This is a genomic window from Paenibacillus sp. SRL342, from assembly GCF_984798905.1.
This window is the reverse complement of sequence record NZ_OZ481790.1, coordinates 3,227,922-3,343,264: the sequence shown is the minus strand read 5'-3', so window position 1 is coordinate 3,343,264 and position 115,343 is coordinate 3,227,922. Positions and strand designations below refer to the sequence as shown.

94 protein-coding genes and 2 pseudogenes (2 of these 96 cut by a window edge) are annotated in these 115,343 nt (G+C 44.5%); 16 read left to right on the top strand and 80 right to left on the bottom strand.

Features of this window, described 5'->3' with window-relative positions:
- Nucleotides 1–515 carry the 5' portion of a pentapeptide repeat-containing protein gene (locus AC4E8D_RS14715; RefSeq protein WP_339308351.1) on the bottom strand. Its footprint begins 115 nt before the window's first position, so the window shows 515 of its 630 coding nt (coding positions 1–515); its start codon is at nt 513–515; its stop codon lies off the left edge, out of view.
- A gap of 11 nt (nt 516–526) precedes the next feature.
- Complete coding sequence (locus tag AC4E8D_RS14710) at nt 527–1,291, bottom strand: methyltransferase domain-containing protein (protein ID WP_339308349.1); 765 nt, start codon at nt 1,289–1,291, stop codon at nt 527–529.
- A 530-nt stretch (nt 1,292–1,821) separates the two neighbouring features.
- Between AC4E8D_RS14710 and AC4E8D_RS14705 the strand changes: the two genes are divergently transcribed.
- Complete coding sequence (locus AC4E8D_RS14705; protein WP_339308347.1) at nt 1,822–2,739, top strand: AraC family transcriptional regulator; 918 nt, start codon at nt 1,822–1,824, stop codon at nt 2,737–2,739.
- 82 nt (nt 2,740–2,821) lie between these two features.
- Here AC4E8D_RS14705 and AC4E8D_RS14700 read toward each other — a convergent pair whose 3' ends face one another.
- The 6 genes and pseudogenes from AC4E8D_RS14700 to AC4E8D_RS14675 all read right to left on the bottom strand — a co-directional run bounded on the left by AC4E8D_RS14700 (nt 2,822) and on the right by AC4E8D_RS14675 (nt 9,906).
- Entirely contained in the window at nt 2,822–3,901 is a 1,080-nt protein-coding gene (locus AC4E8D_RS14700; protein WP_490206413.1) for a threonine aldolase family protein, read from the bottom strand.
- On the bottom strand, nt 3,898–4,320 hold the full coding sequence (locus AC4E8D_RS14695; RefSeq protein ID WP_036670809.1) for a MarR family winged helix-turn-helix transcriptional regulator: 423 nt from the start codon (nt 4,318–4,320) through the stop codon (nt 3,898–3,900). The genes AC4E8D_RS14700 and AC4E8D_RS14695 overlap by 4 nt, the downstream gene beginning before the upstream one ends.
- A gap of 236 nt (nt 4,321–4,556) precedes the next feature.
- Nucleotides 4,557–6,275: an ABC transporter ATP-binding protein gene (locus AC4E8D_RS14690; protein WP_036670808.1), complete on the bottom strand. Its 1,719-nt coding sequence runs from the start codon at nt 6,273–6,275 to the stop codon at nt 4,557–4,559.
- Nucleotides 6,276–6,277: 2 nt separating this feature from the next.
- The gene (locus AC4E8D_RS14685; RefSeq protein ID WP_221819451.1) at nt 6,278–6,610 is read right to left on the bottom strand and encodes a hypothetical protein; all 333 of its coding nucleotides are present in this window, start codon (nt 6,608–6,610) and stop codon (nt 6,278–6,280) included.
- A 180-nt stretch (nt 6,611–6,790) separates the two neighbouring features.
- On the bottom strand, nt 6,791–7,732 hold the full coding sequence (locus tag AC4E8D_RS14680; RefSeq protein WP_490206412.1) for an alpha/beta hydrolase: 942 nt from the start codon (nt 7,730–7,732) through the stop codon (nt 6,791–6,793).
- 57 nt (nt 7,733–7,789) lie between these two features.
- Nucleotides 7,790–9,906, bottom strand: a pseudogene (locus tag AC4E8D_RS14675) (serine hydrolase domain-containing protein).
- Between the two features lie 299 nt (nt 9,907–10,205).
- On the opposite strand from AC4E8D_RS14675, the gene AC4E8D_RS14670 reads away from it, so the two are divergent.
- Nucleotides 10,206–10,631 (top strand): MarR family winged helix-turn-helix transcriptional regulator, encoded by a 426-nt coding sequence (locus AC4E8D_RS14670; RefSeq protein WP_221819454.1) that lies wholly within the window; start codon nt 10,206–10,208, stop codon nt 10,629–10,631.
- 112 nt (nt 10,632–10,743) lie between these two features.
- Nucleotides 10,744–12,131, top strand: a pseudogene (locus AC4E8D_RS14665) (MFS transporter).
- Nucleotides 12,132–12,248: 117 nt separating this feature from the next.
- Here the strand turns inward: AC4E8D_RS14665 and AC4E8D_RS14660 are convergent.
- The 8 genes from AC4E8D_RS14660 to AC4E8D_RS14625 form a co-directional block, all read right to left on the bottom strand.
- Nucleotides 12,249–14,339 carry a serine hydrolase domain-containing protein gene (locus AC4E8D_RS14660; RefSeq protein WP_490206411.1) on the bottom strand — a complete coding sequence of 697 codons (2,091 nt, stop codon included), beginning with the start codon at nt 14,337–14,339 and terminating at the stop codon, nt 12,249–12,251.
- Nucleotides 14,340–14,375: 36 nt separating this feature from the next.
- Nucleotides 14,376–15,656 (bottom strand): alpha/beta hydrolase family protein, encoded by a 1,281-nt coding sequence (locus AC4E8D_RS14655; protein ID WP_490206410.1) that lies wholly within the window; start codon nt 15,654–15,656, stop codon nt 14,376–14,378.
- Nucleotides 15,657–15,872: 216 nt separating this feature from the next.
- A complete protein-coding gene (locus AC4E8D_RS14650) occupies nt 15,873–16,793 on the bottom strand; it encodes an alpha/beta fold hydrolase (RefSeq protein WP_490206409.1) in 921 nt (306 codons plus the stop codon).
- A gap of 193 nt (nt 16,794–16,986) precedes the next feature.
- A complete protein-coding gene (locus AC4E8D_RS14645; RefSeq protein ID WP_490206408.1) occupies nt 16,987–17,973 on the bottom strand; it encodes an alpha/beta fold hydrolase in 987 nt (328 codons plus the stop codon).
- A 217-nt stretch (nt 17,974–18,190) separates the two neighbouring features.
- Nucleotides 18,191–19,561 (bottom strand): sensor histidine kinase, encoded by a 1,371-nt coding sequence (locus AC4E8D_RS14640; RefSeq protein WP_490206407.1) that lies wholly within the window; start codon nt 19,559–19,561, stop codon nt 18,191–18,193.
- Entirely contained in the window at nt 19,558–20,232 is a 675-nt protein-coding gene (locus tag AC4E8D_RS14635; protein WP_017688634.1) for a response regulator transcription factor, read from the bottom strand. Before AC4E8D_RS14635 ends, AC4E8D_RS14640 begins: the two co-directional genes overlap by 4 nt.
- A gap of 72 nt (nt 20,233–20,304) precedes the next feature.
- On the bottom strand, nt 20,305–20,838 hold the full coding sequence (locus tag AC4E8D_RS14630) for a GNAT family N-acetyltransferase (RefSeq protein ID WP_221819460.1): 534 nt from the start codon (nt 20,836–20,838) through the stop codon (nt 20,305–20,307).
- Between the two features lie 45 nt (nt 20,839–20,883).
- Nucleotides 20,884–21,489, bottom strand: a complete 606-nt coding sequence (locus AC4E8D_RS14625) for a TetR/AcrR family transcriptional regulator (protein ID WP_490206406.1) — start codon at nt 21,487–21,489, stop codon at nt 20,884–20,886.
- Between the two features lie 282 nt (nt 21,490–21,771).
- On the opposite strand from AC4E8D_RS14625, the gene AC4E8D_RS14620 reads away from it, so the two are divergent.
- Entirely contained in the window at nt 21,772–23,211 is a 1,440-nt protein-coding gene (locus AC4E8D_RS14620; RefSeq protein ID WP_339308692.1) for a DHA2 family efflux MFS transporter permease subunit, read from the top strand.
- Nucleotides 23,212–23,312: 101 nt separating this feature from the next.
- Here the strand turns inward: AC4E8D_RS14620 and AC4E8D_RS14615 are convergent, their stop codons facing one another.
- The 3 genes from AC4E8D_RS14615 to AC4E8D_RS14605 all read right to left on the bottom strand — a co-directional run bounded on the left by AC4E8D_RS14615 (nt 23,313) and on the right by AC4E8D_RS14605 (nt 26,187).
- Nucleotides 23,313–24,545, bottom strand: a complete 1,233-nt coding sequence (locus tag AC4E8D_RS14615; RefSeq protein WP_237175514.1) for a cytochrome P450 — start codon at nt 24,543–24,545, stop codon at nt 23,313–23,315.
- A 215-nt stretch (nt 24,546–24,760) separates the two neighbouring features.
- Nucleotides 24,761–25,048 carry a hypothetical protein gene (locus AC4E8D_RS14610; protein ID WP_490206405.1) on the bottom strand — a complete coding sequence of 96 codons (288 nt, stop codon included), beginning with the start codon at nt 25,046–25,048 and terminating at the stop codon, nt 24,761–24,763.
- The gene (locus tag AC4E8D_RS14605; RefSeq protein WP_490206404.1) at nt 25,045–26,187 is read right to left on the bottom strand and encodes an NAD(P)/FAD-dependent oxidoreductase; all 1,143 of its coding nucleotides are present in this window, start codon (nt 26,185–26,187) and stop codon (nt 25,045–25,047) included. The genes AC4E8D_RS14610 and AC4E8D_RS14605 overlap by 4 nt, the downstream gene beginning before the upstream one ends.
- 294 nt (nt 26,188–26,481) lie before the next feature.
- Between AC4E8D_RS14605 and AC4E8D_RS14600 the strand changes: the two genes are divergently transcribed.
- Nucleotides 26,482–27,297 (top strand): AraC family transcriptional regulator, encoded by an 816-nt coding sequence (locus AC4E8D_RS14600; RefSeq protein WP_339308322.1) that lies wholly within the window; start codon nt 26,482–26,484, stop codon nt 27,295–27,297.
- Here AC4E8D_RS14600 and AC4E8D_RS14595 read toward each other — a convergent pair.
- The 9 genes from AC4E8D_RS14595 to AC4E8D_RS14555 form a co-directional block, all read right to left on the bottom strand.
- Complete coding sequence (locus AC4E8D_RS14595; protein WP_490206403.1) at nt 27,294–27,935, bottom strand: HAD family hydrolase; 642 nt, start codon at nt 27,933–27,935, stop codon at nt 27,294–27,296. The genes AC4E8D_RS14600 and AC4E8D_RS14595 overlap by 4 nt on opposite strands.
- A gap of 39 nt (nt 27,936–27,974) precedes the next feature.
- A complete protein-coding gene (locus AC4E8D_RS14590; RefSeq protein ID WP_490206402.1) occupies nt 27,975–28,568 on the bottom strand; it encodes a DUF1349 domain-containing protein in 594 nt (197 codons plus the stop codon).
- 267 nt (nt 28,569–28,835) lie between these two features.
- Nucleotides 28,836–30,080, bottom strand: coding sequence for an MFS transporter (locus tag AC4E8D_RS14585; protein ID WP_490206401.1), 1,245 nt, complete (start codon nt 30,078–30,080; stop codon nt 28,836–28,838).
- A gap of 80 nt (nt 30,081–30,160) precedes the next feature.
- The gene (locus AC4E8D_RS14580) at nt 30,161–31,192 is read right to left on the bottom strand and encodes a zinc-dependent alcohol dehydrogenase (protein WP_221819468.1); all 1,032 of its coding nucleotides are present in this window, start codon (nt 31,190–31,192) and stop codon (nt 30,161–30,163) included.
- 42 nt (nt 31,193–31,234) lie between these two features.
- Nucleotides 31,235–32,542, bottom strand: coding sequence for an aminotransferase class III-fold pyridoxal phosphate-dependent enzyme (locus AC4E8D_RS14575; protein WP_221819469.1), 1,308 nt, complete (start codon nt 32,540–32,542; stop codon nt 31,235–31,237).
- Nucleotides 32,543–32,579: 37 nt separating this feature from the next.
- Entirely contained in the window at nt 32,580–33,734 is a 1,155-nt protein-coding gene (locus tag AC4E8D_RS14570) for a glycosyltransferase family 2 protein (RefSeq protein WP_221819470.1), read from the bottom strand.
- A 350-nt stretch (nt 33,735–34,084) separates the two neighbouring features.
- Nucleotides 34,085–34,651 (bottom strand): TetR/AcrR family transcriptional regulator, encoded by a 567-nt coding sequence (locus tag AC4E8D_RS14565; protein WP_036608234.1) that lies wholly within the window; start codon nt 34,649–34,651, stop codon nt 34,085–34,087.
- Nucleotides 34,652–34,854: 203 nt separating this feature from the next.
- Entirely contained in the window at nt 34,855–36,333 is a 1,479-nt protein-coding gene (locus tag AC4E8D_RS14560) for an Lsa family ABC-F type ribosomal protection protein (protein WP_221819471.1), read from the bottom strand.
- 384 nt (nt 36,334–36,717) lie between these two features.
- Nucleotides 36,718–37,557, bottom strand: coding sequence for a MerR family transcriptional regulator (locus AC4E8D_RS14555; RefSeq protein WP_221819472.1), 840 nt, complete (start codon nt 37,555–37,557; stop codon nt 36,718–36,720).
- Nucleotides 37,558–37,695: 138 nt separating this feature from the next.
- Here AC4E8D_RS14555 and AC4E8D_RS14550 point away from each other — a divergent pair, with 138 nt between their 5' ends.
- On the top strand, nt 37,696–39,201 hold the full coding sequence (locus tag AC4E8D_RS14550; RefSeq protein WP_221819473.1) for an MFS transporter: 1,506 nt from the start codon (nt 37,696–37,698) through the stop codon (nt 39,199–39,201).
- A 157-nt stretch (nt 39,202–39,358) separates the two neighbouring features.
- Here AC4E8D_RS14550 and AC4E8D_RS14545 read toward each other — a convergent pair whose 3' ends face one another.
- The 26 genes from AC4E8D_RS14545 to AC4E8D_RS14420 all read right to left on the bottom strand — a co-directional run bounded on the left by AC4E8D_RS14545 (nt 39,359) and on the right by AC4E8D_RS14420 (nt 74,837).
- Nucleotides 39,359–39,742: a hypothetical protein gene (locus AC4E8D_RS14545; protein WP_221819474.1), complete on the bottom strand. Its 384-nt coding sequence runs from the start codon at nt 39,740–39,742 to the stop codon at nt 39,359–39,361.
- 138 nt (nt 39,743–39,880) lie between these two features.
- Nucleotides 39,881–40,486, bottom strand: a complete 606-nt coding sequence (locus AC4E8D_RS14540; protein WP_036608249.1) for a pentapeptide repeat-containing protein — start codon at nt 40,484–40,486, stop codon at nt 39,881–39,883.
- Nucleotides 40,487–40,739: 253 nt separating this feature from the next.
- Nucleotides 40,740–41,348, bottom strand: coding sequence for a GNAT family N-acetyltransferase (locus AC4E8D_RS14535; RefSeq protein WP_076327706.1), 609 nt, complete (start codon nt 41,346–41,348; stop codon nt 40,740–40,742).
- 32 nt (nt 41,349–41,380) lie between these two features.
- Nucleotides 41,381–41,743, bottom strand: coding sequence for an Asp23/Gls24 family envelope stress response protein (locus AC4E8D_RS14530; RefSeq protein WP_076211848.1), 363 nt, complete (start codon nt 41,741–41,743; stop codon nt 41,381–41,383).
- A gap of 164 nt (nt 41,744–41,907) precedes the next feature.
- A complete protein-coding gene (locus AC4E8D_RS14525) occupies nt 41,908–42,381 on the bottom strand; it encodes a hypothetical protein (RefSeq protein ID WP_490206400.1) in 474 nt (157 codons plus the stop codon).
- Nucleotides 42,378–44,426 (bottom strand): alpha/beta hydrolase family protein, encoded by a 2,049-nt coding sequence (locus AC4E8D_RS14520; protein WP_490206399.1) that lies wholly within the window; start codon nt 44,424–44,426, stop codon nt 42,378–42,380. The genes AC4E8D_RS14525 and AC4E8D_RS14520 overlap by 4 nt, the downstream gene beginning before the upstream one ends.
- Nucleotides 44,427–44,447: 21 nt before the next feature.
- Nucleotides 44,448–45,377, bottom strand: coding sequence for an ABC transporter permease (locus tag AC4E8D_RS14515; protein WP_339308289.1), 930 nt, complete (start codon nt 45,375–45,377; stop codon nt 44,448–44,450).
- 16 nt (nt 45,378–45,393) lie between these two features.
- Entirely contained in the window at nt 45,394–46,311 is a 918-nt protein-coding gene (locus AC4E8D_RS14510; protein ID WP_017688654.1) for an ABC transporter permease, read from the bottom strand.
- A 101-nt stretch (nt 46,312–46,412) separates the two neighbouring features.
- On the bottom strand, nt 46,413–47,978 hold the full coding sequence (locus tag AC4E8D_RS14505; protein ID WP_221819478.1) for an ABC transporter substrate-binding protein: 1,566 nt from the start codon (nt 47,976–47,978) through the stop codon (nt 46,413–46,415).
- The gene (locus AC4E8D_RS14500; protein ID WP_339184831.1) at nt 47,975–49,186 is read right to left on the bottom strand and encodes a M20 metallopeptidase family protein; all 1,212 of its coding nucleotides are present in this window, start codon (nt 49,184–49,186) and stop codon (nt 47,975–47,977) included. Before AC4E8D_RS14500 ends, AC4E8D_RS14505 begins: the two co-directional genes overlap by 4 nt.
- A complete protein-coding gene (locus AC4E8D_RS14495; protein ID WP_221819480.1) occupies nt 49,183–49,935 on the bottom strand; it encodes a FadR/GntR family transcriptional regulator in 753 nt (250 codons plus the stop codon). Before AC4E8D_RS14495 ends, AC4E8D_RS14500 begins: the two co-directional genes overlap by 4 nt.
- Nucleotides 49,936–50,148: 213 nt before the next feature.
- Complete coding sequence (locus tag AC4E8D_RS14490) at nt 50,149–50,862, bottom strand: glycosyltransferase family 2 protein (RefSeq protein WP_221819481.1); 714 nt, start codon at nt 50,860–50,862, stop codon at nt 50,149–50,151.
- Between the two features lie 152 nt (nt 50,863–51,014).
- Complete coding sequence (locus tag AC4E8D_RS14485; RefSeq protein WP_221819482.1) at nt 51,015–52,112, bottom strand: Gfo/Idh/MocA family protein; 1,098 nt, start codon at nt 52,110–52,112, stop codon at nt 51,015–51,017.
- A gap of 12 nt (nt 52,113–52,124) precedes the next feature.
- Nucleotides 52,125–53,048, bottom strand: coding sequence for an AraC family transcriptional regulator (locus AC4E8D_RS14480; RefSeq protein ID WP_260632632.1), 924 nt, complete (start codon nt 53,046–53,048; stop codon nt 52,125–52,127).
- 24 nt (nt 53,049–53,072) lie between these two features.
- Complete coding sequence (locus AC4E8D_RS14475; protein ID WP_221819483.1) at nt 53,073–54,077, bottom strand: Gfo/Idh/MocA family protein; 1,005 nt, start codon at nt 54,075–54,077, stop codon at nt 53,073–53,075.
- Between the two features lie 253 nt (nt 54,078–54,330).
- Nucleotides 54,331–55,701, bottom strand: a complete 1,371-nt coding sequence (locus tag AC4E8D_RS14470) for an MFS transporter (protein WP_221819484.1) — start codon at nt 55,699–55,701, stop codon at nt 54,331–54,333.
- An 82-nt stretch (nt 55,702–55,783) separates the two neighbouring features.
- Nucleotides 55,784–56,374 (bottom strand): TetR/AcrR family transcriptional regulator, encoded by a 591-nt coding sequence (locus tag AC4E8D_RS14465; RefSeq protein WP_260632633.1) that lies wholly within the window; start codon nt 56,372–56,374, stop codon nt 55,784–55,786.
- A 358-nt stretch (nt 56,375–56,732) separates the two neighbouring features.
- Nucleotides 56,733–59,525, bottom strand: coding sequence for an alpha-mannosidase (locus AC4E8D_RS14460; RefSeq protein WP_221819485.1), 2,793 nt, complete (start codon nt 59,523–59,525; stop codon nt 56,733–56,735).
- 18 nt (nt 59,526–59,543) lie between these two features.
- Complete coding sequence (locus AC4E8D_RS14455) at nt 59,544–60,368, bottom strand: carbohydrate ABC transporter permease (protein WP_076211825.1); 825 nt, start codon at nt 60,366–60,368, stop codon at nt 59,544–59,546.
- 22 nt (nt 60,369–60,390) lie between these two features.
- Entirely contained in the window at nt 60,391–61,257 is an 867-nt protein-coding gene (locus AC4E8D_RS14450; RefSeq protein ID WP_036608294.1) for a carbohydrate ABC transporter permease, read from the bottom strand.
- 67 nt (nt 61,258–61,324) lie between these two features.
- Nucleotides 61,325–62,704, bottom strand: coding sequence for an extracellular solute-binding protein (locus AC4E8D_RS14445; RefSeq protein WP_490206398.1), 1,380 nt, complete (start codon nt 62,702–62,704; stop codon nt 61,325–61,327).
- A 79-nt stretch (nt 62,705–62,783) separates the two neighbouring features.
- Nucleotides 62,784–64,085, bottom strand: coding sequence for a glycoside hydrolase family 125 protein (locus AC4E8D_RS14440; RefSeq protein WP_260632634.1), 1,302 nt, complete (start codon nt 64,083–64,085; stop codon nt 62,784–62,786).
- A gap of 223 nt (nt 64,086–64,308) precedes the next feature.
- Nucleotides 64,309–65,481: a GntR family transcriptional regulator gene (locus tag AC4E8D_RS14435; protein WP_313771423.1), complete on the bottom strand. Its 1,173-nt coding sequence runs from the start codon at nt 65,479–65,481 to the stop codon at nt 64,309–64,311.
- 291 nt (nt 65,482–65,772) lie between these two features.
- The gene (locus tag AC4E8D_RS14430; protein WP_221819488.1) at nt 65,773–71,019 is read right to left on the bottom strand and encodes a S8 family peptidase; all 5,247 of its coding nucleotides are present in this window, start codon (nt 71,017–71,019) and stop codon (nt 65,773–65,775) included.
- Between the two features lie 686 nt (nt 71,020–71,705).
- On the bottom strand, nt 71,706–73,175 hold the full coding sequence (locus tag AC4E8D_RS14425; RefSeq protein WP_490206397.1) for an exosporium glycoprotein BclB-related protein: 1,470 nt from the start codon (nt 73,173–73,175) through the stop codon (nt 71,706–71,708).
- A 204-nt stretch (nt 73,176–73,379) separates the two neighbouring features.
- Nucleotides 73,380–74,837, bottom strand: a complete 1,458-nt coding sequence (locus AC4E8D_RS14420; protein WP_339301246.1) for an alpha-L-fucosidase — start codon at nt 74,835–74,837, stop codon at nt 73,380–73,382.
- A 122-nt stretch (nt 74,838–74,959) separates the two neighbouring features.
- On the opposite strand from AC4E8D_RS14420, the gene AC4E8D_RS14415 reads away from it, so the two are divergent.
- Nucleotides 74,960–75,805 (top strand): AraC family transcriptional regulator, encoded by an 846-nt coding sequence (locus AC4E8D_RS14415; protein ID WP_339301244.1) that lies wholly within the window; start codon nt 74,960–74,962, stop codon nt 75,803–75,805.
- 26 nt (nt 75,806–75,831) lie between these two features.
- Here AC4E8D_RS14415 and AC4E8D_RS14410 read toward each other — a convergent pair whose 3' ends face one another.
- The 7 genes from AC4E8D_RS14410 to AC4E8D_RS14380 all read right to left on the bottom strand — a co-directional run bounded on the left by AC4E8D_RS14410 (nt 75,832) and on the right by AC4E8D_RS14380 (nt 83,479).
- A complete protein-coding gene (locus AC4E8D_RS14410; protein ID WP_490206396.1) occupies nt 75,832–76,362 on the bottom strand; it encodes a glycoside hydrolase family 99-like domain-containing protein in 531 nt (176 codons plus the stop codon).
- Between the two features lie 507 nt (nt 76,363–76,869).
- The gene (locus AC4E8D_RS14405; RefSeq protein ID WP_339308255.1) at nt 76,870–78,216 is read right to left on the bottom strand and encodes a glycoside hydrolase family 30 protein; all 1,347 of its coding nucleotides are present in this window, start codon (nt 78,214–78,216) and stop codon (nt 76,870–76,872) included.
- Between the two features lie 22 nt (nt 78,217–78,238).
- On the bottom strand, nt 78,239–79,882 hold the full coding sequence (locus AC4E8D_RS14400; protein WP_339308253.1) for a type 2 periplasmic-binding domain-containing protein: 1,644 nt from the start codon (nt 79,880–79,882) through the stop codon (nt 78,239–78,241).
- A gap of 37 nt (nt 79,883–79,919) precedes the next feature.
- Nucleotides 79,920–80,807, bottom strand: a complete 888-nt coding sequence (locus AC4E8D_RS14395; RefSeq protein WP_490206395.1) for a carbohydrate ABC transporter permease — start codon at nt 80,805–80,807, stop codon at nt 79,920–79,922.
- A 15-nt stretch (nt 80,808–80,822) separates the two neighbouring features.
- Nucleotides 80,823–81,812: an ABC transporter permease gene (locus tag AC4E8D_RS14390; protein ID WP_221819493.1), complete on the bottom strand. Its 990-nt coding sequence runs from the start codon at nt 81,810–81,812 to the stop codon at nt 80,823–80,825.
- Between the two features lie 119 nt (nt 81,813–81,931).
- Nucleotides 81,932–82,954, bottom strand: a complete 1,023-nt coding sequence (locus AC4E8D_RS14385) for a LacI family DNA-binding transcriptional regulator (RefSeq protein ID WP_017688676.1) — start codon at nt 82,952–82,954, stop codon at nt 81,932–81,934.
- A gap of 180 nt (nt 82,955–83,134) precedes the next feature.
- Entirely contained in the window at nt 83,135–83,479 is a 345-nt protein-coding gene (locus AC4E8D_RS14380; RefSeq protein WP_490206394.1) for a thioredoxin family protein, read from the bottom strand.
- Nucleotides 83,480–83,597: 118 nt separating this feature from the next.
- Between AC4E8D_RS14380 and AC4E8D_RS14375 the strand changes: the two genes are divergently transcribed.
- The gene (locus AC4E8D_RS14375) at nt 83,598–83,735 is read left to right on the top strand and encodes a hypothetical protein (RefSeq protein WP_221819496.1); all 138 of its coding nucleotides are present in this window, start codon (nt 83,598–83,600) and stop codon (nt 83,733–83,735) included.
- A 79-nt stretch (nt 83,736–83,814) separates the two neighbouring features.
- Here AC4E8D_RS14375 and AC4E8D_RS14370 read toward each other — a convergent pair whose 3' ends face one another.
- Together AC4E8D_RS14370 and AC4E8D_RS14365 are read right to left on the bottom strand one after the other, a co-directional pair.
- Nucleotides 83,815–84,108 (bottom strand): DUF3817 domain-containing protein, encoded by a 294-nt coding sequence (locus AC4E8D_RS14370; protein WP_076212121.1) that lies wholly within the window; start codon nt 84,106–84,108, stop codon nt 83,815–83,817.
- 205 nt (nt 84,109–84,313) lie between these two features.
- The gene (locus AC4E8D_RS14365) at nt 84,314–85,282 is read right to left on the bottom strand and encodes a LacI family DNA-binding transcriptional regulator (RefSeq protein ID WP_339308250.1); all 969 of its coding nucleotides are present in this window, start codon (nt 85,280–85,282) and stop codon (nt 84,314–84,316) included.
- A 157-nt stretch (nt 85,283–85,439) separates the two neighbouring features.
- Between AC4E8D_RS14365 and AC4E8D_RS14360 the strand changes: the two genes are divergently transcribed.
- Nucleotides 85,440–86,873, top strand: a complete 1,434-nt coding sequence (locus AC4E8D_RS14360; RefSeq protein WP_339308248.1) for a glycoside hydrolase family 1 protein — start codon at nt 85,440–85,442, stop codon at nt 86,871–86,873.
- 917 nt (nt 86,874–87,790) lie between these two features.
- On the opposite strand, the gene AC4E8D_RS14355 is transcribed toward AC4E8D_RS14360, so the two are convergent.
- The 9 genes from AC4E8D_RS14355 to AC4E8D_RS14315 all read right to left on the bottom strand — a co-directional run bounded on the left by AC4E8D_RS14355 (nt 87,791) and on the right by AC4E8D_RS14315 (nt 95,581).
- The gene (locus AC4E8D_RS14355; RefSeq protein WP_490206393.1) at nt 87,791–88,546 is read right to left on the bottom strand and encodes an ABC transporter permease; all 756 of its coding nucleotides are present in this window, start codon (nt 88,544–88,546) and stop codon (nt 87,791–87,793) included.
- The gene (locus AC4E8D_RS14350; RefSeq protein WP_339308244.1) at nt 88,543–89,292 is read right to left on the bottom strand and encodes an ABC transporter permease; all 750 of its coding nucleotides are present in this window, start codon (nt 89,290–89,292) and stop codon (nt 88,543–88,545) included. Before AC4E8D_RS14350 ends, AC4E8D_RS14355 begins: the two co-directional genes overlap by 4 nt.
- Nucleotides 89,289–90,011, bottom strand: a complete 723-nt coding sequence (locus AC4E8D_RS14345) for an ABC transporter ATP-binding protein (protein ID WP_339185394.1) — start codon at nt 90,009–90,011, stop codon at nt 89,289–89,291. Before AC4E8D_RS14345 ends, AC4E8D_RS14350 begins: the two co-directional genes overlap by 4 nt.
- A gap of 83 nt (nt 90,012–90,094) precedes the next feature.
- Nucleotides 90,095–91,108, bottom strand: a complete 1,014-nt coding sequence (locus tag AC4E8D_RS14340) for a sensor histidine kinase (RefSeq protein WP_490206392.1) — start codon at nt 91,106–91,108, stop codon at nt 90,095–90,097.
- Entirely contained in the window at nt 91,105–91,782 is a 678-nt protein-coding gene (locus AC4E8D_RS14335) for a response regulator transcription factor (protein WP_339308240.1), read from the bottom strand. The genes AC4E8D_RS14340 and AC4E8D_RS14335 overlap by 4 nt, the downstream gene beginning before the upstream one ends.
- Before the next feature lie 298 nt (nt 91,783–92,080).
- Nucleotides 92,081–92,704, bottom strand: coding sequence for a sugar O-acetyltransferase (locus AC4E8D_RS14330; RefSeq protein ID WP_339308690.1), 624 nt, complete (start codon nt 92,702–92,704; stop codon nt 92,081–92,083).
- Nucleotides 92,705–92,743: 39 nt separating this feature from the next.
- Nucleotides 92,744–93,310, bottom strand: coding sequence for a sugar O-acetyltransferase (locus tag AC4E8D_RS14325; protein ID WP_339301225.1), 567 nt, complete (start codon nt 93,308–93,310; stop codon nt 92,744–92,746).
- Between the two features lie 229 nt (nt 93,311–93,539).
- Nucleotides 93,540–94,703, bottom strand: a complete 1,164-nt coding sequence (locus tag AC4E8D_RS14320; RefSeq protein ID WP_490206391.1) for an MFS transporter — start codon at nt 94,701–94,703, stop codon at nt 93,540–93,542.
- A gap of 125 nt (nt 94,704–94,828) precedes the next feature.
- A complete protein-coding gene (locus tag AC4E8D_RS14315) occupies nt 94,829–95,581 on the bottom strand; it encodes a TrmB family transcriptional regulator (protein ID WP_036670754.1) in 753 nt (250 codons plus the stop codon).
- Between the two features lie 205 nt (nt 95,582–95,786).
- Here AC4E8D_RS14315 and AC4E8D_RS14310 point away from each other — a divergent pair, with 205 nt between their 5' ends.
- Entirely contained in the window at nt 95,787–95,915 is a 129-nt protein-coding gene (locus AC4E8D_RS14310) for a DUF4023 family protein (RefSeq protein ID WP_339301222.1), read from the top strand.
- A gap of 95 nt (nt 95,916–96,010) precedes the next feature.
- The gene (locus tag AC4E8D_RS14305; protein ID WP_047842808.1) at nt 96,011–96,271 is read left to right on the top strand and encodes a hypothetical protein; all 261 of its coding nucleotides are present in this window, start codon (nt 96,011–96,013) and stop codon (nt 96,269–96,271) included.
- An 81-nt stretch (nt 96,272–96,352) separates the two neighbouring features.
- Here the strand turns inward: AC4E8D_RS14305 and AC4E8D_RS14300 are convergent, their stop codons facing one another.
- The 5 genes from AC4E8D_RS14300 to AC4E8D_RS14280 form a co-directional block, all read right to left on the bottom strand.
- Complete coding sequence (locus tag AC4E8D_RS14300; RefSeq protein ID WP_490206390.1) at nt 96,353–97,996, bottom strand: extracellular solute-binding protein; 1,644 nt, start codon at nt 97,994–97,996, stop codon at nt 96,353–96,355.
- A gap of 305 nt (nt 97,997–98,301) precedes the next feature.
- A complete protein-coding gene (locus tag AC4E8D_RS14295) occupies nt 98,302–99,981 on the bottom strand; it encodes a response regulator transcription factor (RefSeq protein WP_449004496.1) in 1,680 nt (559 codons plus the stop codon).
- A 4-nt stretch (nt 99,982–99,985) separates the two neighbouring features.
- Nucleotides 99,986–101,734 (bottom strand): sensor histidine kinase, encoded by a 1,749-nt coding sequence (locus tag AC4E8D_RS14290; protein ID WP_449004495.1) that lies wholly within the window; start codon nt 101,732–101,734, stop codon nt 99,986–99,988.
- An 82-nt stretch (nt 101,735–101,816) separates the two neighbouring features.
- Nucleotides 101,817–102,707: a carbohydrate ABC transporter permease gene (locus AC4E8D_RS14285; protein ID WP_127545810.1), complete on the bottom strand. Its 891-nt coding sequence runs from the start codon at nt 102,705–102,707 to the stop codon at nt 101,817–101,819.
- A gap of 15 nt (nt 102,708–102,722) precedes the next feature.
- Nucleotides 102,723–103,628 carry an ABC transporter permease gene (locus AC4E8D_RS14280; protein WP_221819504.1) on the bottom strand — a complete coding sequence of 302 codons (906 nt, stop codon included), beginning with the start codon at nt 103,626–103,628 and terminating at the stop codon, nt 102,723–102,725.
- Nucleotides 103,629–103,943: 315 nt separating this feature from the next.
- Here AC4E8D_RS14280 and AC4E8D_RS14275 point away from each other — a divergent pair, with 315 nt between their 5' ends.
- Together AC4E8D_RS14275 and AC4E8D_RS14270 are read left to right on the top strand one after the other, a co-directional pair.
- Complete coding sequence (locus tag AC4E8D_RS14275; RefSeq protein ID WP_221819505.1) at nt 103,944–104,609, top strand: potassium channel family protein; 666 nt, start codon at nt 103,944–103,946, stop codon at nt 104,607–104,609.
- A complete protein-coding gene (locus AC4E8D_RS14270) occupies nt 104,593–105,990 on the top strand; it encodes a TrkH family potassium uptake protein (RefSeq protein ID WP_221819506.1) in 1,398 nt (465 codons plus the stop codon). The genes AC4E8D_RS14275 and AC4E8D_RS14270 overlap by 17 nt, the downstream gene beginning before the upstream one ends.
- Nucleotides 105,991–106,128: 138 nt before the next feature.
- Here the strand turns inward: AC4E8D_RS14270 and AC4E8D_RS14265 are convergent, their stop codons facing one another.
- Nucleotides 106,129–109,866, bottom strand: coding sequence for an alpha-L-arabinofuranosidase C-terminal domain-containing protein (locus tag AC4E8D_RS14265; protein ID WP_449004494.1), 3,738 nt, complete (start codon nt 109,864–109,866; stop codon nt 106,129–106,131).
- Between the two features lie 384 nt (nt 109,867–110,250).
- On the opposite strand from AC4E8D_RS14265, the gene abnB reads away from it, so the two are divergent.
- Nucleotides 110,251–112,668: an arabinan endo-1,5-alpha-L-arabinosidase AbnB gene (gene abnB / locus AC4E8D_RS14260; protein ID WP_490206389.1), complete on the top strand. Its 2,418-nt coding sequence runs from the start codon at nt 110,251–110,253 to the stop codon at nt 112,666–112,668.
- Nucleotides 112,669–112,806: 138 nt separating this feature from the next.
- On the opposite strand, the gene AC4E8D_RS14255 is transcribed toward abnB, so the two are convergent.
- Complete coding sequence (locus AC4E8D_RS14255; protein ID WP_221819509.1) at nt 112,807–113,361, bottom strand: helix-turn-helix domain-containing protein; 555 nt, start codon at nt 113,359–113,361, stop codon at nt 112,807–112,809.
- Nucleotides 113,362–113,492: 131 nt separating this feature from the next.
- Here AC4E8D_RS14255 and AC4E8D_RS14250 point away from each other — a divergent pair, with 131 nt between their 5' ends.
- Entirely contained in the window at nt 113,493–114,074 is a 582-nt protein-coding gene (locus AC4E8D_RS14250) for a LysE family transporter (protein ID WP_449004492.1), read from the top strand.
- Nucleotides 114,075–114,125: 51 nt separating this feature from the next.
- On the opposite strand, the gene AC4E8D_RS14245 is transcribed toward AC4E8D_RS14250, so the two are convergent.
- Nucleotides 114,126–115,103, bottom strand: a complete 978-nt coding sequence (locus AC4E8D_RS14245) for an MBL fold metallo-hydrolase (RefSeq protein ID WP_449004491.1) — start codon at nt 115,101–115,103, stop codon at nt 114,126–114,128.
- A gap of 233 nt (nt 115,104–115,336) precedes the next feature.
- On the opposite strand from AC4E8D_RS14245, the gene AC4E8D_RS14240 reads away from it, so the two are divergent.
- Nucleotides 115,337–115,343, top strand: partial view of an alpha/beta fold hydrolase gene (locus AC4E8D_RS14240; protein ID WP_339308220.1) — the 5' end (the start) only. The gene runs 938 nt beyond the window's last position; the window shows 7 of its 945 coding nt (coding positions 1–7); the start codon lies at nt 115,337–115,339; its stop codon lies off the right edge, out of view.

Genomic DNA, 115,343 nt, shown 5'->3' with positions numbered 1-115,343 from the left:
AGGTCCAAATCCTTCATTTTGGTCCCCGTTAAGGAAGCTTGGTCGATGTTACATTGACTGAACTCCATTTTTTGCAGCGCCAGATAGGCAAAGTCCGCACCAATCAAGGTACTTTCCGAGAAGGAGACCTGTTTCAGATGGGCAAAACGGAAATTGCTGTAGTCACCTAGACCATGAAGGAAACTGACATTTTGCAATCGGCTATTGGAAAAATCAGTTCCGACAAACTTGCAGTTAAGCCATTCGATCCGATGCATGAAGGCACCAGAGAGATTGACATTGGAGAAGTCGCAGTGTTCGAACCGGACATCGGTGAATTCAAATTGTTCCAAGGTTGACTCCGAGATTGTCACATGTCTAAATACAACATTTTCAAAGGAAACCTTACTCGCCTCTTGTTGATCCAATGTAATGTTCTCGATCAGTTTGTGTTTGTACTCCACTTTGGATTCCAGGAATGCCATCGTTTCCGGTTCGAGCAACTGCTCCTGAATCTTGGGTTTGTCCATTTTCATCCCGTATTCCCCTATTCTTTAATAGCTACGACTCGCAGTCGGCTTCTGTCCAGATACCACTGTCCATCCCGCATCAGTTGTGGCTGTATCCTTTTCTCAACAGCATCCATAATAACATCCTGTTCCGCAGGTGTGATACCACTGAATAAATACTCCGCGAAACTGGTCAACCACTTTCTGGCACCTGGCTTGAACGGAGTAAATTGGTCCACGTGCTGGACCAGACTAACTCGAAATCCGTGTTGCTCCAGAAGATTAGCATATTCACCAAGGGTTGGATGATACCACGGATTCCGACCTTCCCATTTGTATCCACGGGCATCCAGTTCTTCCTGTACCGCTGTAATTAATATAGCCGTGTTGCCATTTGCAGCAAACTCAGCCACGAATCGCCCGCCCGTCTTGAGCGCTAACTGTATTGATTGTACTACAGCTGGAGCATCCTTTATCCAATGCAGAACGGCATGAGAGAAGACAGCATCAAACGGTTCTTCTGTCCGATAATGACAAGCATTTGCTACATTAATATTCATATCAGGGTATTTCTGTTTAGCTTGCCTAATCGTCTCTTCTGAAAAATCTATGCCTGTTGGCAGCGCTCCTGCGGCTGCAATTTTGGCTGTCAGATCCCCATTGCCACAACCTACATCAAGGATTCGTTCACCTTGGGATGGCTGGAGCAAGGATAAGATATGTGTTTCCTGTAACGTAGCAAAAGGAGCGGAATGACCACTCCACGATTCGTTCGTTTGGCCGGATGAATGTCCGTTATTCATGGATTATAATCTCCTTTTCAATTAAGGATCTAATATATCTATAATAACTTCAATATAAAGGAACTGTCAATTCACTCATCAAATCACCATAAAAAAAGCCGCCAAATGGCGACTTTAACATTAAGAATTCGGATCAACTGAGATTTCGTGTTAGCCCACATATTCCATATTTCACACTCTCCTTGAATTTGTTCTGTAAACTGAAGTTCACTCGAAATCTTCGGTAACTAGCTCTAACCAGCATGTGAAGTATATCTCTCGATGTACGGAATTTTCTTCATACTTAATTTGTGATTCGAGCCTGTCAATCAAAATTTGCCTCACATGGTTTGATAACCACTTCTTCACCTTGTTCACCCAACTTTTCAAATAAACTTTAATCGCTTGGCTCTGTTAACATATGCCGAGTCATGGGCTGCAAGCGGTATATCAATCGTCTTAATTGATTGCCTGATCCTCTCAGGCCTCCTTTTGATTCTGTACGGTAAGCTTTATAATGTATGTAGGTTAAATCTGTGAGGAGGATACGTATGACCGAAGAATTATTTCAACCAAAACAGGAATTAAGTGACCTGATCGAACGCCATTCCCACCATAACGGTGCAATGGAAACAGCGATTCCTTCCTTGTTTGTCTATCACCATTCCAAGATTAGTGAGCCGGCATACAGAGTATATAAACCTTCATTTTGTGTGATTGTTCAAGGGTTGAAAGAAGTATTGCTCGCACAGGAGCGTTATGAATATGGACCTTCCAACTACCTGATTGCTTCCATGAATCTCCCGGTCATCGGGCAGATTATCAAGGCATCCACCGATGCACCCTACTTAAGTCTCAAGCTCGAATTCACACCGAACCAAATTCTCGAAGTACTTAACGAATGCAACATCAAGGTAACATTCAACGAAAACGCCAGACGAGCTATGTTTGTAGGTCAGATGGAATCGTCCATTCAGGACGCTGTACTCCGACTTGTTCGATTGCTGGATACGCCGGGAGAGATTCCGTTTCTGGCTCCGTTGTACGTTAAAGAAATCCTGTTCCGCCTCCTTCAAGGGCCTTACGGAGGAGAACTGGCGCAGATTGCGGTTGAAGGTAGCAGCACTTATCGGATCAGAGAAGCGATTGAGTACATCGTTCATCATTGGGAACAGCCATTTCGCATTGAAGATCTGGCTGAGACCGCCAGCATGAGCGTCTCTTCATTCCATCGTCACTTCAAAGAGATCACAGCCATGAGTCCATTACAATTCCAGAAACAATTAAGATTACAGGAAGCCCGGCGACTTCTGATGGCCGAATCTGCTGACGCGGCAGATGTAGCGTTCCGGGTTGGTTACGAGAGTGCTTCTCAATTTAGCCGCGAATATGCACGCAAATTCGGTGCGCCGCCAAGAGCCGATATCCGACGGTTGAAAGAGAAATATGACATGGCCTTTAGTGAGTAACCGAGTATGCACTCCCTATCTCACAACTATCACACAAAAGGCAAACCAAAAAAGGACAACCACAATAGGTTGTCCTTCTAGATTAGACCAATGCTTCGACCCGTTCAGGAACCTTGATCTCTTCGTGCAATAATTGAGTGATATCACGAGTCAGTGCATCCACATTCTCCTGCTGCGTTGCCCAGCTGGTACAAAATCGCACCGCACTGTGTGTATCGTCAACCTTTTCCCAGAAGGAGAAGGTATAACCACTGCGTAATTTCTCAAGCAAACGATCAGGCAGAATCGGAAACTGCTGGTTGGTTGGTGAATCGTACAGGAAGCGTACCCCCTGCTGTTCGAGTGAGTCATGAATTCTCAAGGCCATATCTACGGCATGGCGAGAAATATCGAGGTACAGACCATCTTCGAACAACGTTTCAAATTGGATTCCCAGCAGTCTGCCTTTGGCAAGCAGACCACCTTTTTGTTTGATCATATAACGAAAATCCGGTTTCAGCGCTTCATTCAGGATAACAACCGCCTCTCCCATCAATGCGCCAATCTTGGTTCCCCCGATGTAAAATACATCGCACAAGCGTGCAAGGTCAGCAAGTGCCATATCGCAATCGCGAGAAGCAAGTGCATATCCAAGACGTGCTCCATCCACGAAAAACGGAAGACCACATGCCCTGCTCACTGTATGCAATGCTTGCAGTTCTGCCTTGCTGTACATCGTTCCATTCTCCGTTGGCTGGGATATGTAGACCATTCCTGGTTGAACACAGTGTTCCGGTGACGAGTCATTCATATGTGCATCATAGACTGCTCTAACCTGCTCTGGCGTGATCTTTCCGTCCTCGCTTGGAACTGTGAGCACCTTATGTCCCGTAGCTTCAATAGCTCCGGTTTCATGAACCGCAATATGTCCTGAGCTCGCTGCAATTACACCTTGATATGGACGCAAAATAGATGCAATCACCGTTGTATTTGTCTGTGTACCGCCAACCAAGAAATGAATATCAGCTTGCTCATTGTCACATGCCTGACGAATAAGCATTCTCGCCCGTTCACAATGCTCATCCGTGCCATACCCGCTCGTCTGTTCCATATTGGTTTGCATCAGTCTTTGTAAAATTCGTTCATGCGCACCTTCGTTATAATCACATTCAAATCGTATCATCGTGTGGTCTCTCCTGCCTTCTTGTTCAACTTCTCTTGTATGTTCATCATGGAGGTGTACACCTCTTGAATCTCTTCTTCATTCAATTCTTGCATCAGCTTCAGGATCTGTTGATCGGATCGATCATTCAATTGGGCATACAGTTCCTCACCCTTGGCTGTCAGACGAATCAGACTGACCCGGCTGTCGGCAGCAGAATCCACTTTCACCAGCAGTCCTTCCTTGGACAGCTTGTTCACAATTCGGCTCATGTAACTGCGATCAATGGTCAGTGTATCTACCAGATTGTTTGCAATGCTCTCTCCCCGAATTCCAATCTCAATAATGACCCGTACTTCCGCAAACGAGTACCCTGTTCCAAGAATATGCTTATCGAGTACACCAAGAATATTGGTATAAAAACGGTTAAAACGTCGCATGTCAGCCAGTATATCTGGATATATGTACTGAGAGTTGATGTCAAACCCTCCTTTTTAGTGGACATTGTCAACATTATAATAATCACGTTAGTGGACGTTGTCAACATTATCTTTTACATAGCATTTAATAATCTCATTTTTAACATCCAAACAGAAAAAAGCCACGCATATGCGCGGCAAGGTTGTTCTGTCACCGGAGTGACGAGTGTAAACATTTTTTGTTCAATTTATATGGATTAAGAGTGACTATATTGCACCTGATGAAGACGGCTGTATATCCCTCCAGCGGCGACCAATTCCTCGTGGTTACCCTGCTCAGCGATGCCATCTGTGTTTACTACGATAATTCGATCTGCATTCTTGATAGTTGTCAGTCTGTGTGCAATTACAAGTGTAGTTCTGCCCACCGACAATTCAGCGAGTGATTGCTGAATCAGTGCTTCCGTTTCCGTGTCCAGCGCAGAGGTTGCCTCATCCAGAATAAGAATGGGCGGGTTTTTCAAAAACATACGTGCGATGGACAAACGCTGTTTTTGTCCTCCGGACAGCTTGACTCCACGCTCCCCAATGACTGTATCCATACCGTCTGGCAACGTAAGAATTAATTCCTCCAACGAGGCACGACGGGCGGCATCCCAGATTTGTTCATCCGTTGCACTCAGATCACCATAAGCAATATTCTCCTTAATGGTACCCGAGAACAAAAATACATCCTGTTGAACGATTCCAATATGCTTGCGCAAGGATTGAAGCTTAACGTTACGAATGTCGACGCCATCCACAGTAATACGTCCCTCTTCAACCTCATAGAATCGGGGCAGCAGACTGCAGATCGTCGTCTTGCCTGCACCCGAAGGACCCACAAAAGCTACGGTTTCCCCTGGTCGAACAGATAGACTGATATCACTCAGAATACGCCGACTGGATTCATATCCGAACGAGACGTTCTCGAAACGAATATCACCCTTCACACTTTCGAATTCAACGGCGTTTTTGCTATCAGCAATCTCTGGTTCCGTATCAATGATCTCCAGATAACGCTTGAAACCAGCGATGCCCTTTGGATAACTTTCTATGACAGCGTTAATTTTCTCGATCGGGCGGAAGAAGATATTGGACAGAAGCAGGAAGGCCATAAAGTCACCCATATTGATTCTGCCATCGATATAAAACCAGGCCCCGCTGATCATGACAAATACGGTAACCAGTCGCATCATCATATAACTCACCGAGATACTTTTCGCCATCGTTTTGTAGGCAAGCAGTTTGGTTTTACGGAAATTCTGATTGTCCACCGCAAAAAGTTCTTTCTCATGTTCTTCGTTCGCGAACGATTGTACAACACGCATGCCACCAACGTTATCTTCAATGCGTGCATTGAAATTGCCGACGTCTCCGAAAAGTCGCCGATACGTCTTTGTCATGCGGCCACCAAATACGATAATAACCCAAGCCATAATTGGGATAATGATAAAGGTAAGCAGCGCAAGCTCCAGATTAATGTTAGCCATCAGCCAGAACGATCCGATTAATGTCATTACTGCGATGAATACATCTTCAGGTCCATGGTGAGCAACCTCGCCGATGTCGTTCAGATCATTCGTAAGATGACCAATTAAGTGGCCTGTTTTACGATTATCGAAGAAACGGAAGGACAGCTTCTGCAAGTGAGCGAACATCTTCTCACGCATGTTGGTCTCAATGTTAATGCCCAGCATATGTCCCCAGTATGTAACGACATAGTTCAATACAGTATTAAGTGCATAGATGGATAACAGCACAACACAGGCAAGCATAATGAGAGGCCAATCCTGACCTGGCAACAATTCATTAATGAATTTGCTGACGGCAAGGGGGAAAGCCAACTCCAGAAGACCTGCGAGTACAGCGCATCCAAAATCAATTAAAAACAGTTTTTTATAGGGACGATAATACGAAAAAAACCGACGAATCATACTTATTCACTCTCACTCTCCAGATTCTTATTGGGGTTTACATCTTCATTTTGCAGCTCGAATAGATGGATATACTCGTCGATGACCTGATCAATAGCTTTTAACTCCCCACTGATCACCGGGCGAATATGTTCATACTCCTCCTGTCCAAGTTGTCGGACAAGCGTTGTTCTCCGATTCTGCATTTGTTCCAGAAATACAAGAATTCGGCCGCGACGGAATGTTTGCGCTCCACGCCCCCGTTTTCCCTCATGTTCGCCATGCCCTTTACCACGTCTCGGACGCTCACCTTGACGTACACTTCCATCCATCTCTTCGATAGGACGATCTCTCATATTTGCCACCCCCATTACGTGTATACATATGTATACAATCGTATTCATGTATACGATTGTATACGCGATAAAAAGAAGTGTCAACCTAAATTTTCCAATAAAGTAACTACGCTTGTATGTTCATCATTTTGCCAACAGAAAAAAGCCGCGATTTCGCGACTTCTTTTGTTGGCGACACTACTATTTTATCTCACTCATAAACTTTCTATATTCTTGAACCATTTCTTTGGATCGGGTGTGATGCAAATAATGTTCTCCCTCAAATGTCATCACTTTTCCATGCACAGAATCTTTGACTTGCTCTTCATGCAAGGGTATCCAGCCTTCTGTTTCCGTATCATTTGCTTGTAAAAAGAAAATCACAGGAAGATCTTTGGGGAAGGACAGTTTCTCAGCTGCTTTGAAATTAGGACCAAAGTTTTCACCTTCATTCAGGTTGTTCGAATTAAACGTATTTTTGAGTGAAAGTATTCTAATTTGTTCTCTGGTCTCATCATCAACATCGGGTGCAATCAGTTGATCAGGGGCCAGTTTCATTAACAATCGGTAGAATCCTGATTTTTTAAGCAGTTTGTACGTTTCAGTTGGGAATGGATCATCGTTACCTCCCTGCGTTGGGACACTGCTCTCAATTCCTACAAATGAACTTACTTCGTTTGGATATTTGTTCACATAATCCAGGCCGTATATTCCTGAAATGGAGTGAGCCATGAGCGTGTAATTATGAATACCAAGTTGCTGTAACACTTCATGAATTTCACTAACCATATTTTCAGTGGTACGCTCTTTTTCAGTAATGTCACTTAATCCATAACCGAAAGGCTCAATGACAACAACTTTGTAAAATGGAGATAACTCATCGATAAGCGGTTTGAAATCAAGGGCTGGGGCAGGTGTTCCGTATCCAGGAAGCAATACCACCGTTTCTTTGCCTTCTCCTTGAATCAACACATTCATGTTTTTCCCGTCAACCGCTACAAACTGGCCATAGGGTTTTATTTTCCCTTCTTCCGATTTGTTGCTAAATACATTAACAATATAGACAGTGGCAATAAATAATGCAAAAGCGATAACGATGGCTCCGAATATTTTGAGCAAAATGATTAATATTTTTTTCATCATGATGGTTCTCTCCTGTTGAGTTCGTTTGTTGTACAGCCGTTTAAGACGCTATTCATTTTACTTTTTTAATGAAATTTCAAATGAAGAACCAACCTCACCTGCAAATACAATACGGCCGTTTTCTGGTAAAACAACATCATTCTTACCGCTGACCACGCTGTGATTAATACAAATTCCAGTCTGATCATAGACAGCAAAGGCTCCATTTGCAGGCAACTTCACTGTCATGACTTTTCCTTTCGCAGTCGCTGGTACCGAAAACCATTTGGCATATCCATCTGCTTGAATGGTTGTTGCGGATTGTTTACCCGAATAGATGGGTTTTACCAGTTCCTCACTGGCGTATACATAACCTAAGGCTGTAAGATACTCTCCACCGTTCTTTTTAGAGAATTGAATGTCCATCGTATCACGTCCGGCAGTACCCGGAATCTGCAAAAGATTGGCTGCTTCGTTTGCTCCAATAATCTTATGATTGGACATATACCCTGGATTCTCTTGATTCATATGAATAGGCAGGATCGATGAAGCATTGAGATAAACCATTGATGTGTATTTCTCATTCACCAGATAATATTTTTTACCATCGCGCTTTGCCCATGCGGCATTAATCTCCTTGGATAATTTATTGGCTTCAAGCTTCTCCCCGTTATATTCTGAGAAAGCCAGCTGTCCGAGTCCTGGAACGGATATATAAGATCGTGACCACAAGTAGGTTTTCCCATTTTTCTCCACAACGAATTTCAACTTGTCTGTACCTTCGTTATTAACAAAAGTACCATCTGCTGTATATGTGTATTCTTGAGCCGGATTACTCGGAGCTGTAAGTGAAGATACAGTCATTTGTCCAGCCTTATTTATTTTGATCTTCATAACTGAATTATTGCCACCATATATACCTGCAAACTTGGAGACTTCCTTAGGCATATTGGCCTTCACGGGTACGCCAAATGATTTTTCTGGCTTCCGTTCTGTAATGATGTCCTTTTCCTCAAGTGCGCTGAGTAATAATTCATTCGCAATGAAATTATTGGTTAAGCTTGACCCGCCTGAAGAGATAACGGCTGCAGCCATGTTATATTCCGGGAGTACCACTAATGAGGACTGATAAGATAAAGTATCTCCACCTTTCATAACGGCCTTAATGCCGTATTCGTTGAATGGGAACATGTTCACACTATCCCACCCTAACCCGTATGACATAAACGTATCGCTATCCTCTGGCCACATACCTCTTCTATACTCTTCTTGCTCCATAGCTTTGACAGACTTACTGGAAAGAATGCCACTAACCTCTCCCGTGAAGATTCGTGAGAATTTGACCAGATCTTCAGCTGTGGAATACAGACCTCCAGTCGCGATGATATTATAATTCTCTTTTGGAAGTTGTCCCTCATAAAAAGGGGAATAGACTCCCGCCATCTCTGCCGGATCAACCACATCCTGTGGTGTTTTGGTATGTTTCATATCCAAAGGTTCCGTAAAATACTGGTGTATAAACGCGGTATAACTGATACCGCTAACTCTTTCGACCAGAATCTCGGCTAACGTAAAGCCATCGTTGCTGTAGACGGAGTATTCGCCGGGATCTGCTTTCAGGTTTTGATTCGCCAATTGCTCCAGAAACGTATCATGTGAATACGTGTCATTATCTCCGTACAATGTGGCATTGCTGGTTGAGGTGCCCAGAAGACCGGAGGAATGATTCAGCAACATACGGGGTGTGATCTGTTTGTATCGGGTATCTTTCATTGTAAAGTCAGGCATATAGTTCACAACAGGCGCATCCAAATCAATCTTGCCTTCGTCAACCAGCTTCATTACAGCGGCTGTAAGCATCATTTTACTGGTTGAACCAATGCCATAGACGGTGTTCGAAGTAAGAGGTACCTTGTCGTTTATATCGTTCTTGCCCGTTTGACCGGACACCACAATCTCTCCACCATCGATGAGCGCATATTGCAGACTCGTCGTACCGTACGTCTCGGTCAGTAATTTGGCTTTTTCGATCACGGCTTTCTTTGTTGTCTCATACGTAAGGTTGCTGTTGTTCAGGGGAGTGCGGCCATTGCAGATAGCGGGGCTAACATCGTTAACACTAGGGTTAAAGCTGCAATTGAAGTTCGTTTTTTGATTGCTCTCTTGACCGCGTTCATTTTCTCTTGTTGTATCATCTGCATCTTCTCCTGTCAGTATCTCTTTATTAGAGTATCTTGCTTTGGCGCTAAAATAAGCTTAACCCATGTAAATGGACTGCTCGTGACGTCTATATGAACCGAATATGAACAGGCAAAATAATTTTAGTACATGATGATTTACAATTTAGTGCGTACCGGAAAACTTGTTTAAATGGAGATAATGCTTAGATTAGCGGCGGCGTTTTCACTCCAATAAATATGATTGACACAAAAAAGAGGCGGAATTATAATGGTCACAGCAACTATAATCATGACGGTTATTTAGGAGGAAAACTTTGGAATTAGAAAAATATATCGGTGTTAATGTACAGCGCGCGGCACTTAAACTGAATAATTACTATCAAAAGGTAGTCACTCCGTTTGACATCACAGTGGATCAGTGGGAAATCCTGGTCGTACTATGGGAACAAGAAGGGATTACTCAAAAGGACCTTGCCGAGAGACTGCACAAGGACCAGACCAATGTTGCACGAATGCTGTTTAAGCTAGAAAAGAAGGAATTTATTTATCGTGTGATTCATGAGACGGATAGAAGATCTTTACGTGTTTATTTAACTCCTAAAGGACGAGATATGAAAGATGAAATTCTTGCTCCTTCCATGGACGCATATAATAAAACGATCCAGGGATTATCCAAGGAGGAGGTTGAGATGTTTAGAAGGATTCTTACTGTAATGTATAACAACGTAAAAGATCTATAGTCCACAGAGGAGTCCTCTCCACTTTAAAGGGGGGGATAACTTTTTGGACATATAGTTGCTGCAGCAACTATGGTTGGGACTATTAAAATTTATTCTAAAAGGAGATTTTAAAATGGATATAACACCAAAAGAAGCAGGTGTTTTCGACGCCAAGTACAGAGCATTGACCATTGGGATTATTCTTGCTGTCACTACCGTCGCATTTGAAGGTTTAGCAGTTGTTACGATTGCCCCAAGCCTGGCTCAAAAATTGAATGGGCTCCACTTGTACGGTTGGATATTCAGCTCTTTTCTTTTGGCACAAATCCTTGGAACCATGATCATTGGGGCGCGGATCAACAAAAACGGCGTATTCGCATCGTTTGGCATATCGATACTTTTTTTTGTGATCGGCATTGTGATTGCGGCTACTTCCGTGAATATGATTACCCTAATTATAGGAAGAGTGTTTCAAGGTTTTGGTGGAGGCGGGATCATTACGTGTGTGTATTACAGCATTACTTTAGGTTATCCCGATAAGCTGAGAACAAAAATACTTGCTTTGTTTTCCGGCGCATATATTATACCTGCACTAATTGGCCCTTATATTGCTGGCCTTATAGCGGAGCATATATCTTGAGAGTTGTTTTTTGGCTTGTGCTTCCCTTCATTGGTTTGGCTGTCATGCTGACTCTTCCTGCTTTCCGAAAATTTACAGTTAGAAGGAATACCCCTTCCAAGAATAACCGAAAAGAAGGTTATGCAGTACTACTGACCATTGGAACGGGAATGTTGCTTGCTGGGCTAGGATTTATATCGGATTGGAGAGGAATTGTACTTTCGGTAGCAGGATTGCTTATCATGATTCAGCCTTTGCGAAAGCTGCTGCCTGAGGGAACTTTAAGTGCCAGAAGAGGTTTACCGGCCACGATTGCTTCAAGAGGATTCTTTGTTGCTAGTTATAATGCGACCGAGAGCTATGTTGTCCTGGCTTTGACAGATGTGAAAAAGCTCCCAGCAGATATGGCGGGATTAATTGTAGCTGCGGGTGCATTAAGCTGGTCAGCGGCAGCCTGGCTTCAGTCAAAGTTCGATGCTAAAGACCATGGGATGGGCCGAAAGAAACGGGTAACCATTGGTATAGGATTTATGATCATTGGAGTTGCTACGGTCATTCTTGCTGTTGGCCTCCCTGAAGGCGGGATCATATTTGCAGTAATTTCACAGCTTTTCACTGGATTTGGCATCGGTTTGGCACATCCCACGACCGGGGCGATTGCATTACAGCACACCAAAACGGGTGAAGAAGGAGAGATATCTGCCAGCCTTCAGTTTACAGATGCATTTAGTCCGGGGGTAAGCATTGGAATCGGCGGAGCGCTCATTGCCGTTAGTCATTCACTAAATTGGGGATTGTTGACCGGGATTATATTAGCTTTGTCTCTTCAATTGCTTTTCGTTCTCTTGAGCTTTACAATTTCCTTTCGGATCAAGCAGGCAAAAGCCTCGGAGGGGAATTAATTCCATCCTGAATTCCAAAATTTGAATACGCTCTGCAACAACAACATAAAACCTCCTCTACGTCATGGAGAAGGTTTTATGTCTTTATATTTTCATTGGATCAACGAACCAATCCATTTACTTTTTTAATGAAATTTCAAATGCGGAATCCACGTCACCTGCAAATACAATGCGGCCGTTTTCTGGTAATACAACCTCATTCTGACCGCTGACTACGGTGTGATTAATACAAATCCCCTTCTGATCATATACGGCAAAGGCGCCAGTTGCAGGCATTTTAACCGTCATGACTTTTCCTTTCACCGTTGCTGGTATCGAAAACCATCTGGCATATCCATCTGCTTGAATCGTTGCTAGAGATTGTTTACCCGAATAGAGTGGTTGTACCATTTCCTCACTGGCGTATATGCTACCAACGGCTGTAATGTACTCTACTCCGTTCTTTTTAGTAAAATAAATCTCCTTTGTATCACGTCCAGCCAGGCCAGGGATTTGCAGCTCCGTGACTGCTTCGTTTGCTCCAATAATCTTAGTATTGGATACATACCCAGGGGTCTCTTTGTCCAAATGAATAGGGAGAATTGGTGCCGAATTGAGATAAACCGTTGATGTATATTTCTCATTCAGCAGGTAATATTTTTCACCTTCACGCTGCTCCCATGAGGCCGTAATATTCTGGGATAATTCATTGGCTTCCAGCTTCTCCATTTTATATTCGGAGAAAGCCAATTGTCCAAGTCCTGGTAAGGATATATAAGATCGATACCACAGATAAGTCCTTCCATTCTTCTCCTTAACAAATTTCAACTTTTCCGTGCCTTCATCGTTAACAAAAGTACCATCTGCTGTATAGGTGTATTTTTGAGCCGGATCACTTGGAGCTGCGGGTGTGGATACAGTCATTTGTCCAGTCGTATTCATTTCGATCTTCTTAACTGAATTATTGCCGCCATATATACCTGCATTCGTGGCTATTTGTTTAGGTATATCTGCCTTCACGGGCACACCAAAAGATTTTTCTGGCTTCCGTTCTGTAATAATCCCCTTTTCCTCAAGTGCGCTGAGTAATAATTCACTCGCAATGAACTGATCTTTGGCACTTGTCCCACCTGATGAGGTAACGGCTGCAGCCAGATTATATTCCGGCAGTACGACTAATGATGAGTGATACGATATGGTATCTCCACCTTTTGTTACTGCCTTGATACCGTATTCACTGAATGGGTACAGATCTACACTATCCCACCCTAAACCGTAAGATATAGACGTATCGCCACCCTCTGGCCACAGGCCTTTTTTGTACTCTTCTTGCGCCATGGCTTCTACAGACTTATCGGTAAGAATGCCTTGGACCTCTCCCGTGAAGATTTGTGAAAACTTCGCAAGATCTTCAGCGGTGGAATAAATGCCTCCAGTAGCGATAACATTATAATTCTCTTGTGGAAGCTGACCCTCATACATAGGAGAATAGATTCCCGCCATTGCTGCCGTGTCAACCACATCCTGTGGTGTTTTGGTATGTTTCATGTCCAAAGGTTCCGTAAAATATTGGTGTATAAATGCTGTAAAACTCATGCCGCTAACACGTTCAACCATAATCTCGGATAACGTAAAACCATCGTTACTATACACGGAGAATGCACCGGGATCTGCCTTCAGGTTTTGACTCGCCAATTGGTCCAGAAACGTATCATGTGAGTACGTATCATTATCCCCGTACAATGTGGCATTGCTGCCCGTGCTGCCCAGCAGACCGGAAGAATGATTCAACAGCATGCGTGGTGTGATTTGTTTGTAGCGATGGTCTTTCATCTGAAAATCAGGTATATATTTCACAACAGGCAGATCCAAATCCACCTTGCCTTCTTCAACTAACTTCATAACAGAAGCTGTGAGGAACATTTTACTCGTTGATCCTATGCCATAGATTGTATCGGGCGTAAGAGGCACCTTGTTGTTTTTATCGTTTTTACCCGTCTGACCGGACACCACAATCTCGCCACCATCGATAAGGGCATATTGCAGACTTGTGATTCCATGTTTCTCGGTGAGTAACTTGGCTTTCTCCATCACCGTTTTCTTGGTTGGTTCATACGTATGATCACTGCTACTTGTAGCAGGCGCAGCCATTGCAGACATTGGAGCTAACATGGTTAATGCCAGCGTTAACACGGTGATTGAAGTGCGTTTTCCCTTTTGTCGTCCCATTCACATCATCTCCTGAATTTTAATTAAGTGTTTTGGTTATTTGATTTCTTCTGGGTCTACAAATTTCACCTCCGGATACAGGTCGTTTGGTCCCTGAATCAGATCTCCACCCGTTCCTTTCAGTTGCTTGTTAAAGAAATCGAGTACATATTGATTTACGATGTTTGATCCTCTTTTACCATTGATGTCTCCTGTAATGCCCGACAGTTTAACCAGCTCTGAATAGAACTGAAGGTCCGTGAAATTGAAGTGCTGAGTTCCTTCTACATAGATCACTTTTCCCCCATGATTAATAACATTTTTCATAATGTGCAGCTCATCTGAAAGAGATTTAGTTACTTCATCATCCGAATTTCTATCCATTTCAAAGTTGGCGAACCAATCTTCAAAACTTCCCGATCGGATGAACATAAACGATTTGTTTATATCATCTCTATTTTCCACTTCATATAGTGACCCATCCATATTAACCCCGGCCTTGATTCTCTGATCTAAATACGTTGCATTAAACGCGGTTGCCCCCCCAAAAGAATGCCCCATCGCGCCGATGTGATCTAGATCGATTTTTCCTTTAAACTGACTTTCGATTGCACCTGAATTCAGCTTTTCGATTTGATCGATTACAAACTCCACATCTTTCGTCCATATATTCCCTGTTTTTGTACGTTCATCTAGTGTAGTCGTACTTTTTTTGTAATCCGTTACACGGCCATCTGGAAAAAGGGTAGCAAAGGTGCTATACGTATGATCGATGGTGAACACGATATACCCATGACTGGCCAGATTCTCGGCCTGTGATACATGTAGAACTCTACTGGTTCCCATACCATGAGATAGTAGTACCACGGGATAAGGACTTGTAGAAGGTAATATTTCAACATTTTCATAAGAGTTGGTTTGACTATACTTCAAGTAGTCGAGCAAAAATTCGGGCAGTTTTAAAGAATTAGAGAAGCTCTGAATATACTTTTTGAACATTTCTTTATCTTTTGGAAACAGCGTGTCACGCTTATTATTATTGCTGTTTTCAGTTGGGTACCAAACTTGAACCATTAGTTCTCTCTTATCGCTTTGATCTTCAGTGAAGATTTCGTCCCTGTTCTGGTCTGTTAAATGAAATGTTTGAGTACCCACCTTCTCTGGACCATCAAGCTTCGGCAGATTAAAAACAGGTAAGTATACAGACAAGACGGTAGAACCAACAAGCAGAATAACGATTAAGGAAGATAAACTATATTTCAAGAACTTCCCTATTTTAAGATTCGCCATCTTATCGGAATGTCTGAATAAAACGATGATTATGAATAGAGCCGTCATGATATATACCAAAAGCAACTGCCATCTGTATCCCTCAACAAACAATTGAACTAATAATATAACGCTACTTCCTATTCCCAAACCCAAGCCTATTTTCTTTGCACTTCTTTTAATAAATAGTAGGTCTATGAGTAAAGCGAAACAGGATAGAACTAACAGTATCTCTAATAATCTCAATTGAATTCCTCTCTCTCATCACGGACTTTTACAGAATTATTACTTCGCTTCGTTCATGAATGCTCTAACATCTTCAGCTATTTCTTTGAATAACGTATGGTGCAAGTAATGTTCGCCATCCATGGTGATTACTTTCCCATGTACTGAATCCTTGGTCTGCCCTTCATGCAGCGGAATCCATCCTTCAACACCTTCATTATTCGCTTGTACAAAGAGAAGAAGTGGCAGGTCTTTAGGGAAGGTTAAACCTTGGGCTCCTTTAAAATTGGAAGCAATATGGTCCATCTCATTCAAAGTCGTGGAACTGTTCGAGTTTTTATTCGACAGCATGTTCATCTGCTCTACGGTATGTTCATCAAATGCGAGTCCAGCATAGGGGTCACTACTAAATTTGACCACCAATCTTTGGAGACCTGATTTTTTAAGAAATGCGAACGTTTTAGTAGGTAATTTGGCATCCATACCCGGTTGTGTTGAAACACTGCTATCAATTCCGACAAATGCCGTGACCTCATCCGGATATTTGTTCACATAATCAATGCCATAAATGCCTGCAATGGAGTGACCCATGAGCATGTACTGATGAATATCGAGTTGCTGCAGCGCTTCATGAACTTCACTTACGATATTCTCTGTGGTTCGTTCTTTTTCAGTAGCATCACTTAATCCATAACCGAATGGCTCAACCGCCACAACTTTGTAATATGGTGATAGTTCGTCAATGAGCAACTTAAAATCAAGCGCTGGTGCAGCTGTTCCAAAACCAGGCAGAAGTACAATCGTTTCCTTGCCTTCGCCTTGAATGAGCACATTCATATTTTTCCCGTCTACAGATACATGCTGACCATAGGAATCGATTTTCTTGGCCTCTGAATTACTACTGATCACATTGGTGATATAAACAATACCTAGAAATAGAATAATGGCGATTACGATTGCTCCTACTATTTTCAGTATCATGTTTCTCACTTTTTTGGCCTTTGATCTATTCTTTGTTTTCTTTTCCGCAGGCTGCGTCGTCAGTGTTATCTTCTCCTGTCTTGAACTGATAGTTCGATTGTCTTTTTTGCTGCTAATGAAATCTTATCCAATGAAGATGTACTCCCCGTGACGTCAATATGAACTGAATATGAACAAGCCAATTCATTTATATTTACTGCTGCGTCATAAATTCCCTGAATTTTTCAGCAATTTCTTTGGCATGGGAACGATACAAATAATGATTTGCTTCCAGCAGCACCACTTCACCACGCACAGAGTTCTCTATTAACTTCTCGTGTTCCGGAACCCAATTGTCCGCTGCCGGATGATTCTTTTGAACAAAGAAAAGAACTGGAAGATTAACAGGGAAAGTTAGTTGTTCAGATGTTTTAAAGTTGGAATACATACTTTCTGCCTCATTTAATTGCGTGGTATTATACATATTTTTGCGTATCAGAATGTTCAATTGTTCTTTTGTTTGCTCATCATAAGGCAGTCCATCATAAGGGTCAGCACTCAGTTTCAGTTGCACTCGGGCAAAACCTAAGTTGCGGAACCATTTAATCGGTTGTGTATCTGATGATTCAATCTTCTGTTCACTTATCGCCGGAACACTGCTATCCAGCCCGACATATGCACTTACTTCATCTGCATATTTGTTCACGTAATCCAGGCTATAGATCCCCGAAATGGAATGACCCATCAGGATATAGCGATCAATATGTAGACTCTGTAACGCTTCATGAATTTCACTGACGATATTTGCTGTACTGCGTTCCTTTTCGGTCTGATCGCTCAATCCGTAACCAAAAGGCTCCACCACAACGACTTTATAGTATGGAGATAATTCTGAGATCAGTGGCTTAAAATCAAGCGCTGGTGCCGCTGTTCCAAAACCAGGCAGAAGTACAATCGTTTCCTCGCCTTCGCCTTGAATGAACACGTTCATATTTTTTCCGTCTACGGATACATGTTGACCATACGGCTCCATTCTTTTTTGCCCCGAATAACTGCTGATTTTATTGACGGTATATACGATAGCTACAAAAAGTAAGATTGCTATAATGATTGCACAAAGTACTTTAAACAAAATGTTTAACACTTTCTTGGTTTTGCTTTTACTCTGGACTTCTCTGTCTGCTTGTTGATTCACATTCATCTGCTCCTATCCTCATCTGTATATTGGCCTGGCAGGCTACTTAAGAAATCCTAATCAAGAAAGATGTTCTCCCCATGACCGGAATATGAACGGAGCATGAACAAGCAAAAAAAATGTCCTATGTAACATACAAGGAAGCTTGCATGTTACATAGGACATGAACATTCGGTTTAGATAATCCGATGGATATTCTATTCATTGACCCTATCCTGTGAGCCTAACCATCCGTTGGTGGATGGATGGGCAACGTGATCATAAAGGTCGTGCCTTGACTAGGTTCACTTTCCACTTGGATGTCACCCTGATGAAGGGAGACGATCTGTTTAACGATAGCAAGTCCCATACCACTCCCGTCATATTTACGACTGTGGGAACGATCTGCCTTGAAAAAACGGTCGAATATACGCTTCTGATCTTCCAGGGGAATTCCAATGCCCGTGTCGGATATTCGAACAGTCACATTTTTGAAGTCCTCTTCGATACTGACTTTAATAATACCGCCATCCTTGGAAAACTTGATGCTATTTCCGATGATGTTTGTCCATACCTGATTTAACTGATCGTGATCAGCCGTTACCTTCACGTTCTCCAAATCAAGCTCGAAATGAATGTTGCGCCCAGACCATTGAGGCTGAAGCGCAACGATGACCCGCCTGATCTGTTCATCAAGGCTTAAGGTGGTGAGCCGTAGTTGCTGTGACTGCGATTCAAGCAAACTCAGCTTGAGCAGGCTATCGCTCATTTTGGACATTCTTTTTGCTTCTGAGATGATAATATCCAGGTAACGGTTTCGCTCTTGTTCTGAGAGATTTACTTGCTTCAGTGCCGAAGCGTAACCGGATATCGAGGTGAGCGGAGATTGAACCTCATGCGAAACATTTGTAACGAATTCCCTGCGCATCTGCTCCAACTGCTGAAGATCATGCATCATTTCTTCAAAGCTGCGGGCCAATGTACCAATCTCCGTTGTTTGTTTAATGTTCAGCTTGACGTTGAAGTCTCCAGCTGCAATCCGTTTGGTCGCTTTGGTCAATTTTTTGATCGGTCTAACCAGATATACAGAAGCAACCACAATCAACAAACTTCCTACAATCAAGGAACAGCTTGCAAAAATCAAGCCAAACTGGACCACAAAAGAGGCTGAGGGCGGTGAGAGTGTTTCTAGAAACATCGCTCTTGTACCCGTTTCCGTCTTGATCGGTAGCCCCAAAAGAACGGTAGCGATACCTTTAGGTGTGTCCTGCACAACCCCTCCGTTTAACACCTTCTTGAGTTGATCCGTCGATACAGGTGATGATTTATGTTCGTTAAGCTTCCCATAAGACTGGAACTTGCCCGTTGCATCATAAATTCGAATATGATACGAATCAAGTTGTTTCATTCTACTAACGAATGATTCTGCTTCATCAGCAGGCAGCGTCTTATAAATCTGCACAACGTCCTGCCCAAAGTTGCGTATGTTAATTTGAGCATTTTCATTCAATTGATCTTCGAACATCCAGGTTGACATAAAAAATGAAATAATCGTGCCTGTGATGACTGACACCAGAAAGGTCAGAACAACACGAATATATAAGGATCTGATCATTCATAGACCTCAAGTCTGTACCCTAGCCCACGCACCGTTTCAATCCGAAAATCAGGTGTAGTCGCGAATCGTTCGCGCAGGCGTTTAATATGTACGTCTATTGTTCGATCATCTCCAGCGTAATCAATACCCCATATCTGATCGATCAATTGCTCACGTGTATAGACTTGTCCTGGTGTTCCAGCAAGCTTATACAGCAATTCGAACTCCTTAAGTGGTAACGTAAGCGACTCTGTGCCTCTCATCACCTTATACGTCTGGCGGTCCAGAATGACGTTGCCAAACTGGATTGTGTGAGTGGAGCCAATTTTGTATCGTTTCAGTAATGCTCGGACACGAGCGGTCAGCTCCAATGGATCAAACGGTTTGGTCAAATAATCATCCGTACCCAGTTCGAATCCTTTCACCTTCTCCCACGTCTCTCCTCTCGCCGTCAGCATGAGTAACGGAAGGTCGGGATTGGCTCTTCGGAGTTCTTTACACAGTGCCCAGCCGTCCATGACAGGCATCATAATATCTAGCACAACCAGATCCACTGGAGTCTCGCCATATATAGTGAGAGCTTCCTTACCGTCCGCAGCTTCCACTGTGGTGAATCCATCGTTTTTGAGAAATAGACAGACGAGTTCACGAATGTTCGCATCGTCGTCTGCAACGAGTATAGTAGCCATAGTTTTTTCTGTCCTCTCCGTTACGTTTAAATATATAGTTCAACTGATATAGTAAATAGTAAAACATCTTGCTTATAGTATATCCACAGCAAACATCGTATGTTCTTTCAACGTTCCCTGGATTGGCACAGGCTGCGACCCATTTTCCTTGAATCCTGCTTTTTGAAGGACACGGATGGAGCCTGTATTATCGGGCACAGCGCCAGCTTCGATTCGAGTAATTTCAGTTTCGTGTTTGGCAAATTCCAGTACACATTGCAGGGCTTCGCTCATATATCCTTTTCCTTGATGAAGAGTATCCGTCACATAACCAACGATCCATTTTGGGGTAGAATCCAGTATGATCTCGAACACGGAAATCTCACCGACAAGTTCATCCGTTGTATGTAGAAAAATACCAAAGGAATAGCGATCTCCTTCTTCTCTCTTCTTGTTCCAGCTCTCAATGAGTGACCTTTGCCCCTCCAAGCTATAGAAAGACTCATCCCGATTACTCGCTGAGATTCTTTCAATTTCCGCACGGTTGCGAACCTGTAGATCCAGAAGCAATGAGGCATCTTCCACATTCCAAAATCTCACATAGATACGTTCTGCACTATATTTCATTACATTATTCCTCCTCTATTAACCTTAGGTGCAATTGTAGCATGATTATATCAGGTCATTATAAGAGTACGAGCGAATCAACGAGAATTGTTTAGCCAGGAAATGCGGTGAATAAGGCATATCATTGCGCAGCCAGGAAACAATGGTCCCAATCAGGGCCGAAGAACCGTACCAGATTGCGATTTCTTTGTGAATGCCGGACTCTTCCAGTTCATCCTCGATCTCCACCCGATCAATCTTGGCTTTGACCAGCGTACTTAACAATTTGAGCAGTCGTTCGGTGAAAATCGGTGTGCGCTTCGTGGCAAGTACCACCTGATAGAACGATGCGTTGTCTGCAAAATGCTCCAGCAACTTGACCAAAACAGGCCAAGCCTCGTCCGTTCTCTGCTTCTCAAAATGAGGGGCATATTCATCCACAATCCGTTCAATATGCTCAATCATCTCGTCCGCCATCTTCTCCATCATATCCGTAATATCACGATAGTGCAGGTAGAAGGTTACCCGATTGATCGTCGCTCGTTCGGCAATTTTGTTGACTGATAACTTCTCAATATCCATTTCCTGCAGCAATTCAACAAATGCACCTCGAATTAACTGACGTGTTCGCAATATTCTTGGGTCCACGGCTGATTTCTTCTCGTCTTTCACGTGTATCCCTCCCATCAAATTTTAAACATTACAATTTTAAACAAACAGTCGTTTTTTTTTGATTTACACAACAAATTCATTTTATTTGTAAAATAAACGACGAAAACACGTCATAACGTAAATTGTAATCTGTCCGAATATGTATATAATTCAATAAATACAATGTAAACTATACAACACGTTGTAAATTTAGTCACGTGTGGATTGAAAGGATGAAAAGGATTGAGTCAGGCTAGAGTACAAGAAGAATTATCCGTAAAGAAAGGCCCCATCCTGTTTATCATGATTTTGGGAGCCTTCCTTGCAACGTTGAATCAAACGATCATGAGTGTCGCTACACCGGAACTGATGGGTGATTTTAACATCTCCGCCGCAACAGCACAATGGTTAACGACAGGTTACATGCTGGTGAACGGGGTGCTTATCCCCATCACGGCCTACTTTATGCAACGCTTTTCAACCAAGCAATTATTCCAAGCTTCCATGTTTATTTTCCTGATTGGTACCATCGTATCCGCTCTTGCAGATAACTTTGGTACATTGCTGACAGGACGTATGATTCAGGCAGCGGGTGCCGGCATTATCATGCCGCTCTTAATGCACGTTATTTTGACCTTGTTTGCCCCTGAAAAACGAGGATCTGCAATGGGGATGGTTGGTTTTGCCATCATTTTTGCCCCTGCAATCGGGCCTACCCTTGCCGGTTATATCCTCGAGAACTACTCTTGGCAAACGATGTTCTACGGCATGATTCCATTAACTCTTATTGTCATTGCTTTTGCATTTGTATACCTGAAGAATGTATCCGAACGGGTCAACACAAAGTTCGACACCATCAGTGTGGTGCTCTCCACGATCGGATTTGGCGCATTACTCTATGGTTTCAGCAGAGCAGGAAGTCTGGGATGGTCAAGTGCAGAAGTTCTTATCTGCATTGGGGCTGGAATTGTTTCTCTTGCCCTGTTTACATGGAGACAGCTCGTTTCTGAAACTCCGCTGCTTGATCTGCGGGCATTCAAATACAACATGTTCTCCTTGACCACGGTCATTAGTATCGCGATTACAATGATCATGTATGCTGACATGATGTTACTTCCCTTGTATCTCCAGAATGCACGTGGTTACACTGCACTGGAGTCCGGATTATTACTCCTTCCGGGTGCGCTTGTCATGGGCTTCCTGATGCCAGTAGCCGGAAAATTGTTTGACCGATTTGGAGCGAAATGGCTCGCTGTTATCGGGATGGTGATCACCATCGTGACGACAATTGGTTTCATCGACTTAACGGATTCAACCAGTTATGGTTACCTGGTATTAATGTCTACCGGCCGCCGAATTGGTATGGCTCTGCTCATGATGCCGATTCAGACTGCGGGGCTTAACCAACTGCCACCAAGACTTGGTGCACACGGTACAGCTATCTCTAACACCGTCAGACAAGTGGCTGGTGCTGTAGGTACTTCATTGCTCGTAAGTGTCATGACCTCCCGTACAACGGCACACGTACAGGATATGATGGCGACTGGTGCAGCCAATGGTCTCAGTCAACAACAGCTTGCTACAGAATCCATGATCCAGGGTATCAATGATGCTTATGTTGTTATCATCGGTATCGCTGTTGTGGGATTGGTCCTTTCCTTCTTTATCAAACGCACCAAACAAGCGAAAGAGGAAGAAATCAAACAGGTGGTAAGACAAAAAGTTTCCATGAATTCAAATTAAGGTGTCCAGCCTCATACTTGCTTGCATAACAAAGCGGCAGATCAAGACGTTTACGTCTGATCTGCCGCTTTTTAGGTTGTATCCCGTATGAACCTTTCGCTCTACCCAACTATCTTCACTGGCAGATGGATCAACGACTGCCCCGGAGCTGAAGTGGCCAGATTATTCTCCAGATCAAATGAATCCACTGGTTCAATCCGCGCAATTTTCTCCACAAATGCCGTCAAGGCAATGCTGAGTTCCATTCTTGCCAACGGGGCACCCAGACAAAAGTGTGGGCCATTGCCAAAGGTAAGATGTTTTTTGTTATTACGACGATGAATGTTTAACTCAAACGGGTCTTCAAACATCTGCTCATCCATATTGGCTGCACTCATCCAGGAGATCACAACATCGCCTTTTTTCAAATCCACTCCGAGCAATTGATTATCCTGCTTCACTGTCCGATGTCGCTTGGCATTGTGGAACCGATAACGGAGCATTTCTTCGACTGCGAGCGGAACCAACTCGGGATTCTGTCTTAGTTGATCATACAAGCTGGGGTCATCATACAGGAATGAATAGAATGTATTTGAAACCATATGACTGGTTGTCTCAATTCCAGCTCCGAGCAACAGCATGGTTGTGCGAACAACCTCATCCTCCGTGAACTTCTCACCTTCAACATCAACGTTCAACAGGTCGGTAATGATATCCTCACCAGGGTGGGTCCGTTTATGAACTACAATGGGGTATAGGAATTGATAATACTCTTGCGCTGCAGTTTGTTTTTTCAGTTCACTCTCCTCAGCCGTCTTTGGATTGGAGGGCTGAAACAGAATATCTACCCAGTTCTTGAATCGATGGCTGTCTGTAAGGGGGATACCGAGCAGATCGGCCATAACCATCGAAGGCAGTGGAGCGGCCAACGCTTGAACAATATCAATGGTCGTATTTGGCTCAATATCTGCTACCAGCTGCTCTGCGATGTTGCGAATTCGTGGCTCCCAGTTTTTCAGACTACGCGGTGTAAAAGCAGCAGATAACAACGAACGACTCTTTTGATGACGGGGAGGATCAATACTTGACATATTGAATTTGTCTGGAGGTGTGCCTTCATTGTTCTTTGCTCCAACGGCAATGGTCGTCCGGCTTCCTTCGGCTGAAAAATATTCATGATTACTGAGGACCTGCTTCACATCATCGTATCTGAACACATTCCAGGTGTCTGTATCTTCGTGATAGTACACAGGATGCTCGGACAGCATTTTTCGAAACCAGTGAAGTGGGAAAAACTCTTCAGATCTGGACTGAAACCCCGTGATGTCCTCAACGCGTATCACTTCTTTATACATTTGGAATCCACCTCTCAGCATCGTTTTGTGATTGGTTACATGGGTACCTGAATTGACAGTTCAGCACCTGATTCCATTTTATACCATGCGTTCATTTATTGATATAAACCATTTGAACTAAATCATAAAAACCCCTTAACATAAGGGGTTTTTGTTTTATACGTATCGTATATTATTTCTGTCGGGGTTTCAGAAAGATAAGCCATACGAACCGATCAATCGCCTAGTTTCGCCAATGCTTCCTGTAGCTGTTCCAGCTGTGCAGACAGGGTTTCAATTAAATTCTGCGTTAGGCTTGCCTTCTCCATTATGATTTGCTCTTCAGAACTGTCTTCCGATGCATTCCAGATTGGTGATGACTTCAATACCGACAATTCGCGTTTGTATGTTTCTTGTTTCTCCAAAGCTATGCGCAGCTTTTCTTTTGTCGTACCGATCTGATGCTCCAGATATATGATGTCGGACGAGTTCGCTCCCTCGGATAAACGTTGTGAATATGTCATGACTCACCTCTTTCAATTTCATCCATTGCTTTGCCAACAGTATAGGGCTCAATATCGATATCCAGCTCCATGCCGAGAGCGAGTTTCGCCAGTTGACTCCCGATAAAAGGACCCATGGTCAATCCAGAGGCTCCAAGTCCATTTGCGGTAATCAGACCTTGCCATCCTGGAACAGCCCCCATTACTGGTAGAAAGCCAGGTGTGAACGGACGGAACCCAACCCTTACTTCCTGGAATGTGCTATTTGCTAGCCCCGGTGCCAGTTCGAGACCTTTATTCAAAACTTCCTGCATGCCCCCTGCGGTTACTCTTGTATCATAACCTTCCACATCATTTTCATGAGTGGCACCAATCACAATCTTCTGTTGATCAAAGGCCAGCAGATATTGATCAGAAGGTGGCATGATTACAGGCCAGCGGCCTGTATCCTCCCCATCCGTGACATGCAGATGCATAATTTGTGCCTTTTGATAATGCACTTTAAAGTGTATGCCGAGTGGCTTCAGCAGTTCGTTGGCCCATGCACCTGCACAGACAACGACTTCATCTGCCAGGAAACTCTGATCATTAACACTCACACCAATGACCCGATTTTCTTCTAATTGAAGCATGGCGTCTCCATGGATCACTTCCGCTCCATTTCGCTGTGCAGACCGGATCAAGGCATCGCGCAGCGCCCTTCCATCTATACGTGCAGCACCGCTGATATGTACCGATTGATAACGTTCATCCAGTAGTGGAAAACGATCACGGGTTTCTTTGGCATCAAGAGGTGTAATGTCACCAATCTCCGGTGCATCTGCTTTGCGTAGATGGGCCCGCTCTTCCATCTTGTTAATTTTGTCCACATCCGTATGAATACTAAGCGCGCCCACTTGAGCATAACCAGTTTCCGTTTCTCCTTCGCCTTCAAGCTCCGCTATGATGCCAGGATAGAACCGCGCACCAGCCTTGGCAAGCTGATACCAGTCCTGATTACGTCGCTGTGACAGCCATGGACAGATGATACCGGCAGCTGCATCCGTCGCCTGCCCTATATCTTTTCGGTCTATGATGATGACCTCTGCGCCATGTTTGGCTAATTGATAGGCTGTTGATGCCCCCAGAATACCCGATCCCACTACGATGACTTTCTTCATGTTTGCATCCCTTTCCTTAATCACTCATTCGTTATAGCGTATACCGTTTCGCATTCTGTTGGCAAGGCAGGCGTACTTTTAGATCCATAAATTGAGGCTGATCAGACCACAGTTCATACTCATTCATCCAAAAAGAATTGTTGAAGCATTCATATGAAAACGTTTTATATATTGCCCGTCATTCAATTAAAATTATTCCATTTATGTAATATAATTCTTTCTAGGTTTCTTTTAACGCTGTAACCACGCCACTTACGCACATGATCCTTTAACGAAAAGAGGAATAACACGACGATGCCGAAACCTAGTATGGGGAATCCGATGGATACCGATATGCCGCTCATGATTACAGGGCAAAACCAGTTGACCGTTGATGAATTGATGAATTGGAGCGACCATTCACGGGATTACAGCATTGTACAGTGCATCGGAGGAACAGGGCGAATCGCAGCAAAGAATCATGAATTTTCGATCAAAAAAGGGACCGCTCTCATTTTGTTCCCGGAGGTAACCTATCGTTACCACAATCTGAGTGATTCATTACGATTTGATTGTCTGTCTTTCAATGGCTATTTATTGCCACGGTTCTTGCATTCCTTGCAGATCGGGGAGCTGCGCGCCTTCAAGCCGGATGGAATGCTTCATATCCTGTTGCGTGAAATTACGTTGGCGCTGCAGTCCCGGCACAAGGATCAGATCTGGCACGTATCCGCATTACTGTACATGCTTTTGGTCAGATTAACCATTGAAGGTGAACGCTATAGTGCTTACGAACGTTCTGATGCCCGATTAAGATTGGATGAACTCATTACTTTTATCAAACAAAATTATCATCAGGATATCTCTCTCCCCATGTTGGCTGAGCAGATGGACGTTACCGAACAGCACCTGAATCGGATATTCAAAAAAGAATTTCAAATGACTCCATTGGAGTATCTGATGCGATATCGGTTGTTGAAAGCCAAGGAAATGCTCATCGAAAATGACGCTACGACCGCTCATGAAATAGCCAAAGCCGTTGGTTTCAACAGTGCCAGTTACTTTGGATCAGTGTTCAAAAAATACGAAGGGATCTCCCCTATCGAGCTACGCAAGCAGTATCTGGATTAAAGCGCCTCCATATCGATCTCGGCCAGCGAGGGTAACCGCAGTTCATGCATGGCGAATTCCAGACCACGCGTTACCTCGTTAGGTACGATGATACAACGAATACCTGCCGCATTGGCTGCCTTTAAGCCATTAGGTGAGTCTTCGAACACAATCGCTTCGGAAGCCTCGACCCCAAGACTCTGGAGAGCAAGAAGGTACAGTTCAGGGTCCGGTTTCACTCGCTTCACATCCTCGGATGTATGAACGACTGTGAAATAATCAAAAATGCCTAATTTCTGCAAGTAACCATGCACCCAGTCCCGTGTGGAGCTGGAAGCAACCGCAAGCTGAATCCCCTTCTCCCTCGCAGACTGAAGCAATTCATACACCCCTGGAAGAATGGCAGCCTGTCCCAAATAGACTTCGTATTTCTGTTCAGAGAGCAGTTTGATATGATCATGATCTATCTTTTTTTGGAGCGCTTGCTCCAGATACAGAAATGGATGAAACTCCTCAAAGGATGTCCCCACATTTTTCGACCATAACTCCAGACCAAGTTCAACTCCGTGCTCTTCATAAATATCCCGAAACGCATAATACCAAGGTGTCTCTGTATCTACAATGAGTCCATCAAAATCAAATATAAATGCTTTTACCATGAACCTGTTCTCCCTCCAGTGATCGGCCAGGGGAGCGGATTAGAAACGTGCGGTCAAGTCCGGATGAGTAACGTTCACGGATAAAAAGTGACACGTACAGCCCGTTCCAGTCGGCGACTGAACAACTAATCCAGCTCGAAGTTCCCCCTGAATCGGCATGCCGAAATAACGAATTAGTTTCCACTCTTCCCCATTGGGTGAATAAAAGAATGATATACAGTCCTCTACTTTGCGTATACGCAGGTAGGGATTAGGTACAGAGACTTCAACCGAATTACAATCATCAGATGAACCATCACGTGTCACCACCGACACGATGGTAGGCACTTTACCATCATATTCAAAACAAATTTTGCACCAGTTAAGATCATCCGCCATCACCATCAGACATCCGGAATCATATTGATTTTTCATATCTACGGTTAATTGGGTTGTGATTTCGAAATCGCCAGGCACAGGCATGGACAAGAAAGGAGCAGTTGCACGAATGTGCTTCCCCGCTGGATCTTGGAAAAAGTCGGTGTCCGCCTTCGCTTCCACCAGCACACCTCCCTGATCGGTATAGGACCAGGTTTCGGGCTCGTTCATCCAACTCCATTGCTTCCGTGCTTCTGTTGTCATTATGTTAGTCATTTGTTAGCAGCCTCCCAAGTTAAAATATGTTCTAGAGGTAGTTCAAAAAGTACGCTTTTGATTACTAAGGATGCCTAGTGGCATCATCAGCATCGAATATGGCATTCAGCCGAAATGTCCGTTGCTCACGTAGTTTTCCTACGCTCCGCTACTCCATTTCTAGCTTCATCCCATCTTCTCGGTACTGAAAACCGCTCTTTTTGAACATGCATTTACTCATTTTTTTCTGTACTACATATTCGCTCCAGATACAGTAAACCCCTTTTTCTACATATTTTTGTAAGGTTCCAGCACTTGGGGGTGCTTTTGCGGATCTGGCAGGAAGAACATAATGACCATGAGTACAACGTATAGACCAAGAATGACACTGAACAACAGTGTTGGATTGTGATGGTAGAGCAAGCCCGTCAGGTAACCGGATGGAATGGCTGTAAGTGTCATGACGGTCTGCACGGCCGAGAACATATCGGCTTTCTCATGCGTACCCAATCGGTTCATCAACAAGGAATCCCGGTACGTCTGCAAAATGAAGTTACCCGCAGCAAGCACGATTAGCGTGAGAAACAACATCCCTATATTCCCCACAGGGATCAATAGAAACAGAATGGCTCCGGCCGTGCTAAGCACGATGGAAAAACCAACATACTTTTCTTCGGAACGCCGTTTCAGTCTCGGAATGATCACCAGATAGAGCAGCATGACGGTTACCGCAGTCACTACTGGGATAAACGAAATGACACGGTCATCAAACTTCAACTGTTCCTTGAAGAAAATGACCTGAAAGAAATTCAGCTGCAGAATCAGATTGGATAAAACCGTAATCAAAATGATCGGAAAAAGTCTCCGTTTGTAGAATGACTTGCCGAACAGGCGCAGACTTGAACCCAAACTCTGAAGGACGCGGGTTTTGCTATGCAACCCCATAAGCTCCTTGCCGACCTCGGTCTCATCCGTGTATCGGTTACGAATGAAGAACATGGCAGTCATCAGGATGCCCCCGACAAAGTAAATGCTGGCGAGTGTAGGCACAATACCATAATCAGCAATGACAACGCCGGCAATAGGTGTTAATACCCCGGCTCCTGTAATGATCATGTTGAGAATGGCAAATACCTTGGATCGTTTGTGTTCCTCCACATCCTCTATGATCAGACAGTTAAAGGCGACCGTTACAAACTTGGATGTTGCGTTTAGTAAATAAGCGATCAGGAACAGCCAGAAGTTCTGGGAGAAGGCCCAGATGAACATGGGAACACTCCAGGCAAGCAGATCAAAGATCAGCGTTGTTCGTTTCCGGCCCAGCTTATTCGTAATGGAACCCGCAAACAATTGAAAGATAAAGGCAAAATAAAGATTCACCGAATTGATTAAACCGATTTCAATATCCGAAAGTCCGGCTTCCTTCATATATAAAGGAGCGTAGAAGAGAACGATCGTGCCCGGAATGGCCCATACCGGTTCGAGTAAAATGGAGTAGCGTGGATTCTTCGGCAAATCTTGAAGCAATTTCAATCGATATCCCTTCCTTCTGCGGTTTTCACCGCTGCGAATTCCAACTTCTCGCAGCGGCAAACCCGCTAATGTCTACATGCTTATAGGATAAGAGCTGTTTTGACCGAATTCATCGGCAATTTCTCTCCAGTATGCATGTCATAACCAATCGTTCCATTAAAGGCCTGTTCATAGTCACTCAGCAGTTCCTTGGCTGTCACCATCTGTTCCAGTTCCGGGATACTTTGGGCAAATTTCAGTGCCGTACTGATCATCGAGTGATTAGCCACCGCGCCAATGATACTAATACCATCATTAATCACGGCTGTTGATTTGAATGTCACCTCATAGCTGTCGTCATATCCCATAGGAATAATTTTGCCGCCTTTGGCAATCAGCTCAAATCCTACATGAAGCTGGTTACCAACCGCGTCCACTACAATATCAAACTTTTTGTTATTATTGATCTCGTATACTTTATCCAGTGTCAGATCCTGAGGATAGAACACATGATCCGCGATCCCTGAAGCGAACTCTTTGCGGTATGGATCAACTTCCGTGCCTACGGTAAGCCTTGCCAATCGTTTGCTAACAAGCTGACACAGGGAACCGATTGCTCCAGAACCGAGGACCAGTACAGAGTCACTTGGCTTAGTCCCTGCTTTCATGAACGTCTGAAGTACACATCCCAGTGGTTCGATCATCATGGCCGTTTCCCAACTCATGGAATCCGGGATAGCATAGATATACTTTTCGTCCCCAACAAAATATTCAGCAAAGGTTCCGTGTGTCGTCATCCCTACTTGATAGTCATCAAAATTCTCGCAGTAGATAAACAGACCTTCGCGGCAATAAGAGCAGGTACCGCAAGATTGCGTGGGATCAACCAATACCCGATCACCGATCTTGAAACCACGAACTTCATCACCCACCTCAACTACGGTGCCCACACCTTCATGACCAATGATCGTTCCTTTATTCGCAGGCACTTTGCCTTTGACAATATTCAGATCTGTCCCGCAGATGCCGGAACCATAGATTTTAATTTTTACCTGATTAGGTTTTTGAATGGATGGCTCATCAATATCCTGGTATGCCACCTGTTTGAGATCCTGATATACGAGTGCTTTCATTGAATAATTCCTCCTAGTCGATTGTCGATTATGATCTATGGATTAAGCTTCAAACGTTTTCGAAAGTTGCATGGAATGAAGATGTTCCTGCTTCTGAATCTCTTTCCAGTCTGACAGGATCTGCAACAGAGCTTCCTCAACCCACAACAACTCTTCACGTGTATGAGCATCGGAGAAAATAAAGTAGCCTTTGGTGAAAATGCCGAAGTGAGCCATTCTCTTCACCATGAACTCGCGGAAAGGATCTGTTTGGAAGTTATCTTCAGCCAAGGATTGAATGCAGAAGCTTGCATATGTCCCTCTCACTTCCAATTGATCCGTCAATCCGAGTAACACAAGTTCAGATTCCAGACGATCCATGATCCGGGTTGTCGGATCTCGCCAAGTCGGCCATACTTTCGCATTCTTCATTAGTCGTTCACAGGCAATGGCTGCTGCGAGCGCTGTCGTTTCGCTGGAATGGGCATTGCTGAATCTGACCTGTCCTGACAAGGACATCAGATGCTGAGGTCCCATAACCGCTGCGAGAGGTAAACCGTTTGCCATACCTTTTGAGATGCAAAGCAGATCAGGCCAGATATCATATTCTCCTGCTGTAGCCTGTTTGCCCATCCGAATACCGGAAGTTACCTCATCGAATATGATAATGATGTCCAGGGACCGGCACAGGGTTACCACTTCCCCCAGCGCTTCCTTTTTCCACTCATTGGGACATAGAACTATACATGCGATATCCTCGGGAGATGAGGTAATCTGGGCCTCAATTCGCTCTGCTGTCGGCTTGTTCACCCAGATCGTTGAACGCTCGATATCTACCGGGATGCCACGTTCTTTCGTCTGGCCGCCATAATAACCATAGGCGGACCAATCGTGCCACCCGTGATAAGCTGTCGCAATAACCTTGCTTTTTCCACTTGCAGCGCGGGCTAGACGTACAGCCCCACTCACTGCATCGGCACCACTTTTGGTGAAGCGCAGTGACGGATAGCGCCCCTCGAACCGCTCCAGAATCAACTCTGCACATTCAAGTTCGATGTCGGCCGGAATCGAAAAGCTTGTCCCTTTTTTCAGCTGGTGAATGACAGTGAGTTGGACTTCATGTCTAGCATGACCCCATGGTGCCGTACCCATGGCCATCTCACAATCCAACCATTCATTGCCGTCAATATCTGTGAATCGGGAATTGTAAGCCTCTGCACAACACACGGGTGTATGTCCCGGGAATAAACGTTCAGGTGCTTTGGCTAAAGTGCTGCATCCGCTCGGAATTACCTTTTCGACTTGTTCCAACCACTCCAGATTACGGGTAAATCGTACGGCACGATCCAGCGTGCTCTCTTTTTCTTTCACCTTAAGTACCTCCCTGTTTACTTTCGTTGTGAGTGAATTACCGAACTTTCGTTCCAGGCCAGCATCCATCATATATGCGATCCATTGTAATTACATTGCCGTACAGGTCTATGATCAGATCCTTGGCTCGATGAGCGTGTCTCATCTCAATCCAGTAGCGGTTCTCCAGCAAGCGGGCGAAGTTATCCACCAAGAACAGTAACCGGTTCTCACTATGAATCAGTTCCTTGCCCAATACCTGCGGCAGCCAGATGGCTCCGTTGGAATTGAAGCGGTTCGAATAGTCACGTACTTCGGCTACATTGGCAAATTCAGCTTCATGTAGCTTGGTCCAGAACGTATCGGCATCACTACGCACTTCTGCAAGATCAATGCCGACAATCGGCAGATGCTGATATTCCCCTTGGCTTTCAAGCTGTTCTTTCAGATGACTGAATACGAAAGGCCACACATCAGCCTCGATTTGACCGCCCCACTTTTTCCAGAAGCGTGCCAGATTGTTCTTGCGGTTGAAGTTGCGGTGAATTCCGCTGCTACGTTCCCAGTGGTATGCTTGAATATTCGGGTTAATGACCGTATCGTATCCCGCAGCCCGTGCTCGCATCTGATAATCAAAATCCTCGTATCCGTTAAAGAACTTCTCATCGAGGTTACCGATGGTCTCGTAAACCTCCCGCTTCATGCCGAACATGGCGAACACCACCAGTTGAACAGAGAAGGTTTCTTTCGGGATATCATCAGGGGATGCATTCAGGAACAGGTGTCGGCCGATGGTGTCTGCAAAAGCAATACCGCAGTGCTGCACGCCTCCTGTTTGCGGATACAACAGAACGCCTCCAATCATGCCAATCGTAATATCGCTGTCCAGTGTCTCTTTCATCATCGGTTGCCAGTTCGGTTGAAGAATGGTGTCGGAATCCAGGAAGAAAATGTACTCTCCCTTGGCAAGACTGAGTGCGCTATTAATCGACACGGCGCAACCGAGTGGAAAATCATGCTGAAGAATCTCGATGGTCACACCTTCTCTTACTTCTTGCTTCAGTTTATCCAGATGTTGAAAAACGGCTGAACCGGAACCATCGTTGATGAAAATAATCTGAGTGGATGGACTTACCGTCCGGAGCAACGAATCAGTGAACAGGTTCAGAATGTTATAGTCCTGGTTGACTGGTACAATAATGGTGTAAAGCATGGAATCCCTCCTGATTGGGTTGATGGAATGAGTACTTGAGCTGATTTTGAACTGCACAATTGCTGGTCTTTCTGTCCGGCCTCCTCGCTTGAATATTTTGTCTTTATTTGGTAATGATTTGAATCTACTAGAAATTTATATCATTTTTTGTAAACTGGAAATCTTAAATTCTGAACTCTGTTAATATTTGAATATGTGAGAAAAGCAAATTTTTTATGATTTCGCCATGCACCGCGCTACTTTGAACGCAAAAAAACACCCTCAAAGAGTTCGCGTATCTAACGATACAGTCGACTTTTTGGGGGTGTTCGCTTGGTGGAAATCTATTGATTTTCGTTGTTAACCTTGAACTATCGCTGCTTAAATCCATGATAAAACGTGTCTACTACAAGCGCAGGGGCTGCTTTTCTCGCGATATGACCACTTACGACCTGCTGCCACGTCAGGAACATGATGGAATACAGAACATCCACAATCCAGGTTTTATCGAGATCGGAGCGGAAATAACCTTTCTGTTGCAACAAACCAACCGCATGCAATACAGGTTCTCTCAGTTTCAGATCTGCTCCCTCAATCTCGGGATTATAGTTAATGGTGGTGTCATGAGCCAGAAAATAAATTTTGTCGCCTAATGGAATAAGCGCTTCAATCAGCTCGGGTATGTACTTTTCACAGTGCTCCTCATCCAGCTGGATTTCTTTCATGGTCTCACTGACCACTTCGATTGCGCGTAATCCCAGATAAACCATGAGCTGTTCGCGGCTTTCCACATATCGATGTAAAGTCGCAATCCCGATTTTTGCAGACTCTGCAATTTCATTCATGGAAGCATTCGGCTTTTCAATCAGCAACTTGGTCGCCTCGTCCAGAATGGAATGTAGCCTTGTTTGTTTGATTGTTGTCATTTCTTTTTTCATAGGTATTACACCTCTTGGCGAATTAGTCTACAATTGATCTGATCATCCATCATATGATTGGATGAGATTATAAAATTATAGCATACATTCTCGGGATATCGCATTTTGAACGTAACAAACCACCTTTTATATTCGTGCTGTAAAACTTAAAAGCCGCCATTCGGCGGCTCTTAGCATGATTATCTTTTATCTCCGTCCGTTGCTTATAGTTCGATGATTCTTGTTGCAATATTTGCGCAAAATTCACTGTCATGCTCTACAAAAAGCAGGGTTGGGGAGTATTCCAGCAGCAATTCTTCGATCTGCATACGTGAAATGACATCCACAAAATTGAGTGGTTCATCCCAAATGTGCAGATGAGCTCTCTCACTAAGGCTTTTAGCAATGAGCACTTTCTTTTTTTGGCCTGCGCTAAATGTTGAAATATCTTTCTCCAATTGCAGTCTGGAAAAATCCAACTTTCGAAGTATCGATTTAAACAGGCTTTCATCAATCCCCTGTGTGGCCGCATACTCAGATAAATGCCCTCCAAGATCAGATGTGTCCTGCGACACATACGAGATTTTAAGCTGATGATCCTTACGGAAAAGACCTGTATAAGGGATATCTTCGCCACAGATCAGTTTAAGAATGCTTGATTTGCCAGATCCATTTTTACCGTACAGGGCAATACGATCCCCTTGTTCAACCGTGATACTGACATCCTTACACACAGTATTTGAGCCATATGAGATCGACACATGTTCCAATTCGACAAGTTCCTGCTTGTGAAAATCCAGCTGATGAATCTGTAAACGTTCTGCACTCTCGATATTTTTGAGAAGTTTGGATTTCTCTTGAATCGCAGATTGCTGCCTTTGTTCGATATTTTTGGAACGTTTCATCATTTTGGCAGCCTTGTGCCCAATATATCCTTTATCCACCTTGGAGCCGGAATTTCTCGTACCGTTTTTGGTTTTTTCAACTTCATGCGACCATCCACCGGTCCGTTTGGCTGAATCGGATAAACGCTTGATATCCTTTATTAATTTCTCATTACTCGCAAGTTCAAACTGATCTTGCCTTCTTTTATTTTCCCACCAAGCGGAGAAATTGCCTTTCTGAATCTCGATGTTACTTTTATTGATGGAAAGGATATGGTCCACGCTGTGATCCAGAAAGGATCGATCATGAGACACCAAAATAAATCCACTCTTGCTGCGGAGATAATCACCTACAATTTGTCTCGCATGAAGATCAAGATGATTGGTAGGTTCATCAATGAGCAGAAACCGATTATCCTTCAGGAACAAAGCAGCCAGCATCACCTTTGTTTGTTCTCCGTTGGATAACGTATCAAAAGGTCGATACAACACATCTTCTGACACTTTTAACAGGTTAAACTCGCGCACAACTTGCCAGTGCAGATATTCAGGATGAATCTCACCGATGACATCAACGGTCATGGCTCCCTTATCTTCTACCTGGAAAGGAAAGTATTCAAAGCTAACATTCGCCGAGATATGTCCGCTGTATTCATATTTGCCAAGCAACAGATTAAGGAATGTCGTTTTGCCTCTGCCGTTCCTTCCGGTAAAACCCAATTTCCAATCGGAGTCCAACTGAAAACTAACATTTTCAAATATATTATCGTAACTGCCTTCATAGGCAAAGGTCAGGTTGGTAACGTTGATTAAAGACATGCATATCATCCTTTTTATGTGAAATATAAAAGTAAACTGATGGGATTTCACCATGGAACATGGCATGGATTCCCTCACTTTAATATTTGAACATAATCAGAATTTAGATTCGCTTATACAATAAAAGAAACCTGGCGATAAACCACTCAGCGCCAAGTAGATCTATGCATAGGAGGATAAAGTGTCAGATTCTGATTAGTCATATTGTGAACCATGCCACTGTTCATGTTCGTTGACAGGTCCACATAAACATCCACAACCTCTAATTCTGTCATCACTCCATACCCCCTTTGAAAACTCACAATTTATTACAGAAAACTTAACATGGAATACGCCATGGGTCAAGGCAGTACAGCCTCGATCTCATCTCCCATCCCCGTACCGTTAAACCATTGTGTTTTCTGGCTTACACACCTCTACGTAAATTTTGATGATGTACTCATCGGGATTACTTTCTGCGAAATAAGTGAGCAGGTCCAGTGCATACACATGTCCACAGACTCGCAGTCCCTCTTTTTCTATCTCCTCTTTCATGAGGGAATACGTCTCTGGCATGCTTTCGTATGAACCTCGATGATTCATGACGGCATACATCCCTTTTGGCTTAATCCATATCGTTTCCCCTGAAATGGGAGCTTTTATTTTGTTGCCAAAGTAATCCGGATAGTATTCTCCTGCCTCATAGTGCTTCTGAGTTAAGATCGTCCATACCGGAAACTCATAGTCGATCATCTGTTCATCACAATGGGTCCTGTATTCAATGAACTTACGGAAGAATTCCTTATCCCCATCCCCTTGCTCCAATCGAACAGTAATAAAATACTCCAGCTCACATTGTTCGATATGCAGCCCTTCAGGAGAAGCATCCGTGGCTTGTTTCGTCATTTCAATGGCACCACTTAGCAGCTTTTGCATACGTTTGATTCGTTGTTGCTCCAACTCAAGTGCTTTTAATTTCTGTTCAAACAGCTCAATTAACAATGGTGTATTCTGATTTTGAATGAACGACTTAATCTCTTGGAGTGAGCTTCCTGCCTTCTTCAGCACATGTATGACATCCAGCACATACGTTTGTTGCATACCATAATAGCGGTAGCCCTTGGCATTGGTATATTCAGGCTTTAACAGCCCAATCTCGTCATAATGAAACAAGGTATGTTTGGTCACTCCGCAGATCTTGGCAAATTCACTGGTGGTAAAATGTTGTGCGTGATGTCCAGCCATCTATGGCCCTCCATGTACATATGTAGTCTAAGTTTTATCAATATACATGCATTATAGTCTGTAAAGAAAAATTTGACTATAGGGTTACCCGATAGTTTAGTCTTAAATTGTAAGTTATTCATATCGCCGGAGGGAAACATGTCAAAATTCAAACGTTGGATGATTCTAGTTATTGTCTCAAGTGCACTATTACTCATTGTGATGGATATGACCATCCTGTACACCGCTTTACCCAGCTTGACCCATGATCTCGGTGCATCAGCTTCGGAGAAATTATGGATTCTGAACGGTTACTCCCTTGTCATGGCGGGTCTGCTTCCTGCAATGGGAACACTCGGAGACCGTCTTGGTCATAAAAAAATATTTACCCTGGGCTTGCTCGTCTTTTCTGCTGCTTCTCTTGCCGCTGCCTTTTCTCCAGTACCGGCTATGCTGGTCATGAGCAGAATTCTTCTTGCCGTAGGTGCATCCATGATGATGCCAGCGACATTGTCGATTATCAGAGTTACGTTTACGAATGAGCGAGAACTCGCACTGGCAATCGGCATCTGGGGTTCCATTGCATCAGGCGGTGCTGGACTAGGACCGATTGTTGGTGGACTGCTTCTTCAACATTTCTGGTGGGGTTCTGTGTTTCTGATTAACCTGCCCATAGCCATTATCGCGTTTGTATTCGCCTTGAAAATGATCCCTAAACATCAAGGGGATACCTCGAAAAAGTGGGACTTCACCAGTTCTATTCAGATCATGATTGCCATGGTCGGAATTATCTATTCCATTAAGGAATTCACAAGACGCGAAGGATCTCTCACACTCGCTATCATTGCTGCTGTGATCGGTGTTCTGGCCCTGATCATTTTTATTCGCCGTCAGAATAACAGTCCCAATCCGCTACTGGATCTATCCTTATTCAAAATCCCAAGATTCAGCACCGGCTTTATTACCGCACTGGTTGGCTTGTTTGCACAAATGGGTGTGCAATATATGGTCACTCAGCGGCTTCAACTGGTGGAAGGCATGTCACCTCTTCAGGCTGGACTATTCACCGTATCTATACCTATTGCAGCACTCATCGCCGGACCTGTTACGGGGGCCATTATGCACCGTGTGGATGTTGTATATATCAAAAGCTTCACTCTTTTCATCGCTGCCCTTGGCATGGGGACGTATCTGATGTATTTCAATGCTGGGTTCACCGGGCAAATTCTCGGTTTGGCACTACTTGGTGCAGGTCTTGGATCAGGGATGACCGCTGCATCACATTCCATTATGAGTTATGCCCCACCACACAAAGCGGGTATGGCCGCTTCCATTGAGGAAGTAGGTTATGAGCTGGGCGGGGCATCCGGTATTGCAATCATCGGCAGCATGTCGACCCTTTTCTACACACTCGCTATGAAGATCCCTGTGGGAATTAGTGTGCCAGCCAATGCGAAAGACAGTCTGGATGAAGCACTTATCGCTGCCGAAAGCTTGCCTGCTGCGTCTGCTGAATCGCTCAAAAATGCCGCCTTTGCTGCATTTGACCAATCCTTCTTTGTTGTCATTGCAGGTGTGACCGTATTTCTGTTCATTGCTGCTCTGATCATGAGCTGGGTTGCTGTGCGGTTGAAACGAGCCCACAAGCACAGCGTTAAAACGTAATGAAATTCATTTCATGAAACAATGCGAGGTATATACGAAATATGTCAAAAGAAGAGGATTAACTCAATTAAATTAACGTCAAAAACCACTACCTGATTTGTTTCAGGTAATGGTTTTTGATATGCCTGATAACCGAAGCTTACCACCCTGCGGCACCTCACGGAAGGTAGGCATCCTGTACCTCAACTTTTCGTTCATTCCCCATCGCAATGTATCTTACGTTAATGACATTTCCTTTCTGAAAGTGGGGAATATGTGTGATTGGAATATAAGTCTCTACAATTGTTGGGAAGGTGCGGCCGTCAACTTGGGTTACAGTCAAATCCAATCGCACGCCAGGCCTTCCATCCATACTGGATGAAGTCTGTACAATATCATGAATTATTGCTTCTGCTAGAATTCCGTCCATCAGAATGCTCTTGCGAAGGTGATGTTGCTCTTTATTGTTACGTAGCAGTCTAAATGCCATAATCGTAGTGATCGTGCCGGTTATAAGCCCAATGACAATAATAGCAACAATAAAAATTAATGTGACTGTCATGATAACCTCCTTTTAGTTGAAACTTATGTTAACTACTTCTTGTTTAGATCTCTTATTCCTGCCAATTTGCTTGAATTGGGAAAGCTTTAACGTCAAAAAAGCCGCCTCAAGGGCGGCTTGCTACTGTATATGTTCAACTTAATCTACTTTCGCACCATACGAGCGTACAAACAGAACAGCTTGTTCGCGATCCAAACGTACGCCTTTGATATCCAGCGATTTCAGATCGATTCCTTCCAGGTTAGCCCCTCTAAGATCGGCCCCTTGCAGCTTGGCTCTGCTTAATACAACTCTGGTAAGATCACAGTCTCTCAAATCCGCTTTGGTGAAATCCGTGTCTGTAAAGTCAGCCTCAAAGAAACGAATTCCTCGCAGATCCTGTTTCCCCAAACGTGTATGTCTCAGATTGGTATAGGACCAATCGCCGTGACTTAGGGTGATGCCATCCATTTGCGCACCTGAAAAGTCTGAGCCTGTCATCTTGCAGGAGCTGAATTTGGAAGCAAAGAGATTCGCACCACCGAAGGTGCAATTTTCAAAAGCTGATTCCGTATGAATCGAACCATTCATGGAAGCCCCTTTGAAGTCACACTCGATAAAACGACAGTTACTCGTTTCAATTTCTTCCATAGAAGCGTTCATAAATGTACACTGCTTGAAAACACAGCTTATGAGTTCTCCATAGCGCAGGTCACGTCCCTCAAAATGTACTGCTTCATATTCCTGATCCTTATATTGATACACTGGTTACACCCCACATTGTATATTTCTCCGTCTTCTTCATTAAAAGAACTTTTTATACTATACCACACTCCTGTCAAGTACCTGCTTAATCACACACAAAAGTCAAGTTACTTTTTTTATGAGAAACATCTGAAAACTAAAAAAAAGGGACATATAAAGCGCCCCTCCGGCTCACACTTTTAACTGTTCCAATGTGGGCTTATATATGTGAAACTCTCCAGTTAGCTGCTTTTTCTATTCGTATCTGAAAACATTACACCAGTTTTTTGGACATTCTGTACAGGGATAACGAAGGTTTATTGATTTCCCCTACTCTCTGGTATCCCAAACGCTCGTAGAGTTTAATAGCTAGTAGATTTTCCTTTTTAACGGTAAGTGAAGATTTGGACAGACCTTGTGTTATAGCTTGCTCCTCAGCAAAATGAATGAGCTGTGTCCCTACACCAAGCCCTCTGCTTTCAGGCAACGTAGCCAAAGTTCCGATGTGGTACTCGTCGTTCTCCGCTTCTTTTAATGTTACCATGGAGTAGAACTCTTTCCAGTGTTGGAGATTATACTTGATCAGGCTCCATTTACGAAGTTCAAACAGTTTGGAGAACGTTGGTAAAGCAAGTTTGTTCATGATAGTGGTCGGATAACATACGATCATGCCCAGCGTTTGGTTACCCATTTTAGCTTCATAAGCATATTGGTGACTGAATCGGTTCTGATTCGAACGCCATAACTTGTTAAATGTTTTCTCTATAATGCCTTTATCCTTGGTACCTGCAAGCGAATAGGCCATATATTCAAGTGCCATCTGATTTAGCTGCCCGCCGACTAATGATTGTGGACTGGCTTTTGTTATGGAAATCTTATTCATCGCTGTCACTCCTCTAGGTAGCTGAAATTGAATTAAAGCTGGGCAGCAGGTTGGTTGAATGATAACCCCTCAACGATCACATTCACCGTATCAATGGTTAATCCGGTCAGCTGTTCCACATGCAATCTCACATTGTTTTGCAATTCCCTGCAGACTTCATGCACTTTCGTTCCATAACACACGACAACCTTTACGTTTATCTCCAGTCTTGATTCTACCTTGCGGATAGCTATGCCATTTTGCAGACTTTTCCCGCTCCACTTTTTGGTGATGCCTTCTACAAGTCCTGTCGACATGGAGGAAATCTCACTGGTAGTATTTGCAATCTTGCCGACAATTTTGGAGATCACATCATCCGATATTTGAATTTTTCCCAAAACATTTTGAATGGACATCCTAGGTCCCCCTCTTTGCGCCCGTATTTTTGATAGATAATATTATCATTTAATACAAATATAAATCATACGAAGTCCGATTTCAACTTTTGAATTCAGTCATCCACATTTCTACCTGTACATAGCAAAAAAACCGCGATCATCGCGGCTTCTTCTGGTCCATATTAAGGGAATTTTAATTGAATACGGACAGGAATGCAGGGAGATAACTCCCTATCTGTTCTGCCCTCTTCTGCTTGCTCTGTTTCTGCTTGCACGAGCCATTGCCTGCCAATTAACGATTGTAGCAATTCAATCTCCTCTGCGGTCAGTTGAATATGCTTCAGTGACAGTTCATCTTGTACGTAATCCCGATCCACCTCACGGTCAAACCGGAAATCGAGCAATCGCTTCAACCCGTTAATATGCAAAAACTTGAACTCATAATCTTGACGTATCGCCTTTTCCCAATCGTCTCCGATATCAGCTGCTGTCTGTAGTCTTTCATCAAAATCCATCGTGGATTCCTTAACCAGAGGCAACAACCGGGAATAGTCTCGACGTTGCAAACATTCAATAATCACTTCTTTTGATTCCCCGCTTGTCAGAACATTTTCTACAAGGAGGCCTACAGGAATGGACAGCTGAGTCTGACTCATTGCTCGCCCTCCTCATTCCCGAGGTACTGATTGAACCAGGCATTCACCTGTTCGAAGCTATCAATCCGAAGTGAAGGTTTACCGCTTTTCAGCAAACTGTGGTTGGAACCCGGGTAACGAATCAGTTTGGTCTTTTTGCCGTATCGTTTTAGCGTAGTATATAATTCCTCCGCTTGCGCAATCGGTGTCCGATAGTCCTGCTCTCCGTGCATGATCAGAAGTGGCGTCTCAATGTGATGTGCATGGGCAAGAGGTGAACGGGACCACAGGAATTCAGCGTTTTCCGCCGGATTACCACCAATGACTCCCTCGACATAGGAAATTCCGATATCACTCGTTCCATACATGGACAACCAGTTGGAGATGCAACGCTGGGTTACAGCCGCCTTGAAACGGTGGGTATGCGCTACAATCCAGTTGGTCATCACTCCGCCATAACTGCCACCCGCTACACCCAGACGGGATGCATCAAGGAAATCATGTGTAGCCAGGGCATAATCAACAGCTTCCATCAGATCCCGGTAATCCCCTCCGGCAAAGTCACCACGGCAAGCTCTGGCAAACTCCTGACCGTATCCCATACTTCCGCGAGGATTGATCCACAGCACAGCGTACCCTTGCGCAACGAGTGTCTGCATTTCATGACTGTATGTACCCGTATACATCGCGTGCGGTCCACCATGAATCTGCAAAATCAATGGCAATTTCCCATTGGAGTCACGTATTGCCGGTGTGGCTAACCAACCTTGAAGCGGCCATCCATCAGAGGACTTAAACTCTACACGGACTGGCACATTTACAGCCAATTCAGCCATGAATTCATCATTTCGCCGGGTGAGTCTGAACATTTCACCACTGTCGATATCCACGCGATATAACTCTCCAGGGTGTTCAGCAGTCAACGCAGCGATTACCAGCGATGAACCATCTGGTGTTAAGGTATACTGATACACATCCTTCTCACCATCGCCCGTAACGGATTTACACTCTCCATTATCTTGAATGCGATACACGTCCACATCCCCGTTATGCGTTCCGAGTACATATACACCACGTTCTGGATGATGGGCATCCGAGATTGGAGAAGGAGACGCACCTGCTGACTTCATATCACCAAGCGCCGCGTTACCCAGCTGCATATCACCAAGCGCCGCGTTACCCAGCTGCATATCTACTTGAGGTGCGATTGGCCTGGGTATACCTCGATGAACGGGGACAGCGTATAAGCTGTTGTGGCTCCCACTTCCATACTCACGATCACTGGCGATCAGGATCAGCTGCTGCCCGTCGGGCGAATAGGAGAACTGGCTTATCGCCAGACTGGAATCCGTCACTTTGAAGAGATCACGCTCTCCCAATCGAACGCTGTATATATCCGTAAAGTACAGTAGATCTGCATCAAGTTCCTCATCCTCTACTTGCTTCGAAATGAAAGAAAGCTGCTTGCTATCTGGCGACCATGCTGGAGCACTGATATTCCATAGCCCGGAAGTCACCTGCGTGATCTCCCCGCTTTTACTCTCATATACAAACAACTGGCTGTATAGACCATCCCACCAGCCAGCACCTTCCGCCTTCGGCGTTGTACGCTCAAAGACTTTACCTCGCAGTGCAGGTGCAGGCTCCTGTTGGACGTCAGCTTTCTTCTGTTGGTCCTCCGGTTGTACTTTGCTGGTAAACGCAATGTACTGCCCGTTCGGAGACCAGATATAACTCAATATTTTACGTGCGGGAGATATCAGCATGACTGGCTCTTTTTGATCTGAATGGAGCGTCCATAGTCCTTTGCCCCCATCCACTGAGCGAATGAATGTGAGTTGTGTGCCATCCGGCGACCAAGCAGGTGAGGAATCCTTTGTTCCATCCGAAAGTGCAATATCTTTATCACCATCGAGCGAAATTCCTCGAATTTGTGTGTTATATTCGTTTTTATCCTGATCTATGGTCTGTTCCACATAAGCTACTTGTCCGTTAGGACTGATCACCGGCTGACTGATCCAACGGTAGTGACTCAGATCCTCCGGCATAATTGGTCTTTGATTCATATTGATAGCTCCCTTCTCCGTTTATTTATGGGTTGTCTCCGTACGTGGATCAAGCACATCACGCAGCCAATCTCCAAGGAAAATAACACCGAGTACGGTAAATGTAATGGCTAGCCCCGGGAATGTAGCAACCCACCAGCTTGTAGCAACATATTGTCTGCCATCACTGAGCATCCCTCCCCAGGACACATCGGGTGGTTTGATACCCAGACCCAGAAAACTGAGTGAAGCTTCCATAATAATCGTTGTGCCGACATTCATACCACAGATGACGATAAAGGATGAAAGGATATTCGGCAGAATGTGTTTGAGAATCAATCTTCCATTTTTCGCGCCAATTGATCTGGCCGCATGAACAAAATCCCGCTCCTTGATACTGAGAACCTCACTTCTTACCACACGGGTGAATGGAACCCAATTCGTTACACCGATGACAAAGATCAGCGTTGTAATACCCGGACCAACAATCGCCATCACAACAAGCATGAACAGAATGGTTGGAATGGCCATGAATGCATCACCTACACGCATGATGACAGCATCCAGCCATTTCCCATAGAATCCGGATACCAGCCCCAGAATCGCGCCAATGATTCCTGATACAATCACGGCACCCATCCCCACGATTAAGGAAACTCGAGCACCATATACAATTCGACTCCACATGTCTCTGCCGAGATTATCGGTACCCAGCCAGTATTCGGCCGTTCCGCCCTCAAGCCATGCTGGTGGTTTAAGTCGGCCCAGCGGATTCACCGCTGCCGGATCATGACTCGTCAATAGAGGTGCACCTATGGCAATTAACACAACCAACAATACAAGCACAGCACCAAACATTCCGGTCTTGCTGATGATCAGTTGTTGCCAGATATAACGAAATCCCGTTGGTGCACGCCCATTGTCTTGTTCCTCTTCTGTACCCGGAATTGGCATTTCATTGCTGCCTGTCATATGATTGCACCTCCTTCTAGTCGTATTTGATGCGCGGATCAAGTAGCCTGTAAGCTACATCCGTCAAGATGTTGATTACCACAACGATAAAGGCAATGACAAACACCGCTGCCTGTACAATCGCCATATCATGGGTGTTGACTGCAACGACCAGCAATTGCCCCAGTCCAGGCCAGGAGAATACCGTTTCCGTAATCAAAGTCCCCCCGATCAGACTTGTAAACTGCAAACTCATAATTGTCACGACTGGAATCAGTCCATTCCGAAATGCATGTTTCACAATGACAACCATTCGGCCAAGCCCCTTGCTGCGGGCTGTTCGGATATAGTCCTGATTCAGAATCTCCAGCATGCTGGAGCGAATCAGCCGGGTCATCTGCGCAGCCAGTCCAACGCCAAGTGTAAATGCCGGCAAGATCAGATGTGACAATCCTCCGCGGCCGGATACTGGCAATACACCCAGCATGACGGAGAACAAGAGGATAAGCATAATCCCCATCCAGAAGTTTGGCATCGCCTTACCAATAACGGATATTCCTGAAATAATAAGATCGGTAAATGTATTGCGTTTCACAGCTGAAATGACACCAAGTGGAACAGCCATTAGCACGGCAAAAAACATAGCCGCTACCGCCAGTTCAAAGCTGGCAGGCAACCTCTCCAGCACAAGCTCCAATGCAGGCTGATTGTAGCGAAAAGATTGACCAAAGTCTCCCTGTATTGCACTGCCCAGAAACTTCACGTATTGCGTATATAAAGGCTGGTCCAAACCAAGTGCCTGTGTCAAAACAGCACGATCTTCAGCGGTAGCCGTTTCAGGCAACATTAGCGCAACCGGATCACCGGTGACTCGAACCAAAATGAACACAATTAATGAAACAATGAACAGTACCGGAATGATCTGCAGTAATGACTTAAGTACGTATTTGCCCATTCCTTGTTCACCTCCCTTATTAAAAAGAACGGCAGGAACATGGTTATCCAGTCCCTGCCGTTCACGGCCTATCTTTTCAATGACCGGTGTTATACCCGATGTTACTGTGCAACAGGTGTAATCTCGTCAGCATAGAACATCTCGTCACTGCGCGGCGCGAAGTTCACTTTATCATTTGTTCCGTATACACCTTCCATTTGGTACAGATATACGGCTGGACGCTCTTCAGAGAAAATCTGTTGTACTTGCTGATACTCTTTCTCACGAGACGCAGGGTCCATGTTCACCAATGCAGATTGAAGCAGTTTCTCTACTTCAGGATTGTTGTAATCCGACTCACCTTTCGCTTCTTCCAACATATAACGATTGTAGTTATTCGAAGCATCGAACAAGGAGTTACCAATACCAATCATGAAGATTTCTTTGAATGATTTGGAGCTGTAACGTTCACTGAATGCACTTGCTTCCAGGACATCCAGGTTGATTTTGAATCCGGCTTGTTCCAGCATCGCTGCGACAACTTCAGCCTGTTCTTTGTACTGTGCGGAAACGGAGATGGTCATCTCAGCTTCACCTTCCGCATAGCCAGCTTCTTGCAGGAGTTGTTTGGCTTTTTCCTGGTCATAGAGTGACGTTTTGTACAATGAAGGATCAGCACCGAAGTTGCCTGGTGTTACGGATGTGCGGGTTACGATACCTGCTCCGCCGGCAATGCTATCCACAATGCCTTGTTTGTCGATAGCCAGGTCAATGGCTTCACGTACTTTTGGATCAGCTGTGATACTGCCTTCTGTCTGACGGAAGATCAACTGAAGCACACGTTGGATTGGCGCTTTGACAATCTTCTTATCTGCTTCGCCTTCGATCCGTGCAATGTCAGTGGATGGAATGGAAGACGCAACATCTACACCACCAGCAAGCAATTCGGATACACGAGTGGACGCTTCAGGAATAACGCGGAATACCACTTCATTCCATTTTGGTTCACCGTCGAAGTAGTTCTCGTTTTTCACAAGTTCCACACGATCATCTTTGGTCCATTTACTGAACTTGTAAGGGCCTGTGCCTACCGGTTGTTTCAGGAAAGCATCGAATCCTTTATCTGCAATATATTTTGCTGGCAGAATGCCTGCTCCCATTTTGGACAGACGATTCAGGAGCAACGGATCTGGACCATCCGTGATGATGTCTACGGTATAGTCATCCACCACTTTAACTTCTACGATATTTTTGAAATAACTGTTTTGTTTCAGTGTCTCGTCCTTGGCTACGCGCTCCAGCGTGTATTTTACATCTGCTGAAGTGAATGGATCGCCATTGTGGAAGGTAACACCTTCACGCAGCTTAAATCTCCACGTTGTATCATCAACCTGATCCCATGATGTCGCAAGTCCCGCAACTTTTTTCTGTTCACTGTCATTTTTGATCAGATAATCAAAAACGTTGACCAGAACCGCCTCACTGGAAGTGTTGTTGTTATTGTGCGGATCGAAACTCTCAATATCGGTTGCCGCAGCAACGGTCAGTGTTGTACTTGCGCTTCCACTGCCCGTTCCTTCTGTTGCGGAACCATCATTTGTGCTTGTCGATTTTCCTCCGCAAGCGCTGAGTACCATTACGACTGCCAGTAACGTGATCCACAAGCCTGTCCATTGTCTTTTTTTCATTGTGATTGCTCCCCCTCAGAAGATGTATTCCGTGCCAAAAATTCAAGTGCTACTGCAGACAACATGCCAACACCATAAGGCATCGCTGTCTCATCAAGATCAAACATGGGATGGTGGAGTGGATAGCGAGTACGTTCCTCATCATTCCCAGATCCTAGTCTGAAAAACACACCCGGAACCTGTTCACAATAAAAAGCGAAATCCTCGCCCCCTGTGGAGGGTTTGATATAAGTCCATCCCTTCTCCGCATTAACCTGATCACAAGTCTCTGTTAGCAGGTCAACCATGCCGAGATCATTCACAACAACAGGGTAACCATCGCCGTAAATTACCTCGCATCCTGCGCCGAAAGAATCGCAGACCCCTTTAACAACTTGCTCGATCAAAGCTGGCATCCGCTCACGAATGGCAGGTGAGAGTGTACGAACCGTACCGATCATCTCCACTTCGGGGGCGATGGCTGTTCCCATATAACCTCCCGTGATTTTGCCAATCGTGACTACTGCCGGTTCAAGTGGATCAACCATCCGACTGACGATATTTTGCAATGCGGTGATGACCTGAGCGGATACCGCGATCGCATCAATACCCTCATGCGGACGAGCTGCATGCCCACCCTTGCCAAACACCTTGATAATCAAGGGATCAGCTGACGCAAACGCAACGCCTTGACTTACACCCAAGGTTCCCGTGTTCTGTCCAGGTGTCATGTGTAATCCTGCGATGGCATCAACCTTCGGATTCTCCAGAACACCGTCCTCGATCATGGCTCTTGCACCTGCAAGTCCCTCTTCGGCTGGCTGGAAAATAAATTTGATGTTGCCTGATTTCGGTCTTCCAAGACCAGTAAGCAGTTGGGCGGCTCCCATCAGGATGGAGGTGTGAGCGTCATGTCCACACAGATGCGCTTTGCCTTCCACTTGCGAGCGGTATTCCACCGCTTTCTGATCCTGGATTGGCAGAGCATCCATGTCTGCGCGCAAGGCAAAGGTTGGTCCATCGGTCTCTCCGCGAAGCAGGCCTGTAACCCCGGTTTTTCCGACATTGCGTGTAACTTCGAGTCCCAGGCTTTCCAGATGCTCGGCTACGATAGCGGATGTGCGATGTTCCTCATAACCGATCTCCGGATGCTGATGTAAATCTCTGCGCCAAGCGCTTAACTGGGCTTGCAGTGGCTGAGCCAGCTGTATTAGTTCTGAACGATTCATTTGCTGTCATTCCCTTCATTTTCTTCCGATTCAGAAACCAAACGGGCATAGATCGCGTCAGCCGAGAATTCGATATGCCTTTTCATCGTCTCCTTGGACTTGATGCTATCATGGGCTTTCAATGCTTCAAGAATCTCCATATGTACACCGTGGTTGACGGAACGTATCCGGTCATCATAAGGCATCAAGTCGAGCGCCGGATTAATTTTGGTCCGGATCTGTCTGACGGCTCTCTCACAGTATGGATTCCCCGAAGCCTTGGCGATGGTCAGATGAAATTTCACATCCAGCGCCCTGAACCATTCCCTTGTGCAGTCTGGCTCTATACTTTGTTCCATGTAATTCTCAAGCAGCTCCAGTTCGCCTGCGGTGATCCGCTCAGCAGCGAGAAAAGCTCCCTCTGGCTCGATGATGGTTCGAAATTCAAACACCTTCAGCATCTGTGACCAATCCCGTTTAATTTCTTCTCTCGTGCGCTTATGCGAATTGGCTGTCAGAGGCAGTACAAATGTTCCGCCTTTGGCACCCACCCTTTTCTCAATCAAGCCTTTCTCTTCCAGTGAAGAGAGTGCCTCACGAACGGTAATGCGGCTTACGTTAAAAATCTCTGCCAGATCTCGCTCGGCTGGAAGCTGTTCTTCACTCATTAATTCTTTCAGAATAATGGCTTCTTCCAGTTGTTCCCTAATGAATTCACTAACCTTTTTGGTAGATACTTTCTCAAAACGAAATGAAAACGTACTGGACATCTAAACACTCCGATCTGTATATGGTCTAGACCTTATACCATTAATATAATTCCGACTAAACTTATATGCAATACTTTTTTTCAAGTAAATTCATATTTTTTTCTCACCACCACCAAATTGAAGCATTTTGGCACAAAAAAGACGCATCTACACGCAGCAGATGCATCTTCGCTTTCGTTATTTGACGACACACATGGGCACTACGATTACAGACTATAACTTTTTATTAGCATAGGGTCTGAAATCCTCTGTAACCGCAAGTTTTTTGCTTCCCTCCAGGTAAAAGCTGTCATCCGCTCTCCAGGTATGACTTTTTTTGTTCTGTCTGCGGTGATAGACATAATTGTAAGGAGAGGTCGCGTACGCTTTGAATCCTCTTTTCCTGCATTGTCTCAGGAAGGTCACATCTTCCCCTATTGAACGGTCCGTGAAGCGGACTTTTTTCAAGATCTCTCTTTTGAATAAAATAGTGCCCCCTTGAACAAATTCAACCGGTTTATTTTTTTCAGCTGGAGATCTGACCAACAGTGTCTTGGACGCACCCAAGTAGACCAGGCACGAATGTTTGCCAACAATATCACTTTTGGTCCGTCTCAGTTCTCTCACCTGTTCTGTTAAATAATACGGCGAGTAGTAGTCATCATCATCAAATTTGGCAATCAACGAAAAACGAGCCCTCGTCATGCCGGCGTTCAGGCTTTGTCCTAGCGAAATGCTCTCAGGAACTTGATATACATGAACATTCGCATATTTTCGAACCCGGTTTTGGTATAATGCCAGATTCATACTGTCATGATTCAGGACAATGATCAATTCTTTGCTTTTATAAAGCTGCCGACTGTAATTTTGCAGGATGTTATCAAAAAATTGCGGCCGATTGGTACATACAACAATGGAAACACCATGACCCGTTTTGTGTTTAGTCAAGACATACCCTCTTTTCAGCTCATTTTTCTCTCATCATATGTGCCGAAATAGAGTCTGGTATGGACCAATAGCTAGTAACCAAAACACCAAAAACCCTCTGTCCCCAAATAACAGGACAAAGGGTTCTGTAATCTAATTGTTTTATGTCTGTTCTATGCTTCGCTACCGTTATTCAAGTATACAGCCTTGCCTGTGCGAGCAGATTCATAGAGAGCTTCCAGGATCTGAGATACAACCAGCGCTTGTTTCGGTGTAACGACTGGCTCCTGGTCCTTCTCAATCGCTTCAATCCACTTTCTCATCTCAACATCCGGTGCGCTCTCACTCTTACCATCGTAGAAAGCTACCCCGCCTGCACTCAGTTCAATCTCATTGGTGTATAGACGGCTGAATTTCTCACCATTGATGCGCAGCCCGTTCTTCATATCCGCACCCGCTTCGCTACCGCTCAAGCTACATTTTGCCTCATCCACATCCAGTGAGTTCAGTGCCCAACTGGATTCCAGCATGATCGTTGCTCCATTTTCCATCACAATCATACCAAAGGCTGAGTCTTCTACGGAAAATTGTTTTGGGTCCCACGGGCCCCAGGCATTGGCCGCATTTTCACGTTGTGAAAGCTCATGATAGGTCGTACCAAGCACAACTTTTGGTTGATAGTTATCCATCATCCAGAGCGTCAGATCAAGTGCGTGCGTACCAATATCAATCAGCGGACCGCCACCTTGCTTCTCTTCATCCAGGAAAACACCCCATGTTGGTACTGCTCTACGTCTAATTGCATGTGCTTTGGCAAAATAAATATTACCCAGGTCACCTGCTTCGCACACCTTCTTCAAATACTGACTGTCTTCTCTGAAACGGTTGTTGTATCCGATGGTCAGTTTCTTGCCGGTACGTTCTGCCGCTTCGAGCATGAGTTGTGCTTCAGCAGATGTCTTCGCCATCGGCTTTTCACACATGACATGTTTCCCCGCCTCCAGAGCAGCAATAGAAATCTCGGCATGAGAAATATTCGGCGTAAGCACATGCACAATATCCAAAGACTCATCCTTAAGCAATTCCTGATAATCCGTGTAGACTTCAGCATCAGTAGAGCCATATTTCTGTTTGGCATCATCTGCACGTTCCTGAACGATATCGCAGAAAGCCACCAGTTCAACATTATCCAGTTTACTCAGACTCGGCAGATGTTTGCCATTCGCGATTCCACCACAGCCAATAATTCCGATACGATATACTTTACTCATATATATTCACCCTCACTTAAGTATTGGTTGTTTCATTTTGCGAAAAGCCGACGGGGTCATCCCCAGACGTTTGCGAAATACAGCATGCAAATAGTTGGCATTATTGAAGCCTGAAGCAAGAGCGATCTGTTCAATGGATACGTTACTTTCCTCCAGATTGCGGCACACGGCGCGCAGACGAATATCCTCCAGTACACGGCTGAACGGCATCTCCGGCTGTACCTGGTAGAAGATTCGCTGCAATTGTCTGCTGCTAATATGAAGTTTCTCAGCTACATGCTCCAGCGTGACCACTGTAGGGTGATTCGCCTCCATATACTGCACTGCATACTCATAGCGATACACCGACATATCCCGCACAGGGGCTTCCGGTCGATTCCCCCCGGTGTCGTATGCTCGCACGGTTTTGAGTAATATGCTGATAACCAGTTGCTTGATCGACGTATAATAACCTAACAATTTCTGATCACATGCCTCGTAGGCTTCCAAAAAACAATGCATTGCCCGATGATAATCATTCACTGGAGTAAGCGGAAGCGTTCTCAGCTTTTCCATCGTTTCCTCAGACTCTGCTGCTTCCCAGGGATCAACATGCTCTCTTGGCTTGTGAACGATATCCACATGAAGACATAATTCATCCATGTCCTCTTTGGCATCAGCCTCCTGATAATGAAGTACACCCGGTCCAGTCAAATAAAGCATACCTTCCGAGAGTGCATGTGTCTGATCATCGAGAATAACTTTACCTTTACCTCTTGGGATAAAATGAAACTCAAACTCTGCATGATTATGGAAATCCACAACTCGGCCCGCTGGAAAAGAAGTCAGATGAAATCGCATCACGCGAATCTCATAATGTCCCCAAACCATTGAAATATCCAGTCTCTCCAGGAGATCCTGCCGTTCAAGCATTTTCTCATAAGGATACAGGCTCAAGATTGCATACCTCCTTAATAAAACCTAACCCTTCAACTCATTCAGAGTGATTCTGCGCCCTTCTTTGGCAGAGAGATTCGCTGCTTCCATCAACCGGGTCAGCTCCATAGCAATCTGCACGTTTTCGGTTGCATCCGTATCATTCTGTATATGTGCAACCCATTGATTGAATGCGCTTTCTCTTTGGTCTGCCAAAGGAAGCTCAGTCCACTCTTGATACTGTCCCTCTGCTGCTTTCGTGCGAATCAATAACTTTTCTTCGGGTGTTCCGTACAGAAGCGTACCTTCCGTACCATGAACCTCAATCGTAAATGGAGAATGGCTGTTCACAAAACCAGCTTCAACAACGCCGACTGCTCCAGAATCCGTAAACAAGGTTGCGACTGCATTATCTTCCACTTCTTTGCCTGTAATATATCCGAAGTTCGCGTTAACCGCTGTTACTTCCTGACCCAGAAACAATTTGGCGAGATACATGGGATGGCAGCCCAGATCAATCAGCGCACCGCCCTGACAATCCTTCAGATCATAGAAGTGTTCAGGCAACCAGTTCGATATTGCTCCATCATGCGATAAACGCGCTCTTACATAAGTCACTTTACCAAGCAATCCCTGGTTAAGTACATCCTGAATCGTTAACGTATACCCTGCATTCAGACGTGGTAAGGAAACTGTCATCTTGACGTTGTTTGCCTTTACCTCATTAAGGATTCTGTTAGATTCCGCCTGTGTTGATGCAATAACCTTCTCCGTGAAGATGTGTTTACCTGCTTTTGCAGCAGCGGTGATCACCTCTTCATGGATGCGGGTTGGCGCATCTACAATAACGGCATCGATGTCATCCTTGGCGAGCATATCTTCGAGTGAAGCATAGAATGGTACGTTTAAACGTTCAGCCGCTTCCTGCCCCCGCTTGGCATCGTCATCCCAAACAGCTGCGATAACTGTATCCTCATGTTCCTGTGCCTGCTTGATGTAATCCCATGCGTGAACATGCCACAAGCTAATTTTCCCAATTCGAATGGTCAATGTGTCTTACCTCCATACTATATAATATTCTGACATTTATCTATAAGTTATCACAGACTTAATCTATTTTTAATAGAAACTCACGACAATAAATGTATAAAATCACGACATATATTTTTATTAGATATTTATACATCGGAATCGTGTACATAAGCAGACCGCTTGATAAATCTCGTTATTACACAGAACGCATACTCGACTGATCATTAGGGTCTAGTCCGCAGAAGATATTCTTTCAATTCCAATAAGATGTTTATTTATTGTTGGATTTACGTCCAAATTGAAGAGAATAAAGTACTGCCATTACAACGACTATTAAAGCCAGCACCAGCAATATGTTACTGTACACAAAAGCAACCTTATCATGAACAAACGGATTCAAGTGAACAGTAGTTGCTCCACCGTCAAGTAGCTTACCAATCGCAGTCGTGGATACTGCTGCTGCAATAAAGTTAAACATCGATAACAATCCCATACCGATTCCTACCTCATCTTTAGGCAAAGTTCGTGAGATGGTGTTTGACATAGCAATTTGTATATAAGATTGACCCATTACACCTAAGGTAAGGAATATTTGAATATACGTAGGCGACATCCCCACCACTGACGATAGAATAATGAAACCTCCAGCAAGAAGTGTTGATGCGATATACAGTAGAAATGGATTCCCTTTCTCATCCGCTAATTTTCCACCCTTACGTCCAAGAATGGCGGTAATAAGAGCTGAAGGTAACATAATGAGCCCGATTGATGCAGGTGACAGACCATTAACATCCGACAACATGAGCGGTGTCAGGAATGGAATGCCGAATCCAACAGCGACTAATACAAATGCAATAGCCATCCCTTTAGAATATTGTTTATTTCTAAAGATCGCTGGATTCACAAAGGGGACAGAGGCATAGCGAATTCGAATGATAAACAAAACTAGGATAACTAGTCCAGTTACTAACAACCACATATTGGATTGTGTAAGTGCGAGTAAGAATGTAGCAACCGTTCCTGCCAATAAAATTCCGCCGATATAATCAATCTTTTCGTTTGTCACCGGCTCATCATCCAAATACTTTCTATACAAAGGTAATGTGATAAGAGAAAGCAGAGGTATGACAAAGAGAAATTTCCAATTTAAAGCACTTGAGACAAATCCGGCGATAATTGGACCAAGTGCTGCTCCAAGAGCCGTACCTATTGCAGAGGTTCCCAAAGCGCGCCCACGCTTCTCAGGTGAAAAAAAACGAACAGGAATTATCATAGCCAACGCAGGTATCACAGCCGCACCAGCGGCTTGCAAGATACGTGCAACGATGATCATCCAATATTGTGTAGCAGCTACTCCCACAAGAGATCCAACCGTCAGAAGTAACAGACCAAACGTAATTAAACTTTTAATACTAAATTTATCTGTCAGTTTCCCATAGGTAACTGTACCTATCGCATACACAATCAAATAGCCTGAAACAATCCAAGTTACTTGTGATGCAGTGAGTTGGAATTCTTTGCTAATTACTGGCAAGACCACATTAAACATGGTTCCGTTCATGACTGAAATGATAAGTGTGAAGACTAGCACACGCAGTAAAAGTGGGCCTGTTTCATTTGTTGTAGCAGCTTTGGTGTTCATATCATTTTCCTCGATTCTTTGTATGCATTGAATGAATAGTCAAATGACAGTCAGTACTTACTGTCATTTTGTTGAAAAAAAACTAGGGAGTTAACGCCCTAGAAAATATCCATACAGTCTCTTTAATTATATCTTCCAATGAGAGGGTTGGAAAATTAGATTGTTCATCTAGATGATTTATAAACGTACCATAATTCAGTGCCATGAAAGAAAAAGCTTGTAATTCAGGATTCGTTTCTATCAACTTTCCTTTGTCATACATGGCATTAAAATAATTAGTTAATACCTCCATTAGTTGACGAGGATGTTTTATTGTTCGTTCTCTGAACCCAGGTAAATTATCTTCTTCTTTTAAGCTAATCATAATCATTTTTCGATTACGATTCATAATTTCATGATATGTTCTACAGATCAATAACAAGTCCGTTTGTAGATCCCATACTAACCTTTCATTAAATATCTTTGCCATTTCTTCTGAGTAGTGATAATGGTCAAAAGCTGTTTCTAATAAGTTTTGTTTCGTCCCAAATTGTCGAAATAATGTTTTCTCACTTAAACCAGCAGTAGTGGCAATTTCTTGAGTTGTTACAGAGCTATAACCTTTTTTTGAAATTAAATCGATAGCAGCCGTCATTAATTTCTCCTTGCTGCTTAATTTTGTATTGTTAGACAACTTGATTCCTCTTTTCAAAGAATGTCAGTGATCACTGTCGTTTATGTTATAGTATCTAAAGACAAAAAAATTGTCAAACAAAAATAGACCATATTATAATTAGTCCATACAAGGAGAGAAATTCGGTTGAACTCTAAAGAAATAAAGATACGAGGAAATTAAATTTGCCTCAATAGACAGACTAATTGTGCTAGAAAATAGTAGAGGAAACGGAATCAAAATTTAAAGATGAAACTGCAATATTTTTTTATTCTATTTTTTGATTTGATATCCCCAATTAGAAGAAAACATCCAAAAACCTCCTGTCCACTCTACCGTGAACAGGAGGTTTCTATAGTTATGATGTTCAATAATCAACTCAACGTAACGCATACCCTTGTGTAACGATTTTGTACCCGGATACCATCTGGCTGTGTCCCTCCAACGTGCCCTTAACCCGTTCCAGCACATCGCTCTCATAGACGGAAGCACATTCGAATCCAGTTTGCACGTTCAACTCAACCGATTCAGAGTTCAAATTATACCAGCGAGCAATCAAATCTCCGGTTTCCTCTGCGATCTTCAATGTGGAGAATGCCAGTGTCGAACCTTGCGAATTCCACGCTAACCATTGCTTCGTCAAAGGTAGTTCCACCTTGTACCCATCGGCACCGGCATGACTTTCTCGCTCAAATGTATACGCAAGTGCCCCTTGCTGTACAGTCGTCCACGGAATCGGATACACGTATGCGGATGCACATGCACCTGACTGTGCAGCATCGCCCGCAAATGGAATAATCGCATATTCCACACTCTGAGATCCCAGACATTGAGCTTCCGGTGTTTCAAACACACCCCAATCTCCCAGTTCCGAAGAGGCACGCAGCAGCGTAACTGCAATCGTACTGCCCTCTTCATGCTGTAAAATCTCGTATTCATTCAGCCCTTTGTTTGCAATCATCAAGCCATGATCACCATCGGTCACATGTACAAACGCTTGCTGATGCTGCGCATTACTTGGATTCACCCATTCTTTGGCCGGTGTATTGGAACGTTTGGCGATTTCAAAGATGGAATCTGCATAATGATTGTCTGTCACCAGTCCGGATGGAAAGAGTGCACGCAGTCGATGATCCTTGGCCTGATTGTTAAAGTCAGACTTTACCTTGACCATATTACTGCCTGCTTCCAACGTATACGTTGTCGTAATCACAAGCGGAACATTCTGCTCGACTCGCTGTGCCTTCCGTTCTGTAAAAGGAACCATTTGGCGCTTCTCCAGCTCGAACAGTTCATCTGCTCCAGCAGGAATATCCCAGCGTAATACACTTTGCATAACTGCCCGATACGGAGACTGCTCCACAATCCGCAGGTCCGCCTTCAGATGCTCCGTGGTCAGCGTTGTCTCTCCCTCGGGTTGACGGTAGACATATTCATTGCCGATATCACCGGTATTCTCATATGAATTCAATCCCTGGTATACAGCACCTGAGACCTTATCTTCAATTGTTGCCGTACCATTCTCTTCAACCGTCACCCGCAATTGACCGTTCTCCATCATCATTCCCTGAACCTGGATGAGTTCGCTCATATCGGGCACTTCAGCAATCTCTGCTTGTTTCTCCACTGGAATGAGAGCATACGTCTTATAGCCCAGAGAAGGTACATCCACCGCCTGAAAAGTCACTCTTACTTTACGAGCCATATAAGGCTGTCGGAAGCGATCCTTCGGAAGTTCATAGCCAAAATGCGCACCCAGATCCTTGATTTCTGCCGAGTACGTGCGTCCATCCGAATCGACCAGCTGATACACTGGCAGTGCATCTTTTTCCACCTTCTGCGCAAGTGCCTGAGGGTTAGGACCTTCCGGGAAAAATGCTTTGTCCACAATCAGGTCCATCTCAATGATTCCATTTCGATTCCAACCACTCGTGTTGAACACGGTAAACGGCACCGCTTCCTCTCCCCAAGCCTCAGCAGGTTGCACATGAATGGACTCAGCAATCGCCTGCGCACTCTGGGAAACCAATTTCTCTGCAAGCTGTCTGCTCTTGGCGAATCGGGTCACCATCTCACGGTGAACCTCATCCACACTGCATCCGCAGATGCTATCATGCGGGTGGTTCTGCATCAGCATCTTCCATGCATGTGTCAACAGATGGTGCGGATAATCCTTTACCCCAGCCATATGGGCCATGGCGGCGAGTGGTTCGGCTACTTTTTCAAGCAACATCTGCCCCTGCTGATTCAACTGTTTCAGATAAACCCTGGCAGATGCCGTATTCACCAGTGTTCCCCAACCATCCGTGTGCTGACTGCGAAGCTCGCCCTCAATGGTCGCCAGATGCTCAGGGACATCCTTCTTAACTGCCTCAATGTAATCGTTAAAATTGGAGTGAATAAATTCCACATCAGGATACAAGGCAGCTGCCGTGCGTAATGCCTCGGGCAGATCCGTCTGGATCGGCTGGTGATCACAACCATTCATGAACAACAGGTGTGGGGTCGAGGCAAATTTCTCGGCATCCTCCAGATTTTTATCCCAATATACTCGGGCTTTCTCCGGATCAACCGGAACCTCCATCCCATTGCAGTACCAATTCGCGAACAAAATGCCGAGCACTTCCGAACCATCCGGCGAACGCCAGATCATCTCGGAATAGGGAGATTCGTAACTGTCTGCATCAACCACCGCATTATTGAATCCCGTAGGCTTTACCCCACGCCCGAAGATCGCGTTATGAATATCCGCCTGTTGCAGAATCTGCGGTGCTTGTCCCATATTTCCGAACGAGTCCGGGAAGTATCCCGTCTTGGATATCACACCCAAAGGTCGAGCATCACGATGCCCGATGAGCAGATTACGCAAGTTGGCCTCACTGCTGGTCAGAAACTCATCCTGCAACACATACCATGGACCAAAATGGATGCGTCCTTCACGAATATAACGGTCGAGCCTCTCCTGTTGTTCGGGCCGAACCTGCAAATAATCTTCACGAATAATCGTCTGCCCATCCAGATGGAAATAACGATATTCCGGGTCCTGATCAAGCGTGTCCAGCAGTTTATCCATCAGCTCAATGAGCAGTACATGATGGTGTTCATAAGGCATATACCATTCGCGATCCCAATGGGTATGCGAGATAAGATGTGCCGTCTTTTTGGTTGTCATGTTGCGTACCTCCTGTCGTTAACCTTTGGTTGCCCCGCCCATGCTGAAGCCCTTTGACATGTACCGCTGGGAGAAGATATATAACACAACCGAAGGCATTGTATAAAGTAGTGAGAATGCAGCCAATCTGCCGTATTCAACCATACCGTGACTGCCAAAGAATTGATAAATCGTGACTGATGCCGGAAGTTTCTCCGGTGTCTGGAGCAGGATGTATGGCACGAAGAAGTTGCCCCAACTTCCCGAAAAGGTAAATATCGCTATCGTTGCAATACCAGGCAACATCAATGGTGCCACGATTCGTCTCAATCCGTTCCACACGGATGCACCGTCGATCCATGCCGATTCTTCCAGATCAATCGGCACCGAATCCATGAAGTTTTTCATCATCCAGATGCCGTAAGGAAGTGAGGATGCGGTCAGGAACAGCATCGTGGCAATGATGCTATTTTGCATTTTGAAGAACAGAAACATTTGAAATACCGGAACCATCACGGCAGTAATCGGAAGAGCTGTCATGAACAGAATCGATAACAGAAAGCTTTTTTTGAATCTCATTTCATAACGGGATAAAGGATAAGCAGCAAGAACTGATACCAGAACAACCAATATCGCTTGCCCTCCCGACAGAATAAGGCCTACACCGAATGAACGAAGATTGCTCGAATCCCCGAGCACATCCTTGAAATTTTGAATGGTCCAGGTACTGGGCATTTTGATGCCCTGTTGCGCATTTGGGTCAAATGAAGCCAGAATGATCCAGAGCAGCGGCAATAAAAAACAGAGCCCTAGAAAGACTAGAATCCCGTACTGGATTTTACGTTGAAGCCCATGTTTGACCATTGGGATCGAACCTCCTTCATGGTTACACTTTCACTTTCATGGATCGCATGTAGAACAGGCTGGCGATAATACCGATGAACAACAGAACCAGAGATATGGCTGTGCCGTATCCAAATTGATAGTTCACAAAAGCCTGGTTGTACATGAAGATCGGCAAGGTTTGTGTCGAAGTACCCGGGCCACCACCGGTCATCGTATAGATTAGCGTGAACACACCAAGTGTCTGTAGGGTAACCAACATCATGTTGGTCACGATGGACCCTTTTACCATTGGAATCGTAATGTGTCTGACAATCTGGAACCCGGTGGCACTGTCAATAATCGCAGCTTCTTCAACTTCCTTCGGGATATCATCCAGTGCCGACTGATAGACCATCATGGAAAAGGCTGTGCCGTGCCAGATATTCGCGATAATGACACTCACCATAGGGAAACTGAACAACCAGGAGACTGGATTCGCTCCAAACCAGCCGAGGATCTGATTCAATGAGCCATTGTCACTGAAAAAGGCCACCATACAGAATGCCACGACAATCTCGGGTGTCACCCAACCGGCAATGACGATGATCCCGATGACCCGGCGGAACGTCACATTTTTCTCTTTCATTAGAAGAGCCAGTATGAACCCAAGCAACACCTGACCAATCACTGCGGAGAAGATGAGAAAAACCAGCGTGCGCCAGACACTAATCCGGAAGTCCGGATCATGGAACATATTAATGAAATTCTGGAATCCAACAAACTCCAAACTCTTGGCTGCCGCCCCGGTAAGAGCCATATTCGTAAAGGCAAAACAGATCGTCAGAATGATGGGAACAATGAAAAACACAAGTAATAACAGTACGGAAGGCATGAGAAACAGAAATGAACCTGGTGCTTTCCTTTTCATAAGTCACTCTCCATTCGAACCGGAAAAAGGGGAGATTGTGCCTCCCCCTCCGAATATATCGATATCCTTATTTCTCTTCGATGCTGTCCGCGCCAAGGGAACGGGATACGTTGTCCTTCAATTGTGTAACTCCCTCTTCCGGCGTCAGCTTGCCAGAGGCAATACTCTCAACAATGCTTTGCAATTGTGCGGATACCGCTGCATATTGATCGTTCGCTGGACGGAAGTGGGCCACATTCAAGAGTTCCTGTGCTTCTTTGGTATATGGACGCTCCGTATAACCTTCAACTTCTGTGGAATCGTTACGTGGGCTGAGGCTGCCTTCCGCTACTACGCGAGCAGTCGCATTTTCCTTATTCATCAGGAACTCGATAAATTTCCAAGCTGCTTCCTTGTTCTTCGCTTGTGCAGGAACTGACCAAGCCCATCCTCCAGACATTGTAGTCGCGCCAGGTTCTTCCCCATTTTGTGTCGGGAATGGTGCAAAGCCTATTTTCTCTTCAACGTTGGCGATTGGAGCAGCACCGTTCTCGGCCCATGTCGAACCTGCCCAGCTACCATCTACAGCCATCGCCAGTTTGTCTTGCGGGAACTGTTGCTGGAATGCAATACTGCCAGCTTGTCCATTCAGGGCAACCTGCATGGTTGGACCTGTTTTATCCGTGTTAAACACTTGATCTATGAATTTGAAGGAATCCAGCAGCCCCGGGCTGTTCACGACCCATTTCTTGCTCGTGTCGTTATACAGCGTATCCGCCGTACCATAGAGCAGCATTTCCAGTGTTTGCATGGTGACACCTTCCCCGTTTGCTTTGCCCACGATCATATTAAGTGGCGTCACACCCGGCAGCTTTTGCTTGATGGTACGTGCTGCTTCGAGTACTTCTGCCCAGCTTGCAGGTTTGAACGGAACTTCAAGTCCTGCCTGTTGAAACAGTTCCTTGTTGTACCAGATTCCGCGTGTATCCGAGGTAGCCGGAACGCCGTACACTTTGCCGTCTTCTCCGGTAACCCCTGCCTTCAGGTTGTCGATGATGTGTTCTTCCCAATCGGGCCATCCCTGAACCTGTGTATCCAGCGGCTCCAGATATCCCGCAACAGCATCGGATTTGATGATGGATGTATCTTCGGCAATGACATCAGGCGCCGTATCCGGGGATTTCATTTGCAGAACCATTTTGGACGTATAATCACCCTCACTTGCCAGTACAGGCGCAATGTTGATTTTGATATCCGGATTTTCTTTCTCGAATTGATCCACCAAGCCTGATTGGAAGAATTTCGTAAGTGTATCTTCAGATCCTGAAGAACGGAATGATACGGTTACTTCCTTCTTGCCATCACTGGTTGTGCCTGTGCTTGAGCTTCCACCCGAACAGGCTGTAGTAAGAATGAGCAAGGATGTCATAACTGCTGCTACCGGCATTTTCAATGATAATTTTCTCATGATTCGCTCTCCTCTTGTCGGAATTCAACGAACTCCGAACGTTATGATGTACTCGCAGGTTATCTCTTGCTTTCCTATCCTATTTCTGTACGCGGAATCCGCAATAATCCATCATCAGTTCACTAAAGAGCATGTTGGACCATGAAAACCATGGACGTGTATATTCATGTGGATTGTTGGCCGAAAAACCTTCATGGGTCAGTCCGGTATCCGCATCCGTCTTATGGATGAGCTGAAGCAATCGTAGTTTTTCATTGCGATCCTCCGTAGTCAGCCCCTGCATCGATAAAGCGATATGCCAGATGTACCCTTCCGGTGTATGCGGACTACCAATTCCCGCTGCTGCTGTTCCCTCATAAAAATACGGGTTGTGCGAGGATAGAATGAAACGGCGTGTATTCTGATACACCTCGTCGTTCTCCTCCACATATCCGAGATAAGGTAAAGACAGCAGGCTCGGCACATTGGCATCATCCATCAGATTGTAATTGCCTTTCCCATCCGTTTCGTATGCATATATGGTTCCATATTCCGGATGTTCAACGGTGCCATAATCCTGAATACCTATGTTGATCTGTTCCTCCAACTGCTGAGCAGTCGCTGCCAGCGTTTCATCTTCGAACACCGCTTCAGCAATTTCCTTTAGATATCGAAGCGCCACCACGGCGAACATATTGGATGGAATCAGATATCCATATTCACAGCGATCGTCGCTGGGACGGAATCCCGACCAAGTCATGCCTGTGTATACCGTTTCAGTACCTCGTCCCTCTCGGGTGAGCGTATCGGTCTCAGGAGCATCCAGACGTTGGAACGTGTAGGGTGATTTCGTCTCATGATGCTGTTCCACTTGCCATAACTGCATGATGATCTGGGCTGCTTTACGGAACGTATCATTGAATTGAGTTGTTCTTCCCGTGTTCTTCCACAAGAGATAACTGAGCTGAATCGGATAAGCCAGTGAGTCGATCTCATACTTCCGTTCCCAGATCCAATCATTCATCTGCGTCAGGTCTTCCTGATGTCCTTTTCCACTCTCCGTCTCATTAAAAGCGTTTGCATAAGGGTCCAGGAGAATATAATTCAGTTGACGTTCAACCAGTCCAGCGATCATGTCGGCAATATCTTCATCCTCTGAAGCGAGAACCAGATAAGGTCTGACCTGAGCAGCAGAATCACGTAACCACATGGCAGGAATATCTCCCGTAATCACAAAAGTTGTTCCATCTTCTTTGCGCTGAATCGTGGTTGCCATCGTATTGGTAAAACAATTTTTAAACATTTGGTTAAGTTCCGGATATTCCGGCATACGTTTGTTAACCCGATCAATCATGTCGTATATCGAGGGGGAAATTTCTTGATCATCTCTGGGTGTCAGCATGTTGTCCTCCTTATGTAATCCAGTTTGTTAACCGCTTTCATCATCCTAAAACGAATATAATGTTATGTCAATATATTTATTTGTATATTAGCATGTTATTTTAATTCAACGGCATCAAATAACATACCATTTAAAGCAATTCTCCCCATTTTATCCACACCAAAAAGAGGCCTCGTTTACACGAAGCCCCTGATTGAACACAATGAATATTAAGTTGCTATAATTAACCCTTTTGTTTCACCATACTCGTTGACTTCCCCTTCACCAAACGGGCAGGCAAAACAACTCTGTTCACTGTCATTTCGTTATTTTGCATACTTTGAAGCACCATCTCGAATGCCTGTTTTCCCATATCAAACTGGCTTTGTCTCATATGGGTTACTCGGCTTCCTTCGGCAGCGTTTGGACTGTCAAAGCAAATGATGGACATATCTTCCGGGATTCTCAGACCAAGCCGATCCGCTGCCTGTTCTGCAAGTAAAGCAATATGATACTCCGCAGCAAAGAGTGCAGTAATCTGAGGGTATTTCTGTAAATGTTCCACCAGTGTCTCCACATCACGGACCTCGACTTGAGGATCAAACACACTTGGCAGTGTCGAAAGAAAAGATTCTAACCACAGTTCCCTGTTCACCAGAACTCCTTGATCATTGTGAGCCTCAATAATGCCTTCAATTCGTTCTTCGATCGGTGTAGTGTTCGCCGGAGGCTGCGTCAGAAAAGCGATGTGTCGGTGACCGAGATCGAACAGATAATTCGTCCCTTCTCGCGCCGCGCCTACATTATCCGTACTGACAGATGAAGCCGGGATGCCTTTCAAGTACCGGTCAATCAGGACAAACGGGAATTTATTAACGACCAGTTTAAGAATCTCATCGCTGAAATATTCACCCTGTGCCGGGAAAATAATCAATCCATCCACACCCAGTTCCAGCAGTTCCTGAATGCTCTGTTCCTCCTGTTCGGGAATCCCGAAGGAACGTCTAAGTACGAGAAAACAATCATGCTCTCGGGAAGCTTCTTCCATCCCATATAACAGTTCTGTACCATACATATCACTGAAGTTAGTGATGACCAGACCAATGAGCAGCTTCTTCTCTGGATCTTTGATCGCAGCACGCGGAGCAGGTCTGTTAGATCTTTCTTGTAACATTTCTGCTGTGTCGGCTACAAAAGAACCCCGTCCCGGCTGACGAACAATTAATTGTTCACTCGCCAGCATCTCAAGCGCTTTTTTAGTTGTAATCCGGCTCACTCCGAATTCATCACATAATTCCTTCTCCGAAGGAACACGCTCACCCACTTGATATTGATGAAGCTGTATCCGTTCGCGCAAGGATTCAAAGATCTGTTCATACATCGGCTTGGATGCCGAATCTTTCCCCAATACAAGCACCTCCATAAATACCCATACTTCTCATGTTCTACATCCTAATATATCATGTTATATCATTAATGTGAAGAAAGGAGACAACTCACCTGCTTTCATGTGAGAACAAAAGAAAAAGCACCCCATGGATGCTTCATTTCCAAAAGTTTATTAATAAATTTATTTGGCGTAGATAAATTAGGCGTGAGATGTGAATCGAGATACAACAAAAAGCCGACAAGCCCTGATACCTCGGCTTATCGGCTTCTTGCTTACACGGTCAAAATGCAGTTATCATCCATGTCACACTTTGCATGTTTAAGGTTGCAGACTCTCAGCGGACGGTGGACCTACTTCTGTTTCAGTCTCTTCAGGGCTGGAATCTGGTTCTGGAACTGATTGTTCTTGTGCTGCGCTGACGAACAATCGTCCAGCTGCTTCCGCCTCTACTTTGTTGCCTGCTGCATCCTGAGCACGAATCACAATGACTCCACCATCCAGAACAAGGGATGAAGGTGTTGTGTACGTACCCGTGTAACGACCAGGTTCAGTCTCCAGCAATGGAATCTCTCCTGCGCCTTGGTCATTCAGATTCAAAGGTAACTGAATACGGAAAGATGCTTGCAGACCAGGTTTACTGTCAAATGAAACGGTAACACTCTCCCCTGATGTGATTCGAACATCCTCAGCCGGAGTAATATTCGTAAGTTCTGGCAACGCCGTTTCCACATAGACGGTGCGGGTTACGGTTGTTTTGTTACCAGCGATATCGGTTGCTGTCATGGTAATTGTGTTCTCGCCTTCATTGACCAATACACGGTGACTGAAACTTCTGTCTTTACCCACTTGTACGGTTTGTCCGTTAACGGTTACCTTATCGAGGAATTGTTCAACGACATTACCCGTTACGTAAACCACTTCTGCATTGATACGATCCCCTTGAGCTGGCGTAACAATTGTCAACTGTGGTTTGGTCTGATCCAGAATAATGACTACGGGGAGTGAACGGTCCGTTGTTTTACCGTCTACCACTGCCTCCGCAGTAATCGCATTAATGCCAGAACGGAGCTTCACACCGTATGAGAACTTCCCATTTGCCACCGTTGTGGTGCCAGCCAGATCCTTGCCGTTGTAGATCTTGATCTGAGCTCCAGATGCCGGAGACGTTCCCGACACAGTGAAGGTCGATTGATTCGTATACGTGTTTGCAGGTACTGTGAGCACAGGTGCATTTACCGGATATCTCACGACTGCACGAATCATGTAATTGCCTTCTTCTACCGGTGAAGTACTCCATGCTCCGCTTACACGCTGCCAGCTTCGACCAGCATTCGTACCATTCTCATCGGTAGCGAGTCCCGGAGCACTTGTTCCGGCTACGCTTTGTACATACACGATATAGAAGTCACCCGTTACAATCACTGGTTCCGGGAATTCAACGGTTGTCCATTGATCGTTACGAAGTGCAGTACCATCGAATGGTCCCGCCAGCTGTCGTCCCGGAGCTCCACCGGCACCCGATGCATCATAGACGGCATATTGGAACGTTGTACCTCCAGGCACAGGCCACTCTGTGTTCCAGAATCGGAACGATGCACCTGTCAGTTGAGCGGTCTCCAGCTCTGGTGTCATTCGAACTGCCCAAGCGTTATCCGCAGCGTTAAAAGCTCGTGCATTCTCTGCTGTTCCATCATCATAAGCAATTTCCCCTGGGAAACCGATGAATGGTTTCAAGGCAACATTTGCCTCAGCCGTACCATTGCCAGGGACAGTCACAGTGACGGTTTTACTGTAATAATCCGCAGCCCGGATGGACAGGGTATAACTTCCTTCCAATACCTGAATATCGAAGCTGCCATCTGAACCCGTGCGAACTTCACCTACATTGGCATCCTCCACCACGAGGACGGATGCATCAGCCAATGGTTGGCCTGTCCGCTCATCGGTTACTACACCTTCAATCTGCCCATGCGGGATTTCCTCCAGATTAAAGTTGGCTTTGGCTCCACCGCCATCGGTGATCGTTACCTGCTGAGTTCGAGGATAATATCCATATGCCTCAGCTTTTAACGTGTAATCACCTGCTACGTGTGTGAAGTTATACTTGCCTGTAGCTGAATCCGTCTTCACCGAACGTCCGGTTTCCAGTACGGTAACCGTTGCACTTGCAGGCAGGCTTTGTGGATTAACCGAACCTGATCCTGGTTTTTCAATTTCCGGTTGTTGCTGTTTCGTTTTGTTAAATTCCGCTTTGTCAGTCCGCGAAATTTTGTACCATGGATTATCATAGGACGGTTTTGGTTTGTCACTGTTAAGCACAACCGCATTGTCCTCCGTTACCGTCTCCGCAGCAACACCCAGTACACGGAAATCATCAATGAACCAGCCTGTCTTCACAACACTGTTGTCTGAGGTCAGACGGAACCGGAATTGTACTTCATTCCCGGTAAGTGCATCCAGATCATAAAACACAGGTGTCCATTGTTTACCGTTTGTAGTATGTGAGAATTTGCCCAGTTCTGACCATGTGGTCCCACCATCCTTGGTGACTTCCACATATCCGTAGTCGTATCCACTCTCAATCTCGTACCAATGATTAAACGTAAGTGTTCCTTCGGATACATCTGTCAAATCAATGACCGGAGATACGAGCGAATAGTTGGAGCCATTCTCGTACGTATTGTCCAGATCAGTCGCCCAGACATTCGGAGGAGAAACCGCGCTGGCAGGTCCCGTTACCGGAATGCCTCGTTCCCACTCATCTTTGGTTCCCGAATGAGTCCAACCATTATCATCACTGCCATCGAAATGATCGATGTAGATATCCTGTGGCACCTCTACTGTAATGGAGACCTCATTCGACTTATCACTTTCATTGCCACTATAATCAAGTGCGGCAACGGTATAATAATACGTCGAATCTGTCACCGTAGCCGTATCTGTAAACGTTGTTCCTGTTGCAGTTCCAATGGATTCATAACCTGTACCTGTGTTTGTGGAGCGATATACGATATAAGATTCGAGATCCTCATCGCTCGGACCAGTCCAGCTCAAGGCTACATTACCAAGAATATCGGCCGTCGCAGACAATCCGGCAGGTGCGCCCGGAGCAATCTCATCCAGCTCTTCTACAGCGAAATCATCAATGTACCAGCCAGCTTTTTGCAATGAATTATCGCTCGTCAGATTGAACTTGATGAACACCTGCTGTCCCGCGTATTCGCGAAGATCCACATATTGTGTCTTCCAATTGCCACCTGTACCCGTGAAGGTTAACAGCTCTTCGAACACATAATCGCTATCCTCGGAAGCAATGTATACCTTGCCGAAGTCGATGTTGTTCTCCAGATCATACCAGTGCTTGAAGGATAACAATGCCCCTTCCGGACTCTCGGTGAGATCAATTGGCGGCGCAAGCAGATATGCATTGCTATTCGCCACATAAGTTCCTTGCAGATTGGTTGCAATCACCTTGTCACCGGAGTATGCACTTCCAGGACCACTGGTTGGTGCTCCCCATACCCAAGTACTTCCGGTTCCGCCAGTCGTGAAGCCCAGCTGATCTTCTTCAAAATCCTGAAGGTACCCTGGCTGAACACCATTGGATACAGCCACTTTATATACCTGACTTTCGAATCCGTTGTTGCCGTAATCATTTACGCGGATATAATACTCCACACCTTGCGGTTCAATAAGAAAAGCAGGGATTGTCGCTGTATACGTCCCATCTTTGTTATCCCCAGCAATCCGGTTCATCGGCAGATAAACGTACTGGTTGGTGCCTGTCGTTTTGGCAAAAGCCTCGACAGAGACTACCGCGACGTTATCTGTCACATGAGCGGTTAATGGTATATCGATGCCTGTAAAGGCAGAATTAACAGGGGTATGTGCCAGTACCGGCTCTTCCAGATCATCTCCGGCGGTAACCACTCTGCCGGATACTGTGCCGATCCCTTCGAGTACAGAACCTACAGCATCGAGGGCATTAATAATGCCGTGACCGTAGCCGTTATTAGGAGAGGTCGGATACTGACTATCGGTTCTCGGCGTAGCTGTATCTGTAATGATCTGCTCCAGCTGATCCACCGTAAGGGAATGATTGGCCTGAAGCAGCAGCGCAGCAAGTGCAGTTGTATGCGGGCCTGCCATGGATGTTCCGTTCCAGCCTCCCTCATATACTCCGCCCGGAACTGCTGAACGGATATTCACACCAGGGGCAGATACTTCCGGTTTGATCTCATCATACGGGGATGGGCCCAGCAGGGAGAAGGAACCCAGATTACCATTGATATCTGTGGCTCCCGTTGCGAAGCTTTCGGGATAATTGGCCGGGTTCGCAACGGAGCCGGGACCACCCGGATTCGTCAGTGTTACATTTCCCGCAGAGAATTCGGGAAAAATCTGCGCATCACGCCAGGCTTGAACCATAGGTCGGAACCATTCATCAAGTCCCGGGCCGCCGCCCCATGAGTTGTTGACGACATCCGGTGCAAGTTCAGGATGCAGATTGCCTTCCGCATCGACCGGAGCGATCAACCACTGTCCGCCATCCAGAATAATGGCATCTGTTGTCTCCGGATTGAATATCCGCACACCAATCCATTTCGCACCGGGAGCAACCCCGATCTGGTTGGTGCCATCTGCTTCAGAGCCAACCATCGTACCCATCGTGTGCGTACCATGCCCGTCTCCGTCCGCAGGGAGGGAAGCATTACTGTGCGGATCATACCAGCTCAGTTCGGGATCAACGATATTGCCTGAAGCATCCAGTCCCCGCCATTTGCTGCGAAGCGCCGGATGGGTATAATCTACACCACTGTCCAGATTGGCAACAACAATCCCTGTTCCATCGATGCCCCGATCCCACACGGCTGGCGCATTGATGTAATCCAGGTTCCATTCCACGTTTTCTGTTGCAAGCTTGTCTTTTGCAGCAGGCTCTTTGTCTTTGACTCCGACTGAAGAGTCTTTAGCTGGCGTTTGGACAGCATCTTTGCCTGATACCGCATTCGCCGGTTCTTTACTCACTTCGGCTTTCTGTAAGTATCGTGTCTCATTCGGTAGAATCTTCTCCACCTCAGGCAGCAGCGCAATCTGTTCCATGACTTCTTTGGTACTCGTTACTGCCAGTGAATTGACAATAAAATAGCTTTTATATTCTTTGACCTTGCCCAGGTCAACTTCCTTTTCCAGATAAGTTTCCAATGGATATTGTGTACGTGAGGCCGTTTCTCGCAGAGAGCTGACGACCGAATTACGAACGGACAGCTTTGTTGCTGAGGCCGTTTGTTTGGCGATGGTCGCTTTTTCCAGGGCCTGTTTGGAGACTGCTGCTGTATCCACCTGTTCCTTCATTTTCACCAGATAGGTAACATATTCACTACCATCAAATTCTTTGGTCAACTTTGCGTTTACTTTGGACTCCGTAACTTTGGCAAGTCCAGATTTCATATCCAATTTGGATGATGTGGAGTTTTCAGCTGAAACCGGATGAATGATCGAAAATGCAAGGAGAAGCGAGAGCCCCATGGAGATGGGCTTGCGTAACCGATTAATCTTTATCAAACTTTTCCACTCCTTTTACCCGGTTTTTTAATTTAGTCTGGTACATATGCCCTTCTCTGCAGAATAAAACGGTAAAATACCTTTATTGCGGACGAAATAGATACCCTGGATTTCACATAAAGCCTCACCTCCTTTACAGGTCTGGTTAGGAATCAATATGAGTCAGAAGAGATAACAGATCAGTCTATGTTTTTTCACTTGGAAGTTTAGGAGATTGAATGAATCGGATTAAACCATGTGAGAGAATAGTTTGGGTATTTGAATAATGCAATGAGAGTGAATGTCTATAAGCATTCATGTGGAAGGGTAATCTGGAGCGTTAGCAGAACGCTTGCTAAGGAGTGGTGGATATGACTTTCGATCGTGATTCGAGTGAATAGTCAAATATTTTAATTACATATAATAGTTGATTAGGAATTTAATTGGATTTTATTGGTATAGTATAAAATCATTATTCGATATATACAAGCACTTTATTGAAAAATATAGAAAATAAGTCTATTTAATGCTTTTATGTGTCTCATGTCGCTTACGTATTTCATCTTATTTTTCGTATTTCTGCATGTTTTTGATGAATAATAGCTTTTCAAAGTTCTATATAACCAAGACTTTATGCTCAAAATTTCAAATCAAGAAAAAGAACGACATGAGAACTCCCATGTCGTTCATATCAAAATTTATACTCATCATGTAATGTTCACGCCGCCACTTGCATAACCAACAACGGTATTCACAAGACTAAGTCCAGTTGCCGTGGCGGAGAATACAAGCAGAAGACGTGTCTGTGCAGTCACCGGTATAGCCAATCCGGTTGTTATGCCATTGGAGATACTACCCAATGCAATAATACCGGTGAGTGGAGGTGCCAGTGTAACGACCGCCCCCGGAACCGCAGTAAATGCATTATCAGGAGTAGGTGAACTGAATAATTGCGCAGTAATGGTCACCGTGGAACCAACCAGGGCCAAGGCTGCTGTGGTACTAAAATAGGCAGCAATGGAAGTTATAACGCCATCCCGTGGAACAGAGAACGCAAAGTTAATGAGTGGTCCAACAATCGTTCCCGTTAAATCAATGGTGCCACCCAGAATGCTGACTCCGGTTGCCGAGCTGCCGAAACCGATAAGACTTGTCGTTCCGACCAGTCCACCAAGAACCGTTGTTAATATGGCAGGTCCGCCAGAAGCAAACGGTATGATGGCGCCCGAACCCGTAGCTCCTGTAACACCAGCGCTGCCAGTTACTCCCGCAATCCCAGTTGCGCCGGTAGCCCCGGTTACCCCTGCAATTCCGGCTGCACCCGTTGCCCCGGTGACTCCCGCAAGTCCAGCTGCACCCGTATTCCCTGTGACTCCGGTGGCTCCTGCTACGCCAGGATCACCTGTTGCTCCTGTAACGCCCGCTGCCCCAACAGCTCCTGTCCCCCCCGTTGCACCTGTGACTCCCGTTGCGCCACCTGCTGGGCCTGCCGCACCCGTTGCGCCAGTAGCACCTGCTGGTCCCTGGGTACCAGCAGCTCCCGGTGTACCCGCTGGACCTACACCACCCTGAGAACCTGCTGGGCCAGCCGGGCCTTGTGGACCAGGTACGCCCTGAGGACCCGCTGGCCCTGCAGGTCCTGCCGGACCTTGACCCCCTATGTTTCTAAGCCCTGTTGTGATAGCCAATTCGGTCGCCCGGATCAAAATGACCAGTTTATCTTTCTCGCACGAATCGATATTCCCCTGTAAAATGACAGATAGGAGCACATCCAGCAATTGCTGCAAATTGGTTCCCACACTGATCGGAGAAAATGGAACGGCCTCTACAGATACAATGGTGAGCTCCAAGACCGCTTCGAGGTCTGCTTTGGTTCCCTTTTTCAAATCCGAATGATGAACCAGAGCCAGTAATTTACGCAGTACCTCAATCAGAAGTGAAACATTGTGCGGAGTGGGATTGGCAAAAACCTGTACAATTGCGCCCTTCAACTCACCAATCAATTTAAGAAGCAATTCGGCTTCTTTGTCAAAACACTTATGATGATGGTTATTGTGGTGGTTATGATGGTGCTCGTGATGGTGTTTTTGTTGCTGCTCTTGGGGATGGTCACAGTCCTCAGCCTTTTTTTTCTTAAATCCGCTCCAACCATATCTGATGCGTTTCTTTGGTTTCATCTTTTTTGCAGATCCTCCTTAGTGAGTCTCAATCATTCCATTACAGGCGAACATCACTGGTTTGATGATATCAGTATATTATCAAGTAAGAATTTCGTGATTATTATATGAGTAGTAGCCAAACCAAAAGAGCGCTATCCGATGAGTACAATACTCCTGGACGCGCCCTTTTTATATTTACAGCATTCAATTTATCTTTGTTGATTAGTCCAATTTAATTTTGAAAACAATAGGCGCCTTACTTTTCACAGTTGTCGTTGTGATCGTCAGTGCGTCCGCTGTTCTCTCCCATTGCGGCTGTTCTTCATAGCCAAGTACCTGAATATCTTGAATGACCCCTTGAAAATGGTGAGAATTTTCCTTCAGGGATTTAATGTGAATCACTCCGTTATCTGGATAGGCAAGAACCGTGGCATACAGACTGCTTTCTTTTAACGTAAACCGTATATCTTCACTCGTAAATATCTTCGTATCCCCATCCGTGAATTGCCCTTCCTTCACCTCTGTCGGACCCTCGCCAAACGTACGCCAGAATGACGTGTCATAGATCGCTTCCCCATTCACTTCCAGCCACTTGCCAATGCTCAGCAAAATGTCGCGATCTTCTTCCGGTATGCTGCCGTCTGCTTTTGGTCCAATGTTCAGCAGTAAATTCCCGTTTTTGCTTACAATATCGACGAGATCCCGAATGATCTCCTCAGCCGTTTTATAGTTATTATTTTCCGTATAACACCATGAGTTTTTAGCGACAGCTGTATCCGTTTGCCAAAAATAGGGCTTAAGCTCAGCGAACTGTCCCCGCTCCACATCCGGAACGGCACTTCCAAACATATAGGCCTCATGTTTATAATTGATAGCTACAGGCACACCCCATTCTTCGCCTTTGTTATAATAATAGGCAGCAAATTTTTTAAGATAGGGTTTGAACGCAACCGTTTGAATCCACCAATCGAAATAGAAAATCTTTGGCTGATATTGATCGACCAGCTCACAGCATCGAATCAACCAGTCCTCCAGATACTCCTCGGTTGGAGGCGAACCATACAGATCATGATGATTCGGCTCAGGCATGGCAGGCCAATAGAAATCCCCACGCTCCAGGGGTTCCTTAATATCTGAATCAAACTCCTTCCCGTGAGACATGAAGAACCAGTGCTCGGCGCGGTGAGACGACACACATAAGGTCAGCCCCTGCTTCTCGTATGCAACCTTCATCTCACCCAGAAGATCCCGTTTGGGACCCATTTCATATGTGTTATAGTGAGAGATAGAACTTTTGTACATCTGAAAACCATCATGGTGCTCAGCCACAGGCATAACATATCTGGCTCCAGCCTGTTTGAATAACGTTGCCCATTCGTCTGCATCAAACTTCTCTGCACGAAACATCGGAATGAAGTCTTTATATCCAAAGTCCTTATGAGGTCCATACACCTCAAGGTGATGTTCATAAGCTTTGGTGCCTTGTATATACATATTTCGCGAATACCATTCGCTATCATAGGCCGGTACAGAGTATAGCCCCCAGTGAATGAATATGCCGAATTTCGCTCTTGTGTACCATTCGGGAACTTGAAAGGCGCTAAGCGAACTCCAATTGTCTTTGAATTTACCGCGCTCAATCGTTGCTTCAATCTGTTGCAAATATTCGTTTTTGTCCATGAGATGTTCTCATCCCTTCTGTTATTGTCTGTAGCTGTATTGTAGTGCTGCAGCCGAAGGATAGACATGCAGAACACTAACTTTTAGATGGACAATAATAACCTTGTATGGAGATGAAAAGTATGAATCACCAAACTTTGCTTACGAACTACCTGTCCAATCTCCAAGTCGAATTGTTCATGGTCAACTACAATCGGTGCGATACGGATTGGCGGGACCTGGATTACACGCCCGATTACAGCAAGTTTTATTTCATATGCGAAGGTGAAGGTTGGCTCAAAATTGGGGATGAGGAGTATTATCCTGCGCCTAATCAGCTTATTTTAATGCCAGAGGGGATCAAACAGTCTTATTCTGCCATTAACGACCGTCCTTTTCTCAAATATTGGTGTCACTTTAGCGCGAAGGTTGGGGGAATCAATTTGTTCCAAATTCTGAAATTCCCACACATCTGCACGATAGATCAACCTGAGTTGATTCAAGCAATCTTCAGCAGTATCCTTACATATGCAAAATCCGATGAAGTCTATGCCCATATGATGGCCAAGAGCAAACTGACCGAGTTACTATCCCACTATCTAATGAATCTGGATCTGGATCAGATCTCTTTTATTAACGTTCCTGTCATGGAGAAACTGTCTACCATCCTGGCTTATATTGATTCCAACATCGAAGAGAATATTTCGGTTCAGGATCTGGCTCAGATCGCCTACATGCATCCAAATTATTTCATTCGATTCTTCAAGCAGCAGATCGGAGTTCCTCCGATCCTCTATATTACTGGCAAAAAAATCGACAAAGCCAAGGAACTGTTAACCTGCACCCCGAACACAATAACTGCCATCGCCGAGCATCTCGGTTTCAGTGATTTGTATTACTTCTCCAGGCAGTTCAAAAAACATACAGGGTTAACTCCAACGGAGTACCGCAAACAAAAAACGTTACTTACAACGAAACATGGTCTGTAAACAACCTCAAAACAGAGAGAGTTCCCTCATTCGGAACTCCCTCCTACAGACTTGTTTCTGTTCGATTCATGCTGAGTTGCTTTCTTGAGTTCTCTCAAATAAGCATAACCATAGTTTTGATCCGGCTCAAGATATGCCCCTTCCGCCCACTCATTCCAGGCGTTAACAAAAAGATATTCACTTTTGTACAGCGTCCTCGCTCGTTCCATCTGTCTGGATAGATACAGCCCAAACTTCTCTGGGGTGGACCCAAGCGTACTCTGTCCGTCAACGCCTCTCCGCGGTGTATTATCCCAATTGACAAAAGCTCCTGGAAAGACAATTTCTCCGTTACGGTGTGGTGTTCGTTCGAGAATGGAGGACCATACCTTGTCGTAATTCACAGCAATATGCTGCTGTCCCTTGATGTTCATTTCGATCCAGATTCCATTCATATGTCCATGTGCAAACGTATAATGTGGTTCAAATTCCATACTCGCATCAAAGATCTGACCATTAAATGTAGGGAATCCATCAATGGTCTGCACAAAATGAATCCCTTTCAGGCCATGTTTCAAAGCCAATTCACGCCAAACTGAATCATTTCCTCACATTGCGGAATACTGGCTGGTCGATAGATCAGAAATCAAGTTAATGGTAATCAAACCGTTGGTGTCGATCTAAACGTCAATGGCAGTCAGACCGTAACAGGCAGCCTTCAAATCAACGCCAGCTCCTCGATTGTCAACCATTTGGGTGTAGGCGGGGTGGTTGAAGCTGGAGATAGCGTTAAGGCCGCTACACAATTAATGGCTTCCAGTCTCCCTCCCCGTTTTGCAACAATTCAGATATTACAATCCTGGTGTTGCAGGTCAACCCGGTCTGGTCTTAACAGGGACAGCTGGCAACCAATATATACTGTTCGTTGATGAGAGTAGCGGGACACCCCATCTCGCTATTCAGCCCGTATAATATAACTCTGAATAGATGAATTTCACCAAAAAGAAGCGATATCCGTGTACACTCCGGATATCGCTTCTTTTGGTTTCTTTTCTGATGAAGCCTGGTTATAACTCATCCATTTATCAATCTGTGATTAATACGGACAAGACACTCTTGCTTTCCAGCTGGAACTTCATCAATACATCGTCGCGCAGCTTAACCTGTATGTTGCCCGTCTCCTCCCCATCATTGAAGAGGACTAAACCTACGGAACCATCGGCATTTTTAAAAGCCACAGAACAAATTCCATCATCACTGGATGTTGTTTCGATCCGAACAGCCTTCGGACGGATCACAGCACTGTAATGAGCCAGAGCATAATAATCAAGTGTATACGTAAGTTCCTTTGTTTGCTGATTCACTTGCACGATACCACGACACGTACTGCGACCAAAACCAGGAACCGTAGGCCCATTATTCTCATCTAGTGCCATATTCCAAAGTACAAAGGACTTGCTATAATTGCGAAGAATCTGAATTCCCGTCCGCATCACATTTGAGAAGGCCTGCTCAAATGGTGGAATCCACTCTCCACCTGAGCCTTCAGTGAAATGAACTTCTTTACCTGCAAAAGCTTCATAAACCTTCGTTTGAGTAGAAGAATCTCCCCCGTACCAATGCCAGGCTACGCCATCCACTTCTTCTCCCGCTTGTTCAAGTACGGTCAGGGGATAGTCCGGTTGATCCCAGTTGTGATCATAACAGAGAATCTTGGTTTGAATTTCATTTTGCACAAAGGCTGGTTTGAGATGGTTTTTGATAAAGTCTGCTTGGGCTTCGGCTGGCATCAACATACCAGGATAGTGCCCTGGTTCATACAGCGCCTCATTCTGTGGTGTGATGGCATGGATCGATAATCCATGTTTGGCATAGGCTTGAATGTATTTCACAAAATATTGCGCATAAACCGGATACCATTCCGCCTTCAACTGTCCGGTAATCATCGATCCGCTCGTTTTCATCCATCCCGGTGCACTCCATGGTGAAGCAAACAGTTTCATTTCAGGATTCAATGCCAACGCCTTTTGCGTCAAAGGAATAACATCCTCTTCATCATGTAAAATGCTGAATTGGGTTAATTCTGGGTCTGTCTGTTGTTCGGGCATATCGTTATAACTGTACACCGTTCTCGCATAGTCCGAAGCCCCCATTGGATTACGGATGACTGACAGCCCAATCCCTTTCTCTGGATGGAATAGACGGGTCATGACCTCATCCCGTTGCTCCTCATTCAAGATTTGGTTGATCAAATAGGCAGATGAATCGGTAAAAGAAGCACCAAATCCGTCCATCTCCTGATACGTTAGCTGATCATCCAGAAGGATGGTCGTTGTCTCCTTATGAGCATCCAGAGGCTTTAATTGCTCTTGGGATAGAGATACGAATAAATCTTCTTCACCCGTGGATTTGTACATTTTGAAAGTTGTCATGGGATTCTCCTTTGTATTTCTATTATTGAATGCCTAGTTTCTCTTTGTTCAATTTCATCTTTTCACTGCGTACCTTCACAATCTCTTCCCAACGGTTCTCACCTAAAAATGACTTGTAAGCAGCCAGTGCATTGTCATACGAGGCATCATCTTTGGAACGTACCATACTGACCAGTGTTGTATTCCACTTCGTATTGATTGCTGACAACGCACGAGCTTCAGGTGTACCTTGATCCGGGCTAATATTCTCCAGAATGAAGTGTGGTTTCAGCTTGCCTTTACCCCACTCCTGCATCTGTTTAATCGCTTCCGGAAAAGCATCTGCACTGAGTGCTTTGTGGCGGTCATGACCGAAGAACATAAATTCACCCATCCGATAATCCTTTTTGAATTGATCTGCGTTATTGAGTTGCATGTCTTTCACTGCTGGCAGCAGTTCTACACTACCGTCGGCTTTGGTTTGGTAGGTTTCCCCCTCGATCCCGTAATTCATAAGCGTCTGTCCCTCTTCACTCAGCAAGTATGTGAATATCTGAATGGCCTTGGCCGGATCTTTACAGTCCTTGGAAATGAAATTGATCATCCACCCGGTAATACCGGATTGATTCAATGTTGGTGCATTGCCTTTGGTGCTCTGCGGTCCATCGATAGCAACATATTCTTTGCCTGGATTGGCACTCATGTAGATTTGCAGGTTTCCTCCTTGTTGAGGTGTACCGTCAAGCAGCATGGTCGCATATTTACCGGACTTCACTTTTTCCTCAAAAGCGGTTCCATCATCGGCAAAACTGTCATCACTGATATTGCCGTCTCTGTACACGGTGTTCAGCGTTTTCAACCACGTGAGGTAATCTTCATCCAGATTACGATCGTAGAATTCTCCTGATTCAGTCTCCAGCGGAACACCGATGAAATCTTGCAACGTATCCCCGAGTGAACCTGTTCCTTCACCAATGGAGTTGAACCCAAACGGAATCAGCGCAGGGAACTCTTGTTTAATTCGTTTCATCACACTCTGGAATTCTTCTGGCGTTCCAATGACCGGACTACCCAAAGCTTCGTACACATCTTTACGAATGATAAATGCCGTCTTGGCTGGAATGTTACCGCTATCATAATCCTCTTGCGTATTGGAATAGTTCGGGTAACCATAGGTTTTACCATCAGCCAATTGGAACCAGTTCAATGTATCGGCAGCCGCAACTTTATTAAAGTAAGGATCATATTTTTCCGCCAGATCGTTCAGCGGCATAGCCCAGGTTGCTGCTTTTTGTACCACAGGAGAATTGGAGTCAAATACGGTCAGCAAGTCAGGCATATCTCCACCTGCGAAAAAGGTGTTTAACTTGGTATCATCACCGGTGATAAATTTGATATTGATGTTCAGATCCTCTTTGATTTTCTTGGTGACAATATCCTTGCCAAAATCAGTGTTCCACCAGTCTGCATTGACGTACCAGGTCAAGTCGGTAGCCTCTTCTTTTTTATCCAACTGCCAAGCCGGCTTTTCCGGGTCAACCGTATAACGATCTTCAATGGATACCCAATTCCCTTCACTGGAGCCCCCCGATCCACCGCTGCAACCTGTAATCATAAGTGCGGCTGTGAGCAGTGTTGCAAGCAATTTAATCCCTTTTTTGCCTGATACCTTGTTCAACTTCAACATATTTTTGTTCCTCCTCAAAATGGGGTATTTGTTGCTCCTATTCCTTGACCGCTCCGAGCATCATTCCCGAGATAAAATATCTCTGAACGATGGGATAGATCAGCACGATAGGGAGTGTTGTTATGACAATGGTGGCCAACTGCACGCCTTTGGTCGTTGTTTCAATGACAGCGGAACCCCCGACATTTTGCATGGATTGTGTCTGGGACTGAACGATAATCTCATACAGCATCATCTGGAGTGGATACAGTGACTGATCGGTAATATATAACTTGGTTGTCATGAAGTCGTTCCATTGCCCCACCCCATTAAATAGCGCAATTGTCGCCATGGCTGGCATGGAGAGCGGAATGAATATTTTCAGGAAAATATGCCAATCCCCTGCACCATCAATCTTGGCCGATTCTTCCAGCGAATCCGAGACATTCCGGAAGAAATTCATCAGAATCACGACATCATAGAAGCTGAATAACGCCGGGATAATGTACACCCAGAAGCTGTTAAGCAGGCCAAGTGATTTGATTAACAGATACGTCGGGATCATGCCGCCCGAGAAGAACATGGTAATAACACCCATGGCAACGTATAATTTACGGCCTCTTATGTACTTTTTGCTCAGACCGTAACCAACCATGGCACAGAAGAACACATGTGTAACAACGCCAATCGTTGTTTTGGACACTGATATGAAGAAAGCCTGCCAGATGCCCTGATCGTTGAATACAGCTCTGTAATTCTCCAGCGAGAATTCCGGTGACCAGAAGATGAATCCACCTTCCGCCAGCGCTTTGCCTGAACTAAAGGAAGAAATGATGACATTCCAGAGAGGAACGAGAATAACGACCGTACAGATGATTAGCAAAATCATATTTAAGGTATCAAAGATCCGACTATCGAGATCTTCTTTTGCCACCTTTCCATTCACGCGGGATGCCTCCTTCTACAACACAGATTGATTATCGTTTAATTTGCTTGTGATTTTGTTTGCCGTGACGAGTAAAATGACAGAGATGATGGAGACACCCAAGCCAACGGCCGTTGCATATGAAAAGTCACCCTGAGACATCCCCATACGATAGACGTACGAATTGATGACTTCCGCTTTGTCGCGGTTCTGAGAGTTCATGAGAACCAGGGTCTGATCCAGATTCGACCCCAATAAACCGCTTACAGTTAGAATCAGATTTAGGCTGATGATTGATCTCATATTAGGCAATGTGATATTCCAGATCTGTCTGAGACGGCTTGCACCATCAATTTTGGCAGCTTCATAGTATGTTGGGTCAATCTTTGCCATGATCGCCAGATACAGAATCGTTCCCCAACCTGCTTCTTTCCAAATATCCGATAACGTAGCAATCCACCAATACTTACCTGCATCCAGCAAGATGTTCTGCGGTTGCGAGATCACTCCCAGGCTAAGTAACAACTGATTAAATAAGCCCGTGGTTGAAAACCACGTGATCAGCATTCCCCCAAGTACGATCCAGGACAAAAAGTGAGGTAAATATGAAACCGTTTGCACAAACTTCTTGAAGCGTCCGCTGTTTAACTCGTAGATCATGATCGCGAGAATGATCGGAATGACAAACCCGATACCTAATTTCAAAAAACTGATCCCCAGCGTATTCACGACCGCATCCCAGAAGTATTTGTCTGACAAAATGATTCTGAAATTATCCAGCCCTACCCAAGGAGCGGTAGCCAGCGTATCAATGACCGTGTAATTTTTGAAGGCAATCGTCAAACCGTAAATCGGGATATAACAGAAAATAATCATAAAAATAATGCCCGGGATAATCATCGATTGAATCTCCCATTGTCTCCGATAATCGACTATGAATTCTTTGATCCGTTGTCCGATGGGTTTCTTCCCATTGGGACTGATCACATTTTTACCGGTTGATGTCTCTACGGCTAATTTATCCACGTTTTTTTACTCCCCTCCATCATGCATGCATGTTCATAAAAACGTTTTTATTTTTCGACATAAAAAACCCCTTTGTTTATAATTAAGTAAAAAAAGACCGGAGAAGAAGCTGAATCAACTTATGTACGGTAGTCTTTCCGGTCGATCTTCACATGGCTTGAACCTCTCACCACCAGCTCACCCGCCAATTTTTGTGCAGCACCTTGTTCTTTCTCCTTGATCATACCCACCAGTTGATTGATGGCCAGGATACCCTGTCTTGCAATTTGATTTCTTACCGTTGTAAGCGGTGGAGAAAAATACTGTGCGATATCAATATCATCAAAACCCACGACACTAACATCTTGAGGCACTTCAAAGCCCTCAGACTTCAACGCGTGCATACAGCCAATTGCACTCAAGTCATTCCCTGCAAGAAATGCATCAGGCCGCTTGCCCGGGTGTAAGTGAAGAAAAGATTTTATCGCACTATACGTGCTCTCCTCCTCAAAATACCCTTGTATAATGTAATCTTCATCGATTGGAAGCTGGTATTCATGCAAGGCAGCCAGATAGCCATCCCTACGCTGTACACTGTCAAACATCGTATCCACACCCGAAATATAAGCAATTTTCTTGTGCCCCAGCCCAATTAAATACTTGGTAGCTTCATAAGCCGCCACATACGAGTCAAAAATGACACTTCCCATCGTATCGCTCTGATAGACCCGATCCAGAAAAACAGCCTTGATCTTGTCTTTCTCCATGGCGATAATATCTTGCTCATCGATCCGAAGCTCTTCGTAGATAATGACACCATCCACCCGCCGACCCAGAATATTACTCATAATAACGTGTTTATCCTTGGTCACAAATACATTCAGCCCGTACCCCAGACGATCACATTCGCGAGACATTGACTCAACCAGCTTATAGAAATACGGACCCGATACACTTGTGGTGAAAAAACCGAGCATTTTGGTTTGACCGGACTTCAACAGCTTGCCATTCAGATTGGGCACATAATTTAAACGCTCTGCCACCTTAAGAACATGTGATTTGGTCTCCGGGTTCAAGACATCCACACCATTTAAGGCGTTGGAGACAGTAGATATGGATACGCCCGCTTCCCTTGCTACATCTTTAATCGTTATCTTTGCCATAAGTTTTGTTCCTTTACTATAAAAACGTTTTTATAATGTTTAAATTATCATAAAACCGTTTTCATGGCAACACTTTAATTTGCGAGTTCAGGCATCATGTAACTTTGTTCATAGCTATACGCCACTGCGGGCGCAAAAAAACGGCTCATGTATGAGCCGCCGTTCATGAAGCTTTAGCTTCTATTCCTCATCCTGGATATACATGGATTGAATCTGTTGCAGCTGCTCTTCCAGACGTTCCAAGCGAACAAAACGATCCGCTCGAATATATTCCTTCTGCTCCACAAGCATGATCATTGTTGGAACGGTGAAAATAAGAAACTTAGATGCAACCTCTTCCACTTCATTAGCATTAATGTGACCCAGATATACCGATGGATAAGGTTCAAGCAATGCCCTGATCTTGGGGAGTAAAGCGTGACATACACTGCACTCTGGACGAGATACATACAAAAAAACCAATTCATGTTGTTGAATAGCTTCTTCAACCATTTCTAAGGATGTTAACTCATGAATATCTTTCATAGAAGCTCAATCCTTTCAGTCATCAATAGCTTGCTCATTTTAAACTTTTTCTTTTCAAGTATAACCTATGTGCGTTAGAATCAAATGGAATATATCCCCATATGAAAGAGGTTATGGTATGAAAAAATCATTCGTATTTCTGTTCACTGCCCTGGTAGTTGTTACTTCCTTCTCGGCGTATGCACCTGTGTCGAATGCCTCTGGCGATATTGGCGTAAGCCTGCTGTCCGATCGTCAGCAAGGTACAGTAAAGTAGTACTTGTACAAAAAGTAACAGGCGACAATTCGGATAACATTTGAATTAGTCGCCTGCTTTCATTTATTCTTATTGATCTTTATTTCCAATTTCTCTTCCGAAGATAAGATTCAAATACAAAAGTTCCAAACGGCAATAGACCGGCGAGTCCACCCATCAGCCAACGCGTTATCTTCCACTTTTTGACCAGAGCCAAGTGAACTAGCGCAATAAGGTACAAGGGAAATAAAATACCATGAATCATGCCCATTACGGCTACAGCGGAAGAGATATCTGCAAAATATTTCAGAGGCATAGCAATAAAAATCAATAGAAGTAAGGATACACCCTCCCATATGCCCGCAATTCTGAATCGGCCTGTCACTGTCTTCATAAAGTCCATTCTCACCTTTCCCGCTAATCGTTTGTGAAATATGTAACTTGTAACATGATACAAAAAACCTCAGCGACATCTCTGTACAGATATGTCGTTCTAAAGCACATCTTCAGTATAACGTATGAGTTTGACTCGAAGATGCTTCAAATTTGAATAATTATTGAATCCATAAAACCAGATTCCAGCATCAGGTCTTACGGATTCAAGTCGTCTCACGCTCAATCAGCTGGTATGTCAGCTGTTCGGTCTGCAACTCCACTTTACCCAATACGGCCCACAATAGATGGAAAGCCTGGGTAGCTTGCTCCGCAATCGGATTATGTATGGTCGTGATTCCAAGAACACGGGAAAGCTCGATATCATCAAACCCCACAATGGCAAGTTGTTCCGGTACCTGAATATTCCGTCTGCGTGCTTCACTCAGAATACCGATGGCTGCATAATCATTTGAACATAATACGGCCTGTGGAAGTTCTGACCCTTCAGCCATTCTTCGCATCGCTTCTTCGCCATCGGAGGAGCTAAATACGGAATATTGATATGCTTCAGTCCACACATGCAACCCTCTGCTCTTCATGAAAGATTCATAGGCTTCTCGGCGGCTCTGGGTATTCAAACTTTCAGCCCTGCCAAATGCATTCGCAATTCGGGTGTATCCTCTTGATACCAGATGCTCCAGAGCTAACTTATACCCTTCTGCCTGATCCATCGCAACAGACGGAATCTCGTCATTCCCCATTCGCTGCCAGGAGACAATCGGACCGTATTCCATATACGCCTTTAATTTCCGAGGATCATTGACACAAGCAATAATAACTAGCCCATCGACTCGTTTACTGCGCAGATCTTCGAATGCCTGCAATTCAATCTCCGGATCTCCACGGGATGTATAGATAATCGTCTGAAACCCAAAATCCATGGCTGTATCAATGAATTGATTCATGAATGTAAGAATGATCTCACCTGTGGTAGAAGTCACAATTCCAATCTGCTTCGTTTGCCCTGTAGATAGCGATATGGCATTTCGGTTGGGAATATAATTCAACTGTTTCATAATATCCGTGATGATCTGTCTTGCTTCATCACTAACATGCGGAGAATGATTAATCACGCGTGACACTGTCGCTTTTGAGTAACCGGACCGCTTCATAATTTCATCAAACTTGGACATCGGAGACTCCCTTCTTGCTAAAAAACTATAGAATAATAGTATGCCTCAGATCTGGGTCAAAAGTAAAACTTGACGTGTAACCCGTTACAACGTTTAAGCTTTTTTTATGTCATATATGAATCATCTTAATATCAATTTGATGAATGGAGCGATACACATGAGCAACTCTCAAAATCATACTTATCAATTCCCGGAAAATTTCCTGTGGGGTGGCGCAATTGCAGCCAATCAGGCTGAAGGTGCATACAATCAAGGCGGCAAAGGATTATCTACACAGGATGTAGCTCCCAAAGGTATCATGGGGCCAATCACGGAAGAACCAACCGAAGATAACATGAAACTGATCGGTATCGATCTATATCATCGCTACAAGGAAGATGTGAAACTGTTTGCCGAGATGGGCTTCAAGGTATTCCGTACTTCCATCGCCTGGTCCCGGATTTTCCCAAAAGGGGACGAGCTGGAACCAAATGAAGAAGGTCTGCAATTCTACGACGATCTGTTTGACGAATGCCACAAATACGGGATTGAACCACTGGTTACGCTATCCCACTATGAGACACCTCTTCACTTGTCCAAAGAATACGACGGCTGGGTTAACCGGAAAATGGTTGGATTTTATGAGCGTTATGTAACTGCCGTATTTAAACGTTATAAAAACAGAGTAAAATACTGGCTTACTTTCAACGAAATCAACTCCATTCTTGAAGCACCCTTCATGAGTGGAGGCATCTACACGCCTAAGGAGAAGCTTAGCAAGCAAGATCTCTATCAGGCGATCCATCATGAGTTTGTAGCCAGTGCTTCCGCTGTGAAACTCTGTCATGAGATCATTCCTACGGCACAGATTGGTTGTATGATGCTCAGTATGCCTACCTATCCGCTGACACCAAATCCAGACGATATGATTAAAGTCATGGAATTCGAACATAGCAACTATTTCTTCGGCGATGTACACGTAAGAGGTCGCTACCCTGGTTATATGAAACGTTACTTCCGTGAAAATGGAATCGAGATTCAGATGGAAGCTGGCGACGAGGAAATGTTACTGAATACAGTAGACTTTATCTCTTTCAGTTATTACATGAGTATCTGTCAGACAGCAGACCCGGAGAAACAAATCGCAGGTGAAGGTAACCTTCTTGGGGGTGTACCAAACCCTTATCTGCCAGCAAGTGAATGGGGATGGCAGATTGACCCGCAAGGATTGCGTTATGTGCTTAACATGTTCTATGACCGCTATCAAAAACCGCTGTTTATTGTAGAGAATGGCCTGGGAGCTGTGGACGAATTGATCACGGGTGCGGACGGTGAGAAAACAGTAGAAGATGACTACCGAATCCAGTATCTGAATGATCATCTGGTTCAGGTTGGCGAAGCCATTGAAGACGGAGTTGAAATTATGGGTTATACATCATGGGGTTGCATTGATGTGGTCAGTGCGTCTTCTGCCCAGTTGAAAAAACGTTATGGTTATATCTATGTGGATCGTCATGACGATGGATCAGGAACACTCGAACGTTATCGCAAGAAATCCTTCCATTGGTACAAAGAAGTGATCAGCAGTAACGGAAAAAGTTTGCAACGTTAAGGTTCTTTAAGCAAATGTAACAGATCCATTCTTCTATCCCCCAGACATTATCACATGAAAAAGTGTCGGTTATACGATACCTTGGCATGTTTTCTGTCTGGGGATTTTATTAAAAATACCCGATGATAAACATCGGGTATTCTCAATGGCTAATATAATATTCTTCACTATATGTTTTTTTTAAGTAAATGATTTTTTTGTTTTGACATTTATCTAATCGATAAAGAGAACAAGTTCTGTTCCCTCTTGACTTACATTTAGGTAAGCTAACCTGCTATTAGCTTAATGAAACAGATTAAATATCCCACTCTATTCAGAAGTGGAACGGAGATTTTGCCTTCAGAGAATGATTTGAGCCTTATCCCACCACATAATTTATCTCAAGATAATATTTAGATAACAATTTAATCCGCGATGACACAATGTTCTTGCCTTGGACAATTGAAATTGACTTTAAATATCCTTCGATTTCCAACTGTGTCGTGATGGGTACTTAACTATTCTGAACAAAAGCAGCTGATCACATTAATCAGCTGCTTTCTTTGTATTATAGAGCTATCGTTTCCCGTTAGCGTAATGATTTACTGTTGACACATTCATCGTGCTATCTTTAACGTCTAGTTTTTGGACTATGATTAATTCGAACGGTAGCTGCTGGACAATTTCACCTCCATCTCGTTTATTGCTTAAATCATTCTTCATTTTGATTCTTGACTTCCATTCCTCTTGTAAAAACACACGATACCAAACGCAGCAAAAGTTACATAATTACTTATTCTTGCTATGACCTCTTCAGCATCCTTAAAAAAACCTTTTTCTGTGCAAACTCTCTCCTCACATATCTGTGTTTACCATGATTATACAACAACAAGTTTTTGGTTACCTTTGTTTTATGAATATCTCTGACCATTGATCGCTTAGGCATCTTGCTTACGGTATAATACAACAGAAAATATAATAAAGATCAGTGTCCATAACATTGAAATGCCTGTCCCTTGCATTGGTGTAAGGACATTCATTTCATCAGAGGAAAGCGACCTATACATATAATATCCTGCCGTATCCGGAAAAACATGTTTAATACCAGGCAGATAATTTCTTGCCAATGGACTGACAACAAAATAATACCCAAGCAGAATGACTAGTACAGGAGTCGTTCGTCTAATTAAAGCACCTATAGCTGCACTGAGAAGACTAGTCATTGTTAAATAGCCTGTTGCACCTACTAATGTTTTAATTAATGTGTTCATCTCAATCACTTTTGTGTCTCTCATCATAACAAAAGCATATAGCACACCTGATGCAACCATAATAAACGCCGCGGGAATAGCTATAATAGCCAATGCCAGATGCTTCGCGGATAATTGAAACCCACGCCAAGGTGTCACAGTTAAAGTGGTTCGAATCTGTCCGCCGGTATACTCCGAACAAGTTGTTAAGATTCCAAGAATAATAAACCCTGCTTGAAGATATCCCATAGACGCAAGTCCTGTATCCACCATCCTTTGAGTTCCTGCAGCCCCTTGTTGGCCAATAGAAGTAAACGCTACAGCTAGAACTAAATTGACAATGAACGCTCCCGTAAGAGTGAACCATATCCATGGTAATGTAACGAGTTTGCCCAGTTCAGCACTGAGAATTGGTGTTATCTTTTTACTAGAAGAGACACTCATGCTGCAACGTCCCTCCTATAGAATACAATAGCTGCAATAATGAAGAGAACAAATACCCAAGCAAACATGACTAAACCGCCTATGAACGGAGTGTGGAATCTGTCACTCATAGACATAAACATATCAATGCCAGCCCGATCGGGTAAGTACATCGCCAACGTCGTAATCTTAGAAAGCAGAACACTAAATGATACGATGGATGAGTTGATCATGAGCACAGCAAGAGGTATAACGCCATTTTTAGTTAGAACAGTGAACCCAACTGCTAAAAGAGCGGTAAATATCCAGTAACAAAGGGCACCGAACAGTCTGGACCATTCAAATGCAGGAGCATATTCATCAAGAATAAGATGCGTTGTGGGCACCATTATTATAATAGCAACCATACAAAGCAATGCGCTAATTACTGTTACGGCGCCTCCTTTTGCCAACAAAACATAAAGTCGGGATGAAACAACAGATAAACTGGTTGTCATCTGTTGTCCTCCACCAGATTCACTGCTCTCTGTCAAATACTCACTGCTTACAGCAAGCACACCAAGGATGATGACGCCTTGTACCCCAAAACCTAATCCAATATAGCCGACTTCCGCTAGGCGTGTGCTGATTCCAGCTATAATGTCCGCTTTTTGTGTTAGACTATCCAATGCAGCAAAGACCGCTGGAGCAAATGCTCCAATAAAAAGAGCAAGCCAAATGCCCGGCAGGGAAAGTAATTTAGACAGTTCAGCGTTGATTGCTCTCATAGAGCATTCCCTGCACGTTCAGATGTCAGGGCAAAAAAGGATTCCTCTAGCGTGGAATGGGTACCTATGACTTCTTCCAATGTTCCATCTGCAACGATTTTCCCATGCTTAATAATCACCACATCATCAACCGTCTCTGCAAGCTCTCCCATTAGATGACTGGATAGTAACACGGTGTTTCCAGACGCGGCACGTTCACGTAAAAATGTCCGAATCCAGCGAATCCCTTCCGGGTCGAGCCCGTTTACGGGTTCGTCCAAAATCAATATTTTTGGATCGCCAAGTAGTGCAGCTGCCATCCCAAGTCTTTTCCCCATACCAAGTGAATAACTCCCGACTCTTTTGCCCGCCGCAGTAGTAAGACCTACTATTTCCAAAACTTCCTCGACACGTGAGCGAGGCAAGCCTGCGGCACGAGCAATCCAACGTAAGTGCGCCCGTCCTGTTCGCATGCGATGAGCTCCCGATCCATCCATTGCAGCGCCTACAGTTACTAAAGGATTGTGTAATTCTGCAAATGGCTTTTCATTAATTAGTGCACTCCCTGAGGAGGCACGATCTAATCCAAGCAGGATACGAAGTGTAGAACTTTTCCCTGCCCCATTTGGACCTAAAAAACCGGTGACTCTACCTGGTCTGGCTTTGAAACTGATACCTGATAAGATTTTTTGGGTTCCTCGGTGTTTGACTAAGTTATTAATGGTAATCAACCATAACACATCCCTTCTGTTATGGTTGTAATTATAAAGAAGCAAAGTTGCATCTCGGATATCATGTTGTTTACTTCTGGGTTAACTTTAGGTTAAGCCCTGCCAATAGCTATTCTTGTGCCATTTTTATTGGATGTAAAGACAGCTTTCAACTTCATTTTTTTCAACATATATTTTGAAGCCGATAAGCCAATCCCCACCCCGCGCTCATCGGATGAGTTATTCATACCCGGACCTCTGTCTTCAATAATAATCTGTTCATTTTCTATATCAACTACAATGTTTGCATATTCCCCCTTTGCTGCATGCCGAAGAACATTCTGATATAAGTTATCCAGAACTCGTGTCATCCATTTAGGATCTACTTCCCAATAAAAAGTCTTCTCTGCCGGTGAATCAACATCGATCCGAATTGCTTGTTCTTCAAATGCAGGATACCACGCAGCAACTGATGCTCTTACTAAGCGTCCAATATCTGTTGAAGTCGGATGAAAAGGATGTTTCCCTGATGTAATCAAGGTATAAGAAAGTAAATCATCCATTAGCTCTCCGACTCTTGTAATTGTATGGTTCATTTCCGTTAATGAGTTTTGTCCTTCCAAACTAATTGATTCCTCATTTAACCTGGTGACATGTCCTCTCAAAATAGTAAGTGGCGTTCGTAAGTCGTGAGATAAATTCGCGATGAGCCGATGTCTTAATGATTCCTCTTCATTTTCCCGCTTGCGGCTGTCCTCAAGCTGCTGAATCATCCAATTAAAGGAACTCCCTAACTGGTCTATTTCATCCATGCGATCACTCTGAACCGATATTGGTTTAGGAAATGAGTGATTTGTAGCTGAAAACGACATGAATTCTTGTAAGTAGGTGAGACGTTTGCGAAGTTTCAAGAAGAACAACCAAGACAAAACAACAAATGCAACCATGATAAAACTAAATAATAGAACAGTGATATAAAATAAATTCAACGTATTCAGATCTTCTTCATGGATACTACCCGCAAACCCAACAAACGCACTGAAGAAAATAAGCACTATGGGAGGAAAAAAGATAAATAGAAAATGTACTTTTAGAAAACGGCGAAATAATGACCTATTCTGTCTCATAATTTCACCCGATATCCTATTCCCTTCAACGTTTCTATAATCTCCGGGGAATTTGGATTACGTTCCAACTTCTGACGCAGCCGACGGATATGTACCATTAATGTTTTATCACCAGTAATATAAGCTTCTTCCCAAATAGCCTCATAGATTTGTTCTTTTGGCAGAACTTGATTAGGGTGGCGTAAGAAGTACATTAATATTCGATGTTGTTTCCCTGTCAATATAATTTCTTCACCTGTGCGTTTATCAAATATCATTTTGACTCCTAGATCTACTTCAATATGATTTCCTAATGAAATGCGTTCGGAATGTATTCCGCCACTTCGCCGGATTAGTACTTCTAATCTTGCAACTAATTCATCTGTATGGAATGGTTTCGTTACATAGTCATCGGCAAATTGTAAACCATCTACCTTATCATCGATCGATGTTCGAGCAGATAACAGCAATATCGGAACATCAGGAGCTACCTTTTTTAATCGTTTTCCCACAGTAAATCCGTCTAAGCCAGGTAACATGATATCCAAAATAACGACTTCATACTGATGTACATCTTTTTCAGCTCCCTCACCACTAAGTAGCCATTGAACCGAAAAGCCTCGCTGTTCTAATTCCTCCTTTACCAATTTACCTATCTTCTCATTATCTTCGATGTATAATAAGTTTCTTCTCAAGTAACATCCCTCTCTCTGAATGGTGTCCACTATTAGACAGATTAACATAACGCATACCATCGTTTCCATTTAAGAAAATAAGTGCTCCTTCTATGTACCCGATCTTTTCACGAGAAATGGCCGTTAGTTGAAAAAAGCAACCGATCTCGTAAATCGACTGCTTTTTTTGTTTCATAACGCTATCGATTCCGTTAGTTGAATGAATTAAGGGGAAAATAAAGATTAGTTATATGTCTAATCGGAAATAGGAACATGTTCTTGTACCGATAACATAAAAAAAGCCGCTAAAATAGCGACTTCAATGGGAATATGTTCTTGTCCCTCGACACTTCACTACATCCCTGCTGTACTTTGTTTTGTCTTCTTCCGTTATCTTGCGAATGACCCTGCAAGGATTACCCGCAGCAATCACGCCAGACGGTATACTCTTGGTCACTACGCTCCCTGCGCCGATGATCGTATTATCTCCAATCGTCACTCCGGCAAGAACCGTCACACCGCCACCGATCCACACATTATTGCCCACCGTGATGGATCCAACGATCTCCAGACCTTCATTGCGCTGCTCAACATCATAAGGGTGGCCTGCCGTATAAAATCCGCAATTGGGAGCAACAAAAACGTTATCTCCAAAACTGATTTTTCCTCCATCCAGCATGACAATATTATGATTGCTATAGAAGTTCTCACCAATTTCAATATTATAGCCGTAATCACATAAAAATGGCTGTTCAATCAGGAAACGATCCGTCGTTTTCCCCAGCAGTTTCTTGATTAACGCTTCTCTTTCATTGATCTTGGCTGGATGAAGCTGGTTATAATCGTAACAAAGTCCCTTGGCATGTAAACGCTCTTCAATTAACTCTTGATCATAATTGGCGTTATATAAGAGCCCTAATTGGGATTTCTCTTTTTCAGTCATCATTTCGTAAGCACTTCCCATCTTCTATCTAAAAATAAATTAAAGCTCAATCTCTCTTATGATTCTAGCAGGATTGCCGCCAACAATCATATTATCGGGAACATCCTTTGTAACCACAGACCCGGAAGCAATGACCACGTTGTCTCCAATGGTAACCCCCGGATTAATAACGGCTCTACCACCAATCCATACATTATTGCCAATCGTGACTGGCTTGCCGTATTCTGCACCCGTATTGCGTTCATGCGGATGCAGTGGATGAGTAGCCGTATAGATATGTACATCTGGCCCCATTAAGCAATGGTCTCCAATACGAACTTCACACACATCTAATATCGTACAATTAAAATTGGTATAAAAATGATTGCCTACATGAATGTTATATCCATAATCCACATGAATATTAGGTTCCATACCCAGGTGTTCACCTGTAGATCCCAACAGTTCCTTCAATAACTTGGTGCGAAGCTCACCGTCCGTTTCCGTCGTTTGATTGAACGTCCGCGTCATTTTTCTTGCATACTCTCTGTCCTCAGACAATTGAAGATCCGAAGCCATGTACAGCTCGCCATCCAGCATTTTCTGTTTTTCCGTCTTCGTAGTCATGATCACCGCTCCCTCTTTACACATCATGTAATTCAACATTAAATAACACTTTTTAAAACTCTTTTAATTATATAGATTACCATGAATAAAGCAAGTTTTTCTCGATATGAAAATGGTTTAATCTACTGACGCGTACTCTAGTGTATCAACAATAAAAAAACCTCTACACCCATTAGACTATGGGAATGCAGAGGTTCAAGCCTTTTGTCCAATCTCCAATTTCTTTATTCTAAGCAACCGCCTGAACGGTTTTTTCCTTAACGCTAATGGCATAGATGGCAGACACCAAACCAAGCAAAATCAGAACAGAACCAACCCATCCAGTGTTCAGAATCGATGAATGATCAATCACCATGCCACCGATATAGGTACCCAGTGCAATACCTGCATGTGCAATTCCTGAATTGGTACTGATTAGCGTTTCGGCTGTTTCCGGCGAAGTTTTGATAATGAGACTATTCTGTACAGGCGTAACGGTCCAACTCAGTGCACTCCAGATGCTTAACAGCAGTAAGAAGGCGATCAAAGGCAATCCCACACTGAACGGAATGACAGCCATAGTCACGATAAAAGGAATCAGCACGATGATAATGGCTTTAGCAGGGTGCAGACGATCGGATAACATGCCCCCTATGCCTCCACCCGCAACAGCGGCGATCCCAAACATCATATAGATAAAGGTAACCATCGTCGCGCTGGCACCCAGCGTTTCTTGCAAAAACGGTGTGAAATACGCATATAAAGTCAAGTGACCCGCAAGCACAAGCAAAGTTGTGGCATGGATTGCCAACATTTTTGGATTCCACAGAGCCGTAAGCTGTTTCTTCAGGGATACAGCAGGAATAGGCTGCACACGGTCCATCGCAATCCAGATGGCCACCATAACCACTGCGGTCAGAACAGCGATCAGCATAAACACCTCACGCCAGCCTGCCAAGTTGCCTACAAAGATACCAAGTGGTACACCCAGGATAAGTGATGCACTGCCTCCCATGGTAATGATCCCCACGGCGCGTCCTTTATATTGTGGTTCTACAATACGTGCTGCAAGGGTCAGGGAGAGTACAAAAATAAGTGAACCCGTTGCGGCTCCGAGTGCTCTGCCCGCCATCAGCATATAAAAGCTGGTGCTGAACGCAGAGATCAGATTACTGATTAGGAATACAAATAGCGTACACATATATACTTTTTTACGCTCGAATCTGGCCGTCATATTTAATAAAATCGGCGCAGACAACGCATAGACAAGTGAGAAAATAGAGATTAAGTACCCGGCTTTCGCCAGGGAAAGATGAAGATCCGTAGCAATCAGGTCCAGAATTCCGCCCAAGATCAGTTCAACGGTTCCGACCACAAATGCTGCGATAGCAAGCAAGTATACTTTCTTATTCATTTTTGAATCCTCCTCAAAAGTTACAACTACGATAGTAACCCATAAGAATGAAATTTTCAATAGTTATTTTCATGATTGTTTTCAAACAAAGATATAACAAAAAACTATCCTCCAAGAGAATAGTTTTAATAGATCAATCTGGTGAGCAGTTTCTCGATTTCAGCATCCTGTAACAGTTGGTCACCGTATTTTTTGGTAATTTGAGTAAGGGCAACATCATGGTAGAAATAATCAGTCATCGCTTTAACAATCGGTTTGGACATCGTCTTGATCGCTCGCCATGAATCATGCTCTACACCGGCAAACAGCAGATATGCATGATCCACAATAAGCAGCTGTGAAGGTTCCGGCGCATCAAGCAATGGAATCAACGAGTATATCCGGTTTAAGGATGTCTCCATGCCCCCAACGGCAAGCACTTCAACGTACACGCCCTGCTTTTCCTTCTGCTCCAGCAGTTCACGATATTTCTCCATTCGCTCATTCCAGGCCAGAAAAAGAATTGATGAATCTGCTTCCTCGATCAGCTGTTCGATATTCGATGCGATGGACGACTCATCTTTTAACGTCCAGATATGTTCATCGGTGAATGTACGTTTGATTTTGTAACTCTTCAATTCCTCAATATCTTTCTCAAAATCAGCCTTGATCTTATGAATGATGGACTGAAGATCCACAGCCATATATAGTTTCTTCTTCCCATCCATCGTTGTCAGCACCGTTCCCTTGTCGATCAGGCGATTAAGCACTTCATAGATCTTGGCTTTGGGAACGTTGGAGTAATTTACAATCGATGTGGCATCAAGCGGTTCATCCTGCGCGAATATAGCCTCGTATACCTGACTTTCATATTGTGTAAACCCGAATTTCTGCAACATGGTATGGATCTGCGCATCCCTTCTTAGTGTGTCTGGTCTATCTAGTTTAGATGCATGAACCTCCCATGTCCAGTATGTCCCAACTGACCTAGGAAAGTGGAATCAGAATTAAATTTAGCGATGTCAACAAAATAAAATCACTTGCCAGTGGTTATATTAACAATCGGAATACACATTTTGCTTATGGAAGGAGCTGTAATTTACAATGGAAAGTACTCAAGATTTTGTGAAGAAAGTTAACGAAAATGCCGAAAAAGAGCGTCACAATAAAAACAACGGCAAGGGAACGCCAGGGGACAAGCTGCCATCCAAACAGCACTCAACGAATAAGTAGAGTCTATTTATTAAACATCATGTCTTCCGTCTAACACCCTTTCCTCTACTTCTCATCTACTATTAAGAACCTTTAATAGAAAAGAGATGATTAGTATGGCTCGTGTCAATGCTGTTCCACAACCGGATCTGGTATTAATCTACTGGTCTAGAAATCCGCTCATTCCCGGTTCTGCGCGCAGAATCCAAAGTGTACGTGTGATTGGTAATACATCTCCATGTACATTCACACTGGTTCCTGGTGCACGGCTAATCAATGCACTGAACTGCTTGCTGGACAATGATATTGGATTCAAAGTGGTATACCGCTACAAAACGTCAGAAATCAGTGGGGTTCTGTTATTGAAACGAAAATAATTTGCCCCAAAAAATGGTGCCTCTCCTTATGGGAGCGCACCATTTTTCATTTTTTCTTTGATCTTATGAAATTCAATCCTTTTATTGGTTAGCTGCGATGGTGTCGTTCACTTCTTGTGTGATCTGATCCCCGCCAAGTTTCTTCCAATTGGCTACAAAGTTATCGAACTCGTCAATCGACAAATTACCATAGATGATTTTCAGAAACGTCTCGGCTCTCAGTTTATCAAGTGTTGCCTGTTTGGTATTCATCGTTCTCGTTGGTGCATAGATGAATTCATTCATAACAATCAGGTCATTATCCCGATAGTATTTAATCACACCTTGTGAACTCTCTGGGCCAAAGATACGCTCCATATGCCACTTATCGAGATTCCCATTCCGATAATCCATAATATCGTCATAGAACAGCTTCGCTTCGAGTTCCAATCCAGAGGTATCTCCTGTTTTGAGCGCCTGCTCTACTTCATCCTGTGCTTTCACATTTTTGTTGGCTGGCAGGTTGGAGACTGTCGCATTATGAAAACCAAGACCTGTCAGTCCATTCAAATAAGCAGCCCGTTCTTCCTTGGCAGACTCACCGAACATTTTTTCAGCCTGAAAATTAAGAAGTTTAATCAACGCTTCTGGATGCTCGTAGCCTTTGCGAACGGCAAATATACCGCCCAGACTAAGATGATTCTGTGTTTTGGCTGGCTGATCATCAATCGATTGAACCGGGTAAGCCATCCAGTCGATGTTTTTGTCTTTCTTAATCATGCTGCTAACCTGAAATGGTGCCCATTGTGGCAGGAAGAACATGCCTGACTTGCCTGCATTCACATCCTCCATCATTTTAGCAAAATCCTTCACGCCAAATTCGGGATCAAGCACACCCTTCTGATACAGAGTTTGAAGTTCACGCAATCTTTCTTTCACTTCCGGTTGGATCGTTCCATTCACGACTTGACCTGAAGCATCCTTAATCCAGGTTTCGAGGTAACCATGATAACCGAGCAAGAACGCATTTATAGGTAAATCTTTGTTCAAGGCAATACCGTACGTATCATCTTTGCCATTTCCGTCTGGATCTTCGAAGGTAAAGGCTTCTGCAATCTGGATGACATCCTGCATGGATTTGGGTGCCTCAAGACCGACCTTTTTTAACCAATCCTGGCGTATCCAGATCATATCAGAAGAATCCAGCGAGCCCGGGAAGCTTACCATGGCATATATTTTCCCATCCTTCGTTACCGGCTTCAGACCTGCTCCATCCTCAGCAGACATGAACTCCTTCACCAGTTTGGATGCATACTTGTCATATACTTCGGTCAGATCCTCCAGCATTCCCGCTTCATGAAGTTGTTCGAATTGAACAGCACTCACTTTCAGTACATCCGGCAGATCACCACTCGCCAGCGTGACATTCATCTTATCGTTATAATTGGCATCCGGAACGATCCATTCGTACGTTACATCAATACCGAGTTCATCCTTGTACCCTCTGGTCCAGATGTTGTTGGCGTGTGTATCTCCTTGGGCGAGCGATTCTTTCCCTGTTTCATTCATGGTGGAAGTCAATTTAATGGGTGGGTCATATTTCGTAAGTGGTCCTCCCGCATCCTGCTGTGTATTCGGCGCTGCTTCATTCTCGGCACTTCCCGCACCAGACGAACAGGCAGCAAGCGTGGTGGCCAGCACCATGGTTAATGTTAATAATGAGAACTTCTTGAATGATATATTCATGCGAATCCCCCTTTTTTCTCCTCCCGTGAGGTATATAAGATGAACTATAAATATTAAACATCCACTCCGATAGCAGAATAACCTTCCGATCACTGTTATCCCCAGATTTCCTTTATCCCTTTTTCCAAGGGAGAAATCTGTTGATAAAGGTGAACGCTTCGCTTCTTCAGTTTTTTTCTGCTCTCTCCGTTCAAGGTTTAATTTGACTCATCTTATATATAATTTTATTTTATAAAGAAAGCGCTCTCACTTCGAGTGTACCCCGTTGACATCTGGTATCTTTGATTTACCATTTGAAATATCATTTAACTTTTCTGATCCCGATACTCTTGAGGGGTGCAGCCTGTTGCTTTTTTGAAGAAACGATAAAAATAATGTTGATCACTAAATCCAACCTTCGCAGATATTTCATGCATCTTGCAAGAAGAACCCAGAAGCAACTCTTTGCTTCGCTCCACTCTACGGTCATGGATGTAGTCGGATATGCCTTTACCTGTAATTCGTTTATACCAACGCGACAGATAAGAAGGGTTAAGAGAGACTTCCTGTGCGATCCGTGTGAGTGAGAGGTCATCCTCCAGATGGTGCTTGATGTATTGATGGATCGTAATCAGAATCTGTGATTGGTCGTTCACGCGGGCATCGCTTCGTTTGGAGATCATCCATTCGTATGCCGATTGATAAAAGATGACCAGATCGGACCATGCCGTATGGATGTCAAAATGCAGCATTTGGGACAGCGATATTTCGTCCATTGCCGACTCGTACAACCCTAGTTCATGCAGGACTTCAATGAGTATACTAGCTGCACCCGTATACGTTTTCATGCGAAAGAACGGATCTTGAAGTCCCTCCTTCGCCGCCTCGGTCCATTTATGGAATGACTCTATCCATTCCCGATCCCCGGCGGTTATTCGCTGTTTGATCTGATCCAGATGCAGCGCTACAACACCCTGTTGATTCATAATGCTAGGGGTGTATGGCAATTCATCCTGGATATTTACACGTAAGAGCTTCTCCATCCCAAACCCGGGGCTCTCATGAATCGACAGGCGTAACTGCGCGATCGCCTGATTAACCCTGCTCCACTCTACCGCTTGCTCGCTGACCATAATGGATACAGACAGGTTCAGGCAGTCCGCACAGGATTGCTGCACAGACTCCAGTGTGCCATAGACAAAACGAAGGGTCTGGTTCCAGCTGTCTGGCTGACTCCCTCGTTCCCCTTGCGTATTAGATATGTGTGACGAATGCGCCTCTTGCGATTGAATAAAACACGCGATGACCTGAGTGTCCAGATCAATCGCCTTCACCCTGGCCTTGTCTTGCAGCAACTCCTCCGCAACATTGGCAACGGCATAGCGGATTAGACTGCGATCCGCCTGGGATTGATAGTTGTTCCATTCTTCTACCCGGATGATCACTGGAATAACGAGTTGATCGGATTCGAAAGGTAGCTGCACAGCATCCAGTTCTTCTTGAAGTGAAACGGTATCATGTCTATCCGTTCGCTTAAGTACATCCAGCAGCAATTGACGCTGTAACTGGGGCAGCGCTCGCGGTAATTTACTGCGAAACCAGGCAGCTTGGTAGCGAAAATCATTCTCTTCCGAGATCTGTGCTAATGCCCGTTCTACTGCAGCCCGAATGTGGTTCATGCCCTCTGTCTTTAACAGGTAATCAACAACGCAAGGATTTCGAATGGCTTGGTGTGCATAATCGAATTCGTTATGTCCCGTCAGTAATAGAACTTTGCATCGTGGCCACCGGTCCATAATCTGCTCAATCAACTGCATGCCATCCATGCCAGGCATACAGATATCGCTGAGTACAATATCAATCTTTACCAAGTTCAACCAATCAATAGCTTCATAGGCAGAGTATGCCTTGATTATCTCCATGTCCTGTAGATTTGCTTTTTGAAAGAACGCATACAGTCCGTCCAGAATAACAGGTTCATCATCGACAATAAGCATCCGCTGCATAATCCTACTCCCCTTTCCATGGAATCTTCACTATAATGCACAATCCACCGAGCTCACTTCGCTGTGCTGTAAGACCATAGACAGCCCCGAATTTGATTCTTAATCGCTGATTCACATTCATTAGCCCGGTTATCTCTTCGTTTCCATGTTTCCGATCTGTCTCTTCGAAGGAGGATTGCAAGTAATTCAATGTTGCGTCGGTTAACTGATCCCCGTCATCCTCGATGCGAATAGACAGGTTATCCTGATCCTTTTGGTACGAAACCTGTAGAATACCTCCCTTGCTACGTTTGGCTAGTGCATGCTCAAACACATTCTCTACGATCGGCTGAATCATGACTCTGGGAACAGAAATAACTCTGTACCTTGCATCCAGATCCTCCAATTCCAATTGAATCCTCGAACCAAACCGGATTTTTTGAATGGACGCATAGACCAGCGCATGGTCAATCTCAGCCCCCAACGATACTTCCGTATGAGAATCACGGGACATATACCTGAAATATTGACCCAGGTAGTCGGTGAATTCCTGAATGAGCTCCACATTCTCCACTTCAGCCATTTGTTTGATGCTGAATAGACTGTTGTATAGAAAGTGAGGTTGAATCTGGGATTGCAGGTGCTTCAGTTCCGCTTCACTTGTTCGAATCCGTGCAACATAATTCTCATCGATCAAAATATGTAAGCGCTCTATCATATGGTTGAATCGAGAGTATAAATAGCCGAATTCATCCCGTCTGGATGAAGGAATATGTACGCTTGTCTGGCCCTGCTCTGCCATCCTGAATCCTCGAATGAGCACCGCTAAGGGTTGGTGAATCGATCTGTAGATCGAAAACGAGAAGACAACAATGATCACAACCGACATGAAGGTCACCATCCATAACCATACGTTGTATTGTTCCAGCGGTGCGCTCAGCACATCTTGCGGAATAGTGGCTGTCAGCGTGAACGAGTGATCCTTATCATGTAACGAATAATAGAGATATGGATCAGATTGGAACTTCGTAACTTGCATGGACTCGGATGGTTCAGGTGAAACTGTTCGAATCGGGTTTACAGATGCTGGCTGCTCTGAAGAAGAGATCACTACATGTTGCTGTTCACCAAAACTCAGTGTAATCTCACTTTCACCCGTTTCCGACAGCTGCTGCAAACGGTGTTTCAGTTCTTCAGCAGACAAGCGTATCCCTAATATGAAATTAGGTGGCTCCTCATGGTTCATGTTATACGGATTACTTTTCAGGAAATAGAGATCGTTATTGGAATGCGATAATTCGCCATTCAGATTCCCCATCGTCGCGAGCAGATTCTTCCACTCGGTATCCTCTACGTCCCGAATCCCGTCCACCGCACTGACTCGTTTATGCAGAGCGGGAACATAATACACCACATCACTAATGTAGGGACTCGTCACCATAATCTGACCCAGCTTATTGTGAATGTTGTTCAGACTGGACGTGACTTCATATCTGCTCATAATCGCGGCTCGTGTACTTAGCGTGGACATGGGTTCATCAAATGAAAATTCGGTAACTAGTGCACTCATTCGCTCCAATTCGAATTGCAGATGATTATGGTAGAAGTACAATTTGGACTCATGTGCTTTCTCCACCTCCGTCTGCATTTGTTTGGAGCTGAGTTGCGTAATCATAATGCTTATCCCGTACAAGGGCAGAATGACCAGTACAAAAGCAATCATCAGTTTGACGACAATGGATGACTCTCTCCATCTCCCCTGGATGACTCTCAATATTCCATCTCCCCTCTCCTCAATAGCAAAAAAGGAGCCAGTAATCGGCTCCTTCCATCGATCGGTTTTCCTCCTATCGATCTTATCCCTTTACACTTCCGACGACAAGCCCATGAACGAAATACCGCTGCAGGAACGGATACACGAGCAGAATCGGAATAACGGACAAAAAGATCTGGGAAGCTTGGGTTGTTCTATCCGATACCTGACTTAAGAGCGTTGCATCCTCTAGCGTCATCATCTCGCTCTGAATCATCGTCACCTGCTGTAACATGGACTGAAGATATGTAGCCAGCGGATAGCCTTCCGGGCTCTTCATGTAGATCATGCCATCGAACCAGGCATTCCAGTGTCCCACCATGGCAAACAGCGTAATGGTCGCGATACTGGGAAGAGAAATAGGAAGATAGATGCTGCATAGGGTGCGGAAATGTCCTGCCCCATCCATCCAGGAAGCTTCTTCAAGCTCCTTCGGCAATCCCCGGAAAAAATTAAGCATTAGAAGTACATTGAAGATCGGAACGGCGCCCGGTAGAATCAAAGCCCAGATGGAATCCAACAGCCCCGCTTCCTTAACCACCAGGTAACCCGGGATCAATCCTCCACTGAATAACATGGTGAATACGAAGATCCAGGCATAGAACGTTCTTGAACGGAATTTGGCAGCCTCTTTGGAGAGCGGATAAGCTACGAGAATCGTGAAGATCAGATTGGTCGTAACCCCCAGAACGACACGAAGAAGGCTTGTGCCGAATGAGTTCAGGAATTGCTGATTTTCCAGAATGTATTGATAGGAGGACAACGTGAAATCGACAGGCCAGAATGTGACGCTTCCCGCTTTTACCGCATCACTTGAACTAAATGAAATCGCTAATATATTCACAATCGGGAACAGGCATAACAAGGCAAGAATCGTCAGGATGACGTAGTTAAACCCTAGAAACCACCGATAGGCTCTTGAAGCATGGTGCATGATTCTGCCTCCTTTCTAGAATATCCGATAATTCGCGAACCGATAGGCCAAGAAATAACCAAGTCCGATAAAAATGAAAGACACGACAGATTTGATCAGACCCAACGCTGTCGATACAGAATACTGAGCATCCTGCAATCCGATGCGGTAGATCATCGTATCCAGAATATCTCCTGATTCATATACCAATGGATTATAGAGGTTGAACACTTGGTCAAAGCCACCGTTAAGTACGTTACCCAGACTAAGCGTTACCATCAAAATGACGATCGGGCGAATGCCTGGCAGCGTGATATGCCATGTCTGCTTCCATCTTCCCGCACCATCCATAACAGAGGCCTCATACAGAGATTTATCAATATTAGTGAGGGCAGCCAGATAGATAATGGTCCCAAATCCGAATTCTTTCCATTGGTCTGTGATGACAAGTATGTAAGGGAACCACTCGTTACTGGCCAGGAATTGAATCGGGTCAATGCCCACGGCTTTCAGCAACATATTAACGATCCCGGTGCTTGGAGATAACACATCCACGATGATTCCCGCCAGAATAACCCATGAGAAAAAGTGAGGCATATAGATCACCGTCTGAATCGTTCGTTTAAATCCTGTCTTGCGAACCTCGTTGAGCAATAAGGCTACAAGTACCGGAATTACCAAGCCGGACACAATTTTCATCGTCGATATAAATACCGTATTCCATACAACCTGCGAGAACCCCGGCAGATCGAACAGATACCTGAAATTGTCCAAACCCACCCAATTTAGATTTTTGAATCCGGCAATGGGAGAGAAATTCTGAAAGGCAATAGAGAGACCTGCCATCGGAATGTAACCGAATACAATAATAATGAGCAGTCCAGGCAGAATCATAAGATGAAGCGGAACGTTTCGGATAAATTGTTTGTAGTTGGAACGCATAGCTGACTCCTCCTTCAACGTTTATTATAGGAGCAGCCAGATCACCGCAATAGTGTGGGCTATTTACTTTGGGTATCTTTTGTTGACTGCTTTCCACAGTTCAACAGCATATCCCAAAAAAGAAACGAATCAGTTGCAATTCTATTCTTGAGGCATTAGAATGAACTCTTTTGGAGATATGCATAGACATAGATATGTTGGACAGGGTTTGTTAACTACAATATGAAACCTTACAATCCTGTGTACGTAATGTAATATTTACCTATTAGGATATAGAGTAAACCGTTATTTATTTTGATTACAATGAGGGATATTATGAAAAAACAGTTTATGGTACTTGGTCTTGGACGATTCGGTTCAAGCTTGACACACACACTCATTAAAAATGGGCATGAAGTGCTCGCAGTAGACAAAAGCGAAACTCTTGTTCAGGAAATTTCAACGGTAGCAACCCATGCCGTACAAGCAGATTGTACTGACAAATCAGTCCTTATGGAGCTTGGGGCAAGCAACTTTTCACACGCCATTGTTGCGATCGGCGAAGATCTGCAAGCAAGTATACTGACCACTCTGTTATTGAAAGAACTTAATGTGCCCAAAGTAACAGCAAAGGCCAAAAATGATAACCACGGTAGTGTGCTTAGCAAGATCGGTGCGGATCAGATTGTTTACCCTGAACGTGACATGGCCACGAGACTCGGTAATCAGCTTAGTTCAGACAACATCATAGATTCCATTGAATTGTCTTCAGATTATAATCTGGTCGAGATCAAAGCTCCCTTAAGCATGAATCAGAAGACATTGCTAGAACTCAATATTCGGGCTGAATATGGATGTACCGTTATCGCCATCAAAACGGGGAATAACCTGAATATCTCGCCCATGGCGGAAGACACCGTCCGTGCGGGAGATATGCTCTTGTTAATAGGTAGTAACGATGACATTCGAAATCTGGAGAGTGATTATGAAACAAAGAGATAAACGCGTGACGGGAACTTCGGCTCTGACGAACATTGAATCGATTGTGAACAAGTTGAAAAATAATATGAGTCCTCCCCAACTCATCATGATGATCTTCTTCACTCTCATCTGGATCGGAGCCATATTGCTTGCACTGCCCATATCTTCAAGTACTGGGACTTCCATCGGTTTACTTGATGCCTTGTTCACAGCAACCTCTGCTATATGTGTAAATGGGCTGATTGTCTTGGATACAGGGAGTGTCTTTTCAACATTCGGACAGGTCATCATCATGATTTTGATTCAGGTTGGTGGACTGGGGTTCATGACACTAGGTGTAATGGTTGCCATTATTCTGGGGAAACGGATTGGCTTGAAACAGAGGCTTCTTATTCAACAAGCTACCAATACCTCCTCAGCTCAAGGTCTGGTTAAGCTATCCATGTATATTGTACTTATAGCCTTTGCTTTTGAAGCGCTGGCTACAGTGGTTCTTACATTGCGCTGGCAGAGCGATTTGGGATGGGGACAAGCTTTCTATTACGCCATATTCCATTCCATCTCTGCCTTCAATAATGCGGGTTTCTCTCTTTGGAGTGATAGCCTCACCCCATTTGTTGGTGACCCGATTGTTAATCTTACGGTCATTACACTCTTTATCATTGGCGGCCTGGGTTATATTGTGGTTGTGGATGTATTCCGCAAACGTTCATGGAGAAAGCTCTCTCTTCATTCAAAAATTGTGTTAATCGGTAGTTTTTCTCTTTACTTGATTGGATTCCTTACCATTTTTTTACTCGAGAGTTGGAATCCTTCAACGTTCGCTGATTTATCTTACAGTGAACGTATATGGGCTTCTCTATTTCAGGGCACCGCTCCTCGAAGCTCTGGATTCAATACCATTGACATTGGAAGTATGTTGGCCACATCTCAATTTTTCATTATTATTCTAATGTTCATTGGGGCTTCTTCCGGCGGAACAGGTGGAGGAATTAAAATCAATACTTTTGTGGTCCTTGTTCTTGCGACCATACAAACATTTCGGGGCGGCGGACAGATTCATGCTTTTGAGCGTAAAATTGCAGAAGAAACAGTAATGCGTGCACTCGCTGTTGTCTTAAGTTCTCTCGCCTTTGTGCTAGGGATCTCCATTCTTCTCTCCATATCCGAAGGCATTCTTGAAAATCATTTTCTGGATGTTCTGTTTGAAGCCACTTCAGCATTTAGCACCACAGGACTCTCGATGGGTCTGACAAGTGAGTTGAGTGTTGCCGGTAAAATTATAGTCTCTATTACGATGTTTGCAGGACGATTGGGACCATTAACTCTGGCTTTTGCACTGGCTCAGAAGAAACGCACATCCAAAATCGGTTATGCAGAGGACCATGTCCTTATTGGTTAACATACCGTACTAAGGACATGTTAATCCTTTTGTGGAAAAGTAATTGTTTTTTAGTTCAAAACAAGTTCCATAGCAAAACGCCCCCTTATCGCAAACGACAGATGTCTGCTTAAGGGGGCCTTTATTTATATATTTTGCTTACAGAAGATCCATAATAAGAACATTTACCGAATGAGCTGACAAACCAACGATCACTGATTCACCATTCAATTTTATCTTCTGTTCTTGGGGAACCACTTTCTCATCATTCTTCTGATTTACATTCGGAATATGCACCAAATGATCTTCTCCAGTAAGTGTGATCAATCTGGCTGAAGCATCAACCTTCAGATCCTGAAGGCAAATCCGGGTTGATTTATCCACGCCATCTGCATTCACCAGTTTCACATACACATGCCGTGCGTCCTTTGTAACAGAGTGGAATACTTCCCGGTTGTAAGCTTCCAGCTTGTAATCCAGAACCTTGCTGATATTGCGACCGTCTGTATAGGAGCAGATCAGATTCTTTCCTGTATCTCCACCATAGTTAACCGTGATTGTGTAATCGGTCCCATTCTCGAGTGGTTCATAGTTGGCCGCTCTCAGGTTACCCGCTGCCGAACTGGATGAATAGTCTCCCAAGGTATAACCCTCAATCCCTTGTTTGTACACCTTCACCGCTGTGGCACTTCCCCCGTAACTGATTGCGTACTCAATGACATCCTTGTTCTCGGACGAGATATCTGTCAGTCCCACGCCGATGTAAAAACCATCCTCACCTGAAATTCTTTCAGCCTCAACCTGCACCTTGTAGTTAGTCCATTCGTCATTCAACAGGTACAATCCATTCAATCCACTTGATTGTGCCTTCAAAATGAGTCCTTTTCCTTCGGCCAACGTGTATCCTTCCGATCCGGGAATCTGGTTCCATGCCTTACTAAGCTCTGTACGTTCCCTGAAATCTTCCTCTAGCAATATGGTGCCATCCACATTGGACGTGACCGTGACTCGTTTCACCACGATGTCTGCATGACCTGTTGCAATCTCGATGCCGCCACGCGGAATGAGATGCAGGGGTTTGCCTTTGCTATAGGTGGAGAATGAAGTCTCGAGCACCTGATCTCCTACATATTTTGCAAAAAGCTGCTGTACATAATAATTCGGTGTATACCATACCGTTTCATCATCAAACCAGATGCAGTCCGGCGTCCAGCGGTAGGTACCGTCCGTTAGTACTTTGTTGAACAATGGCGCATAGGCAGCCAAACGAACAACGTCTGCATTATTTTCAAATCCGGTCATGATCGCAGCTTCTGCGACCGCTCCTGCCAGCGTGTTTTTGTCCGTGGAAGCATATTCTCCCACAAATACTTTGGATGTTTCTTTCCAATCGATACTTCCGTCTTCAAGATAGGCCCGGTCATAGTAGTTGTATCGATCTACGTTATTCAGCAAATATTCATTGGAGCGGTAGTAGTGCTCATCTGCAATGGTGTCCATATAATTGTCCTGATTCTCATACCAGGTTACCGTCTCCTCAATCACCTCAGTACCATCGGCAAAAGCCACTTGAGCTGATCCGGTCAGATTTCCGCTGAGGAACTTCCATCCTTCCTGATACGCATCATCATCCGCCTGAGCACCAACCGTCGAGATAATATGCAGCTCATGATCAGGATAGTTCTGTTTCATGTACTCATCTATCGAACGTTTGAATACTTCGAAGTTGGCAAAAAATTCAGTGCCCCAGTTCTCATTGCCTACGCCCAGATAACGAAGATCAAACGGTTCAGGATGTCCCATCTGGCTTCGTACCGCTGCCCATTCGTTGTGTTCAAAGTCTGTACTGAGCGCAAAGTCAATCAGATCTGTAAAGTTGCGGATATAATAATCCCTTAAAGCGCCACCCGCAGGGTGAGCATAATCCGAGCGTGCCTGACACAACACACCGCAAGCCATGACTGGAACCGGAGCGGCATTCAGATCTTCCGCCAGTTGGAAGTACTCCATATAACCGAGGCCCATCGTCATCATGTAACCCCAGACATTATAATTCTCTTTGCGGAGCTCAACCGGACCCACAGAATCCTTCCAGTCGTATACGTTGTCCCAAATAAATGATCCTTCCGAGATACATCCTCCCGGAAAACGCAAGAACTTCGGATGCAGATCTGCCAGTGCCTGGATTAGATCTTTTCTCAATCGATAGTTCGGATTACCTGTGTAGTTGGCATGTGCCGTAGCCGATATTCCCTCTTCTGTCGGATCAGCTCCCCATACATTCTGAGGGACTAAGGACACCATATCGATCGAGATGTCACCTGCAAACGTAAGTGCCAGTTGACCAAGTACAGTCTCCGTTCCAATCAGAGACAAACCGTATTTCTTCCAAGTGTTCCCGCCTTCAACATGCAGCGTTACCGAATCACTGATGGATATGTCCCTTCCATCCTGCAATTGAACGGTGATTGTTCCTGCCGATTCTGCTTTTGCCCATACGGTAAAGTCATAGGATTCACCCTGCTTGATGGACATGGCACAATGCTGGTTGGAGTCGGAGAATCCACGATTTCGAATCGTTGCCCCATCCTGAACCGTTACATAATAAGCATTTACTTCAGGGTCTTCCACGTTAAAATGAACGTTTAGTCCATCCGTATGTTGTACGAGCATTTTCTCCGTATCGCCTGACCAGGCAAACAAAGGTTCACGATTTCGACCTGTCGAACAACCACATTCTCCAGAGTCATGCGAGTACGTATCAAATGCAAAAGATTCAAATGATCGATTCTGGACAAGCTCCGCATAGATTCCGCCATCTGCCGCATTGTTAATATCCTCGTAGAACAGCCCATACATGACTTCACTGATATCAGCTACCTTCTGATCTCCATGGATGGTGACCGTATAAGGCGGGAGATGCGCGGGCACAACAGACACGTCAAAGCGTTGACTCTGCTCACTATCACCTCTGTTCAGAAGCGCACGGAGCGTAACCTCTTGTGCCGATGTGATTGCCTGGACCTCTCCGTTCTCGGTCAGGACTTCCGGATTACTGGAACTCCATTCAACACACACTTTACCACCCAACAAGTGTGCCGGCAGTGACACATCCTTGGTGATGATTCGGTTGGGGAAGGACAAGTACTTGTCCGCCGCAAGCTTCACAATCGCTTCATCTGTCAGTGATTCACACATGACTTCAATGACTTCATCCATGGTAAGCGCTGCTTGGTAGATCCGAAAGTCGGATAACGAACCTGCAAAGTCCACATCCGCTGCATACTGGGAACGTGCAATATAATTCTGGCTATAATTCTCAGAATCGGTGAAAGAGTCAAACCATTCGCGTAATTTGGCATAATTGCCACTGGACGTCTGACTGATCGATCCATCTGCCGCCTTCTCCCCGTTCACATATACAATTGGCCCTGCACTGCTCAAAGTCCCCCCGTGGCTGCCTGTTACAGAGAGTGCAATATGTATCCATTCTCCACTTGCAACTCCCCGGCTTGGGTGGACAACCAGATTATCACCAGCATATAACGTACCCAAGAGCTGACGTGTCAAAAATAAATACGGTCCCTTCTCCCCTTTACCAAAGTCAAAAATGCGTTCCCACACATTAGACCCCTTGCCCAGAAACACCCAAGCGGCAATCGTAATCCCTGTGTTATCGCTTACATCCCGAAGCAGATCCGAAGGTAATTGCAGATAAGAAGTTCCATTCGCTCCCCCGTTGAAAGTTACCGCCGATCTGCCTTTCACCTCGGATACCACAGGTAGGATTTCACCTTTGGCTATACCATCATGTCCCTTACCGGAACTGTCCTTTCCGATCTGAACGGTATCTTCGAACGTGTATTGTGTGATTAATTGATTTTGATATGTGCTCATGTTTTTACCTCCTATGTAGTTGGGAATTGTCGGTTTACGCTTTTGATTCGTATTAATATAAAATGATTGATAAATAGTTAAACACATTACTTAAACGTAATAATATCGCATCATTGATCCCAATTTCAATCCTAAATTTGAGAAAGACGACTGGTTTATTTGAATGTAATGAGCTGTATCGGCTCTTCCCGTCTCTCTTTAATTATTCATTTTAGTCTTATAAACATTATATTTATGGTTTACAAACATATAAACCAATTGATAATATAACAAATGAAAGCGCTTGATTTATGAGTTGTTCCAAAGGAGGGCTGCCAAACCTTATATCGTGTGTTGCCAAGTATCGGCTAATTTTTCATTCCGGAAATAGGAAAGGGGAAACGTATGAAACGTTATTGGGTACGCGTACTTAACATTTCTGTACTAAGCACCGCATTAATTACTGCAACAACTTTGGCGCCGGTCTCGGTGTTTGCAAATGCTTCAGGGACAACTGTGGGTGACTCGCAGACCTCCACCACCTCTATCGCAACTCCTGCTCCATCATTCAAAAATGTTTCCGTTCATGACCCTTCTGTCATTAAAGTGGATGATACGTTTTATATTTTTGGATCTCATCTGCAAGTAGCCAAGTCCAAAGACTTTTTGAACTGGGATTTGGTCGCATCCGGCGTTACAGATAACAATCCTGTTGTCCCCAATGTAACCAAGGAATTCGCTGAAGCGCTGGAATGGGCGCAGACGGATACGTTATGGGCGGCAGATGTCATTCAGCTTGCGGACGGCAAATTTTATATGTACTACAATGCTTGTAAAGGGGACTCCCCGCGATCAGCGCTCGGCATTGCTGTCGCAGACAACATCGAAGGGCCTTATAAGGATCAAGGCATTCTGTTGAAATCCGGCATGTGGGATCAGATCAGTGAGGATGGTACCATTTACGATGCAACGATTCATCCCAATGTGGTTGATCCGGATGTCTTTTATGATAAAAACGGCAAGTTATGGATGGTGTATGGCTCATACTCCGGGGGGATTTTCATTCTGGAGATGGATGCAACGACAGGCAAACCACTGCCGAATCAAGGTTATGGCAAAAAGCTGACCGGAGGCAATCATAGCCGTATTGAAGCACCTTACATGCTCTACAGTCCCGAAACCGATTATTATTATCTGTACCTGTCTTACGGTGGACTAGGTGCTGATGGAGGATACAACATTCGTGTTGCTCGCTCCCAAACACCGGATGGGCCTTTCCTCGATGCGGAAGGAAACGATATGATCAACGTTAAAGCTGACAAGGATAAACCATTGTTTGATGATCGTTCTATTGAGCCTTTTGGAGTCAAATTAATGGGGAACTTCCTGTTCGAGAGACAGATCGGTGATCCGGGCACAGGCCTAGGTAGCGGCTATGTATCGCCAGGACATAACTCTGCTTATGTTGATCCGGAGACTGGCAAACAGTTTCTTATCTTCCATACCCGCTTTCCAGGGCGTGGCGAAGAGCATGAAGTTCGCGTACATGAGATGCATATGAATGCAGATGGTTGGCCCGTTGTTTCTCCATATCGCTATGCGGCTTTGGGAGAGGATACAACGCAACTGACAACTCAGGATATCGCTGGTCAGTACCAATGGGTGAATCATGGTAAGGACATCACGGCGGACATTAAGTCATCCCAGACCGCTCAGTTCACGGCAGATGGGCAGATTCATGGTGCCGTGACAGGAACTTGGAGTCTTGACGCAGACAACAAGGTTCAGATCACTTCGAATAACGTTGTGTACAAAGGCGTTTTCACACATGAATGGAACTCGGAATCTCAAAGTACGGTTCTGACCTTTAGCGCCCTCTCCTCCTCCGGAATTGCCATCTGGGGAAGTCAAGGTGTTGAACGGAGTGATCAGGACATTGTAGATGCGGTGAAAAAGGACCTGAGCATCAGCAATACGGATCACGTGTTCTTCAATCTGTCTCTGCCTACCAAGGGAACAAGTGATGCAGACATTACGTGGAAAAGCTCCAACACTTCGGCTCTATCCGCTACAGGTGTAGTGCAGCGACCACGCACTGGTAAGGGCGATGCCAGCGTGAAATTAACAGCAACGATTCGTAAAGGAACTGCGGTAAGCTCCAAAACGTTTAACGTTATCATTCCACAGCAAGCGGTAAGCCCATTGCTCGGGGAGTATACTTTTGAACACAAGAAACTTGCCAAAGTCGCACAGGATTCCAGTAAAAACAAATATCACGGACAAGCCTTTAATGTGGTCAGTTCTACTGCTGGTGGCAAAAATCAGGCTGCCACATTTAACGGAACCGACAGTTACATTCAGTTACCTGGACTCATTACAGATACAACGGATTTCACGTTTAGCGCCTGGATCAATTGGGACGGTGGCGGGTCTTGGCAGCGTATTTTCGACTTTGGAAATGGCTTGACGAGGCATATGTTCCTTACTCCCTCCCAACATAATGGGGCATTACAATTCACCATCCATAATGAGGGACGGGATCAGAGCCTGATTGCAGCAAATCCACTGCCTGTTAAAGAGTGGGTTCATGTCGCTGTAACCCTTCAGGGCGATGTAGGAACTCTGTATGTAAATGGTACATCGGTTGCAAGCAGCTCTGAGATTACTTTTAACCCGAAAGATCTGCAGGTAACGGAAGCTTATGTAGGCAAGAGTCGTTATACGGCTGATCCGTTCTACAAAGGCAGTCTGGATAACGTAAGAGTGTATGATAAAGCTTTAACAGCCAAGGAAATCCAGCGTCAGGCCAAAGAAAAGCCTTAACTCAGAGTCCCCTATCGCGAGCGGTTGGGCTCCATCATAGTGCACACATCAATAAAGCAGCCAATGTATTGAACCGAACCCTTTGTGAGACACGACTAACAAAGGAGTTTCAGTTCATTACATCAGGCTGCTTTATTGTCACTTTGAATAATGAATAACCATGTTCAATCTGTTCGACTTAGCACCGGAGTTAATGTAGGCATGGGGCTTGTCTGCACGGAAACGGATCGACTCCCCTTGGTTCACCATATATTCTTCCGTCCCTACCCGAATCGTAACTTCTCCTTCAAAGACAGTAATAAATTCTTCCGTACCTTCGATATGCGGCTCAGCACTTAAAGAAGATTCCATATCCATATCCATCATGTACATTTCAAAGCGACGTCCTTCTTCAAAAGGAAAATGCGGATATATTCGAACCCTCCCCTCGTCTTCCATCAATACTTGAATATCATCGCCCGTTACAACGGTAGTATCTGACTTCGGCTCGTGAATCAAAGCAGTAAAGGAGGTTTTCAGGCCATTAGCAATCTTCCACACGGTTGCAATGGATGGATTGGATTCACCACGCTCAATCTGACCAAGCATGGTCTTGCTAATACCAGACATTTCGGCGACCTTGTCCAGACTGAGTTTTCTTTGTTCCCTAAGCTGTTTCAGGTTCTGAGCAAGAATACTATTAATGTTTTTCAAAATCCATCCTCCTCATTTTATATTTATGTGTTGTGCTTTATAACGTACATATTGTACAATAATAAAGACCGTACGTTATAACGTACATTTCAGTTCATTATATCACACAACTAAGAAAACGTGGAGGAACCATGAATATCATACCTTTAGTGACCTATGCAATCATTGCTTCATTTACACCCGGACCCAACAATATCATTTCCATGACACATGCCAGAAATCAGGGGTTCCTCAAGACCCTTCCTTTTATTAGTGGAGTTGCAGCTGGCTGCCTGCTTATTATGTTTCTGTCCAGTTATTTCAACCTTATTCTTCATCAATACATTCCTAGAATCACACCTGTCTTGAACGTCTTAGGATGTGTGTATATGCTCTATCTGGCACTCAAAATCATGCGAAGTAAACCTGCAGATTCGCAAGACAACAAGGTCAATCATTATTCATTTCTATTTGGGTTCACCCTACAATTCATCAATCCCAAAGTCATTCTGTATGGGCTTACTGCCATATCCGTTTTTGTTCTGCCTCTTGGGCAGTCCCATGTTCATTTAATCGTATTTGCCTTGCTGCTCACCTTCATCGGTATTAGTGCCAATATGACCTGGGCGTTCGGTGGTATGTTATTCCAGAGCTTTTTATTAAGATACGAGCGTCCTGTTAATATCGTCATGGGTATGTTGTTAATTTACAGTGCACTATCGATCCTGATGTAAAATGCAATAGAAAAAGCGTCCACTCATTCGATGAGCTGAACGCTTTTATTTTTATCCTAATTCCGGTCTCCACCATGGACGTGTAGGGTAATCCTCCTTATGAAGAACAACCTTCTCGCCGATTTTGGGAGTTGCAACCTTAACGTTCAAAGCATGTGCAGCCTTCGTAATCCGTTCAACCGGTTCATTCCAGGCATGATAGGCGAGCGTGAATGCGGCCCAATGAATCGGGATGAGCAACTTACCCCCTACATCCAAATGCGCTTGCACCGTTTCTTCCGGCATCATGTGAATGTTGGACCACCGCTCGTCATATTGCCCACATTCCATCATGGTGAGGTCAAATGGACCGTATTTACTGCCAATTTCCTTGAAATGAGGACCGTATCCGCTGTCACCACTAAAGAACACCTTTGTATGTTGTCCAGCGATAACCCACGAACACCATAAGGTAGAATTACGGTCGAATAATCCTCTGCCCGAGAAATGGCGAGCTGGCGTGCAAGCGAATGTTAAACCTTTGAACGATAACTCATCCCACCAGTTATGCTCGGTAATCTGCTCTGAAGGCACACCCAGTTGAATCAGTCGACGACGTACACCAAGTGGCACGATAAAGCGCTTTGTTTTATCCTTCAATCTGCGGATGGAGTCATAATCCAGATGATCATAATGGTCATGCGATATAATGATTGCATCAAGCGCCGGGAAATCCTCCGGTTGAATCGGTAGATTCGTGCTATAACGTTTGGTACCTACCCAGGATACGGGGGATGGACGATTGCCCAGCATCGGATCAAAGAGCAATCTGTGACCTTCAATCTCAAGCAAAAAGGCCGAATGACCGAACCATGTAACCTGTGGATTATCGGATGCATTCAAGGTTTCAGCAGGTTCACATATCTCCATAGGCATCGTGCCAGATGGCCTCCGCTCTACATTGCCACGCATGGAATCTCTCAATATACTGATTAGGGATTTGAAGTTCATGCCGGCTGATGTCGGAAGCTGATTTTCGTATTTTGTCATTATACATACCTTCTGTTCTATATAATCAATCTGTGATTCAATATTTGGATAAGAACTATTCATATCGTAGCTATATATTAATTCATTGGCCGTTGATATACAATTTTCGGTTAATTAAGATAGAATTAAGACTCTGTTTTCTCTCGTATAAGATTAGGCATATATGATAGAGAAAATACATGGAGAGTATGTGAGAGAACATGAAGAAATGGCGCAAAAGATTAGTTAAGTTTTTGATAT

Excerpts from the sequence above, each read along its gene's own strand:
- AC4E8D_RS14710 (WP_339308349.1), bottom strand. The coding sequence starts at position 1,291 with ATGAATAACGGACATTCATCCGGCCAAACGAACGAATCGTGGAGTGGT.
- AC4E8D_RS14705 (WP_339308347.1), top strand. The coding sequence starts at position 1,822 with ATGACCGAAGAATTATTTCAACCAAAACAGGAATTAAGTGACCTGATC.
- AC4E8D_RS14700 (WP_490206413.1), bottom strand. The coding sequence starts at position 3,901 with ATGATACGATTTGAATGTGATTATAACGAAGGTGCGCATGAACGAATT.
- AC4E8D_RS14695 (WP_036670809.1), bottom strand. The coding sequence starts at position 4,320 with ATGCGACGTTTTAACCGTTTTTATACCAATATTCTTGGTGTACTCGAT.
- AC4E8D_RS14690 (WP_036670808.1), bottom strand. The coding sequence starts at position 6,275 with ATGATTCGTCGGTTTTTTTCGTATTATCGTCCCTATAAAAAACTGTTT.
- AC4E8D_RS14685 (WP_221819451.1), bottom strand. The coding sequence starts at position 6,610 with ATGAGAGATCGTCCTATCGAAGAGATGGATGGAAGTGTACGTCAAGGT.
- AC4E8D_RS14680 (WP_490206412.1), bottom strand. The coding sequence starts at position 7,732 with ATGATGAAAAAAATATTAATCATTTTGCTCAAAATATTCGGAGCCATC.
- AC4E8D_RS14660 (WP_490206411.1), bottom strand. The coding sequence starts at position 14,339 with ATGGGACGACAAAAGGGAAAACGCACTTCAATCACCGTGTTAACGCTG.
- AC4E8D_RS14655 (WP_490206410.1), bottom strand. The coding sequence starts at position 15,656 with ATGACGGCTCTATTCATAATCATCGTTTTATTCAGACATTCCGATAAG.
- AC4E8D_RS14650 (WP_490206409.1), bottom strand. The coding sequence starts at position 16,793 with ATGATACTGAAAATAGTAGGAGCAATCGTAATCGCCATTATTCTATTT.
- AC4E8D_RS14645 (WP_490206408.1), bottom strand. The coding sequence starts at position 17,973 with ATGAATGTGAATCAACAAGCAGACAGAGAAGTCCAGAGTAAAAGCAAA.
- AC4E8D_RS14640 (WP_490206407.1), bottom strand. The coding sequence starts at position 19,561 with ATGATCAGATCCTTATATATTCGTGTTGTTCTGACCTTTCTGGTGTCA.
- AC4E8D_RS14635 (WP_017688634.1), bottom strand. The coding sequence starts at position 20,232 with ATGGCTACTATACTCGTTGCAGACGACGATGCGAACATTCGTGAACTC.
- AC4E8D_RS14630 (WP_221819460.1), bottom strand. The coding sequence starts at position 20,838 with ATGAAATATAGTGCAGAACGTATCTATGTGAGATTTTGGAATGTGGAA.
- AC4E8D_RS14620 (WP_339308692.1), top strand. The coding sequence starts at position 21,772 with ATGATTTTGGGAGCCTTCCTTGCAACGTTGAATCAAACGATCATGAGT.
- AC4E8D_RS14615 (WP_237175514.1), bottom strand. The coding sequence starts at position 24,545 with ATGTATAAAGAAGTGATACGCGTTGAGGACATCACGGGGTTTCAGTCC.
- AC4E8D_RS14610 (WP_490206405.1), bottom strand. The coding sequence starts at position 25,048 with ATGACATATTCACAACGTTTATCCGAGGGAGCGAACTCGTCCGACATC.
- AC4E8D_RS14605 (WP_490206404.1), bottom strand. The coding sequence starts at position 26,187 with ATGAAGAAAGTCATCGTAGTGGGATCGGGTATTCTGGGGGCATCAACA.
- AC4E8D_RS14600 (WP_339308322.1), top strand. The coding sequence starts at position 26,482 with ATGCCGAAACCTAGTATGGGGAATCCGATGGATACCGATATGCCGCTC.
- AC4E8D_RS14595 (WP_490206403.1), bottom strand. The coding sequence starts at position 27,935 with ATGGTAAAAGCATTTATATTTGATTTTGATGGACTCATTGTAGATACA.
- AC4E8D_RS14590 (WP_490206402.1), bottom strand. The coding sequence starts at position 28,568 with ATGACTAACATAATGACAACAGAAGCACGGAAGCAATGGAGTTGGATG.
- AC4E8D_RS14580 (WP_221819468.1), bottom strand. The coding sequence starts at position 31,192 with ATGAAAGCACTCGTATATCAGGATCTCAAACAGGTGGCATACCAGGAT.
- AC4E8D_RS14570 (WP_221819470.1), bottom strand. The coding sequence starts at position 33,734 with ATGCTTTACACCATTATTGTACCAGTCAACCAGGACTATAACATTCTG.
- AC4E8D_RS14565 (WP_036608234.1), bottom strand. The coding sequence starts at position 34,651 with ATGAAAAAAGAAATGACAACAATCAAACAAACAAGGCTACATTCCATT.
- AC4E8D_RS14560 (WP_221819471.1), bottom strand. The coding sequence starts at position 36,333 with ATGTCTTTAATCAACGTTACCAACCTGACCTTTGCCTATGAAGGCAGT.
- AC4E8D_RS14555 (WP_221819472.1), bottom strand. The coding sequence starts at position 37,557 with ATGGCTGGACATCACGCACAACATTTTACCACCAGTGAATTTGCCAAG.
- AC4E8D_RS14550 (WP_221819473.1), top strand. The coding sequence starts at position 37,696 with ATGTCAAAATTCAAACGTTGGATGATTCTAGTTATTGTCTCAAGTGCA.
- AC4E8D_RS14545 (WP_221819474.1), bottom strand. The coding sequence starts at position 39,742 with ATGACAGTCACATTAATTTTTATTGTTGCTATTATTGTCATTGGGCTT.
- AC4E8D_RS14535 (WP_076327706.1), bottom strand. The coding sequence starts at position 41,348 with ATGAATAAGATTTCCATAACAAAAGCCAGTCCACAATCATTAGTCGGC.
- AC4E8D_RS14530 (WP_076211848.1), bottom strand. The coding sequence starts at position 41,743 with ATGTCCATTCAAAATGTTTTGGGAAAAATTCAAATATCGGATGATGTG.
- AC4E8D_RS14525 (WP_490206400.1), bottom strand. The coding sequence starts at position 42,381 with ATGAGTCAGACTCAGCTGTCCATTCCTGTAGGCCTCCTTGTAGAAAAT.
- AC4E8D_RS14520 (WP_490206399.1), bottom strand. The coding sequence starts at position 44,426 with ATGAATCAAAGACCAATTATGCCGGAGGATCTGAGTCACTACCGTTGG.
- AC4E8D_RS14515 (WP_339308289.1), bottom strand. The coding sequence starts at position 45,377 with ATGACAGGCAGCAATGAAATGCCAATTCCGGGTACAGAAGAGGAACAA.
- AC4E8D_RS14510 (WP_017688654.1), bottom strand. The coding sequence starts at position 46,311 with ATGGGCAAATACGTACTTAAGTCATTACTGCAGATCATTCCGGTACTG.
- AC4E8D_RS14505 (WP_221819478.1), bottom strand. The coding sequence starts at position 47,978 with ATGAAAAAAAGACAATGGACAGGCTTGTGGATCACGTTACTGGCAGTC.
- AC4E8D_RS14500 (WP_339184831.1), bottom strand. The coding sequence starts at position 49,186 with ATGAATCGTTCAGAACTAATACAGCTGGCTCAGCCACTGCAAGCCCAG.
- AC4E8D_RS14495 (WP_221819480.1), bottom strand. The coding sequence starts at position 49,935 with ATGTCCAGTACGTTTTCATTTCGTTTTGAGAAAGTATCTACCAAAAAG.
- AC4E8D_RS14485 (WP_221819482.1), bottom strand. The coding sequence starts at position 52,112 with ATGAGTAAAGTATATCGTATCGGAATTATTGGCTGTGGTGGAATCGCG.
- AC4E8D_RS14470 (WP_221819484.1), bottom strand. The coding sequence starts at position 55,701 with ATGAACACCAAAGCTGCTACAACAAATGAAACAGGCCCACTTTTACTG.
- AC4E8D_RS14460 (WP_221819485.1), bottom strand. The coding sequence starts at position 59,525 with ATGACAACCAAAAAGACGGCACATCTTATCTCGCATACCCATTGGGAT.
- AC4E8D_RS14455 (WP_076211825.1), bottom strand. The coding sequence starts at position 60,368 with ATGGTCAAACATGGGCTTCAACGTAAAATCCAGTACGGGATTCTAGTC.
- AC4E8D_RS14450 (WP_036608294.1), bottom strand. The coding sequence starts at position 61,257 with ATGAAAAGGAAAGCACCAGGTTCATTTCTGTTTCTCATGCCTTCCGTA.
- AC4E8D_RS14445 (WP_490206398.1), bottom strand. The coding sequence starts at position 62,704 with ATGAGAAAATTATCATTGAAAATGCCGGTAGCAGCAGTTATGACATCC.
- AC4E8D_RS14440 (WP_260632634.1), bottom strand. The coding sequence starts at position 64,085 with ATGCTGACACCCAGAGATGATCAAGAAATTTCCCCCTCGATATACGAC.
- AC4E8D_RS14425 (WP_490206397.1), bottom strand. The coding sequence starts at position 73,175 with ATGAAACCAAAGAAACGCATCAGATATGGTTGGAGCGGATTTAAGAAA.
- AC4E8D_RS14420 (WP_339301246.1), bottom strand. The coding sequence starts at position 74,837 with ATGGACAAAAACGAATATTTGCAACAGATTGAAGCAACGATTGAGCGC.
- AC4E8D_RS14415 (WP_339301244.1), top strand. The coding sequence starts at position 74,960 with ATGAATCACCAAACTTTGCTTACGAACTACCTGTCCAATCTCCAAGTC.
- AC4E8D_RS14405 (WP_339308255.1), bottom strand. The coding sequence starts at position 78,216 with ATGACAACTTTCAAAATGTACAAATCCACGGGTGAAGAAGATTTATTC.
- AC4E8D_RS14400 (WP_339308253.1), bottom strand. The coding sequence starts at position 79,882 with ATGTTGAAGTTGAACAAGGTATCAGGCAAAAAAGGGATTAAATTGCTT.
- AC4E8D_RS14385 (WP_017688676.1), bottom strand. The coding sequence starts at position 82,954 with ATGGCAAAGATAACGATTAAAGATGTAGCAAGGGAAGCGGGCGTATCC.
- AC4E8D_RS14380 (WP_490206394.1), bottom strand. The coding sequence starts at position 83,479 with ATGAAAGATATTCATGAGTTAACATCCTTAGAAATGGTTGAAGAAGCT.
- AC4E8D_RS14375 (WP_221819496.1), top strand. The coding sequence starts at position 83,598 with ATGAAAAAATCATTCGTATTTCTGTTCACTGCCCTGGTAGTTGTTACT.
- AC4E8D_RS14370 (WP_076212121.1), bottom strand. The coding sequence starts at position 84,108 with ATGAAGACAGTGACAGGCCGATTCAGAATTGCGGGCATATGGGAGGGT.
- AC4E8D_RS14365 (WP_339308250.1), bottom strand. The coding sequence starts at position 85,282 with ATGTCCAAGTTTGATGAAATTATGAAGCGGTCCGGTTACTCAAAAGCG.
- AC4E8D_RS14360 (WP_339308248.1), top strand. The coding sequence starts at position 85,440 with ATGAGCAACTCTCAAAATCATACTTATCAATTCCCGGAAAATTTCCTG.
- AC4E8D_RS14355 (WP_490206393.1), bottom strand. The coding sequence starts at position 88,546 with ATGAGTGTCTCTTCTAGTAAAAAGATAACACCAATTCTCAGTGCTGAA.
- AC4E8D_RS14350 (WP_339308244.1), bottom strand. The coding sequence starts at position 89,292 with ATGAGAGCAATCAACGCTGAACTGTCTAAATTACTTTCCCTGCCGGGC.
- AC4E8D_RS14340 (WP_490206392.1), bottom strand. The coding sequence starts at position 91,108 with ATGAGACAGAATAGGTCATTATTTCGCCGTTTTCTAAAAGTACATTTT.
- AC4E8D_RS14330 (WP_339308690.1), bottom strand. The coding sequence starts at position 92,704 with ATGACTGAAAAAGAGAAATCCCAATTAGGGCTCTTATATAACGCCAAT.
- AC4E8D_RS14325 (WP_339301225.1), bottom strand. The coding sequence starts at position 93,310 with ATGACTACGAAGACGGAAAAACAGAAAATGCTGGATGGCGAGCTGTAC.
- AC4E8D_RS14320 (WP_490206391.1), bottom strand. The coding sequence starts at position 94,703 with ATGAATAAGAAAGTATACTTGCTTGCTATCGCAGCATTTGTGGTCGGA.
- AC4E8D_RS14315 (WP_036670754.1), bottom strand. The coding sequence starts at position 95,581 with ATGTTGCAGAAATTCGGGTTTACACAATATGAAAGTCAGGTATACGAG.
- AC4E8D_RS14310 (WP_339301222.1), top strand. The coding sequence starts at position 95,787 with ATGGAAAGTACTCAAGATTTTGTGAAGAAAGTTAACGAAAATGCCGAA.
- AC4E8D_RS14305 (WP_047842808.1), top strand. The coding sequence starts at position 96,011 with ATGGCTCGTGTCAATGCTGTTCCACAACCGGATCTGGTATTAATCTAC.
- AC4E8D_RS14300 (WP_490206390.1), bottom strand. The coding sequence starts at position 97,996 with ATGAATATATCATTCAAGAAGTTCTCATTATTAACATTAACCATGGTG.
- AC4E8D_RS14295 (WP_449004496.1), bottom strand. The coding sequence starts at position 99,981 with ATGCAGCGGATGCTTATTGTCGATGATGAACCTGTTATTCTGGACGGA.
- AC4E8D_RS14285 (WP_127545810.1), bottom strand. The coding sequence starts at position 102,707 with ATGCACCATGCTTCAAGAGCCTATCGGTGGTTTCTAGGGTTTAACTAC.
- AC4E8D_RS14280 (WP_221819504.1), bottom strand. The coding sequence starts at position 103,628 with ATGCGTTCCAACTACAAACAATTTATCCGAAACGTTCCGCTTCATCTT.
- AC4E8D_RS14275 (WP_221819505.1), top strand. The coding sequence starts at position 103,944 with ATGAAAAAACAGTTTATGGTACTTGGTCTTGGACGATTCGGTTCAAGC.
- AC4E8D_RS14270 (WP_221819506.1), top strand. The coding sequence starts at position 104,593 with ATGAAACAAAGAGATAAACGCGTGACGGGAACTTCGGCTCTGACGAAC.
- AC4E8D_RS14265 (WP_449004494.1), bottom strand. The coding sequence starts at position 109,866 with ATGAGCACATATCAAAATCAATTAATCACACAATACACGTTCGAAGAT.
- abnB (WP_490206389.1), top strand. The coding sequence starts at position 110,251 with ATGAAACGTTATTGGGTACGCGTACTTAACATTTCTGTACTAAGCACC.
- AC4E8D_RS14250 (WP_449004492.1), top strand. The coding sequence starts at position 113,493 with ATGAATATCATACCTTTAGTGACCTATGCAATCATTGCTTCATTTACA.
- AC4E8D_RS14245 (WP_449004491.1), bottom strand. The coding sequence starts at position 115,103 with ATGACAAAATACGAAAATCAGCTTCCGACATCAGCCGGCATGAACTTC.